Raw genomic sequence first — 115,343 nt, forward strand, 5'->3', positions numbered from 1 at the left:
GATCGGGCATCGCTGGGCAGCTCCGTTGCAGGCGGGAAGACGAATGGGGTCGGCGGATCCTGCCGCGCGGTCACTCCCGTTGCCCGACAGCATAACCCGGAGGCCACGCAGCCCCCTCCGCACGCTAGGGTGGCTGCATGAGCCTTCGTGTCTACCAACCCGCCGCCGCACGCGCCTGCCTGTCGATTTTCGACAGCAACGTACCCACCTACTTCGCGCCCGAAGAGCGCAGCGACTTCGAACGCTTCCTGCGCGAGCAGGCCACGGGCTGTGCATTCCAGGTGATCGAGCGCGATGGAAACGTCGTCGCCTGTGGTGGCCTCTCGCGCCGTAGCGACGGCAGCGCCGGCTTCTGCTGGGGCATGGTGCAGCGCGCGCTGCACCGCCAGGGACTGGGCCGCGAACTGGCACTCGCGCGCCTGCACCAGGCTGAAAGCGATCCGTCGATCGACCGCATCGCGCTCAGCACCAGCCAGCACACCCAGGGCTTCTATGCCGGCCTGGGTTTCCAGGTGGCGCGCATCGTGCCCGATGGGCATGGCGCCGGGATCGACGCCGTTGAAATGGAGCGGGAGCTGTAGCGCTCCCGCCCCGGTGCCATCCACGAAGGGCGTTGATCTACCGCAGGCATCCCCTGCTCAGAACCCGACGCGCAGGTTGATCTGCCCACCCACATCGCGGCGGCCATCGCCATGCTGGCCCTGCACGAACATCGACAGCTGGCTGTTGCGACCGAGGCCGACCGCCACACCCACCTGGCTGACCAGGGCATTGCGTGCCATCACCGCGCTGTAGACATCGAAGGCGTCGCCGCCCACCGCAAAGCGGTTGCGGCTGGCTACATCGGTATCCCCCGACGCATGCTGCCAACCCAGGCCGACCGTCAGCTGCGCCGGGAAGCGCTCGCCGCTGCCCACGTCCCAGCGCCCACGCACGCCCACCGTGCTGACATTGAGCGTGTCCTTGCCGCCTTCCAGCACCAGTGCCGCGCTGCCACCCTGCTCCACCGCACGATCGCTGTCGACCCAGTGCTTGGTGAACTGCACATAGGGCTGCAGCTGGGTCCTGCCGTGGGTCCATGTCCAGCTGCCTTCCACCTGGGCGATGGTCACATCGGCATCCTGGCGGCTGTACAGGGTCTGGCCCAACAACGGCACTTCACGCGTGGTGCGCGTCCGGTAGTCACCGCGCGACACGCTGCCGCCCACCGCGAAGCCGTTGTTCCACTGTCCCTGTGCATACAGGCCGAACGTGTGGCCACGCAGGCGGGCCCGCGAGCTGCGATCATACAACCGCGTATCCAGCCGCTCGTTGCCGGCCGCTGCACCCAGCACCACATGCTCGCCCAGCTGCCAGTCGACACCGGCCATCAGCGCATTGCGATTGGCGCGGATCTCATCGCCATTGCCGTCGCCATCCTGCCTGAACACCTTGCCGCTGCCGGCCAACCAGGCCGACGCGTGCTCGCCACGCACGGTCGGCAACTCGCTGCCGAGTCGCTGGCGGATGCCTTCTTCCAGGTAGTTGTCGTACAGCAGCACCGCGCGGCTGGCCGCGTGCACTTCACCGGAGAGCTGTTCGAATGCGCTGCGCGCAGTGCCGGCGTCATACATCAGTACCGTGTTGTACAGGCCCAAGGCCGCGCCACCCTGCGGCAGGCTATCCAGCGCCGCGGCGGTGTTGTACTGGTTGCGCGTGTTGGCCACGGTGGTGAACGCTGCGGTCTGCGCCACGTCGATCTGCAGGTTGGCCGTGTTGGCGGTGTAGACCGGGGTGATGGTCAGGAAGGCCGACGGCGAGGTTGCCGAGGCGAACTGCCCACTCACGCCACCGCCCGCACTGACCACCGTGTACTGCTGGCCCTGCTGGTAGCTGGTGCTCGGCGAAATGGTATTCACCCGCACGGTGCTGCCGCCCACATTCGCGCTGCCGCCGACCTGCACCGTGTCGCTGCCGGTGGCGCCCAGGTCGATGCCCAGCGTGCTGCCCGGTGACAGGTTCAGATTGCCGCCCACCGTGATCGTGCCGGTGCCGTTGCCTGCACCACCGCCATTGCCCGGGCCATTGCCCGGCGACAGCACGCCGCCGCTGGACACCGTCACGCCACCGCCGGTACCCCCGATGGTGCCGGTGCCGGACAGGGTCGTGCCGCTGCCGATGGTCCACTGTCCGCCGATGTTGCCGGTGACATTCAGGCCGCCGCCGGTGACCTGGCCGGTGCCGCTGAAGCCACCACTGTTGCCGCCCAGATTCAGCGTGCCCGGGCCGGCCTGCACGATGCTGCCACCGCCGGTGATGCTGCCGCCAAGCGTGGTGGTGCCACCGGTGTTGATGACCAGACCACCGTTGTTGGTGATGTTGCCGATGATTGAGCCGCTGGCCCCACCGTTGCCGACCTGCACGGTGCCGCCGGCATTGATGGTGGTACCCCCGGTGTAGGTGTTGTTGCCAGTCAGCGTGAGGGTGCCGGTGCCGGCCTGGGTCAGGCCGCCACTGCCGCTGATGGTGCCGCCCACCGTGCTGTTGCCGCCGACGTTGAACACGAGGCTGCCGTTGTTGCTGACATTACCGGTGATTGCACCGCTGGCGCCCCCATTGCCGACCTGCAGCGTGCCGCCGGTGTTGATGGTGGTGCCGCCGGTATAGGTGTTGTTGCCGGTCAGGATCACGGTGCCGGTGCCCGCCTGGGTCAGGCCACCGCTGCCACTGATGGCGCCGCCGACGGTGGTGTTGCCGCCCACGTTGAACACCAGGCTGCCGTTGTTGGTGACGCTGCCGCCGATGGCACCGGTGGCGCCGCCATTACCCACCTGCAGCGTGCCTCCCGTGTTGATGGTGGTCGGGCCGGTATAGGTGTTGTTGCCGGTCAGGGTCAGCGTACCGCTGCCGGCCTGGGTGAGGCCGCCACTGCCGCTGATGGTGCCGCCCAGCGTGGTATCGCCCGCCAGGTTGGACACCAGCGTGCCGTTGTTGGTGACATCACCGACGATTGAGCCCGTTGCCCCGCCATTGCCCAGCTGCAGCGTACTGCCGGCGTTGATGGTCGTGCCGCCGGTATAGGTGTTGGTCCCGGTCAGCAGCAGCGTACCGCTGCCCGCCTGGGTCAGGCCGCCGCTGCCACTGATGGTGCCGCCCAGCGCGGTGTTGCCGGCCACGTTGGAAATCAACGCGCCATTGTTGGTGATGTCGCCAGCGATGGCGCCGGTCGCGCCGCCGTTGCCCACCTGCAGCGTGCTGCCGGTACTGATGGTGGTCCCACCGGTGTAGGTGTTGTTGCCCACCAGGGTCAGCACACCGCTGCCGGCCTGGGTCAGGCCACCACTGCCGCTGATCGCACCGCCGACCGTGGTGTTGCCCGCAACGTCGAACACCAGGCTGCCGTTGTTGGCAACGTTGCCGGTGATCGCGCCGGCCGCACCGCCATTGCCGACCTGCAACGTGCCACCGGCATTGATGGTGGTGCCGCCGGTATAGGTGTTGTTGCCGGTCAGGGTCAGCGTGCCGCTGCCGGCCTGGGTCAGGCCGCCACTGCCGCTGATGGTGCCACCGAGCGTGGTGTTGCCGGCCACGTTGGATACCAGCGCACCGTTGTTGGTGATGTCGCCGACGATCGCGCCGGTCGCACCGCCGTTGCCGATCTGCAATGTGCCACCGGCATTGATGGTGGTACCGCCGGTGTAGGTGTTGTTGCCGGTCAGCACCAGCCTGCCACTGCCGGCCTGGGTCAGGCTGCCACTGCCGCCGACTACACCGCCCACGGTTGCCGTGGTGCCGAGGTTGTAGACCAGGCTGCCGTTGTTGGTGATGTCGCCCAGCACCGAACCGGTGCTGCCGCCGTTGCCGATCTGCAGCGTACTGCCACCGTTGATGGTGGTGCCTCCGGTATAGGTGTTGTCGCCACTGAGGGTCAGCGTGCCGGTACCGCTCTGCACCAGGCCGCCGGTGCCACTGAGGACGCCGGCGAACGTGGTGCTGGCGTTGTTGCCGCCGGTGGTCAGCGTTGCACCGCCCAGCACCACGCTGGAACCGGTCACGCCAGCGAGGCCTCCGATGCTCTGGCTGCCACCGGCGCTGATATCCAGCGTACCGGCACCGGCCAGGTTGACCGTGCTGGCACCGGACAGGCTGCCACCGGCCGCCACCGCCAGCGTGCCACTGTTGATGGTGGTGGCGCCGGTATAGGTACTCGCACCGCCGAGGGTGACCGTCGCTGCGCCATCCTTCAGCAGGCCGCCAGCGCCGCTGATCGGGCCGTTCAAGGTCAGTGCGCTGCTGCCGCCCAGAGTCAGCGTGCCGCTGGCCAGCTGTACGGTGTTGGCCAGCGTCAGCGCGCTGGTGCCATCCAGGCTGGCGTTGCCGCCTACGGTCAGCGCACCGGTTCCCAGCGAACCGTCGTTGCCCAGTAGCAGGCCACCGGCATTGAGGGTCACGCCGCCCGTGAAGACGTTGACGCCAGTCAAGCCCTGGATGCCTGCGCCGTTCTTTACCAGCCCCCCTGCACCTCCGATGGTGCCGGCGAACGTGGTATTGCCCACGCCATTGAGGGTCAGCGTGCTGCCACCCAACGCCAATGAAGAGCCTGCCACGCCTGCCAGCGAACCGATCGCCTGCGCGCCCCCCGCACTGATGTCGAAGGTGGTACCGGCGTTGGCCAGGTTCACCGCACCGGTCGCAGCGAGGCTGCCACCGGCGCCGATCGCCAGCGTGCCGGCGTTGATGGTGGTGCCACCGGTGAAGGTGTTGGTGCCGGTCAACGTCTGGGTACCGGAGCCTTCCTTGATCAGCCCACCGGAGCCGGCCACCGAACCACTGAACGTGCCATTGGTGGCGTCTCCGATCGTCAGCGTGTTGGCGCCCAGATTCACCGTGCCGTTGCCGATCAGGGTACCGAACTGCTGCGTGCCGCTGCCTGCCGACAGATCGAAGGTCGCCCCCGAGGCCAGGTTGACGATGCCACTGGCGTACAGGCTCGCGCCCGCACCCAGTGCCAGCGTACCAGCGTTGATGTTGGTGCCGCCGGTATAGGTGTTGGTGCCGTTCAAGGTCAGCGTCGCGGCACCCTCCTTGGTCAGGCTGCCGGTACCACTCAGGTTGCCGTTGAGGGTGAGGTTGTTGCTGCCCAGGACGGTCAACGCGTTGCTGAGGATGAAGTTGTTGCCGAGGATGACCGCAGTGTTCGAATCGAGCGTCGCAGCGCCTCCGACCGTCACCGTACCGGTGCCCAGCGCAGCATTGTTGCCGACCACCAGACCACCGGCGTTGAGCGCCACGCCACCGCTGAAAGTGTTGGCGCCATTGAGCGTCTGCACGCCCGCACCGTTCTTGATCAGGCCGCCACTGCCGCCGATCACACCGCTGAAGGTGCTGTCCACGGTGCCGCCCAGGGTCAGTGTGCTGCCGCCCAGCGCCACCGTGCTGCCTGCAACGCCGGCCAGCGAACCGATGGCCTGGTTACCCGCGGAGATGTCGAGCGTGCCCGCACCGGCCAGGTTCACCGCACCGGTTGCGGCGAGGCTGCCACCGGCACCGATCGCCAGCGTGCCGCTGTTGATGGTGGTACCCCCGGTGTAGGTGTTGGCACCGCTCAGGGTTACCGTGGCCGCACCGTCCTTGATCAACCCACCTGTACCCGAGATCACACCGCCCAGTGCCAGCGACTGGCTGCCGAGCAGATCAAGATTGGCACCCGCTGCCAGGCTGATGTTGTTGGACAGGCTGGCACCGGTCGTTGCATCCAGCGTTGCGTTGCTTCCGACCGTCAACGCACCGCTGCCGAGCGCAGCGTTGTTGCCGACCACCAGGCCACCGCCGTTCAGTGCAACGCCACCACTGAACAGATTGGCGTCACCCAGCGTGAGGATGCCGGTGCCATTCTTGACCAGGCCACCGGTGCCGGAAATCGTGCCATCGAAGAGGCTGTTGCCCACACCACCAAGTGTCAGCGTCTGTGCCCCCAGGCTCACCGTCGAGCCGGCCACGCCGTTCAACGATCCGATGGTCTGGTTGGCCCCTGCGGTGGAGATGTCGAAGCCGGTGCCCGCAGCGCTCAGCGTCACCGCGCCGGTCGCGGCCAGGCTGCCGCCCGGACCAATCGCCAGCGTGCCAGCATTGATGAAGGTGCCGCCGGTGTAGGTGTTGGCACCGGTCAGCGTTTCGATGCCCGCGCCCACCTTGGTCAGGCCACCGGTGCCTGCGATCGAGCCACTGAAGGTGCCATTGGTGGCGCCGCCGACCTCGATCGAGTTGGCACCGAGGTTCACCGTACCATTGCCGACCAGGGTGCCGAACTGCTGCGTGCCGCTGCCGGCAGACAGATCCAGCGTGGCACCCGTGGCGAGGTTCACGGTACCGCTCGCCGCCAGGCTGGCACCGGCCCCCAGCGCCAGCGTGCCGGCGTTGATGTTGGTGCCACCGGTATAGGTGTTGGCGCCGTTCAAAGTCAGCGTCGCGCTGCCATTCTTGGTGAGGCTGCCGGCCCCGGACAGGACGCCGTTGAGCGTCAGTGCATTGGTCCCGAGCACGGTCAGCCCGGCGTTGAGCGCGATGTTGTTGGCCAGCGTTGCCAGGCCGGTGGTATCCAGCGTGGCGGCACCACCAACGGTCAATGCGCCGGTGCCCAACGCCGCATCATTGCCAAGCACCAGTCCGCCCGCGTTGAGCGTTACGCCGCCGCCAAACGTGTTGGCACCGGACAGCGTCTGTACGCCCGCGCCTGCTTTGATCAGACCGCCGCCGCCACTGATCACGCCATCGAACGCGGCGTTGCCGGCCGTACCGAAGGTGAGCGAATTGCCGCCCAGCGCCAGGGTGCTGCCACCCGCACCGTTGAGCGCGCCGATGGTCTGGCTGCTGCCGGCACCGGAAATATCAAAGCCAGCGCCTGCACCCAACGTGACATCACCCGCTGCAGCAAGGCTGCCGCCCGCGCCCAGCGCCAACGTGCCGGCATTGATGGTGGTACCTCCGCTGTAGGTGTTGGCACCGGACAGCGTCAGCGTGGTGGCACCATTCTTGACCAGGCTGCCATTGCCGCCGACCACGCCCGACAGCGTCAGCGCATTGCTGCCCGGCAACGTCAGTACGACGCCCGAGCCCAGCGTGACCGCATTGCCGAGTGTCACTGCCGCGCCCGCGTCCAGCGTGGTGCTGGCATTCACCGCCAGCGCACCGGTACCGAGCGCACCATTCGCACCGACCACCAGGCCACCGCCGTTCAAGGTCAGGCCGCCATCGAAGGTATTGGTGTTGTTGAGGGTCAGCAGGCCCGCACCGTTCTTGATCAGGCTGCCATTGCCGGCCACCACGCCACCGAGGGTGAGATCGTTGCTGCCGCCCAGGGTCAGCTGCGTACCGGCACCGAAGTTCACTGCGTTGGCCAGGTTCAGCGCCACTGTGCTGTCCAGCGTGGTCGTGCCACCAATGCCCAGTGCACCGGTACCGAGTGCGCTGGCGTTGCCGAGAATCAGGCCACCGTCGTTGAGTGCAAGGCCACCACTGAAAGTATTGGCACCGGACAGCGTCTGCACGCCGGCACCGGTCTTGATCAGGCCGCCGGTACCATCGATCACGCCGGCAAAGCTGCCACTGCTGGCGCCGCCAAAGGTCAACGACTGCGCGCCCAGCACCAGCTGGCTGCCTGCCACGCCGTTCAGCGCGCCGATGGTCTGCGCCGCACCGGCTGCGGAGATGTCCAGCGTCGCACCGGCACCGGCAAGATCCACCGCGCCGGCCGCGGCAAGACTGCCGCCCGCCCCCAGCGCCAGCGTGCCGGCGTTGATGGTGGTGCCACCGGTGTAGAGGTTGGCGCCGGACAGGGTGAGGCGGGCCGCGCCGTCCTTGATCAACCCACCGGCACCGAATACCGGACCGGTGAGCGTCAGGTCATTGCCGCCCAGCACGGAGAGATTCGCACCGGCGGCCAGGCCGATGAGGTTGCCTATGGTGAGTGCAGACGTTGCATCCAGCGAAGCGTTGCCGCCCACGTCCAGCTGGCCGGTACCCAGTGCCTGCGCATTGCCCAGCTGCAGCAGGCCCGCGTTGAGGCCGACACCCCCGCTGAAGGTGTTGGGTCCATTCAACGCCAGCGTGGCCGTACCATTCTTGACCAGGCTGCCAGTGCCACTGATGAGACCGCCCAGTGACACGTCCTGGCTGCCCAGCAGATCCAGCGCCGCGCCTGCCCCGAGGTTGACGTTGTTGGCGAGGTTCAGCGCTACTGAACTGTCCAGCGTGGCAGTGGCGCCCACCGACAGTGCACCGGTGCCCAGTGCGGCGGCGTTCCCCAGGAACACGCCGCCGCCGTTGACGGTGAGCCCACCACCGAAGCTGTTGGCGCCGTTGAGGGTCAACGTGCTGGCACCGTTCTTCACCAGCCTGCCGGTACCGGACACCACGCCACCCAGCGTGATCGCCTGCGAGCCCGGCAACGACAGCGCCGCACCCGCGCCCAGGTCAACATTGTTGGTCAGGCTCAACGGGGCGCTGCCATCGAGCGTGACGTTGCCGCCGATGCCCAGTACTCCAGTACCGAGCGCGCCGCTGTTACCCAGCAGCAGGCTGCCGGCGTTTGCATTCAGTCCACCGCTGAAGGTGTTGGTGCCGTTCAAGGTCAGTGTCGATGCGCCATTCTTGACCAGGCTGCCGGTGCCCGTGATGTTGCCGTCCAGGGTCAGGTTCTGGCTGCCCGGCAGGGTCAGGGCCGCACCGAGGTTGATCGCATTGCCCAGGTTCAGCGCCGCAGTGGCGTCCAGCGAGCCGTTGCCACTGACCGTCAGCGCACCGCTTCCCAGCGCACCGGCGTTGCCCAGCACCAGGCCACCGGCCGCAAGATTCACCCCACCGCTGAAGGTATTGGCACCGGTCAGCGTCTGCACGCCGGTACCCTGCTTGATCAGCCCACCGGTGCCGCCGATCACGCCGGCGAAGGTCTGGTTGGTGGCATCACCGAAGGTGAGCGTGCTGCTGCCCAGCGCCAGGGTGCTGCCCGCCACACCGGACAATGCACCGATGGTCTGGTTGCCACCCAGCGAGATATCCAGCGCGCTGCCAGCGCCGGCCAGGCTGACCGCGCCGGTCGCCGCCAGGCTGCCACCACTGGCCAATGCCACCGTTCCGGCATTTACCGCCAGCCCACCAGTGAACATGTTCGCGCCGCCCAGCGTCAGCGTGGCAGCGCCGTTCTTGACCAGGCTGCCGCCCCCACCAATGACACCCCCCAGCGTCAGCGCATTCGAGCCCAGCACATTGAGCGAACCACCGGCGCCAAGCGTGATGCCATTGCCCACGGCGAGCCCGGCGCTGGCGTCGAGCGATACCGCACCGCCGACGTTCAGTGCCCCGGTTCCCAGTGCACCGCCGTTGCCCAGCACCAGACTGCCCGCGTTGAGTGCCAGACCACCGCCGAACGTATTGGCGCCGTTGAGGGTCAGCGACGATGCACCATCCTTGATCAGGCCGCCAGCGCCGCTGATCACCCCGTTGAAGGTGAGCGCCTGCCCGCCAAGCAGATTCAGGCTGGCACCCGATCCGAGGCTGACAGCATTGGTCAGCGCCAGCGCCGTGGTGCCGTCGAAGGTGGTGTTGCCGCCGACAGAGAGCGTACCGCTGCCCAGCGCGGCGGCATTGCCCAGCAACAAGCCACCGGCGTTGAGCGCAACACCGCCCGTGAGGCTGTTGACGCCCGACAGGGTCTGCACACCGGTGCCGAGCTTGATCAGGCCGCCGGTGCCTGCGGCGAACGTGCCGCTGTAGCTGGTATTGCCCAGCCCGCCCAGGGTCAGGGTGTGGCTGCCGAGGTTGACCGAACCACCAAGCCCGGCCAGCGAGCCGATGGTCTGGTCGGCCGCCGCCGAAAGATCCAGGCTGGTGCCGACGCCCAGCGTGATCGCACCGGTGGGCGACAGGCTGCCGCCCGCGCCCAGCGCCAACGCGCCCCCGGCCAGGTTGAAGCTGCCGCTCAGCGAATTGGCACCGTTCAAGGTCAGCGTGCCGGCACCGTTCTTGGTCACGTTGCCGGCACCGGATATCGAGCCACTCAATGTCAGCGCATTGCTGCCCAGCAGGTTCAGCGAGCCCCCGCCATTGACCACCAGGTTGTTGCCCAGGGTGAAGCCCGCCGTCGTATCCAGCGAGGCGCTGCCACCGACGGTCAGGTTGCCGCTGCCGAGTGCACCGGCATTGCCCAGCAGCAGGCCGCCGGCATTGAGGTTGACGCCCCCGGAGAACAGGTTTGCGCCGCCGAGAGTAACAATGCCGGTGTTGTTGACCGTCAGCCCACCAGTGCCTGAAAGCACGCCATTCAAGCCGAACGCATTGGTCCCGGCCAGGGATAGATTGCCGCCGAGGTTGAACGCATTGGCCAGATTCAGACCGGCCGTGGAGGATGCGATGGCACCGCCGTTGGCCGTGAACAGCCCTGTGCCGAATGAACCGGCATTGTTGAAATTGACCAGGCCATCATTGAGCGTCGTCGGGCCGGATGCGCCCCATGCGCCCTGCAGGTTCCAGGTACCGCTGTTGACGGTGAGCTTCTGGAAGTTGAGGTACTGGTTCCAGCCCAGTGTGGTCACCGCTCCGCCGGTGCCTGACCCGGGACCGGCGGAACTGTTCTGCAGCACCAGCGCGTTGTTGCCCGCACCGCTGCCGGTACCCGCGTCGACCGTTCCCGCTGCCGCAACCTTCACCCCGGTAACACCCGTAATCACGCCGGCAAGGGCGGTGCCACCGCCGGCCACAACGCTGGAACCCGACACTGCGGTGAAGGTATTGCCGCCGGTTGAATCACCCAGATGAACGCTACCGTTGACCGCCCCAGCATTGAGGAACGTATTACCGCCAGAAGCGCCCAGGCCGACGCGTCCGTCGATGGTACCGGTGTTGGTCACATTCGCTGCCGCGCCACCATAGGTCACCACCGTGGTCGCGTCGGAAACGCTGCCCACACCGATCAAGGACGTGCTGATCAGGCCGGCATTGTTGATGGTGGTGGTGCCGTTGACGTTCTGTGCCACCAGCGCCTGTCCACCGAAGCCCAGCAGCGTTGCGATGTTGACGACACCCTTGATCTGTCCACTGGCGTTGTTGTTGACGACGATCGCGCTGTTGTTGGCGGAACCATTGCCGATGACCAGGCCGGGCGAGGCGAGGACGATCGAGCTCGGATCGATCGTGCCATTGTTGTTGACCGTCACGTTGTCGCCGGTCAGCGTTGCTGCGTTGCCTCCACCTACGATCGGCGGCGTACGCAGCAATGCACCCGCGGCGATGTTCAGCGTGAGGCCGTTGGTCGCGTTGGAGTAGTTGTTGATGGTGGTGGTGCTGTCGCAGTTTACGGTCGTGGTACCCGTGCACGCTGCGAATGCCGATCCACTGGCCAGTGTGGCGGCCAATGCCGCCGCCAGCTGCTGCGTCCGCAATCGCGGTACCCGCCCTGCGCTGACCGCGCTTCCCCCGGGATTCTGGGCGACCTCCGAAGCAACCTGCATTACCCCAAGGGCACGATTGAAAACCAGACGGTAAATGCGGTTCATCGGTAAATCTCCATGAAAAGACCGGATGGCACAGCTGGCAGGTTTTTTTGGAGAAAATGCGGGCCACCCCTGCTCCCGATACGGGAACAAGGCCTGAAGGCATTAACTCCTTAAAATCTTCACATCTTCACCTGATCGCACCCAGGGACAGGTACGTCAGCGTGTCCCTCAAGGCGAAAACTCCCCGATTTCGCCCGACGAATGGCGGCACTGTGCGACCGGCGGTGCCAGCGGCATGTGAATCACGCGCGCCATTTTCATGACGCACGTCAAATAAAAGGGGCCGGCATAATGGTTTTGCCGAAAATGCATATCGTTGTATGTGGCGGGGAATCCGTGCCCGCCATGAGTAAATAAATTCAGCTACTGGAGAGTTTCATCAGCACCAGGCCGGAAACAATCAGCACCGCTGCACCGATCCGCATCGGGCTGACCTGCTCACCCAGGAATACGATGCCGACCACGAACGCGCCGACCGCGCCGATGCCGGTCCAGATCGTATAGGCGGTGCCCAGCGGCAGGCTGCGCATGGCCACCGCCAGCAGCCAGAAGCTGGCGATCATGCCGATGATCGTGACCACGGTGGGGGTGAGCCGGGTGAAGCCTTCGGACTGCTTCATGGATACGGCCCAGACGATTTCCAGCAGGCCGGCAAACAATAGATAGATCCAGGCCATGACGGCCCTCCTCTTGGTAGGGCCAGGCCGTCCTGGTCTTTGATTCCCGATGTGGGGGAGGTCGTTCCTCCTGGCCGGCATTCTAGCAACGGGGGCCACGCCCGGCCGCCGTGGCCAGGAACGGGTTACAGCCGGTTCAGTGCGTGACGCTGGCGTCGATGGCCCGGCCTGCGCTAGAATGAGGGTCTGCCATCGGTCAGCCGATGTGCGGTCCGGCTGTGGTCTCCGGCGCATCGCGCGCTGCTTCCCCTGATCCGTGAACTGGCCGCCCACCGGGCGGCCAACGTCTCTATGGTGGCCCCGTCGGCCCCTCGCGACGCTAGGTCGAAAACCCCGCCAGGGCCGGAAGGCAGCAACGGTATCGATCGACGCGGGCGCCGAGGCCAGCCGGCGGGGCCACCGCCTTTTTCGGCGACGCCCTCGCCTCTGGTAGATGCCACCCTTGGTTGGCGCCCCTCGCCGGGCATGGCCCCGCGCTACTACAGCGCGCGCTCCAGCGCCTCCAGTTCGGCGGCCAGCGCCGCATCGGCGGGCTGGCCGGTCCTGCTCACGGCGGATCCTGCACCAGCACGTGCGGCGCAGTCGGGTCGGCCAGCGGCACGCACTGCCCCGGCTGCGCCACGCGGTGCCCGCGCGCGGCCAGCGCCTGGCCATCGGCCACGCTGGCGTAGTGGTAGAGCATCATCCGCGCCTGCAGTTCGATGCTGTACTCACGCTCCAGGTCGTCCACGCCCGTGTGTGACGGGTTGCCGTGCAGGCCGCAGTCGTGGGCGATCAGTTCGTTGTCGTCGGCGTAGCGCGCCAGCATCTCCGGAATCGGCCGGGTATCGCCGCTCCAGGTCAGCGCGCCCTGCAGGCGCAGGCCATAGGCCGTCTCCGGCCAGTGATGGCGCACCGGAAACACCTCCAGGCGCACCCCCTCATGCCAGAACGCCTCGCCCACCACGATCAGGTGGAAGGCATCCCAGAAATTCGCACCGCCCTCAGCCAGCACGTTCGGATAGTCAGCAATGCGCTTGTGCAGCAGCGGCACCACCGTGGCAGGCACGTACAGGCGCACCTTGCCGCGCCGGTGCGCATTGAAGAAAGTGTCCACGAACAGGCGCTCGAAGCCGGCCACATGGTCCAGGTGCACATGGGTGACGAACAGCGCCTGCGGCATGTGCCCGTAGTGCGCCTTGAACGCGGTGAGGCCTTCACCGCCGCAATCGATGGTCAGCCACGGGCGACCACCGCGCTCGATCACCGACATCGGCGATCCCAGCTCGACCGCCGACGCATTGCCGACGCCGAGGAAACGCAACGACCAGTCCATCAGGTGCCCCGGTTCCAGGCCATGTCATAGGCACGGCGCAGCCGTGCGTAGTCCTTCTGCACATCTTCCACGCTGCGCTCGCCGCGCAGCTTGATCAGCGAGCGCAGCAACCGCTTGAGGTTGCGTTCGCGCCAGCCGGTGGCAGGGATGCGGATCACCCCACGGTCGAAATCGATCAGCCAGCCATGACCACTGCCATCGAACAGGATGTTGTGCGCGTTGAGGTCGGCATGGTCCAGGCCGGCACGGTGGAAACGGGCGATCAGCCGCCCGGTCTCCTCCCAGGGCGCGCCCCGGCCCGCAACCAGTGCGCGGTCGGCCAGCGAGCGCACGCCCTCGATCCGTTCCATCAGGATCGCGGCCCGGTAGCGCAGGCCCTCGCGCATGTAGAACGCGGCGATCGGCCGTGGCACCGGCAACTTCTTCTCGCGCAGCGCGCGCATCAAGCGGAATTCGGCGAAGCTGCGGGTCCGGTCCGAGCCGCGCCAGAGGTATTGGTCGAGGCTGATCCGGGCCGCCATGCCGCCGCGCAGATAGTGGCGCAGCACGCTGGCACCGAACGGCGCATCGACGAACCAGGCGCTGCCGCGGCCGCCCTCGCCCACCGGGCGGGCCTTGCTGCCCCAGTGCTGGGGCGAGAACAGGCCAATATCGGCTTGCCGCAGCCGCTCGCGGTCGAACAGAATGGCCCCGATGCCGCGACCCTCGCGGCATGGCGTCAGCGCTTCATTGGCGTCGAATGCGACCATTTCATTGAGTCTAACAACACATGGCATCAGCGTCCTCCTCCTTGTGCCTCCTGCGCCTGTCCGCACTCGGCGACGTCACCCACGTGGTGCCCCTGGTGCGCACCCTGCAGGCTGCGCGCCCGGACACGCCGATCCACTGGATCATCGACAAGGTTGGCCACAAGCTGCTTGACGGCCTGCCCGGCGTCACCTTCCATGCCTACGACAAGAAGAGCGGCATGGCCGGGGTCAAGGAACTGCGCAGGCAACTGCCACCGGGGCGCTTTGAAGCGCTGTTGCAGATGCAGGTCGCGTTCCGCGCCAACCTGCTGTCGGCCTTCATTCCGGCCGAGCGCCGCATCGGATACGACCGCAGCCGCTCCAAGGACCTGCACGGGCTCTTCATCAACGAGCGTATTCCCGATCGCCCCGGCATCCACGTGCTGGATGCCATCGGCAGCTTCTGCGAGCCGCTGGGCCTGCGCCAGACCGAAGTCAGCTGGGATCTGGCCGTGCCGCCCTCCGCCTTCGAGTGGGCCGCCGCGCAGTGGCAGGACGATGGCCGCCCGGTGCTGATGATCTCGCCCTGCTCCAGCCACGTGCGCCGCAACTGGTACGCCGACCGCTACGCCGCGGTGGCCAACCATGCCGTCCAGCGCGGTTGGCGGGTGGTGCTGTGCGGTGGCCGCAGCGAACTGGAGCGCCACATGGCCGATGCGATCCAGGCGCAGCTGCAGACGCCGGCACTGGACCTGGTCGGCAAGGACACGCTCAAGCAGCTGCCCGCCCTGCTGGCCCGCGCCAACCTGGTGATGACCCCGGACTCGGGCCCGATGCACATCGCCAACGCAATGGGCACCAAGGTGCTGGGACTGCATGCGGCCAGCAACCCGAACCGCAGTGGCCCGTACTCGGACCGCCGCTACTGCGTGGACCGCTACGACGATGCGGCACGCAAGTACCTGGCCAAGCAGGCCGCCGATCTGAAGTGGGGCACCAAGATCGAGTTCGACGATGTGATGGAACTGATCACCGTGGAAGACGGCATCGCCGCCTTCGAACGCTACGTCGCCGACCACCTGGGGTGAGCGGCGAGCGGCGAGCGGCGTGGGATTACGCGCGCTGCGCGTAATCCTGGTAGGACTTCTCTTCCACGTACGCCGAACCCAGCGCCAGGTTGATCGCCTTCTTGATGCGCGCGCGTTCGTCGTTGCGCAGGTAGACGCTGCGCGCCAGGTCGATGAAGCCCTGGTCGAACGCCTGCGCCTTCTCCTTCAGGCGGATGTCGTCCTCGATGTCCCACAGCTGTTCGTTGACGGCCTTCAACTCGGCACGCAGCTTGGCGATGTCCTTCACCGCCGCCGGGTGTGCCATCCAGGTCTTCTCCAGCGCCGACAGCTCCCTGCGCACATTGGCCAGCTTGCCCTCGTCGCTGATGCGCTCGGACTTGATCTGCAGGATCGAGATCTTGTCCAGCAGCTCGCCGAAGGAAACGGGGACGAGGATTTCAGCGGTCATCGGGAAAAGCTCCAGCAGGTGATGCGTACATGGTAACCCGCAGCGTCCGCACGGATATCCCGGGTAGATCCACGCCATGCGTGGATGAGCCTGCCAGCAGGAACAGCATCCACGCACCGCGCGGATCTCCCATGATGCATCTGGAGGACCAAGCCCTTCTGTTGAGGGGCTGCCCCGACAGGGGCGGGGAGAGGCCGGCAAAGGGAGGGGCCCACGCGTTGCACAGCAACGTGTGGGGCGACGCGCAGAGCGCGTCGCGTCCCGCGCCAGATAAAGAAAAAGGGCTGCCTCTCGGCAGCCCTTTTTCTTTATCTGGCGGAGAGGGGGGGATTCGAACCCCCGAGGCGCTATAAACGCCTGCCTGATTTCGAGTCAGGTACATTCAACCACTCTGCCACCTCTCCGGGTGGTCCCCGGCGGACCGGGGACGCGCATCATACGAGGAAGCGAGGCCGGCGACAAGTCATTCCGGTCAACGAAGTGAAAATTTCCTGAGTGCATGCCTTGCCGGATGCCTGCAGCCCCCCGATGATGCCTATCTCCCCAGCAATACCCCGCCCCCGCACACCATGATCGAATTCGGACACCTCACCCACCCCGGCCTGCGCCGCGAGCTCAACGAAGACACCTACTACGGTGACAGCGAGCTGGCCCTGTGGCTGGTGGCCGATGGCATGGGCGGCCACGCCTGCGGCGAGGTGGCCAGCGCGCTGGCCCGCGAAACCATCGTGCGCGAGATCCGCCGTGGCGCGCCGCTGGCCCAGGCCATCCGCACCGCCGACGAAGAGATCATCCGCGCCTCGCGGCGGCGCAACGACACCCTGCCGATGGGTACCACCGTGGTCGCCGCACGCGTGCAGGGCAATCGCTATGAAGTGGCATGGGTCGGCGACAGCCGTGCCTACCTCTGGCGTGACGGCCAGCTGGCACAGCTCAGCCAGGATCACAGCGTGGTGCAGGAACTGGTCGCGCAGGGCAACCTGACGGCCGAACAGGCACGCGCGCATCCACATCGCAACGTGGTCACCCAGGCGCTGGGCGTCACCGATCCGGCACATCTGAACGTGGCCACCACCAGCGGCGAGCTGCGCCCCGGCATGCAGCTGCTGCTGTGCAGTGACGGCCTGACCGAGGAAGTGGACGACCGCGGCATCGCCCGCACCCTCGCCTTCGAGGATGCAAGCGCACAGGAATGCGTGGACACGCTGGTCGCCGCCGCGCTCGACGGCGGTGGCCGCGACAACATCAGCGTCATCCTGGTGCGCTGCCACTGAACCTGGTGCATGAGCCGAGCATGGGCTCGGCTCTACAGTAGATCTACGCCATGCGTGGATGTTTATGCGCTGGCGGGCTCTTCCACCTTCGGCCCATCCCACAATGCGTGGCCGGCCTTCTTGCGCAGCCGCTCCAGTCGCGCGGCATGCGCTTCCAGCTCCGACGGCGTGGCCAGCACGCGCGGGCGCGGCAGCAGCTTGCTGGTGTCGAAGGCCTGCAGCGCGGCACCGGCGCCACCGCCGTCATCGTCGCCCAGGCCGAAGCCGATCTCTTCCTGGCCCGAGGTCAGCGCGATATAGACGTCACCCAGGATCTGCGCGTCGAGCAGGCCGCCATGCAGCGCACGGTGCGAATTGTCCACGCCCAGGCGCTTGCACAGCGCATCCAGCGAATTGCGCTGGCCCGGGAAGCGCTCGCGCGCCATCACCAGGGTATCGATCACCGTGCAGCGATCGGTGATCTTTCCATACTGCGGGCCCAGCAACGACAGCTCGTTGTCGAGGAAGCCCAGGTCGAACGCCGCGTTGTGGATGATCAGCTCGGCGCCATCGATGAAGGCCAGGAATTCATCGGCGATCTGCGCGAAGTCCGGCTTGTCAGCCAGGAACTCCAGGGTCAGGCCGGTGACTTCCTGCGCGCCCTGTTCGAACTCGCAGTCCGGCTTGATGTACTGGTGGTAGTTGTTGCCGGTCGGGCGGCGCTTGAACAGCTCCACGCAGCCGATTTCGACGATGCGGTTGCCCTTCTTCCACTCCAGGCCGGTGGTTTCGGTATCGAGGATGATCTGACGCATGGGCTCAGTTTACCGGGCTGGCGTCGCGGATCTGGATGGCCGCGTTGCGCGCCAGGGTATCCACCCGCTCATTGTCCGGATCGCCGGAGTGGCCCTTCACCCAGCGCCAGTCGATCTGGTGCCGCAGCGTGGCCGCATGCAGGCGCTCCCACAGCTCGCGGTTCTTCACCGGGTCACCGCCGGCGGTCTTCCAGTTCTTGCGGATCCAGCCGGGCATCCATTGGGTCAGGCCCTGCCGCACATACTGCGAATCGGTATAGAGCACGATGTTGCACGGCTCGGTCAGCGTTTCCAGGCCGGAAATGGCCGCCATCAGCTCCATCCGGTTGTTGGTGGTGTGCGCTTCGCCGCCGCTCAGTTCACGCTCGTGGCCCTTGTAGCGCAGCAGCGCAGCCCAGCCGCCGGGGCCGGGATTGCCAAGGCAGGAACCGTCGGTGTGGATTTCAATGGTTTTCAATACAACTCCAGATCAGGTAGCAACGGTGCCGTGCCAACGCACCGGCAACGGTTTCGGCCCGGGCAGGGCCAGCGTTCGTTTTTCAGCATGGAACAGGCAGGCTGCGCGCAGTGGCGACCAACCGCCCGCGCGACGGCTGCCGGCGCCGCGCCAGAGCGGGCCGAGGAAACGCATATCGTCGCACTCCAGCCCGTGGCGGCCGAGCAGCAGGCGGATCCGCTGCGGCGTGCGCACCACCAGCCCATGCTGGCGCCAGTGCGTGCGGTAAGGGCTGAACGGGTTGAGGCTGCTCAGCCACAGGTGGCCGCCCGGCATCAGCACGCGCTCGCACTCATCGAGCAACCGATCAGCGTCGGCTGCGGTGACATGCTGCAGCACGACCGCATTGACGCTTTCATTGGCCAGCGGCAGCGGCAACGCACAGCGGGTGTCGCCGGCATAGCCGTGCCCCTGCCGGTACAGGCGCAGGCCGCGCCCGCCAAGCTGCGCATCGTCCAGCCATGCGGCACTCGGCGCGATCCACAGCCAGGGCTGCACCGGCAGCAACGACAGCTGCGGCAGCAGCAGTTGCCGCTCCAGAACGCGCAGGGCTTCCGCCGGTTCGCTGTCGAACCACGGGGTCTGGCTCGCTTGACGGGTGCTCTGCAGCGCGGGCATGGTCCAATTCTATGCGACTGACTGCCCTGCCCGCATTTGCGGACAACTACATCTGGACCTTGATCGACGACGACGGCGCCGCCGTGGTCGTCGATCCCGGCGATGCCGCGCCGGTGCTTGCGCTCGCCGATCAGGGCCTGCGCGTGGACACGATCCTGCTCACCCATCATCACGATGACCACATCGGTGGCGTGCCCGTGCTGCAGGCACGCTTTCCCGGAGTCCGGGTGATCGCACCCGTCGAGGAGCGCATCCCCACGGCAACCGAACGGGTCGGCGAAGGTGAACGCGTTCAGGCACTGGGCCGGGCGTTCCACGTACTATCCGTGCCCGGGCATACCCGCAGCCACATCGCGTTTCACACTGCTGAACATCTTTTCAGCGGAGATTCGTTGTTCAGCCTGGGCTGTGGACGCCTGTTCGAAGGTACGCCGTCCCAGCTGCTGGCATCGATGCGCAAGCTGGGTACCTTGCCCGCGCAACTGCTGCTTTGTTGCGCTCATGAGTACACCGTGTCAAATGCCGTCTTCGCGCGGCATGTCGACCCCGCCAACGCTGCCTTGCGGCAGCGCCAAGAGGAGGCTTTGGCCATGCGCCGCGATGACCGTTCCACCCTGCCGGTAACCCTGGCCAGCGAATTCGACTGCAATCCGTTCCTGCGTGTGCACACTGCGCCGATCCGCGCGTCGGTGTCGGCACACCTGGGCCGTGACGTCGTTGACGACGTCGACGTGATGGCCGGTCTCCGGCACTGGAAAGACGGCTTCCGCGCATGATGCGCCGAAGTCTGCCGCTGGCCCTGGGCCTGGTCCTGGGGCTGGCCGGAACCGCCGGCGCCCAGTCGCTGGGCGCTGGCATCGGCCAGAACCTGACCGCCGCCGCCGCCCTGCCGCTGGATCCGGCCGCGTTGCCGGCCGCGTCGGTCCGCAACGGCCAGGAAATCTTCTCCAGCTTCCGCGATGGCCTGGCCGAGCCCACCTGCAATGCCGAGGCCACCAGCCCGCGCTGGCAGAAGCAGTTCGCCCACGCCCCGTCGCGCCTGGCCAACCAGGATGACGATGCACTGGTGCTGTTCGGCTATGTGGTCGAAGAGCTGCGCAAGGCCAACCTGCCCACCGAGTTCGCACTGATTCCCTTCGTGGAAAGCGGCTACCGGCCCAATGCCCGCAACGGCAGCGGCCCAACCGGCCTATGGCAGTTCATCGCCACCACAGCGCGCAATCACCGCGTGCCCATGGCCAACGGCTACGACGGCCGCCTGTCGGCGGTCGATTCCACCCAGGCCGCAGTGCGCTACCTGAAGACCCTGCACGGCATGTTCGGCGGTGACTGGCGCCTGGCCACCATGGCCTACAACGCCGGCGAGTACCGCGTGCTGCAATCCATGCGAAAGGCCGGCATGAACGCGCAGAACGCCAAGCCCTCGGCGCTGCCCGGCCTGTCGCCGGTCACCCATGCCTACGTCGAGAAGCTGCATGCCCTGGCCTGCGTACTGGAAGACGTGGAAGACCAGCCAGGGGTCATGGCCTCGCTGGACCGCACCGTGCCCGTACTGAAGGACCACACCCTGCCCGCCGGCACCAGCGTCCAGCAGTGGGCCGCACAGCGCGCCCTGGACCCGGCCAGGATCGTCCGTCTCAACCCCGCCCTGGCGGGCGGTGGACGCGTCTCGTCCGGCACCACCCGCGTGCTGGCGCCGGTCTCGGCCGCCAACGCGACCGTGGCGGACACCGCCACCGCACTGGTGGCCAGTAGCGTACCTGTTGCCGCCGCCTCGCCAGCGCCGCAGGTCGCCAAGACCGTGGCCGCGATCGCCGATCGTCCGCGCAGCCGTCGCCACACCGTGCGTGATGGTGAATCGGCCTGGACCATCGCCCGCCGCTATGGCATGCCGGTCAAGGCGCTTCTTTCGCTGAACGGCCTGAGCGGCAGCAGCGTGCTGAAGCCGGGTGCGGTGCTGCGCGTCGAAGACTGACGCGCAGGCCAGGCCCTCCTGTAGAGCCGAGCCCCTGCTCGGCTTTTTTCTTGCCTGCGACTTGTCGGGGTTCATGACCAGCCGAGCATGGGCTCGGCTCTACAATTCAATTTCCAGCAGCGCCCGCACAAAAAAAGGCCCGGCAATGCCGGGCCTTCTTCGATCTGCTCGCCGCGAGGCTTACAGGTTCGCTTCGGTGGTCTGGATCATGAACTTCTTGCGCATCGCCTCGATGTAGGCCTTGGCCGCGGCCATGCCGTCGATCTGGCTCAGCTGTTCCTTCAGCTGCTTCTGCTGCTCTGCAGTCACTTCCTTGATGTCGCCCGGATTGACCTTGTTCACCGCGAACAGCAGCGCGTGGCCGTTGACGTCGACCTTGCCATAGCTCGGCTTGCCTTCGGCCGGCACCGGCGCGCTGAAGATCGCGCGGTTGATTTCCGGGGTCGGCACCGGCTGGCTGCGCGGCAGGCCCGGCATCGGGCTCAGCTGCAGCTTCTCGCTGGCAGCCAGCGACTGCAGGGTGGCGCCCGCCTTCAGCTTGGCCAGGATGGCCTCGGCCGCCTTGTCGCTGGCCTGGCGCTGGCGATCAGCACGGATCGCAGCGATCACCTGTTCGCGGGCCTTGTCCAGCGGCAGGGCCTGTTCCGGGGTGTGTGCAGCCACACGGATGACCACGCTGTGGTTGGTCGCGCCGCCCAGGGCGATCGGGTCACTGGCGGTACCGTCCTGCACCAGCACGTCGGAGAAGGCGGCACGCAGCACGGTCGGGTCAGCGGCGATGCCGCTGGCGGTCGCGCGGGTGATCGGGCCCAGGGTCTGCAGCGGCAGGTTCACTTCCTTGGCCGCAGCGGCCAGGTCGCTCGGGCTCTTGTTGATGGCATCGACCAGGCGACCGGCCAGTTCGTTGAAGCCGCGCTCGCCGTCGGCCTTCAGCTGCTCGGCAGCCAGCGTGTCACGCACTTCCTCGAACGACTTGCCCTGGCCACCGCGCACAGCGGCCACCTTGATGATGTGGTAACCGAACTCAGTCTTCACCGGGCCGATCACGTCACCGGCCTTGGCCGCAAACAGCGCGTCCTCGAACGGCTTGACCATCGCACCGCGCTCGACCCAACCCAGGTCACCGCCCTGGTCCTTGGAGCCCGGATCTTCCGAATTGGCCTTGGCCAGCGCAGCGAAGTCGGCACCGGCCGCCTTGGCTTCGGCAGCGATCTTGTTCGCCTTGGCTTCGGCGCCGTCACCGGTGATCAGGATGTGCGAGGCCTGGCGCTGCTCCGGCGAGGTGAACTTTGCCTTTTCCTCTTCATAGCGCTTGCGCAGGGTCGCTTCATCGGCCGGGGTCGGTGCCGGCAGGTTCGCACCGTTGATCTCGACGTACTCCAGCGACACGCTCTCGGCCTGGCGGAAATCCTTGCCGTGGCTGTCGTACCACTTCTTGATCTGATCATCGGTGACCGGCGCGGTATCGGCCGGTACGGGCGGCAACGCGGCCAGCTCGACGTCGCGGGTTTCGCCCAGCAGCTTCAACAGGCGCTCGGTCTCGGCCTGGGTGACGAAGCCGGAGCTCTGCAGGCCCGATGGGATCACCGACTGCTGCAGGCTCTCACGCACCAGTTCCTGGAACTGGGTCGGGGTACGCGGCGGATTGCCACCGGCCAATGCCAGGCGGTAGTTGTTCTCGTTGAACTTGCCGTTCGAATCGAGGAACGCCGGCATGGTCGCGATGTACTCGCGCACCGCGCCGTCGCCGATCACCACGCCCGCCTGTTCACCGACCAGACGCACGACCTGTTCGTCGATCAGCTGATCGAGCACGGCCATCTTGTTCTCGGTGCTCTCGAACGCGCGCGGGTCGAAGTTGTCGCCCTGCTGCTGGCGCTCACGCATGCGCTCCTGCTCGAAACGCGTGCGGAAATCCTGCGAGCTGATCTCATGGTGCTGCCACAGCATGCGCACCGGCCACCACGACGGCGCCGAACGCCACCAGGTTGGCGGCGCGGAAACCTTGGCCACGTTCTGTGCGCCAACGCCACCGAGGTAGCTGTTGTCGATCACGAACAGGAACGGAATCATCAGCAGCCCCAGGATCACGGTGACGATCCAGCCTGAGGTCTTGTCGCGGAGTTTCTGCAGCATGGTGAGGAATCACAAGGCCTGATTGGCGAGCCCGGCAGTGTAACCCGCTTCGCCGCAGGGACCAAAAGCAGCACCGACGCGGCCTGCGCCCACTTGCGCAGGCAGGCACCATCAGTGCATCGGCCAACTCCACATCCTGGCGCAAAGAAAAAGCCCCCGGCTTGCGCCGAGGGCTTTTAGAGTTGGCGGAGCGGACGGGACTCGAACCCGCGACCTCCGGCGTGACAGGCCAGCATTCTAACCAGCTGAACTACCGCTCCACACTCAAACTTTTACCGCGGTGCTGTGGTGGGTGCTGAGGGTTTCGAACCCCCGACCCTCTCCGTGTAAAGGAGACGCTCTACCGCTGAGCTAAGCACCCCAGCGAGCCGCTTAGTTTACAGCATCCTTCAGGGCCTTGCCAGCCTTGAACGACGGATTCTTCGAAGCAGCGATCTTGATGGTGTCGCCGGTCTTCGGGTTGCGGCCGGTGCGGGCAGCACGGTCGCGGACCTGGAAGGTACCGAAGCCAACCAGGGTGACCGCATCGCCGTCCTTCAGCGCCTTGGTGATGGCAGCAACGACGGCATCGACAGCGCGGCTGGACTCTGCCTTGGTCAGGTCGGCAGCTTCAGCAACGGCATCGATCAATTCGGTCTTGTTCATTCTCTACAACTCCTTTGGCGGTGGGTTCCGCTTATTCGACAGGGAAGCAACCGCACGCCATCTGCACGCGGCCGCCATGTGGAAACGGTTCGCCGAATCCAGCGATCACCAGACTGCGACCACTCATTCGCGAGTGCTGCTTTTATACCAGTGGCCCTACCCCCACGCAAGCTGGAAAGCCAGCAACGACGCGGGTTTCGGGCCATTGGACAGCGCGCGTCAATGCTTGACGCGCGCGTTTCCACTCGGTTTGGCCTTGCTGCGCACCGTGACACGCTGCGCACTCTTGCGCGCCTTCTTCGGTGCCAACGGACGCTCCAGCGCCAGGTCCAGGACTTCTTCGATGTACTTCACCGGCACGATCTTCAGATCGCGGGTGACGTTGGCCGGGATGTCGGCCAGGTCCTTGCGGTTCTCTTCCGGGATGATGACCGTGCGGATGCCGCCACGCAGTGCGGCCAGCAGCTTCTCCTTCAGGCCACCGATGGCAGTGACGCGACCACGCAGGGTGATCTCGCCGGTCATCGCCACGTCGGCGCGCACCGGCACCCTGGTCAGCATCGACACCAGCGAGGTGACCATCGCCGCGCCGGCACTCGGACCATCCTTCGGCGTGGCGCCATCGGGCACGTGCAGGTGCACGTCGTGCTTCTGCAGGAAGTCGCTGTCGATGCCAAAGCCCACGGCGCGCGAACGCACCACCGACAGCGCGGCCGACGCCGATTCCTTCATCACGTTGCCGAGCTGGCCGGTCAGGATCAGCTGGCCCTTGCCCGGCACCAGGGTCGATTCGATCTGCAGCAGGTCGCCACCGACTTCGGTCCAGGCCAGGCCGGTGACCAGGCCGATTTCATTCTCTTCCTCGGCACGGCCGAAGTCGAAGCGACGCACGCCCAGGTACTTGTCCAGGTTCTTGCTGGACACATTGACCAGCGCCTTGGGCTTCTTCGCACCCTTCTTCGCCTTCACCGGCTGCGGGCCGGCCAGCGCGATCTCCTTCACCACCTTGCGGCAGATCTTGGCGATCTCGCGTTCCAGGTTGCGCACGCCCGATTCGCGCGTGTAGTAGCGCACGATGTCCTGGATGGCGTCACTGCCGATTTCCAGTTCTTCCGGCTGCAGGCCGTTGGCCTTGACCTGCTTCGGCACCAGGTAGCGGGTGGCAATGTTGAGCTTCTCGTCCTCGGTGTAGCCGGGGATGCGGATCACTTCCATGCGGTCCAGCAGCGGGCCGGGAATGTTGAGCGAGTTCGAGGTGGCCACGAACATCACTTCGGACAGGTCCAGGTCCACTTCCAGGTAGTGGTCGTTGAATGCGTTGTTCTGCTCCGGATCGAGCACTTCCAGCAGCGCCGAAGACGGATCGCCACGGAAGTCCATCGACATCTTGTCGATCTCGTCGAGCACGAACAGCGGGTTCTTGCTGCCGACCTTGTTGAGGTTCTGCACGATGCGGCCCGGCATGGAACCGACGTAGGTACGGCGGTGGCCACGGATTTCGGCCTCGTCGCGCACGCCGCCCAGCGACATGCGCACGAACTTGCGGTTGGTGGCCTTGGCAATCGACTGGCCCAGCGAGGTCTTGCCCACGCCCGGCGGCCCGACCAGGCACAGGATCGGGCCCTTCATCTGCTTCACGCGCGACTGCACCGCCAGGTATTCAAGAATGCGCTCCTTGACCTTCTCCAGGCCGTAGTGGTCGGCATCGAGCGTATCCTGCGCGACCTTCAGGTCCTTGCGCACCTTGCTGCGCTTCTTCCACGGCACGCCCAGCAGCCACTCCAGGTAGTTGCGCACGACCGCGGCTTCGGCCGACATCGGCGACATCTGCTTGAGCTTGTTCAGTTCGTTGCGTGCCTTGGCTTCAACGGCCTTCGGCATGCCGGCTTCGGCGATCTTGCGGGCCAGCTCTTCCAGCTCGCCCGGCGCGTCGTCCAGGTCACCCAGTTCCTTCTGGATGGCCTTCATCTGTTCGTTGAGGTAGTACTCGCGCTGGCTCTTCTCCATCTGCGACTTCACGCGGCCGCGGATGCGCTTTTCCATCTGCTGCACGTCGATCTCGCCATCGACCAGGCCGACCAGCATCTCCAGGCGATCGCCGACGGCCAGCGTTTCCAGCAGGCGCTGCTTGTCGGCCAGGCGCACGCTGATGTGCGCGGCGATGGTGTCGGCCAGGCGCGCCGGCTCATCGATGCCCGACAGCGTCTGCAGCAGTTCCGGCGGCAGCTTGCGGTTGGTCTTCACGTACTGCTCGAACAGCGACATCAGCGAGCGGGCAATCGCCTCGACCTCGCGCGCTTCGCGCTCGTCGGTGGCGTCGATTTCCACCGCCTGCCCATGCAGCGAGCCGTTGCGCTCGTCGACGTGGGTGACCTGCACGCGCGACAGGCCTTCGACCAGCACCTTGATGGTGCCGTCGGGCAGCTTCAGCAGTTGCAGCACCTGCGCCAGCGTACCGACCTGGTAGAGGTCGGCCGCATGCGGGTCGTCGGTTTCGGCCGACTTCTGCGCCAGCAGCAGGATGCGCTTGTCCGCCTCCATTGCCTGTTCGAGCGCGTGCATGGACTTGTCACGGCCGACGAACAGCGGGATGACCATGTGCGGGAACACCACTACGTCGCGCAGCGGCAGGACCGGCAGGTCGAGGGTTTCACTTGGGGAACGGGCCATGGGGGCTCCAGGGAAGGGGGAAAACCGCCTCCGGGAGGGCATCTTCCGGAGACAAAAAAAGCCGATGGCCCCGTTATGGGGCCATCGGCTTTCAGATGCAAGGCATTCCTTTAAAATCCTTTCCAATCAACAACCTGGAAGGATCACTCGGCGCCTGCGGCCTTCTGTTCAGGGGCGGCCGGGGTCTGGTAGATCAGGTACGGCTCGGACTTGTGCTCGATCACCGATTCGTCCACGACCACCTTGCTGACGTTCTCCTGCGACGGCAGGTCATACATGGTGTCCAGCAGGACCGATTCGACGATGGTGCGCAGGCCACGGGCGCCAGTCTTGCGCTTGAGCGCCTTCCTGGCGATGGCCGACAACGCGTCCGGACGGAACTCCAGCTCCACGTTTTCCATCTCGAACAGCTTCTTGAACTGCTTGGTGATGGCGTTCTTCGGCTCGGTCAGGATCTTGATCAGGGCCGGCTCGTCCAGCTCCTCCAGGGTCGCGACCACCGGCAGGCGGCCGACGAACTCGGGAATCAGGCCGAACTTGATCAGGTCTTCCGGCTCGACTTCCGCCAGCACCTTGCCCACTTCCTGCTTGCGCTCGCTGCTCTTCACCTTGGCACCGAAGCCGATGCTGCCGACGTCGGTGGAACGCGCCTGGATCACCTTGTCCAGCCCGGCGAACGCGCCGCCGCAGATGAACAGGATGTTCTTGGTGTCCACCTGCAGGAATTCCTGCTGCGGGTGCTTGCGGCCGCCCTGCGGCGGAACGCTGGCCACGGTACCTTCGATCAGCTTCAGCAGGGCCTGCTGCACGCCTTCGCCGGACACATCGCGGGTAATCGACGGGTTCTCGCTCTTGCGCGAGATCTTGTCGATTTCATCGATGTAGACGATGCCCTGCTGCGCCTTCTCGACGTCGTAGTCGCACTTCTGCAGCAGCTTCTGGATGATGTTCTCCACGTCCTCGCCCACGTAACCCGCTTCGGTCAGCGTGGTGGCGTCGGCCATGGTGAACGGCACGTTGAGCAGGCGGGCCAGGGTCTCGGCCAGCAGCGTCTTGCCCGAACCGGTCGGGCCGACCAGCAGGATGTTCGACTTCGCCAGTTCGACGTCGTCGTTCTTCTGCCGGCTCTCGATGCGCTTGTAGTGGTTGTACACGGCCACTGCCAGCGTGCGCTTGGCACGGTTCTGGCCGATCACGTACTGGTCGAGAACCTCGAGGATCTCGCGCGGCTTGGGCAGCGAACTGCGCGCCGACTGCGCCTTTTCCTCAAGTTCCTCACGGATGATGTCGTTGCACAGCTCCACGCACTCATCGCAGATGAACACGCTCGGACCCGCAATCAGCTTGCGCACTTCATGCTGGCTCTTGCCGCAGAAAGAGCAGTAGAGGATCTTGCCGGTGTCCGTGGAACGACCTTGGCGGTCTTCGCTCATGCTTCGCTTACCCAGTTACCCCACCCGCTGAACGGGGGTTCGATTCGAGAATAGCACAGGGCCGAGGGGACACCAGTCCCACCCGACCCTGCAGGAACGAGGCCTCCCTGGCCCCGTGAAGGCCGGTCAGCCGGCCTGGATCGACTCATCCGGACGACGCTCCAGGACCTGGTCGACCAGACCGTAGGCCTGCGCCTCGAAGGCGCTCTTGAAGTTGTCGCGCTCGGTGTCACGGGCGATCGTCTCCAGCGACTGGCCGGTGTGCTTGGCCAGCACCTCGTTCAGGCGCGAACGCAGGGTCAGGATCTCGCGCGCGTGGATGTCGATGTCGGTGGCCTGGCCCTGGTAGCCACCCAGCGGCTGATGGATCATCACGCGCGAGTTCGGCAGCGCATAGCGCTTGCCGGCTTCGCCCGCGGCCAGCAGCAGGGCGCCCATCGAGGCGGCCTGGCCGATACAGGTGGTGCTCACATTCGGCTTGATGTACTGCATGGTGTCGTAGATCGCCATGCCGGCGGTGACCACGCCACCCGGCGAGTTGATGTAGATGTTGATGTCCTTTTCCGGGTTTTCCGATTCCAGGAACAGCAACTGCGCCACCACCACGTTGGCCATGTGATCGTCGATCGGGCCCACGAGGAAGATCAGGCGCTCCTTCAACAGGCGCGAATAGATGTCGTAGGCACGCTCGCCGCGGCTGGTCTGCTCGACCACCATCGGAACCAGGTTCAGGGCTTTGGTTCGGTTGTCCATTACGTGAGGTACCTATCTTGGGGGGCAACAACCCCGCGCCGGCAAAGGCGCGGGGCATCCGGTGATCCGCCCGGGCTTACTGGCGGATCGCGTCCTGGAACGACAGCTTCTCTTCGGTGTGCTGGGCACGCTCGGCGATCCAGTCGATCACCTGCTCTTCCATCACACGGTTCTGCAGGCCAGACATCAACTGGGGGTCGTTGCGGTACATCTCAATGACCTGCTCCGGCTCTTCGTAGGTCGAAGCGATCAGACGCATCGTTTCATTCAGGCGCTTGGCTTCCAGGCGCAGGTCGTTGATGCGGGCCACTTCACCGACCAGCAGGCCGACCAGCACGCGCTTGGCGGCAGCGTCCTTGAAGCCTTCGTGGGCATCGGCCGGGATCTCGCCGACGTTCTGGCCGTTGCGGCGCAGCTGCTCGACCTGCTGGGCCAGCATGGCGCGGGCTTCGTTCTCGACCAGGCGCGGCGGCATTTCCACCGACGAGTAGGCCGCGATCAGCTGCTCGCCCACTTCGCGGCGCAGGCGGTTCATCAACGCACCCTTCAGCTCGCGCTCCAGGTTGGCGCGGATGTCGCTGCGGAACTGCTCCACATCGCCGCCCTTCACGCCGAAGCTCTTGATGAAGGCTTCGTCGACCGCCGGCACGACCGGCTCGGAGACCTCGGTGACCTTGACGGTGACCTGCACGGTCTTGCCGGCCAGCACCGGCACGCGCCAGTCAGCCGGGAACTCGACGTCCAGGGTCTTCTCTTCGCCCTTGGCCAGGCCGACCAGGCCCTTCTCGATGGTCTCGAACATCATGCCCTGGCCGAGCACGATCGAACCCTTCTCGGTGCCCTCGGCCGGCAGGCGCTCTTCGCCGGCCTGCGACCAGGTTTCCACCGCGACCAGGTCACCGTCCTGCGCGCCACGGCTGACCGGGGCCCAGGTACGACGCTGGTTCTGCAGGTTCTCGATCATCTGGTCGATGTCGGCGTCGGTGATCTCGGCGGTATGGCGCACGACGGTCAGCTTGCTGACGTCGATGTCGCCGAAGTCCGGCACCACTTCCACGGTGGCCACGAAGGAGAACTCACCCTCGTCGCCCTTGTCGATGCGCGGGCTGCCGACGATGCGCAGGTCGTGCTCGCGCACGGCCGCATCGAAGGTTTCGCGCAGCAGGCCGTCCAGCGCCTCGCCACGGACCTGCGCGCCGAAGCGCTGCTCGATCACCTTGGCCGGCACCTTGCCCGGGCGGAAGCCCTTGATGCGGGTGGTACGGGCGATTTCGCCGAGGCGGCCGGCGATGTGGCTCTGCAGACGCTCTTCCGGCAGCGAGAAGCTCAGGCGGCGTTCCAGGTTGCCGGTGGATTCGATCGAAGCTTGCATGTTGACTCCTGCCACCGGTGGCCCAGGCCCCCGGCTCGATGATTGGGATGAAACGGTTGTAAGGACGCGACGTCTGGGACGCGCCTGCTTGCCGCAGCCCTTTAGTTTCGCCCAATTCGGCTTGCACTGCCAGCGCGTGCCGGTCAAGGGGGCGCAGATGGCCCGATCAGGGCGGGGACAGGCCGGCACTGGTGCGAAAGGGGGGACTCGAACCCCCACGCCTTGCGGCACTGGAACCTAAATCCAGGGCGTCTACCAATTCCGCCACTTTCGCGTGGCCGGCGCAGGTGTTCATTGTCGCAGGCGGTGGCGGGAAGCGGAAGGCCTGCACAAAACTGAACATGACAGCCATGTGCTCATTGCCCGCACCAAAGGCCGTCCCGAAGGCGTGCGACCGTTCGGGACGGCAGCGACTCAGTGCTTCGCCTCGGCAGGGGACGCCGGTGCGTCAGCGCCCTGCCCGGCCGCCACATCCACCTTGCGGATGTCCACGCCACCCTTGTCGGTGCGACGCAACCCCATCGCCTCCGGCGCAGCCTCACCCTCCACCGGCTGCGCCGGCTGCATCTGCATGGCGTCACCGACCGGGCGCGCTGGAACCGCCTCCGTACCTGCATCGCGCTCCACGGTCTGCGCCGGATCACGTTCCGGCGCGCAGGCCGCCAGCGCCAGCAACGCAAATGAAACCCACAGCCTCCGGTGCAGTCGTTTCATATCGGCCATCTGGATCTTCCTTCGTACATGCATGCGCCCTCGGCGCGGAAGATCCATTGGGTGCGATGAAGGGCGCAGCGCGGTGAGAAGCAGCGCACAGCATTGAAAACACTGATGACGCGTATGCCCCTGATTTCAGCATCGCTTCAGTAGATCCACGCCATGCGTGCATGAAACGCCACCCGGCGAACAGGCAAGAAAAAAGCCACTTGGCGAACCAAGTGGGAAGCTGCCGCGCATTCGCGCCGCAGCCCCACGCTTTGCGCGGCAAAGCGCGGGCCCCACTTCATCAGCCGCCACATCCCCGCGGCTTCGCCGCGCCCCCTTGACTCAAGGGGGCTCCACTCCAGCCAGCACCGCTGGCATCTGCAGATGCCCCTCAGCGAACAGGCAAGAAAAAAGCCACTTGGCGAACCAAGTGGCTTTCGTCTGGTGGGCTGTCAAGGATTCGAACCTTGGACCTATTGATTAAGAGTCAACTGCTCTACCAACTGAGCTAACAGCCCGAAATCGGGGCGCGAATTATGACCCGATCCGCTCGGCGGGTGCAAGCACTTTTTTCAACGTGGTTGAAACCAGCACTGCGGTCCCGCTGCTGCTGCAGATCCGCGCCGAACGGGTTTGCAACGCGTGCCCCATCGGGGCGATGGGAGTCACACCTATAAGAAAAAAGCCACCTGGCGTACCAGGTGGCTTCTGTCTTGGTGGGCCGTCAAGGATTCGAACCTTGGACCTATTGATTAAGAGTCAACTGCTCTACCAACTGAGCTAACGGCCCGTGAAACTCAGACGCACATTGTAGCGTGCTTTCTGTTTATTGCAATACCGTTTCGGCTGCGCCGATGCGGTTGAATCAGTGGGGTGGCTGAGGGGATTCGAACCCCCGACCACCGGAATCACAATCCGGTACTCTAACCAACTGAGCTACAGCCACCACTGAAACTTTCGCCCCATCGCCGATACCACTGACGCCGGAGCCTTGAACATTGCCTGGGGACTGTCACCAAAGTTTCGGTCCGCCGAAGCGAGTCCGATATTCTGGTGGAGTCCTTGCGCTTTTGCAAGCACTTCTTCACATCCGCCGATGCGATCCCGGTGCTCGCCAATGGCGCGCCCGACAGGAATCGAACCTGTAACCGCCGGCTTAGAAGGCCGGTGCTCTATCCAGTTGAGCTACGGGCGCCCGAACCGGAACGGTGTCCAATCCGACGTGGCGTGGGATTGGTCGGGGTAGAGGGATTCGAACCCCCGACATCCTGCTCCCAAAGCAGGCGCGCTACCAGACTGCGCTATACCCCGGTCTTGCAATCCCCTCGGGTTGGCCCGGGGAGTTGGTCATTGTCGCCAAGCGCGTTGGGAACTGTCAACGAAGGATGCACAGATCCCGGGCCTGCCACAACGCCGAAAGCAGTCATCGGCTATGCTCACGCCCATCGGCCGGATGGCCGTCCCGACCTTCATCCGCACGGAGAACACGCATGCGCAGCGGCAACCCGGCTCTTTCCGAGTCGACTTTCCTCGACCTCGCCAGTGGCTCGGTAGTGACCAGCCCCGACCAGGTCATGACCCTCAATGGCACCGCCAACAAGACCGGCATCCTGCTGCTGTTGACCGTGCTGACCGCGGCGTTCGCCTGGAGCCAGGCGGTCGACGAGTACGGCCAGATTTCCGGCAGCGCGAGCCTGTACGCCATCGGTGGCGCGATTGGCGGCCTGGTGCTGGCATTGATCACCATCTTCAAGAAGGAATGGTCACCGGTCACCGCGCCGATGTACGCGCTGGTCGAAGGCCTGTTCCTGGGCGCCGTGTCGGCCCTGTTCAACATGAAGTATCCGGGCATCGTATTCCAGGCGGTGCTGCTGACCTTCGGCACCCTGGCCGCCCTGCTGTTCGCATACCGCAGCGGCCTGATCAAGGCCACCGAGAACTTCAAGATGGGCGTGGTCGCCGCCACCGGCGGCATCGCCCTGCTCTACCTGGCCTCGTTCGTACTGGGCTTCTTCAACATCAATGTGCCGGTGATCCACGACTCCAGCTGGCTGGGCATTGCCTTCAGCCTGTTCGTGGTGGTCGTGGCCGCGCTGAACCTGGTGCTGGACTTCGATTTCATCGAGACCGGCGTGGCCCAGCGCGCGCCGAAGTACATGGAGTGGTATGGCGCATTCGGCCTGATGGTGACCCTGGTCTGGCTGTATGTGGAGTTCCTGCGCCTGCTGTCGAAGATCCAGCAGCGCTGAACCGGACAGAGCCATAAACGACAAAGGGCGCCTTCGGGGCGCCCTTTTCTCTTTGTAACGCGTGGCTGCTGCATTTCCCGGCTAGCCAGCCACGCCAGCCTGTGCAGCGTAGTGCGCCGCAAGGTGCTCGACCAGCGCGCGCACCTTGGGCGCGAGCGCACGTGCATGCGGGTACAACGCGAAGTAGCGCCGCTGGCCGGCATGCCAGGCCGGCAGCACGCGGATCAGACGACCGGCGCGCAGGTCCTCCTGCACGGTCAGCGCGGTGAACAGGCTGATGCCCATTCCGGCCAGCGCGGCGGCGTACAGCGCAGGCGTGGCATCCACACGCAGGCGCTGCCCGGCTTCAACGCTCACGCAGGCGCCGCGCGGCCCCTGTAACTGCCAGGGCGGCATTGATGGGGTGGGACTGAAACCCAGCAGCGTGTGCTGCTCCAGATCCGCAGCCTGCCGCGGCAGGCCATGCCGGGCCAGGTAGGCCGGTGCGGCGACCAGGATGCGCGGGCAGCTGGCCAGCGCGCGCGCGACCAGCTGGCTGTCCGGCAATGAAGCTGCAATGCGCAGCGCCAGGTCGAAACCACCGCCCACCACATCGACCAGCTGATCATCCGCCGACAGGTCCAGCGTGACCTGCGGGTAACGCTGCAGGAACGAGGGCAGCCAGTGGGGCAGTTCCTGGCTGGCCACTACCTGCGGCACGCTGATCCGCACCCTGCCACTGGGTTGCGCCTGCCCGGCGCGGGCACGATCGTCCGCCTCCTGCAGGCGGTCCAGCAGCGTTGCCGCCTCGCGGTAGTAATCGCGCCCGGCCTCGGTCAATGACAGCCGACGGCTGTTGCGATCGAGCAGGCGTACCTGCAGGTGTTCTTCCAGCTGCCGCAGCTGCCGCGACATCGCCGAGTGGGTGGTCCCCAGGCGTTCAGCGGCCGCGGTGAAACTGCCCGCGTCAACGATGGCGCGCAGCGCGCGCAGGGCGGCGAAGTGATCCATCGGCGGGCAGCTCCACGTGGCGGGGCCCACGGCATGCGGGCCCCGCCAGCTTATCAAGCGCCGTCACCGGCCTTGCGTACCGGCAGCGCCAGGATCGCGCCAGTCGTCATGACATCGCCGAAGGTGTCCTCGATCTGGGCCAGAGAGGCTTCATGCAGCGCGCGATGGCCGATGCGCTGGCCGCCGGCCAGGTCCAGGTCGCGGCTGGCGGTGGCATCGCCGGCCACGATCACCCGGTAGCCGCGTGGCGCCGCGGCGGCATCGCGCGCAGCCCCCACTACACAGGCATGGGTCTGCAGGCCGGTGATGATCAGGGTGTCGATGCCGGCGCTCTTCAGTACCTGGTCGAGCACGGCTGCGGACGCGCCGGCGAACACGCTGACATTGTCCTTCTGCACCACGGTCTCGCCCTGGCGCGGCTGCAGGTCGCGATGGAAGGCGGCATTGACGCTGCCCTGCGCGAACAGGGGTGCGCCGGCCGGCAGCACGTGCTGGACATGGATCACGCGGATGCCGTGGGCATCGGCGAATTCGACTACCCGCTTGGCCTGGCGCAGTGCGGCCACGCCATCGGGAATGACCATGCGGCCACCCGCAAAGCCCGGTACGGCCTTGGCATCGAAGTACTCGTTCTGGAAGTCGATCACCAGCACGGCAGTCTTCGCCGCATCCAGCGAGGTCGCGACCGGCGCACCCGCCATATGGCGGATGGTGGGATGGGCCGGCTCGGCAGCAGCAACCGGGAGGGTGGCGGTCATTCCGATCAGGCTGGCCAGGCCGAAGGCGGTGAGGTTCATGTTCAAGCTCCGGTGCATTGGGAAGTGGGCACAGGATGCGGAGCGGATGGCGCACGAACCAGCCGTGTAACAGCACATGATCTGTGCGATATCAGCACAGAGCGCTTCTGTAGAGTCGAGCCATGCTCGACTCTACAGAGGCGGAAAAACGCAACGGGGCGCCCGAAGGCGCCCCGCTGTGGATCCGACCGAGGTCGGCCGGCCGCTTACAGGCGGCTGGCAATTGCCTTGGCAAAGCTCATGGTGGTGCCGGTGCCACCCAGGTCGCCGGTCAGCGAATCCTTGGCTTCCATGGTCGCCACGATGGCCTTGCGCAGGCGCTCGGCGTTTTCCGGCTGGCCGATGTGGTCCAGCATCTGCGCGGCCGCCAGCAGCAGCGCGCACGGATTGGCCTTGCCCTGGCCGGCGATGTCCGGCGCGGTGCCGTGCACGGCTTCGAAGATCGCCGCATCCTTGCCGATGTTGGCGCCCGGAGCCAGGCCCAGGCCGCCGACCAGGCCGGCGCACAGGTCGGAGATGATGTCGCCGAACAGGTTGGTGGTGACGATCACATCGAACTGTTCCGGGCGCATCACCAGCTGCATGCAGCAGTTGTCGACGATCATTTCCTGGAACTCGATGTCCGGGTACTGCGCGGCGACTTCACGGGCGACATTCAGGAACAGGCCCGAGGTCGACTTGATGATGTTGGCCTTGTGCACGGCGGTGACCTTCTTGCGGCCGGTGCTCTTGGCCAGCTCGAAGGCGTAGCGCACGATGCGCTCGGAGCCCTTGCGGGTGATGCGGGTGCCGGAGAAGGCGGTCTCGCCGTCGGCCGACACTTCCTGGCCTTCGGCCAGGTAGGCACCTTCGGTGTTCTCACGGACGGTGATCAGGTCGACGTTGTCGAAACGCGACTTGGTGTTCGGGAAGGTGTGGGCCGGACGCACGTTGGCGTACAGGTCGAAATGACGTCGCAGGCTGACGTTGATCGAGGTGAAGCCACCACCGACCGGGGTGGTCAGCGGGCTCTTCAGCGCGACCTTGTTGCGCGCGATCGATTCCAGGGTCACCGCCGGCATCAGGTCGCCGTGCTTTTCCAGGGCCACCAGGCCGGCGTCGGCGTCTTCGTACTCCAGGCCAGTCTTGAGCTGGTCGAGCACGAACAGGGTGGCGTCCATGATTTCCGGGCCAATGCCGTCGCCGCGGATGACCGTAATTTTCTGCGTCATTGATCGATGTTCCGAACAGGGGGAAAAACGCCGTCCGGACGTGCCCGGAAACGCCGGCGCAAAGGAAGTTTCACCGGCAATTATGCCTTAGCCGGGCCCGGCTACCCAAGTAGACCATGGTCCTGACCCCGGCAAAGGCATAATTGCCCGCGCATTCCTCCTCTTCCCCCGCCTGTCGGCGCGCCCCTTCAACAAGAAGGGGCTCTTGGGCGGTTGGATCGCGGGAAATGCCCCGGCGCGCGGCCGTGATCCGGTAGCGCCGGGCCATGCCCGGCGGCTTTTCGTTCACGTCTCCGCCGGGCATGGCCCGGTGCTACCTCAGTGCTCGTGCGCTGCCGGGGCGGCGGCGCCGCCTTCGAGCTGGTCGAGGAAGTCGACCGCGCGGCGCAGGTGCGGGATCACGATGGAGCCGCCCACCACCAGGCCGACCGAGAAGGTCTCGAAGAACTCCTCACGGGTCACCCCGGCGTCCTTGCACTGGGCCACGTGGTAGCTGATGCAGTCGTCGCAGCGCAGCACCATCGAGGCCACCAGGCCCAGCAGCTCCTTGGTCTTCACGTCCAGCGCGCCGGCCTGGTAGGTCTGCGTATCCAGCGCGAAGAAGCGGCGCACCACCTGGTTCGGTTCGCCCAGGATGCGCTCGTTCATGCGCTTGCGGAACTCGGTGAACTCGGCGATGCGGTCCTTGCTGCCGTCGTCGGCCGCGCTCATGCCTGGCCCTGCCCGGCCAGCAGCGGCTCGAGCTTGCCTTCACGGTGCAGGGCCATCATGTCGTCGTAGCCGCCGACATGGACGTCGCCGACGAAGATCTGCGGCACGCTGGTGCGGCGGGTCAGCGCCATCATCTTCTCGCGCTCGGCCGGGTCCAGGTCGATGCGGACCTCGGTCCACTGCTGGCCCTTGCTCTTCAGGAAGTTCTTGGCGGCCACGCAGTACGGGCAGACGGCAGTGGAATAGATGGTGATGGCGGGGGCACCGCCGGCGGTCTGGGCTGTCACGGGAAACTCCACGATGGATCGACGGTCTACATATGGTACCGGTGCGCTGGAATTTCCACGCCACGGCCGCAACACTGTGGATTAACGAATGGTTGCCCCCCGCCCTGCCACGCTTGGTGCGCCCCGCCCGAGGACCTTCTGCTTGCGAGCCCTGCTGCTGACTACCGCCGTCACCCTGGCCCTGGCCATGCCGCTGGCCCAGGCCCAGGAGAAGCTGCCCGACATCGGCTCTTCGGCCGGCGAGCTGCTGACCCCGGCCCGCCAGGCCGAGTACGGCGCGATGATGCTGCGCGAGCTGCGCAACTACGGCTACCTGCTGGAAGATCCGCTGGTCAACGACTGGCTGCAGACCATGGGTACCCGGCTCGGCTCCAACAGTGACCAGCCGCGGCAGCCGTACACCTTCTTCGTGATGAACGACCGCCAGATCAACGCGTTCGCCACGCTGGGCGGCTACATCGGGGTCAATGCCGGACTGGTGCTGACCGCCGAGCGCGAGGACGAGGTTGCTGCGGTGCTGTCCCACGAAATCGCCCACGTCACCCAGCAGCACGTGCTGCGCGGTGTCGAGCGCGCCCAGCGCGACCAGATCCCGATCCTGCTGGGCATGCTGGCGGCGGTAGTGGCCGCCCAGGCCAGCAACAGCACGTCGTCCGGCAACGCGACGATGGCGGCGATCAGCTCGGGCATGGGCCTGATGCAGCAGCGGCAGATCAACTACACCCGCTCCAACGAGTCCGAGGCCGACCGCCTCGGCATCCGCACACTGTCGCGCAGCGGCTACGACGTGGATGCCATGGCCGGCTTCTTCGAGCGGATGTCGGCAGCCATGCGCGGCAACGAAGGCGGCTACAGCGTGCCCGAGTTCCTGCGCACCCACCCGGTCAACATCACCCGCATCAGCGAGGCCAAGTCCCGCGCCCAGCAGATGAAGAAGGATACGGTGCTTCTCACCACCAGCACCCCCACCGGCGAGCGCAAGGAGCGGGTGGACCCGGCCGATCCCAGCCTGGGCGAGCCGCTGCTGCGCGGCAACAACCCGCTGCTGCCCGGCAGTGTGCTGCGCCTGCCGATCGGCCAGCTCAACCGTGGCGCCAGCGGTGACTTCGAGTGGGCGCGTGAGCGCCTGCGCGTGCTCAGCGCGGACTCCACCCCCGAGCTGGAGCGTGAGTACGCCGACCTGGCCAAGCGGCAGAAGGACGGCCTCAACGATGCGCAGCGCTACGGCCAGGCGCTGGCGGTGATGCGCGGTGGCCGTGCCGGTGCCGGCCAGGCCCGGCAGACCCTGGCCGGCCTGCTGCAGAGCCACCCCGGCAACCTGTGGCTGGCGCTGGGCCTGGGCGAGGCGGAGTCGCGCGCAGGCCAGGCGGCCCAGGCCAACAGCCGCTTCGAGCAATTGTTGCGCGAACACCCCAACAGCCGCCCGGTGGCACTGACCTATGCCGAGATCCTGAACGAACAAGGCAGCCGCGAAGCCGGCCAGCGTGCGCAGGCGATGCTGCGCCCGCTGCTGTCGCAAAGTGGTAACGATCCGGTCTTCCAGCAGCGTTTCGCCCGCGCCAGTGAGTTGGCTGGCGACAGCGTGCGCGCCAGCGAGGCCTATGCCGAGGCCGCCTTCCTCAGCGGGCGGCCAGAACAGGCGCTGATGCAGCTGCAGGCGCTCAAGCGCAACCCGGCGCTGGATTACATCGGCCGCGCGCGGGTTGACGCGCGCATCGAATCGATCACCCCGACGGTGCTGGAACTGCGCCGGCAGGGCGTGCAGGACCCGGATCTGGACCGTCGCTGAGCACCGCATGACCGGCCGATGGCAATCCGGGCCGGTTCCGGCCGGGTAGTCACAAACATGTCATCAAACCGTAGTCTACTGGCACCAGTCCAGTAACCGAGCCCTACGGTGTCCTCGTGCAGAAACGCATCCTGATCGTCGATGACGAGCCCGCGATCCGTGAAATGGTCGCCTTCGCCCTTCGCAAGGGCGATTACGAACCGGTCCACGCCGGCGATGCCCGGGAGGCCCAGACCGCGATCGCCGATCGCGTTCCCGACCTGATCCTGCTGGACTGGATGCTGCCCGGCACCAGCGGCCTGGACCTGGCCCGTCGCTGGCGCAAGGAAACGCTGACCCGCGAAGTGCCGATCATCATGCTGACCGCCCGCGGCGAAGAGAACGATCGCGTCGGTGGCCTCGAGGCCGGTGTCGATGACTATGTGGTCAAGCCGTTCTCGGCACGCGAACTGCTGGCCCGCATCCGCGCGGTCATGCGCCGCGCCCGCGAAGATGACGAGGACGGCAGCGTAGCCGTCGGCCCGATCCGTATCGACGGCGCCGCCCATCGCGTGTTCGCCAACGACCAGCCGGTGCCGATCGGCCCGACCGAATACCGCCTGCTGCATTTCTTCATGACCCACCCGGAGCGCGTCTACACCCGCGCGCAGCTGCTGGACCATGTGTGGGGCGGCAGCGTTTACGTGGAGGAACGCACCATCGACGTGCATATCCGCCGCCTGCGCAAGACGCTGGAGCCGTTCAACGCCGAGAACATGGTGCAGACCGTGCGCGGCGCCGGCTATCGCTTCTCCACTGCCACCTGAGTCTCGTCGTGCCGGCACCGCGCACCTGCAGGTGCCGGTGCCGGCAACTCTGCTATAACCCTCGGTTCACCCCAGTGAACCGCCGCACCTCAACGACGAGATCGCAATGCCCCGCCACATCCGCTCTGCCTGGTTGAAGACCCTGGCCACCGTTGCCGCGGTGCTGCTGTTCGCCGGACTGGTGGGGTGGTTCACGGGCCATCTGTGGTTGTGCATCGCACTGGGCGCGCTGGCGACCCTGGCCTGGCATTACTGGCGCCTGCGCAGCGTTCTGCGCCGGCTGACCGCTCGCCAGCGCTGGGACACCGCCGAAGAAGGCACCGGCGTCTGGAACGAACTGGACCGCCTGCTGTACCGCAACCAGGTGGAAATGCGCGTGCGCAAGCGCCGCCTGCTGGACATGCTGCGCAGCTACCGCGCCGCCGCCGCCGCGCTGCCCGATGCTGTCGTCGTGCTGGATCGCAACAGCCAGCGCGTGCAGTGGTTCAACGAAGCGGCCACCGCCCTGCTCGGCCTGCACCATCCCGGCGACCTTGGCGAGGCCCTGGTCGAGCGCCTGCAGCCGATGCCGCTGGCGCACTGGCTGGCCGGTGGCCGCAATGCCGAGCCCATCCTGGACGTACCCTCGCCGGTCGATCCGGCGATCCGCCTGAACCTGCGCCTGATTCCCTATTCGTCGGACTACTGGCTGCTGATCGCGCGTGACGTCAGCAAGCTGCTGCGCCTGGAGCAGGTGCGGCGGGATTTCGTCGCCAACGTTTCACACGAGCTGCGCACGCCGCTCACCGTGGTCCACGGCTACCTGGACATGATGGACCCGGAGGATTTCCCGGGAACCGGACCGATGCTGGAAGAAATGCGCAAGCAGAGCCAGCGCATGGCCCAGCTGGTGGAAGACCTGCTGACCCTGTCGCGCCTCGAATCGCAGGAACACAGCGAGGACGAGACCGTGGCCATGCAGCCGATGCTGGCCACCCTGCGCCGCGAAGCCGAAGCGCACAGCCAGGGCCGCCACCAGATCAGCATCGACGACCTGGCAGGCGTTGACCTTCAGGGCTCGACCAAGGAGCTGCACAGCGCGTTCTCCAACCTGGTCACCAATGCGGTGCGCTATACGCCGGCCGGTGGCCGCATCGCGGTGGAGTTCCGCCGCGAGGGCGACGGTGCGGTGCTGGCCGTGCGCGATTCCGGCTACGGCATTCCCGCCACGCACCTGCCGCGCCTGACCGAACGCTTCTACCGTGTCTCCAGCAGCCGCTCCCGCGAAAGCGGTGGCACCGGCCTGGGCCTGTCCATCGTCAAGCACATCCTCGGCCTGCACCACGCACGGCTGGAAATTGAAAGCGAAGTCGGCAAGGGCTCGGTGTTCTCCTGCCATTTCGATGCCGACCACGTGCGCCCGCGCGAGTCCGCCCCCCTGACCTCCATCGAAGAATGACGCCATGAGCAGCCTCGGATCCCTCCCCCTCCCCGTGAGCCCGGACAACGATCCGTTGCGCGACCCGGCGCTGTACATCAATCGCGAACTGTCACAGCTGGATTTCAACTTCCGCGTGCTGGCCCAGGCGATGGACCCGCAGGTGCCGCTGCTGGAGCGCCTGCGCTTCATGTGCATCTCCTGCACCAACCTCGACGAGTTCTTCGAGATCCGTGCCGCCGCCGTGCGCCACGCGCAGGAGTACGGCCTGCCACCCGCACCGGACGGGATGAGCCCGCAGGCCATCCTGAGCGCCATCCATGACCGCGCCGCCGAACTGGTGGACCAGCAGTACCGTTGCTGGAACGAGACGCTGCGGCCGGCGCTGATGGAGGCCGGCATCGGCGTGCTCGGCCGCCACTCCTGGACCGACCGCCAGAAGCGCTGGCTGCGCGCCTACTTCCGCAACGAGATCATGCCGGTGCTGTCGCCACTGGGCCTGGACCCGGTGCACCCGTTCCCGAAGATCCTCAACAAGTCGCTGAACATCGTGGTGGTGCTCAAGGGCACCGATGCGTTCGGCCGCGCCGGCCACCTGGCCATCGTGCGCGCGCCGCGCTCGCTGCCGCGCATCATCCAGCTGCCGGAGAAGCTGGGCGGATCGCAGAACTTCGTGTTCCTCTCGTCGGTGCTGTCGACCTTCGTCGATGAGCTGTTCCCGGGCATGGAAGTCCAGGGCGCCTACCAGTTCCGCGTCACCCGCAATTCCGAGCTGGTGGTGGACGAGGAGGAAGTGGAGAACCTGGCGCTGGCGCTGCGCGATGAACTGGTCGACCGCGGCTACCGGCCGGCGGTGCGCCTGGAGATCGCTCAGGACATGCCACGCGACATCGTGCGCACCCTGCTGCAGAACTTCGGCCTGACCGAGAACGCGGTGTACCGCATCGACGGCCCGGTCAACCTCAATCGCATCATCCAGCTGTACGACCTGATCGCGCAGCCGGACCTGAAGTACCCGCCGATGACACCGCGCACGCTGCGCGACAGCGACGGCATCTTCGAGACCACGGCGCGCCAGGACCTGCTGCTGCACCACCCGTTCGATGCCTTCACCGCGGTGCTGGACCTGATCCGGCAGGCGGCGATAGATCCGAACGTACTGGCGATCAAGCAGACCCTGTACCGCACCGGCAAGGATTCGCTGATCGTCGACGCGCTGATCCAGGCCGCACGCAACGGCAAGGACGTGACCGTGGTGGTCGAACTGCGCGCCCGCTTCGACGAAGAAGCCAACCTCGGCCTGGCCGATCGCCTGCAGGAAGCCGGCGTGCAGGTGGTGTACGGCGTGGTCGGCTACAAGACCCACGCCAAGATGCTGCTGATCGTGCGCCGCGAGGGCCGCAAGCTGCGCCGCTACGTGCACCTGGGTACCGGCAACTACCACAGCGGCACCGCCCGCGCGTATACCGACATCAGCCTGATCACCGCCGATGCGGACATCGGCAATGACGTGCACCTGCTGTTCCAGCAGCTGTCCGGGCTGGCGTCGAAGATGAAGCTCAAGCGCCTGCTGCAGTCGCCCTTCACCCTGCACACCGGCATCCTCGGCCGCATCGAGCGCGAGACGCGCATCGCCGCCGCCGGCCGCCCGGCGCGGATCATCGCCAAGATGAACGCACTGAACGAACCGCAGGTGGTGCGCGCGCTGTACGCCGCGTCGCAGGCCGGCGTGCAGATCGACCTGATCATCCGCGGCGCCTGCACGCTGCGACCGGGCGTGCCGGGCATCTCGGACAACATCCGCGTGCGCTCGATCGTCGGCCGCTTCCTGGAACACAGCCGGGTCTACTGGTTCGGCAACGACGGCGCACCGGAAATGTACTGCGCCAGCGCGGACTGGCTGGAACGCAACCTGCTGCGCCGGGTCGAGACCTGCTTCCCGATCCTCGATCCGGAACTGGCCAAGCGGGTCTACCGCGAAGTCCTGCAGAACTACCTTGACGACAACCTCAACGCCTGGGAACTGGATGCCGACGGCATCTACCACAAGCGTGCCCCGGCCCACGACGAAGCGCCGCATTCGGCACAGATGGCGTTGATGCAGGGGCTCTGACCCGGTGTGTCGACCAGGGTCGACACCTACCAGGAGCGGGAGGTGCCGCCCCCTTGCAGTCCCGCCGCGCTCCCCTCTTCCAAAATGTGAAGGCCGCGCGGTGACGAGCACACCGCCCCTTCGGCTAACATTCGTCCATGCCGCACACCACCACGACTCCGCCCGCATTGCAGGATGGCGACCTGCTGGCCGCCATCGACCTTGGCTCCAACAGTTTCCACATGGTCATCGCGCGCTATACGCTCGGCCAGCTGCGGGTGATCGACCGCCTGCGCGAGACGGTGCGCATGGCCGATGGCCTGGATGGCAAGGGTGGTCTCTCTTCCGCTGCACGCCAACGTGCACTGGAATGCCTGGCCCGCTTCGGTCAGCGCATCCGCAATGTGCCGCCGCACCGGGTGCGCGCGCTGGCCACCAATACTGTGCGCCAGCTGCGCTCGCCGCAGTCGTTCCTGGTACCGGCCGAAACCGCACTGGGGCATGCCATCGAAGTGGTCAGCGGGCGCGAAGAAGCGCGCCTGATCTACCTGGGCGTGGCCCACGCGCAACCGCCCAAGCCCGGCCAGCGCCGGCTGGTGATCGACATCGGCGGTGGCTCCACTGAGTTCATCATCGGCATGGGCATGCAGACCCTGGAGCGCGAAAGCCTGCAGGCCGGCTGCATCGCCAGCACCCGGCGCTTTTTCCCCGGCGGCAAGCTGAGCAAGAAGCGCTGGAAGGACGCGCTGGCCGAGATTGGCCGCGAGTTCCAGCCTTTCGCCAGCAAGTACCGCGCGCTGGGCTGGCAGGAAGCGTTGGGCTCTTCGGGCACGCACAAGGCGATCAGCGAGATCTGCGCGACGATGAAGCTGAGCAAGGGCGCCATCACCGCCGAGGCCCTGCCGCAGCTGCGCGATGAACTGCTGAAGGCCAAGAAGATCGAGGACATCCAGCTGCCGGGCCTGTCCAGCGACCGCCGCCCGATCATCGCCGGCGGCATCCTGGTGCTGGAAGCGGCCTTCCAGGCGCTGGGCCTGCAGAAGCTGCTGGTCAGCAAGGCGGCGATGCGCGAAGGCATCCTGTATGACATCGTCGGCCGCGCCGGCGAAAACGACCTGCGTGACGAATCGGTGGCTGCGCTCAGCCAGCGCTACGGTATCGATACCGTCCAGGCCGAGCGCGTGCAGGACACCGCGCTGTCCCTGCTGGAACAGGTGCAGGAGCGCTGGAGGCTCGATGCCGACGATGCGCGCATGCTCGGCTGGGCCGCGCGCCTGCACGAGCTGGGCCTGATGATCGCGCACAGCGGCTACCACGTGCATGGCAGCTATGTGCTGGAACACTCGGATATCGCCGGCTTCTCGCGCCAGGAGCAGCAGATGCTGGCGGCTCTGGTGCGCAGCCACCGCCGCAGCGTGACCAAGACCGCCTTCGACGCCCTGCCCGAGCGACTGCTGCTGACCGCACGCCGGCTGGCGGCCCTGCTGCGGCTGGCGGTGCTGCTCAACCGCGCCCACGAAGACGATCCGCTGCCGGCACTGGAATTGACCGCCGACGACAACCGGCTGTCGCTGATCGTGCCGCAGGCCTTCATCGATGCCCGCCCGCTGCTGCGCGCGGACCTGATCGGCGAGACCGATGGCATCGCCGGGCTGGGCATCCAGTTCCGTCCGTTCGTGGCCTGAATACGCTGTCCGCTGTTGTCCACAGGACAACTGGGGTGACGCATTTCCCACTCCCACTTTGCGCAGTCTGGCGGTTTTTTGTGCTGCTCCGCAACACAACGGTGTGCTGTGGGCAATCGCTGCCATCACGTAAGCACCTGCTTTTGTTCACGTTTTGTGAAGACTGGCGCGGCCGCGTGACATAAATGGATACGAACTCTTTACAGAGCATTAACTAACGAGACTACTATCGGGTCACCGGCTCGGTCATCGACCCTGCTGGCTCCTTCGACGCCCGCTTTGGCGTCCTGTGCACGACCTGAGAGAGAGAGAGCTCGCCATGACTTCACGCACCACCGCACTGGGGCAGGCCATCCGCTACGCCCTGGCTACCACTGCAGCGCTGGCGGCGCTGCCCGCGTTTGCCCAGGAAGGCAGCAACGCCAACCCGACCAACCTCGACCGCATCGAGATCACCGGCTCGCGCATCCGCCAGGTGGACGTGGAAACCGCACAGCCGGTGTTCGCGATCAGCCGCAACGACATCGAAAAGCAGGGGTTCAGCTCGGTTGCCGACATCCTGCAGAACGTCACCGCGATGGGCAGCCCGACCATCAGCCGCGCCAATGCGCTGACCGCAGGCGAGAACGCGGGCGGCACCTACATCGACATGCGCAACCTGGGCACCCAGCGCACCCTGGTGCTGGTCAACGGCAAGCGCCTGGGCATCAGCACGTCCGGCTACCAGGACATCTCCACGCTGCCGGTGTCCGCCGTGGAACGCATCGAGGTGCTGAAGGACGGCGCCTCTGCGATCTATGGCTCCGACGCCATGGCCGGCGTGGTGAACATCATCACCCGTTCCAATGTCACCGGTGTGACTGCCAACGTCTACCACGGCCAGTACAGCCAGGGCGACGGCGCGCGTGACCGCTTCGACGTGGTCGCCGGCTGGAGCAACGATCGCGTGTCGTTGACCCTGTCCGCCGAGCATGCCGAAGAGAAGGGCGTGTGGGCGCGCGATCGCGGCTTCAGCAAGTACGGCATGACCGATCGCCATCCGTACGACAGCAGCAACTGGACCACGATCAGCCAGTACGGCCAGTTCACCGGTCTGCGAGGCCCGGGCTGTACCGCCACTGCGGGTTGCGGCTATTCCCTCAACCGCGGCGCGGATCCCACCAACCCGGCCAATTACCACCTCACCGATACCACGCCTTTCACCGGTGACGTGAGCAACGCCAACGACCAGATGCATGTGATGTATCCGGTCAAGCGCGACTCGGTCTATTTCGACGGCCGCTTCAAGATCACCGACAACGTCAACTTCCGCACCGAGCTGGGCTACAACAAGCGTGAGTCCACCCGCCAGATCGCGGGCTATCCGCTGCAGTCGAGCACCGCCGGTGTCGGCTCGATGTCGATCAACAGCTACTTCAACCCGTTCGGCCGCCAGCACGGTTACGCCAACCCGACCGCCGTGGCCTGGAACCGCCGCACCTGGGAAGTGCCGCGCGTGACCACCAGCGAGCTGAAGACCTACCGCGCGGTGGCGTCGTTCGACGGTTCGTTCGAGATCGGCAGCCGCTACTTCGACTGGGAAGTGGGCTACCAGTACAACCGCAATGAACTGGAATCGGTGGCGACCGGCAACCTGCACAAGGGTCGCGTCGCCGGCGGCGTCGGCCCGTCGTTCTACAACGCCGCTACCGGCAAGGTGCAGTGCGGTACCGCAGCTGCACCGATCTCCTATGACGTGTGCAAGCCGTGGAACCCGTTGGTTCCGTACGGCACGACGGCTGCCGATGGCCTGTACGGCAACGAAGAACTGCAGGCGTGGCTGTTCCCGGAAGAGATCACCAAGGGCCGCACCACCTCCAAGAACTTCTTTGCCAACATCGCTGGCAGCATCGTGACCCTGCCGGCTGGCGACCTCGGCTTCGCCTTCGGCGTGGAAAGCCGCAAGGAAGAAGGCAAGTACACCCCGGATGCCCTGGCCCAGACCGGCGCTACCACCAACCTGGCCGCAGGCCCGACCGGCGGTGACTACACCGTCAACGAGGCCTACCTGGAAGTGAACGTTCCGGTGCTGGCCGACCTGCCGGGCGCGAAGGAACTGACCTTCAATGGCGCAACCCGCTTCTCGGACTACAACACCTTCGGCAACACGCTCAACAGCAAGTTCGGCTTCAAGTGGAAGCCGATCGACTCGCTGATGGTGCGTGGCACCTGGGCCGAGGGCTTCCGTGCACCGACCATCAGCGACCTGTTCGGTGGTGGCTCGGAGACCTTCGCGCAGTTCAGCGATCCGTGCGACACCCGTTTCGGTTCATCGGCCTCCAGCGCCGAAGTCCGTGCACGTTGCGCACGCGACATCGCCAATGCGAATACCTTCCGCCAGCTGCGCCAGGGCGGCACCCCGGTGAACACGTCGACGGACGCGACGCCGGTGCCGTTCACCTCCGGGTCCAACCCGCTGCTGACGCCGGAAACCTCGACCAGCAAGACCCTGGGCCTGGTCTGGAGCCCGAGCTTCATCCAGGGCTTCAACGCCTCGCTGGACTGGTGGAAGATCCGCATCGACAACACGATCATCGCCGACACGCCGACCCAGATCCTGCAGGACTGCTACGAGTCGGGCATCGAAGCGCGCTGCTCGCGCTTCCAGCGTGACCCGGTGACCGGCATCGTGACCAACCTGAAGTTCGGCAACCGCAACGCGGGCTTCATGGAAACCGAAGGCTACGACCTGGACGTGAGCTACCGTCTGGACACCCGGTTCGGCAAGTTCAACGTGAACTCGGCCACCACCTACGTGTCCAGTGCGACCTACCGCACCTCCAACGACAACTCGATCGTTCCGATCGTCACCAACGGCATCGGCAGCGCCTTCCGCGTCCGTTCCAACCTGGTGCTGGGCTACGAGCGGGGCAACTTCGGCGCGAGCTGGACCGCGCGTTACTACTCGGGCGTGAAGGAAACCTGCTCGAACATCGCGCTGTACCCGGACGAATGCTCGGATCCGGGTGTGTATGCACCGTGGTACAAGGGCGCCCGCAACTACAACGAGCGTGGTGCGGTCACCTTCCACGACGTGCAGGTGCGTTACTCGCTGCCGTGGGATGCCACCGTGTCGGTCGGTGCCAACAACGTGTTCGAAAAGACCGGCCCGATCATGTACAGCAAGCCGAACTCGGCCTTCTCGTACTACGGTGGCTACGACATCGGCCGCTTCGTCTACATGAAGTACCAGCAGCGCTTCTGATCCATCGCGCTGTGACATGAAGCACCAGGACCACGGCCCTTCGGGGCCGTGGTTTTTTGTTGGCCGCAGCGCCCCTGCGGTGGCCGGCGCCCCCGTCATCTGACGGTCGCAAAGCGGTCATGTCGGCTACATCGCCAGGCCCGAGCATGCCGGAAACCGGGAGGCCCGCCATGCGCTATGCCATCGTCACCGAGACCTATCCGCCGGAAGTCAACGGCGTCGCCCTCACCGTACAGGGCCTGGAGCAGGGTCTGCGTGCAGCCGGACACGAGATCGACCTCGTCCGCCCCCGCCAGTCCACCGAAGCGCTGGATTCGGCACCCGGCACCTTGCTGGTTCCCGGCGCTGCCCTGCCCCGCTACCCCGGCCTGCGCTTCGGCCTGCCAGCCCCGATCCGGCTGGGCCGCCATTGGCAGAATCAGCGTCCGGATGCGGTCTACATCGCCACAGAAGGTCCACTCGGCTGGTCGGCACTGCGTACCGCACGTCGCCTCGGCATTCCGGTCGCCAGCGGCTTCCACACCCGCTTCGACGAGTACTTGCCCGACTATGGCGTGGCATGGCTGCAGGCCGCGGCCATGCGCTGGATGCGCCGCTTCCACAACCAGGCGGACGCTACCCTGGTACCGACCCGCGAACTGCAGCAGTTCCTCGGCGAACAGGGCTTCGAACGCGTGCGCCTGCTGGCCCGTGCGGTGGACAGCCAGCAGTTCGATCCAGGCCGGCGCGACCCTGCACTACGCGAGGAATGGGGCGTGGATGGCAACGGCCTGGTGGCGATCTATGTCGGCCGCATTGCTGCCGAGAAGAACCTCGGCCTGGCGGTGAAGGCATTCCGCCGCCTGCAGCAGATCCGGCCCAAGGCACGCTTTGTATGGGTGGGTGACGGCCCGGCCCGCGAGAAGCTGGCACATGAAAATCCCGATTTCATCTTCTGTGGCATCCAGCGCGGCGATGCGCTGGCCCGCCACTTCGCCAGCGGCGATCTGTTCCTGTTCCCCAGCCGCAGCGAGACATTCGGCAACGTGACTCTGGAAAGCATGGCCAGCGGTGTGGCCACCGTGGCCTTCGACTACGGCGCCGCGCGTGAGTACCTGCGCAACGGCGAGAACGGCGCAGCGGTGGACAGCGACGAGCAGTTCATCGAGGCCGCCGTGCAACTGGCCGCCGATGACGCGAAACGCCACGAACTGGGCGGCAATGCTGCACGCGCGATGAAGCGATTGCATCCACAGCAGGTGGTGGCCGAGTTCGATGCGTTGCTGGCCGAGCTTGCGCAGTCGCGGAGGAGCGGCCATGCGCACCACGCCGCTTGAACTGCTGGCAGGGCGCGAGGCGCGCTTGTGCCGGCGGGCGAACCATTACTGCCGGCGCCGCCGCGTGCTCCGCCTGTTCTCGGTCATCAGCCGTCTCGGCGATGGCGTGTTCTGGTATGTGCTGATGGCCGCGCTGGTGGTGCTGGATGGCTTCGATGGCCTGCGCGCCTCGGTGCACATGGCCGCCACCGGCCTGGCCGCATTGCTGCTGTACAAGGGCCTCAAGCGCTGGACGAGGCGCCCGCGGCCTTACGCGGCCGACCTGCGCATCCGCGCCTGGGTGGCGCCGCTGGACGAGTTCAGTTTCCCCTCCGGGCACACCCTGCACGCGGTGTCGTTCACCATCGTGGCACTGGCCTACTACCCGTGGCTGGCACCGCTGCTGGTGCCGTTCACCTGTGGCGTTGCGCTGTCGCGGGTGGTCCTGGGCCTGCACTATCCTTCCGATGTGCTCGCCGCCACGGGCATCGCCGTCCTGCTGGCTTCGGCCAGCCTGACCTGGCTGCCGCTGCCGGTGTAGCCCAGGGATCAGATCGCTTTCCCATCCGAAAGGGATCCGACCGCGCGACTCCCGCGGCGCTACCATCATCATTGATGGCCTAGAATGCAGGCATGACCACGTTGTTCATTTCCGACCTGCACCTGGACCCCAGCCGTCCGGAGATCACCGACCTGTTCCTGCGCTTCCTGCGCGAGCAGGCGCCCGGCGCCGATGCGCTGTACATTCTCGGCGACCTGTTCGAGGCCTGGATCGGCGACGACACGCCCTCTCCGGCCGCTGATGCGGTGGCCGATGCGTTGAAGGTGCTGTCCGACGGCGGCGTGCCCGTGTACTTCATCCGCGGCAACCGCGATTTCCTGCTTGGCGAGGATTACGCGCGCCGTGCCGGCCTGCGCATCCTGCCCGACCCGTGCGTGATCGAGCTGTACGGCCGCCCGGTGCTGCTGCAGCATGGTGACCTGCTGTGCACCGATGACATCCCCTACCAGCAGTTCCGTGCGCAGACCCGCGACCCGGTGTTCCAGGCGCAGTTCCTGTCGCAGCCGCTGGCCGCACGCATCGCCTTCGCGCAGAAGGCGCGCGAGGCCAGCCAGGCCCGCCAGTCGGAAATGAAGCAGGGCGATCGTGCACAGTTCGAAACCGTCACCGACGTGGCTCCGGCCGAAGTCGATGCCACCTTTGTCCGCCACGACGTGGACACCATGATCCACGGTCACACGCACCGCCCGGCGATCCACACGCTGCAGGCCGGCGGGCGCGCCTGCACCCGCATCGTGCTGGGCGACTGGTACGAACAGGGCTCGGTGCTGCGTGTGGATGCCAGTGGCTGGTCGCTGGATACCCTGCCCCGCGGGTAATTCCCGCCGGCAGGAAATCCGCGGCCGCACAAGGCGGCCGCGGACAGTACAGACTCAGCGGAAGGCCGCGATGGTGGCCTTGGTGTTGACCAGCACGCGCTGGTTGTCAGCGGTACTGGCATTGCCCATCGGGATGCCGTTGTAGCTGATGTTCGGGTTGGACCAGTAGTTCAGGCGCGGGCAGCTGCGGGTGCAGTTGTAGGCCATGATCGTGCGCCAGCCGGTGCCGCTGGACGGCTCATAGCGGTAGCCGTGGCCATAGGCGTAGGGCGATGTGCTCGGGTCGGTAGCGATGTCATGCCGCGCGCTCTGCAGGTGGCCGATCTCATGCGCGAATGAGTAGTAGCCGGTCGCGCAATCCCAGTACACCGCCGCGAACGCCGTCGACGCGGTCGAGCCGATCCCCGAGGCCAGGCCGCAGTAGGCACTGTTGTTGATCAGCAGCACGCCGACATCGGCCGCGGTGGTGTTGCGGCTGGTGTGGATGCTGTCCATGTAGCCGTCGCTGGTGCCACGGAAACGCGACAGGTCGGTGGTGAAGTTGCCGGACTCGCTGTAGCTGGTGGTCTCGTAACCGGCCAGTTGCAGCGTCAGGCCGACATTGCTGTTGCCGTAGCCCTGGTTGGACTCGGCCACCGCCAGCTGCACCAGCGACTGCATGTTGCCGCCATAGGCGGCGACGGCGGCATTGGTCGCCACCACCAGCACACGGATGGTCGCCGGCGTACCGGACGATGCCTGCGCGATGCCGATGCGATCGTTGTTGCCCATCGGGATCTTCGGCAGCTGGTTGTAGTCGGCCGGATGGTCGGCCGGCATCCGCGATTCATCCACTTCCACCAGCACGTGGCGGTTGCCCAACGGGCGCAGGCGATACAGCTTTCCCTCCTTGCGGATCGAGCCGGTGATGGTGTCGCCCGAGCGCACCAGGATCAGCGAATTGCCGGGGTCGTCCTGGCCGTTGGAGGTGGCCGCGGTCAGCTTGTCCGAGGGCGAACGGAACTGGCCGTACCAGATGCTGCCGCCATCGGGCAGTGCTTCGACCCTGCTGCGCACCGCCTGCACCCGCTGGCCGAGCAGTTCGAATTCCAGCTGCGGTTGTGCAGTGGCGGCTGCATCGACACGCACTTCCTGTACCGTCGCCGTGGACGGGGTGGCCAGCAGCTTGCCCAGTGCGGGCTCGCTGTTTGCCGATGCGCGGCTGATGACCGTCACCGGCTCGAACAACGGTGCCGCATGCGCGACCGCTGCCACCGACAAACCCAACACCAGGCCACCTGCCGCTTTGCCAATCGATCTGGACAACATTGCGTCGCTCCTTGAATGATGTGAACAGCGTTGATGCAGCACGACCCGGTTTGCCGGGTTTGGCCATATGGCCTGCGCGGGGCGTGTGAATTCAATAGGCGAGAGAAGTGAAAATCAGGATTTGTGATCGACCGCATCTGGGTTAAGTAAGGTCAAAAGCGTCACTACACGTCGCCAATACACCGCTTTCGCGCTACCGTGACGCAGCCACGACGGGGAATGCACATGGCACCATCGCTGGACACGGACGAAGATGTCGGCTTGCTGCGGATCGGGCTGTTCTTCGATGGCACCCGCAACAACGCACACAACCTGGCCCGTGGCAGGCCCCAGCCGCCGCAGCCGCGCCCGGCGCAGCTGCGTGCGGATGACGATTCGACCTACCAGAGCCGGTTGACCAGCAGCTACGACAATGGCCTGACCAACATCGCCCGCCTGCAGCAGCTGTACCCGGACAGCCGCAGCGGGACATCGGCGGCCCCCTCGCTGTCGATCTACGTGGAAGGTGTCGGTACCCGCGATGACGCCGACGACGACCTGATCGGACTGGCGTTCGGCATTGGCGCCAGTGGTGTGCGCGCCAAAGTGCGACGCGCGCTGCAGGTGCTGCTGCCGGCAGCACTGGGTGCACTCGCTACGCGCTGGCAGCGACCACTGCGTGGCGTGCAGCTGGATCTGTTCGGCTTTTCACGGGGTGCGGCCGCCGCGCGCGATGTGGCCAACCAGTTGCAGGCCTGGGATCGCACCCGCTGGCGGCAGCTGTTGCAGGCCGCTGGCCTGTCCTGCACAACGGACTTCGCCCCGGCCGATCCGCCGCTGCGCTTCATCGGCCTGTTCGACACGGTGGTTGCGGTCAGCGGTGGCCGTGCCGACGAACAACCTCATCTCGCGCTGCATGCAGGCGTTGCCAGGCAGGTGCTGCAACTGAGCGCGCGTGACGAGCATCGCCAGCACTATCCATTGACCAGCGTGGCGCCAGCGTTCACCGAGATCGCCCTGCCCGGCGTACACGCCAACATCGGCGGCGGCTACAACCAGCTCGAAGAAGGGCCCAAGCTGCTCAGTCGCCCGCGCCGGCAGCTGCTGCGCCGCCCGAGCGTGGCCGAGTACCAGACGCCACCGCTGGCGATCCTGCAGGCGACCACGGCCTACGCCGAGGCACAGGCCGACGCCGAGCGCTGGCGGCAGCAGTTGGGCCTGGACCAAAGGGAAGTCTGGGTGGATGTCTGGCACCAGTGGCAGCAACAGCGTCGCGCCGGCAGCCGCAGCGTAGTGCTGTCACCGGTGCTGTACGTGACGGCGGCCGTGGTGTTGCGCCGGCGCATCGACTGGCGCTACCAGCTGATCGCGCTTCAGGTGATGCAGCAGCATGCCATCGATGCCGGCGTGCAATGGACGGCCAATGCCAACGCAGTCCCCGGCTGGGAGCTGCCGTCGGCCCTGCAACCGATCGCACGACGGCTGGTGGCCGGACAGCCACTGACGCAAACCCAGGAGGCGCTGTTGCGACGGCGTTACCTGATGCAGTCGGCGCACTGGAACTTCGACGCGCTGGGCGACACCGCACTGACCTACGCTGCCGACGCCGGCGTCAGCGAGCTGCCGTACCGGCCGGGCCCCGGCCTGTTCTACATCAACCGGCCCACCGTGGATGGCAAGCGCGTGGTGCTGCCCAACGCATGAAAAAGGGGACGGAGGGGATTAAGTCGTTTTGGCACAAACGACTTGATCCCTCCGTCCCCTTTTCTTCAACCGGCCTGCTCGACCAGGTTGGAGAGTTCGTCCGCATCGAATCCGGCCAGCAGGCGCGCTTCCATGTTGAACGGCCCATGCAGGTAGCCGCCGGCGTACTCCACCAGCAGCTCCTTGAAACGCGCGCGCGGCTCGACACCGGCGCGGTCGCAGTACCAGCGATACCAGCGCGAACCGGCGGCAACATGCGCTACTTCCTCACGCAGGATCACCTCCAGCACATCGGCGGTTTCGCCATCGCCGACATTGCGCAGCTTCTCGATCATGCCCGGGGTGACGTCAAGGCCACGCGCTTCCAGCACGCGCGGCACCAGCGCCATGCGCGCCAGGCCGTCATGCGCGGTCTTTTCGCACATTTCCCACAGACCGTTGTGTGCGGGGAAATCCGCATAGTCGTGGCCATGCACCTGCAGGCGCTCGCGCAGCAGCATGAAATGCCGCGATTCGTCATCGGCACAGCTGACCCAATCAGCATGGAACGCCGACGGCAGGCCCCGGAACCGGTACACCGCGTCCCAGGCCAGGTCGATCGCGTTGAGCTCGATATGGGCAATCGCGTGGATGAAGGCAGCCCGCCCTTCCACGCCGCCCAGTCCACGCCGTGGCACCTCGCGCGGATGCACCAGCACCAGTCGTCCCGGACGACCCGGCATGCAGATCGGATCCGGCGGCGGCGCATCCGCGGCCACCTTCAGGCGACCGGCACGGAACGCGGCCGCATACGCCCGGGTCAATGCGACCTTGCGCAGCGGATCGGCTTCAGCCAGGCACTGCTGCGCAGCGCGCAGCAGGTCGCCACCAACGTCGGGCACATCCACCACGCCTGATCCTCAGGCGCGACGCTTGTGCTTGGCATCGTCCGAACGCAACTGCTGGATGCGCTCGAAGTAGCCCGGCTCGATACCGGTCGGGTAGTGGCCGTTGAAGCAGGACGAATCGAAGCTGCGCAGCGCCGGGTTGCCTTCGCTCACCGCCGCTTCCATGTCTTCCAGGTCCTGGTAGATCAGCCAGTCGCAGCCCAGGTGGGCCTCGATCTCTTCCACCGTGCGGTTGTGCGCGACCAGCTCTTCGGCCGCCGGCATGTCGATGCCGTAGATGTTCGGGTAACGCACCGGCGGCGCGGCGCTGGCCAGGTAGACCTTGCGCGCGCCGGCATCACGGGCCATCTGCACGATCTGCTGGCTGGTGGTGCCACGCACGATCGAATCGTCCACCAGCAGCACCACGCGGTTGCGGAACTCCAGGTGGATCGGGTTGAGCTTGCGGCGCACCGACTTCACGCGTTCACCCTGCCCCGGCATGATGAAGGTGCGGCCGATGTAGCGGTTCTTGATGAAGCCTTCGCGGTACTTCACCCCGAGCACATTGGAGATCTCCAGCGCGGCATCGCGCGAGGTATCCGGGATCGGGATGATGGTGTCGATGTCATGGTCCGGGCGCAGGCGCAGGATCTTCTCGCCCAGCTTGATGCCCATGCGCATGCGTGCCTTGTGCACCGAGACGTTGTCGATCATCGAATCCGGGCGTGCGAAGTACACGTATTCGAAGATGCATGGTGTGTGCTCGGCCGGCTCGGCGCAGATTTCCGAGAACAGCTCGCCGCGCGCGGTGATCACCAGCGCTTCGCCCGGCTGCACGTCACGCACGCGCTGGAAACCCAGCACGTCCAGTGCGGCCGATTCGGACGCCACGATGTACTCGTCGCCTTCTGCGTGGCTGCGCTTGCCCAGCACCAGCGGGCGGATGCCATGCGGGTCGCGGAAGGCCACCAGGCCCAGGCCCAGCACCACGCTGACCACTGCATAGCCGCCCTTGCAGCGGCGATGCACGCCGGCCACCGCGCGGATCGCGGCTTCCGGGCTGAGCTGGCGCTGCTGCTCCAGTTCGTAGGCGAACACGTTCAACAGCACTTCGCTGTCCGAATCGGTGTTGACGTTGCGCCGGTCCTGTTCGAACACCTGCTGGCGCAGCGCCTCGGTGTTGATCAGGTTGCCGTTGTGGGCCAGCGCGATGCCGTAAGGCGAATTCACGTAGAACGGCTGTGCCTCGTCCATGCCTTCCGAACCTGCCGTCGGATAGCGCACGTGCGCGATGCCGACGCTGCCTTCCAGCGTGGACATGGTACGGGCGTCGAACACATCGCGGACCAGGCCGGTGGCCTTCTGCACCCGCAGGCGGCTGCCATTGGCGGTGGCGATACCTGCCGCGTCCTGGCCGCGGTGCTGGAGAACGGTCAAGCCGTCATACAACTGCCCGGCGACGTTCTGGTTGCCGACGATTCCGACGATGCCACACATGGTGCGAGGTCTCCGCTGGGCTGTGCCCAGTTACAAGGAAGGTGGCCGTACCTGGCCGCGGTGGTCGCCGCGCCTGCGGTCGACATTGGCCGGATCGTCCGGCTCGATACTGTCCGGCAGTGCTGGGGCGTCCGGGCGCACTTCGGCCGGATCGTATGCATCGCCCTGTTCCGCTTTCGCAGGCCGCAGCCATCCGCTGCCTGCCACTACCTGGTTAAGGATGCCATTATCGCCTGCCGCGCCCGGCTTTCCCAACCCGGCGCCTGCGTTCTTCCCCATTTCCATCAATGCAGATGGGGACAGCATGTCGGTCGGCAAGGCCTTGGGCAGCATATCGGCGCCCGGTACCTGCCAGCGCGGCAGCTTCCCGTTCATCCAGGTCACGGCCGGATTCAGCACCGGGCGAACCGCCGAGCGCTTCCAGGAGGGCTCGGCGGTCAGCGGGGTGAAGCCGGCCAGCAGCACCAGGATCGCCGCGATCAGGCCACCTCGCACGGCCCCCAGTACACCGCCCAGCAACCGGTCCAGGCTGGTCAGCATGCTGCGGTGGATCATCGCCTTGATGACCATGCCGATCACCGCGACCACGATCATCACGCCAATGCCCACGCCCAGGTAGCCGCCGACGAAATGTTCGCCGCCAGGTGCGGCGGGCGCCGCCCACCAGCGCGCGGCATCGTTGCCGAAGGCGAAGGCCGCCCACGCGGCCAGCAGCCACGACAACGTGCCGATGACGATTCCCACGAAGCCACGCAGCATCCCGAGCAGGGTCGAGGCGGCGATCACGATCAGCAGCACCACGTCGATCATGGCGCCCCGCTCCTTCGGCGGCGCTGGCAACGGGCCTGCGCGTCGGTCATGGGTGCGGTCGGACCATGCCGGCGACGCCAACCTTGGCGGCGACCTGCGCCTTCAGCTGTTCGGCGTCAGCCCGGTTGGCCACCGGTCCGACACGGACGCGATGCAGGGTGCCCTTTTCGGTACGCACCTGCTCGACGAAGGCGCTGAAGCCGGCAGCACGGACCTTGTCACGCAGCGCATTGGCATCGCTGGCCTGACCGAACGCGCCCAGCTGCACGGCGAAGCCGACGCCGCTGGCCGCCGGTGCAGCCGGCGTGGTCGGTGCCGTCGCCGGCTTGCTGGCGGTGGCCTCCGGCTTCGGCTCGGACTTCGGGGCTTCGGGCTTCGGCGGCTCGGGCTTGGCCGCCGGAGTGGCCGTCGCAGTCGGCGGCAGGCTTTCGCTGCGCACCGGGTTGCTGCTGGCGGACGGCGAGGTGGCTGCCGACGGGGTACTGGCACTTGGCGTAGCCGGTGCCGGTGCCGGTGCCGGGGTAGCTGCCACAGGGGCGCTGCTGCCCGTTGCGGCATCCAGGGTGATCACTTCGGCCTTCACATCGGCGCGGATCTTCACCGCCTGCAGCCGGGCCGCCTCGGCCTGTGCACGGTCGGCATACGGCCCCACGCGCACACGCCATGCCTGACGGCCGTTGATGGTAGTCGCTTCTGCGAAGCCCGGCAGCTGCGAGCGCTGCAGGTAGGCGATCACGGCATCGGCGTCGGCCTTGCTGCCGTATGCGCCGAAAGTGACGGCGTAGTTGCCGGCGGCAACCGCCGGGGACGTGTCCACGGTCGGTGGCGTGGCCGGCGTGGCGGCTTCCTGCAGCGGCTTGGCCTGCCCGGTCTGCAGGCCGGTAGCCCCACCGGCCGGGGCCACCAGCGGCAGTTCACGGGTTTCGAACTGGCCATCGGCCGGTGCATCCGGCGCGGCGATCGGCACCGAGGCCACGCCGCTGTCCGGTGCAGGCCCCTTGACCAGCATCGGCAGGAAAATCACGGCCAGTGCAACCAGCACGATGGCACCAATCAGACGCTGTTTCAGAGGCGTATCCACGTGAGGCGGCAACTGTCCGGAGGTTGCGGTCGATTATACGGGTGCCGGACCGGACGGCGTCGGGATTGGCTGAACGTGGCTCAGGCGCTGCCCTGCAACCACTGCAATGCGGCGGCAGCGGTATGGAAGGAGCCAAACACCAGTACGCGGTCACCGCGCTCGGCCCGGGCCAGTACCTGCGCCAGCGCCTGTTCGACCGAAGCGGCCAGCTGCGCGCTGCCAGCAGCGGTCTCGGCCAGGCGCGCCTGCAACTGGTCGGCACTCTGGCCACGTGGGCCGTCCAGGCCGGCAAGGGTCCACTCGGCAACCACGCCCTGCAATGCCTGCACCACACCCACCGCGTCCTTGTCCTGCAATGCGGCATACACCGCCAAGGTGCGCCCGGCCGACGCCTCGGCCTTCAGCGCGCGCGCCAGCTGGCCCGCCGCCTGCGGGTTGTGCCCGACGTCGACGCGGATCTGCACACCGCCACGCTCGAACGCCTGCAGGCGGCCCGGAATGCGCGCCGCCGCGATACCGGCGGCCCACGCCGCGCGCGGCACCGGCTTGTCCAGCGCGCGCAGCGCGGCGATGGCCGCACCGGCATTGGCCAGCTGGATCGGGCCGGCCAGCGCCGGGGTCGGCAGTTCCATGCGCAGGCCGACATCGCGCCAGCGCCAGCGCTGGGCGTCGATCGGCTCGTAGAAGTAATCGCTGCCGCCGCGGATCGCGTTGGCACCGACCAGGTAGGCACGCGCGAGCACGCTCGAGGGCGGGTCGGTCTCGCCCAGGATCACCGGCTTCCAGCCGCGGATGATGCCGGCCTTCTCGGTGCCGATCGCCTCGCGGTCCTCGCCCAGCCATTCCGCGTGGTCGATGTCCACGGTGGTGATCACCGCCACGTCGGCGTCGACGATGTTGACCGCATCCAGGCGGCCGCCCAGGCCCACTTCCAGCACCGCCAGGTCCAGCCCGGCGTCGGCGAACAGCTGCAGCGCAGCCAGCGTGCCGTACTCGAAATAGGTCAGCGTGGTCTCGCCACGCGCGGCCTCGACCGCACTGAACGCAGCGACCAGCGCGGCATCGTCCACGTCCTGGCCGTCGATGCGCACGCGCTCGTTGTAGCGCAGCAGGTGCGGCGAGGTGTACGCGCCGACCTTCCAGCCGGCGGCACGTGCAATGGCTTCGATGAAGGCCACGGTGGAGCCCTTGCCGTTGGTGCCACCGACCACGATGGTGCGCTTGCCCGGCGCCCCCAGGCCCATCGCCGTGGCCACGGCGCGCACGCGCTCCAGGCCCATGTCGATGCTCGCCGGATGCTGGCGTTCAATGTAGTCCAGCCAGTCGGCCAGGGTGGTCGGGGTGTTCGTCACGGCAGCGGTTCCAGCAGAAGCAGTTGGTGCGAGGGGATCGATCAGAGTGCGCGGTGCTTGGCTTCGCCGAAGAACGGCGTGTGGTGGGCGCAGTCGTTCAGGCGCACCACTTCCAGGCTGTCAAGGTCGGCGCCTTCGAGCAGGTTGAGCGTGGTCGGTGCCTGGCGGAAGGTCCACAGGCGGGAGATCGGCAGGCCCAGCACCTTGCACAGGATCACGCGGTTCACCGCGTCGTGGGCGACCACCAGCAGGGTGTCGTGCTCGCCGAGGCCGTCGGTGGCGCGGGCCAGGCCGCGCCAGCTGCGCTCCAGCACCAGGCGCAGCGATTCGCCGCCGGGCATCAGCACGGTATCCGGCTCCTCGCGCCACGCCTTCAGGCGCGACGGATCCTTCTCGTGGATCTCGCTGGCCAGCAGGCCTTCCCACTCACCATGGGCGATTTCCTGCAGCTCCGGCTCGGTCAGCAGCATGTCGACACGGGCGGCACCCAGTGCCAGCTGCGCGGTGCGCTGCGCGCGCGACAGCGGCGAGGCAACGGCACGGGTGATGTCCACCGAGGCCAGGCGGGCACCCAGGGCCTGGGCCTGGGCTTCGCCGATCGGCGAAAGCGGGATGTCGATCTGGCCCTGGTAGCGGCCTTCGGCGTTCCACGGCGTTTCGCCGTGGCGGGCAAGCAGGATGCGCATGCGTGCAAGGGGTCCTGGGGGGGAGGAGGTTTCCGCGTTTCGTTCACATCCTGTGAAGTGCGCGGAACACGGATGATACCTGTTCGGCGCACCGGGTCGGGGCGGGCATGAAAAAACCCCGCGACGTGGGTCGCGGGGTTTCGAGAACTCCGGCTGTCTGGTCGAGGTTGCCGGCCAGCGGCCGGCACTACCGCAACCGGTTTATTTCGCCAGGTTCAGTTCCTTCAGCAGCTGCGGCGCCGGCGCCACTTCCTGCATGATCCACTGCATGTAGCGGCTGTCGACGGCGATCATGCGGGTCATCACCGGGTCGAACACCCAGTTGGAGCTGACCGATTCCCAGTTGCCGTCGAATGCCAGGCCGACCAGCCTGCCGTTGGCGTCCAGCACCGGCGAACCCGAGTTGCCACCGGTGATGTCCAGGTTGGACAGGAAGTTCACCGGCACCGAACCGATGCGCTTGTCTTCCAGGCCGCCATAACGCTTGGCCTTGACCGCGTCGAGCAGCGCCTTCGGCGAATCGAACGGATCTTCACCGGTTTCCTTCGCCGCCACGCCTTCCAGGGTGGTGAACGGGGTGTACTTCACGCCGTCCTTGCCGTAGCCCATGACGTTGCCGAAGGTGATGCGCAGCGACAGGTTGGCGTCCGGGTAGACGAACTCGCCCTGGCTCTTCTTGTAGTCGGCCACGGCCTGCAGGTACAGCGGACGCGCGGTCAGCGATTCGCCTTCGCGGATCTTCTTCTGCTCTTCCTGCTTCAGCAGTGCCGGCATGACAGCCACGGCGTACTGGATGGCCGGATCGCTGCTGGCTTCAAATGCGGCACGGTCGGCCTTGAACCATTTCAGGCGTGCGTCCAGGCTGCCGAGCTCGGTGCCCGACAGCTTGCCCACCAGCGCCTTTACTGCGTTGGCATCGCTGCCGGCCAGCCACTTGTTCAGCACTTCATTGTCGCGCTGCGCGGCCGGCAGGGCCACGTACTGCTCCAGCCAGTAGGCCTGCAGCTGCTGGTCCATCTTCGCCACGTAGCGGCGGTCCATCTGCTTCAGGCCACCTTCAATGGTGGTCAGGTCGCGCTCCTGGTAACCGGCTTCGCGCTCGGCATCCGGCTTGCTGCGCTCGATCGACAGGCGGTACAGGGTGATCGCCGCGCCAACGGCCGAGGTGTTGTTGAACTGGCCGACGAACAGGTCGCGTTCGCGGGTCGACTTGCTGGTATCCAGATGCTTGAGCAGCTGCGCATGTGCGGCCAGCGCGGGCTTGCCGGCAGCGCCCTGCTTCTTCAGCCACGCCAGCACGGCGGCCTCTTCCGCCTGTTTCTGGCCGGCGGCGTCGATGCGCTTGAAGCCTTCCAGCTGGCCCAGGTAGTTCTTGGCCACGTTGTTCATGCTGGCGGCGGTGGCGGCGTACTTCACCTTGACGTCGGCGTCGGCCTTGCCGGCGTCGGCGATCATCTTCAGCACGGCGTTGTAGTGCTTGGCGATGGTCGGGTAGGTGAAGCTGGCGGTTTCGTTGAACTCACCGGCCAGCGCGTAGCGGTTGGTGCGGCCCGGGTAGCCGGCCACCATCACGAAGTCGTCGGCGCCCAGCGGCTGGTCGGCGAACTTCAGGAAGTGCTTGGGCTGGTACGGCACGTTGTCGGCGGCGAAGGCGGCCGGCTTGCCGTCCTTGCCGACGTAGGCGCGGTAGAACGAGAAATCGCCGGTGTGGCGCGGCCACATCCAGTTGTCGACGTCGCCGCCGAACTTGCCGACGCTGCCCGGGGGCGCGTAGACCAGGCGCACGTCCTTGATTTCCATGTTGCGGAACAGGCGATAGGTGTTGCCGCCGGAGAAGCTGTACAGGCGGCAGCGGAACCCGGCATCGGCTTCACAGGCGGCAACCTGGGCCTTGTCGAAGGCGTCCAGCGCGCGACTGCGGGCCAGCGGGTCGTTGCCGGCGGCGGCGATGGCGGCCTTGGCCTGGGCGGTGACGTCGGTGATCTGGTCGAGCACGAACACGCGGGCGTTCGGGCCGGCGCTCAGTTCGTCCTTCAGGGTCGGCGCGTTGAAGCCGTCCTTGATCAGGTTCTTCTGCGCGGTCGAATTGAGCTGGATGGCGCCATACGCGCAGTGGTGGTTGGTGACCACCAGGCCCTGCGGCGAGACGAAGCTGGCGGTGCAGCCGCCCAGCGCAACCACCGCACCCATCGGGTCACCGGTCAGGTTGGCCAGCTGCTCCGGGGACAGCTTCAGGCCGGCCTTCTGCAGCGGCCCGGCGATTTCCGGCAGCTGCTGCGGCACCCACATGCCTTCTGCGGCGTGGGCGACCTGGACCAGCCCAAGGCTGGCGACGATGGAAAATGCAAGCAGGTTCGAGCGCATGGAGCGGCCCCTGGTAGTGGAACCCTCGATTGTAGCCCGCCGCCCTGCCCCGGCCCGAACCCCGGAAGTCATGCAATCGGATGCTTCCACCGTTCAGCGTCTCCACTGCGATCGGACGGAGGCGGGAGGCCAGGCCGATGCAGGACACGCCGTAAACCCCGCTCCGCGGCCCGGCCCAGCCGCTGGCGGCTGTGCGTTCTGGCGCTTGCGAAGCAGTGCTTCGCAAGCAAAGCGCCCTCACCCATGGGGGCTCGGTCGCGCCATCCATGGCGCTCACGGTCCTGCATCGGCCTGGCCTCTCGCCTCCCCACAGTCCCCTGGCCTCGGACGGTAGCGCCGAGCCACGCCCGGCGAGCGAAGCGGCGCTGCTGTTTGCAGCACGTTCGAAACGCCCGCCGGCGCACGTCTTTCGTTCCGCCACTGCACCCGCAGCGCAACATGGGAAATCCGCGCGGCACCCTATAATCCGCGCTTTCCCCCTGATGAGTTCCACCCCGATGGCGCAGCAAACGATGAAGGCCCTGGTCAAGCGCGAAGCAGCCAAGGGCATCTGGATGGAAGAGGTTCCGGTGCCGACTCCGGGCCCCAACCAGGTGTTGATCAAGCTCGAGAAGACCGCGATCTGCGGTACCGACCTGCACATCTATCTGTGGGACGAGTGGAGCCAGCGCACGATCAAACCGGGCCTGACCATCGGCCATGAATTCGTCGGCCGCATTGCCGAAATCGGCCCGGGCGTGACCGGCTACGAGATCGGCCAGCGCGTCTCGGCCGAAGGCCACATCGTCTGCGGCCACTGCCGCAACTGCCGTGGCGGCCGCCCGCACCTGTGCCCGAACACCGTCGGCATCGGCGTCAACGTCAATGGTGCCTTTGCCGAATACATGGTGATGCCGGCCAGCAACCTGTGGCCGATCCCGGACCAGATCCCGTCGGAGCTGGCCGCGTTCTTCGACCCGTACGGCAACGCTGCGCACTGCGCACTGGAATTCGACGTGATCGGTGAGGACGTGCTGATCACCGGCGCGGGCCCGATCGGCATCATCGCTGCCGGCATCTGCAAGCACATCGGTGCGCGCAACGTGGTGGTGACCGACGTCAACGACTTCCGCCTGAAGCTGGCCGCCGACATGGGTGCCACCCGCGTGGTCAACGTCGCCAACCAGTCGCTGAAGGACGTGATGAAGGAACTGCACATGGAGGGCTTCGATGTGGGCCTGGAAATGAGCGGCAACCCGCGTGCGTTCAACGACATGCTCGACTGCATGTACCACGGTGGCAAGATCGCCATGCTGGGCATCATGCCCAAGGGTGCCGGCTGCGACTGGGACAAGATCATCTTCAAGGGCCTGACCGTGCAGGGCATCTACGGCCGCAAGATGTATGAGACCTGGTACAAGATGACCCAGCTGGTGCTGTCCGGCTTCCCGCTCGGCAAGGTGATGACCCACCAGCTGCCGATCGACGACTTCCAGAAGGGCTTCGACCTGATGGAAGAAGGCAAGGCCGGCAAGGTCGTGCTCAGCTGGAATTGACCCGAAGGGTCAATTCCCCCGCATGTTTCCTTCTCCCCGCGCCTTTGGCGCGCCCCCTTGAACAACAAGGGGGCTCTTCCCCAGATGGGATCAAGAACACCGCGGAACTGAAAAAGGCGCCCGATGGGCGCCTTTTTCGCAATGCGTGCCAGGCAAGCCTGGCACCTACCGAAGCAAGGGTTACTTGCCGACGGCCACGGTCAGCAGCACGCGGCTGTGTGCCAGCTTGCCGGAGTTGTCGCGACCGTTGCCGTCGGTGCCGTAGTAGCCGAGGCCGACGTTGAACAGGCCGAACTGGCGTTCGACGCCGACGTTCCAGTCGGTATAGTCCTTGGCGATGCCGTCCTCGAAGGTGCTGCGGCCGACGTTGGCATTCAGGGTGAAGTCCTTCGGCAGGCCCCAGCTGCCGCCCAGGCCGAAGTACCAGCCATCGGTGCTGCTGTTCCAGACATCGTTGGTGTAGGCCACCGTCAGCTTGTAGGTCTCGTCCAGCGTGGTGGTGGTGATCAGCTCGTTGTAGTTCAGCTCGCTGGCACCGAGGTAGGTGTAGCGGTTCAGCAGCGCGTCGAAATTGACGCGGGGCGTGACGTCAACGCCGTAGCCGATCTGGTAGTCCACCTCAGTGCTCGGGTCGCCCGGACCGAAGTCGACGCCCGAACCCCAGACACCGGCATACAGGCCGACCGGCGAGGTGTAGGTGAAACCGGCCTGCAGGGTCGGCTTTTCGTCGGTCTGCGAGACACCACGGAACAGGTAATCGGAAACGGCGGTGACGTTCCAGCTGTACGGCGATTCGTTTTCCTGCGCACTGGCGGTGAACGGGGCGGCCAGGGTCAAGGCAGCGGCAATGGCGAGGCAGGCACGGGCGTGCTTCATGAGCGTCTCCGGTGGGGGCGGTGGCGTGGCGCGGAAGGCGAGAGCGGCCGGAGCGGGACAGCGCCGGTTCACGAATTTTTAACCCGTTTGCTATTGCGATGCAACATGTGTCCGCCGTGACGATGCCCCGCCCGGGCCGGTTGGCAAGCGGCGATGCCCGGTAGAATCGGCGGTTTCCCGTTCAGAGCCGTGCCCACGCCATGACCGACGCCTCCTCCGCCCTGACCCGCCACTACGCCGAGGAACTGGACGCCATCCGCGCCCAGGGCCTGTTCAAGTCCGAGCGGATCATCACCAGCCCGCAGTCGGCCGAGATCACCCTCGACGACGGCCGCAAGGTGCTGAATTTCTGTGCCAACAACTACCTGGGACTGGCCGACCATCCGGACCTGATCCAGGCCGCCAAGGACGCACTCGATACCCACGGCTTCGGCATGGCCTCGGTGCGCTTCATCTGCGGCACCCAGGACCTGCACAAGCAGCTGGAGAAGCAGATCGCCGACTTCTTCGGCAAGCAGGACACCATCCTGTACGCGGCCTGCTTCGATGCCAACGGCGGCCTGTTCGAGCCGCTGCTTGGCGAGAACGACGCAATCATTTCCGATGCACTGAACCATGCTTCGATCATCGACGGCGTGCGTCTGTGCAAGGCCAAGCGCTTCCGCTACGCCAACTGTGACATGGCCGATCTGGAAGCCCAGCTGCAGGCCGCCGATGCCGCCGGCTGCAAGACCAAGCTGATCACCACCGACGGCGTGTTCTCAATGGACGGCTTCATCGCGCCGCTGGACGAGATCACCGCGCTGGCAAAGAAGTACAACGCCCTGGTACACATCGACGAATGCCATGCCACCGGCTTCCTCGGTGCCACCGGCCGCGGCTCGGCCGAGGTCAAGGGCGTGCTGGAGAAGATCGACATCATCACCGGCACTCTGGGCAAGGCCATGGGTGGCGCACTGGGCGGCTTCACCTGCGCCAGCGCCGAGGTGATCGAACTGCTGCGCCAGCGCTCGCGCCCGTACCTGTTCTCCAACTCGCTGCCGCCGCACGTGGTAGCCGCCGGCATCAAGGCGTTCGAAATGCTGGCGGCCGCTGACGACCTGCGCAGCACCCTGGCCGAGAACACCGCCTACTTCCGCGAAAAGATGACCGCCGCCGGTTTCGACGTGAAGCCGGGCGTGCATCCGATCAGCCCGGTGATGCTGTATGACGCACCGTTGGCGCAGAAGTTCGCCGAGCGCCTGCTGGAAGAAGGCATCTACGCCATCGGTTTCTTCTTCCCGGTGGTGCCCAAGGGCCAGGCCCGCATCCGTACCCAGATCAGCGCTGCGCACAGCCGCGAGCACCTGGACCGGGCAATCGACGCCTTCACCCGCATCGGTGTCGAACTGGGCGTGGTCAAGGGCTGACCGCACCGGGGTCGGATCCCCAGGGGTAGCGCCGGGCCATGCCCGGCGATTTCCCGAAAGCCGCGCCATGCGCTCGCCGGGCACGGCCCGGCGCTACCGAAATGACGCGCGACGCGCGTCATTTCTTTTTCTTCTTGCCCTTCGGCTCTTCCTTGCTGGCAACCACTACCGGCTTGGCGGCAGCGTCCTGGCCATTGCCCTTGGCAACGCGGATGCCGTTGGCCTTCATCCAGGCATCGAACTCATCGGCGGTCATCTTCTTGTCGCCGTTGCTCATCAGGAAGCGGTAACTGCCGCGACCATCCAGCTGCGGGGTTTTCACTTCCACCACCGGGGTCTCGGCAGGCGTTTCCGCCTTGGCCACCTTCTTGTGGCCGCCGCAGGCGGCCAGCAGCACCATCGGCAGCAGCAGGCCTGCACAGCGCAGGGTTTGATTGAGGGTCGGGTGGTACATGGCAGGCTCCGTTCGGGAAAGTCGACAGCCAGGCGCCCCCTACGCCTGGAACGGCGGCCGGCAACTGCCGGCCACGGGCGATGATCAGCCCGGTGCAGCGGCCCCCAGCCGCTGCTGGTCGCTGACCTGCAGAACCCGCCACTGGCCCTTGCCGAGATCGCCGAGCAGCAGCCCACCGATCGCGACCCGGACCAGGCGCAGCACCTGCAGGTCGAAGGCCGCCAACAGGCGGCGGATATGGCGGTTGCGGCCCTCGTCGAGGACCACCTCCAGCCATGCGGTCTTGTCGCCACTGCGCAGTACGCGCACGGCACGGGCGGCGAGGAAATCCCCCTCATCCTCCACGCCGGTCTGCAGTGCCGCCAGGGTGGCGTCATCGGGCAGACGATCCACCTGCACGTGATAGGTCTTCTGCGGGCCGGTCTCCGGATCGGTCAGGTGCGCCGCCCACTGCGGATCATTGCTGAACAACAGCAAGCCTTCGCTGGCCTTGTCCAGGCGCCCGACCGGCGCGATCCACGGCAGGCCGGCACCATCGAAGCAGCGGTACACGGTGTCGCGACCACGCTCGTCCTGCGCCGTGGTGACCACCCCGCGCGGCTTGTTGAGCATCAGGTACAGGCGCTGCGGCGCCCCCATCGGCTGGCCGTCGACCTCGATGGGCGGCACCGGCTGGCCAATCGGAAATTCCGGGTCGCGCACGATGCGGCCGGACACGCGCACCCGGCCTTCGGCAATCCAGCGCGCGGCCTCGCTGCGCGAGCACACACCCGCCTTGGACAGCACGCGCGCCAGGCCATGGCGCACGCCACTGGATACATTCGGAGTCGCACGCCCACGCGGTGCGCGGGAGCGGGCGGCGGGGGCGGCAGGCGGGCGGCGCGTGCGCAAGCCTCTGCTCCCCGCGGCGCTTACTTCTTGTCGACCGGCTTGGTCTCAGCCGGTGCTTCGGCCGGGGCCGGAGTGGCGGCCGGAGCCGGACGCGCCTTGACCACGCGAACGCCGCGCGCCTTCATCCAGGCGTCGAACTCTTCGGCGGTCATGCGCTTGCCGTTCTGGCTCATGTCGAAGCGCCAGGGCGTGTTGTCGAATTCGGTCTGCGGCTTGTAGGCCGCCGGATCGTTCGGCTTCACCGCCGGTGCGCTCGGAATGGCCTTGGCGATGTTCTGGCAGCCGTCGATGCGCAGGCGCTGCAGCACCTGGTCCAGCGACTGCGACGGGTCGTAGTTGCTGCTCAGCACACCGGCCGGCATGCCCAGCTGGTTGCCACGGATGTACAGCTCGTCGGCCACTGGCGCGATAGTCGTGGCCGGCAACGGCAGCGGCGAGGCGCTGGTGTTGACCGAGCAATCGACCGCAGCGTGGGCGGCGGGAACCAGGGCCAGCGCCAGGACGGCGGCCGATGCAGAGCGCAGCATGAGGGGCATCCACGGAAGGAAGTGACGCGGCGAGTTTAGCAATGCCGCGTCAGCTTTCAAGCGCCACTTTCAATGAATACGACAACTTGTTGGTTTTACGGACAAAAGACCGACGAACGGTTGTGTTGCCGCGTCACAGGCGAGCTTCCTGGCCGCAGAAACAACAAGACCCGGCCGAAGCCGGGTCCTGCTGTGTCCTACGGGCAGAGCGTCAGAACTTAGTTCTGGACGTTCAGCTCGGTACGACGGTTCTTGGCGCGACCTTCCGGGTTGTCCGAACCATCCGGGTTGGTGTTCGGAGCAATCGGACGGCTCTCGCCGTAGCCGATCGGGCCGACCAGGCGACCGGCGTCAACGCCGTTCTTGGTCAGGTAGTTGTACACGGCGGTAGCACGACGCTCCGACAGCTTCTGGTTGTAAGCGTCGGTACCCTTCGAGTCGGTGTGACCGGCAACTTCAACGCGCAGATCCGGGTAACGCTTCAGGATCTCGGTGGCTTCGCTCAGGATCGCCACGGCGTCCGGACGCAGGTTCGACTTGTCGAAGTCGAAGTTGACGCCCTTCAGGTCGATGGAGACCGGAACCGGGCAACCGTCCGGACCGATGGTCTGACCCGGCTGCGAGTTCGGGCACTTGTCGTCGCAGTTGTTGACGCCGTCACCGTCGTCGTCCAGGTCGGCGCAGCTCGGGGCAACCGGAGCCGGAGCCGGAGCAGCCGCGACCGGAGCCGGGCCCAGCGGGATCACGACGCCGACCGAAGCCAGCACGTCGCCGAACCAGCTCTCGTCACGTGCGGCGATGCTCTGGTCGTCGAAGTCAGCGCGGTAGGCCACTTCGGCGCGGACAGCAACACGCTTCTCGAAGGTGGTCTGCAGGCCGACGCCCAGCTTGGCGGCAACATTGCCGTCCTTACGCTGGCGCGGGCCGTTGTTGTCGAGCGCAGCGTACTCTTCTTCCGACTTCTGGTAGCCCAGGCCACCGACGATGTACGGGTTCCAGCCGCGGCCTTCCTTGATGAAGTGGCGACGCAGGTCCAGCGAGACGCCGTACTGCGACCAGTTCAGGTCCTGGTTGCTGTCGAAGTTCGGGTTCTGGTAGTTCAGCTCACCGTCCAGCGACCAGTTCGGGCTGATGAACTTACCCAGGCCCAGGGTCACGAACGGAGCGTCATTGGTCAGACGGTCGCTGTCCTGGAAGTTGAAGCCGGCCGAACCGGTCAGGTACCAGCGGTCATCGAACTCCTGCGCCGAAGCTGCCTGGGCGAAAGCCAGGCCGCCCAGCAGCGCGGCAGTAAGGATCTTCTTGTTCATTGAGTACAGCTCCTATTTCGGGGGTATGAAACCGGTAGAGGCATGGGCCAGCACTAGTGCGTCGATGTTCGACAGCCGATTCAGCACGCCACCGCCGCGAACATTATGCTCAGGCGGGTGAAGGCCATGTTAACAGTCCCGTAACATGTGAAGTGTTGCGCCCGACCGTCCACCGGTCCGACGTTGAAACCCTATACAGGATGATGAAAATCCGCAAGACCCACACGCTGCAAGGGTTTGACGGGGTTTAGGCGCGAGAAGCGACATATTGCGCAACGTGCTGCATCACACGGTTCAGCGCGTCTGAGGAAACGTGAGGAACCTTATGATGGGATCACGAACCCAGCCGGAGCCGTGATGAAAGCCGTCGCCCTGAGTCGTGAATACGCACCCGCCCTGCGTGATGTCCTGCTGCCGCCGCCGCTGCCTCCTCGCGGCCGCGATCTGCTGGTGCGAATCGAAGCGGTTTCGGTCAACCCCGTCGATGGCAAGCAGCGGGCCGCCACCGATCCGGCCACCCTTGAGGTTCCCCGGGTGCTCGGCTGGGACGCAGCCGGCGTGGTCGAAGCCATCGGTGACGAGGCCAGCCTGTTCGCCTCCGGTGACGAGGTCTACTTCGCCGGTGACGTTACCCGGCCGGGCTGCAACGCCCAGTACCAGTGGGTTGATGAGCGCCTGGTCGCGCGCAAGCCGACCACGCTCGATTTCGCTGAAGCGGCCGCGCTGCCGTTGACCACTCTCACAGCCTGGGAACTGCTGTTCCAGCGCATGCCGCTGCAGCTCGATGGCCGCCGCCACGTGGGCCAGCACCTGCTGGTGATCGGCGGCGCCGGCGGCGTCGGCTCGATGGCGATCCAGCTGGCACGCCATGCCGGTTTCGAGGTGATCGCCACCGCCTCGCGCGAGGCCTCGATCGACTGGTGCCGGCAGATGGGGGCCACGCATGTGATCGACCATCGGCAGCCACTGCAGCCCCAGTTGCGGGCGCTGGGCATCGATGCGGTGCAGGTCGCGCTCAATCTGGCCGACACCGACCACTACTGGGATGAACTGGGCCAGCTGCTGGCACCGCAGGGCCACGTCGGCCTGATCGTCGAGCCGCGGGGTGCGCTGCGCATCGGCGATCCCTACAAGGCCAAATGCATCGGCATCCACTGGGAATTCATGTTCGCGCGTTCGCGCTTTGCCACCGCCGACTGTATCGAACAGCACCGCATCCTCAGCCGTGCGGCCAGCATGATCGATGCCGGCCAGCTGCGTGGCACGCTCAAGGAGACGCTGGGCACGATCAATGCGGCCAACCTGGACATCGCGCATCAGCGCCTGGCCAGCGGGCGCACGGTAGGCAAGCTGGCGCTGGTCGGCTGGGACGACTGACGCGGTGATGTAGAGCCGAGCCCACGCTCGGCTGCTGTGCCTGCCGCCACCCGCAGAGCACGGGCTCGGCCCTGCACAACCGCCCGCATGCAGGATCGACGCTACCTGTAGCAACGGATTGGCCGGCATCTGTATCTATGGATGATGCAGAAACAGCGATACGGTGGAAACAGATCCTCGCCCCCCCGGACCGCCATGCCCACCGCCCTGCCCTTGCGCCTGCTGCAATTGATCACCGGCCTGTTCCTGTACGGCTTCGGCGCCTCGCTGATGATCCGTGCCGCCATCGGCGTGGCACCCTGGGATGTGCTGTCGCAGGGCATCGCTGCGCAGACGCCGCTGTCATTCGGCTTGGCAACCAATGCCATCGGTGCATTGGTGCTGCTGCTGTGGTGGCCGCTGCGGCAGAAGCCGGGCGTCGGCACCGTGCTCAACGTGATGCTGATCGGCCCCTCCGCACAGTTCGGGCTGTGGCTGCTGCCGCCGGCCGTCGGCCTTGGCTGGCAGCTGGCGATGTTCTGTGGCGGCATGCTGCTGGTGGCGCTGGCCACCGGCCTGTACATCGGTGCCCGCCTTGGCCCGGGGCCACGCGATGGTCTGATGACCGGTCTGCATGCTCGTACCGGCTGGCCGATCTGGAAGGTGCGCAGCCTGATCGAAGGCAGCGTACTGCTGCTGGGCTGGTGCCTGGGCGGCAATGTCGGCCTCGGCACCCTCGCCTTCGCCCTGCTGATCGGGCCGCTGTGCGGAATGACGCTGGGCTGGTTCGGGATCGGTCGACCCGCGCCGGTAGTGCCGGCCGCTGGCCGGCAACCGCAATCGCCCTGAGTTGACCGGAATGCCGGCCAGCGGCCAGCACTACCAAACCGTCAGACAGCGGCCAGCCCTTCCAAAGAAGCGGCCCTTGCCCCGGCCGCCGTTTCGCGGCACGCTTCGCGCTTCCGTACGCAAGCGTATCGACCATGTCGCCAGCCAACGAAAGCGCCTATCCCCACCTGTTCGCCCCGCTGGACCTGGGCTTCACCCAGCTGCGCAACCGCGTATTGATGGGTTCGATGCACACCGGCCTGGAAGATCGCGCCCGCGACTTCCCGCGGCTGGCGGCCTACTTCGCCGAGCGCGCCGAGGGCGGCGTCGGCCTGATCGTCACCGGCGGCTTCGCGCCCAATGTGGTCGGTTGGCTGAAGCCATTCGGTGGCAAGCTGTCCTGGCCCTGGGAAGTGCGGCCGCACCGCCAGCTCACCGCCGCCGCGCACCAGCACGGCGCGAAGATCTGCCTGCAGCTGCTGCATGCCGGCCGCTATGCCTACCACCCGTTGTCGGTGGCACCGTCGAAGCTGAAGGCACCGATCAACCCGTTCACCCCGCGCGCATTGTCGGCCAGCGGAGTAGAGCGCCATATCGCCGACTACGCTCGCAGTGCCAAGCTGGCCCGCGAGGCCGGCTACGACGGCGTGGAAGTGATGGGCTCGGAGGGCTACCTCATCAACGAGTTCATCGCCCCGCGCACCAACAAGCGCGCCGATGCCTGGGGCGGCGACGCGCGCCAGCGCATGCGCTTCGCGGTCGAGATCGTGCGCCGCATCCGCGAGGCCTGCGGCCCGGACTTCATCATCATCTACCGCCTGTCACTGGTGGATCTGGTCGACGACGGCAGCGACTGGGACGAGATCGTTCAACAGGCGCAGGCGATCGAGGCGGCTGGCGCAACGATCATCAATTCCGGCATCGGCTGGCACGAAGCGCGCATTCCGACCATCGCCACCTCGGTGCCGCGCGCGGCCTTTGCCGGCGTCACCGCCAAGCTCAAGCCGCATGTGAAGGTACCGCTGGTGGCGACCAACCGCATCAACATGCCCGACGTTGCCGAACGCATCCTGGCCGGTGGCGGCGCCGACATGGTGTCGCTGGCACGCCCGCTGCTGGCCGACCCGCAGTGGCCGAACAAGGCCCGTGCCGGCCGCGCGGAGGCGATCAACACCTGCATCGCCTGCAACCAGGCCTGCCTGGACCACGTGTTCGAGAACAAGCTGGCCAGCTGCCTGGTCAATCCGCGCGCCGCCCACGAGACCGAGCTGGTCTATCGTCCCACGGCTACGCCGAAGAAGGTTGCGGTGGTCGGTGCCGGCCCCGCCGGCCTGGCCTGCGCCACTGTCGCTGCCCAGCGTGGCCACCAGGTCACCCTGTTCGATGCCAATGATGAGATCGGCGGCCAGTTCAACGTGGCCAAGCGCATCCCCGGCAAGGAAGAGTTCCACGAGACCCTGCGCTACTTCCGCCACGCGCTGCAGGAGACCGGCGTACAGCTGCGCCTGGGTACCCGCGTCGACGCTTCCCAACTGGCTGGCTTCGACGAGGTGGTGCTGGCCACCGGCATCACCCCGCGCAAGGTCGATTTCCCCGGTGCCGATCACGACAAGGTGGTGAGCTACCTGGACGTGCTGCTGGGACGGGTCGAAGTGGGCGCCAATGCGGCGATCATCGGCGCCGGCGGCATCGGCTTCGATGTCGGCGAATTCCTCAGCCACGCCGGTGAATCCCCCTCGCTGGATCCGCAGCGCTGGATGGCCGAATGGGGCGTGGATGCCAGCTTCGAGGCACGCGGCTCGCTGGGCCGGCCCCAGGTCGAGCCGTCACCGCGGCGCTTGTGGCTGCTGCAGCGCAGCCCGGGCAAGCCAGGCGCGCGGCTGGGCAAGACCACCGGCTGGATCCATCGCGCCACACTGAAGGCCAAGGGCGTGCGCATGCTCGGTGGCGTCGAGTACCTGGGGGTGGACGACGAGGGCCTGCGCATCCGCGTGGACGGCAGCGAACAGCTGCTGCCGGTCGACCATGTGGTGATCTGCGCCGGGCAGGAACCGAACCGCACGCTGCAGGCCGAACTGCAGGCGGCCGGCATCAACGCGCAGCTGATCGGTGGTGCCGACGTGGCCGCCGAACTCGATGCGAAACGCGCCATCGACCAGGGCAGCCGGGTCGCCGCCGCGCTCTGATGAGCGCCTGAATGGGGGACGGAATGTGATTTCCGTCACCCCGGTTGAACCTGAATGTCAAGCCGAGCGGTTCATGATGCGTTCGGCTATGCCCCCCTACCTTGCGCCATCTTTCCGCTCACCAGCCAGTTTCCGGTGAGCCGGCGCAGTCCCCACGATCGGTACTGATCGTTTCTTTTGGGGCTGCCCACGGGGCGGCCCCGATGGCCGCCTCCCCATGACGCCAAGTCGTCCCCCGCCTCCTGCCGCCCCGCGGCCGGAACCGGAGGGTGCGGCCCATACGGAGCAAGGAGTTAGTTGTATGAAACTGGCCTGGATTCTCTGGCTGTCGCAGTTGCTGCCTCAGCCGGCCGCTGATTCACTGTGTTTGAGCACCACCGTCTACCTGGAAGCCCGCGACCAGACCCTGCGCGGCCAGCAGGCCGTTGCCGAGGTTGCCCTGCGCCGTCTCGACAGTGGCCTGTGGGGCGACTCGATGTGCCAAGTGGTCACCGCGCGCAAGCAGTTCGCACCGACCATCGTCTCCCCCGGCACCCAGCTGGGCAATGACGCGGCGTGGAGCGAAGCGATGAACGTGGCCTTCGACGCCGAGCGCAACTGGGCGCTGCCGGCCGGCGAACGCCGCGAGATCGTGCCCGGTGCCAGCCACTTCGCCGCGCTGTCCATCGCCAGCCCGAACTGGCGCAACGCCTACCAGGTGGCGACCATCGGCGATCACACCTTCTACAAGGTGCAGAACCTCAAGCCGCGGCAGTCGTAACGATCCGTGCTGGCGGCAGCGTTGCCGGCCGCCGCCGGGCTCTGGGATAGTGGGCGTTTCCCGCCCGCATCACCTGGAGTTCCCATGAAGCTGTACAGCAAGCCCGGTGCCTGTTCCACCGCCGACCACATCGCCCTGCAGTGGACCGGCCAGCCGTTCGAGGTTGAACTGCTGAACAAGGACACCCTGAAGGGTCCGGAATTCCTCAAGATCAACCCGGCCGGTGCCGTTCCCGCACTGGTCGACGGCGACTTCGTGCTGCTGCAGAACGCCGCGATCATGGGCTACATCGCCGACCGCTTCCCGCAGGCCGGCCTCGGCGGTGATGGCAGTCCGCGCCAGCGCGCCGAAGCCACCCGCTGGCTGGCCTTCGTCAATTCCGACGTGCACCCGGCCTTCTCGCCGCTGTTCGCGCCGGGCAAGTTCATCGCCGACGAGAGCCAGTACGACGCGATCCGCGCCGCCGCGCACAAGCGCCTGCGTGGCCTGTTCGAGACCGCCGACAGGCAGCTGGCCGACAAGCCCTGGCTGGCCGGCTTCCGCAGCTTCGCCGACCCGTACTTCTACATCACCCTGCGCTGGGCCGCCGGTACCAAGGTTGATCTGTCCGGCCTGGACAACCTGGCCGCCTACAAGGCACGCATGGACGCCGATGCCGGCGTGCAGGCCGCGCTGAAGGCCGAAGGCCTGGCCTGAGGATGACCCGGGGGTCAGGGCCGTTTGCGTGTCGAACGGATCTGACCCCGCTGGTTGCCAAACGCGGGGTCGGATCCGCCTGTACCGCAGGCGGCTCTGACCCCATCCGTTGCATCCTCACACTCAGCCGATCTGGCGGATCACTTCGCCCTTGGCATCGCGCAGATAGGTCGGCACCACGTCGATGCGCAGCGCCTCCGTCAACGGGTAGATGCCACGTTCGGCACGCACGCCGGCCAGGGCCCGCAGCCCCGCCTCGCTCAGCGCCCAGCGCGCGCTGTCCGCCGACAGTTCGCCCACGTCGCCATGCCCGGCTGGAATGAACGCCCATTGCCGCTCGCGACTGACCAGTTCCAGCGACTTTCCGTGGCGCAGGCGCAGCGGCAGCAGTTCGCACACGCTGGCGACCTGGCCCGCGCCGAGCACCAGCGTGGTGACGCCCGCCTCCTGCCGCCAGTCCAACGTCTCGACGAACAGCATGCCGGTGCTGGAGCCCTCGCGCTCGCTGCCGGCCCTCACCCGTTCGGCCAATGCCGGATCTTCCAGCAGGTTGCCGCGATGCAGGTCGCTGATCCACAGCGGCATCGCCGGCTGCAGTGCCTGCAGCACGCCACGCGTCGACCAGCGCTTGAGCGCCTCCATCTCCTCATCGGTCAGCCCGACCAGCTGCAGGAACTGCAGGTGGCCATTGGCGGTGTCGCGTGCCGGCAACTGCGGGTCGGCAATGAAGGCCAAGTGGCACAACCGCGTGTCGGTCTCCAGTGCGATCGGGCCGTTCGCATTCAGATGGTGGCCATCCTCGAACACGTTGCCGCTGCCGAACACATAACGCGCCAGGTTCTGCAGCAGGTTCATCGGCCACACCGGCGGCGTGCTGTCGGCGTTCTCAGCGGCTTCGGCAGCGAGACGGAACGTCAGCTCGAAACCATAGCCGCTGGCGGCAGCATCACTGCTCTCCTTGGCATACAGCTCGGAAAAACCGTAGGTGATGTAGTGCCAATGCGGAACCGGCGCATCCGCCCAGTACACACTGATGCCATCCAGCGGATCCTGGCCGCCGAGCGTGTAGGGAAGCGCGGTGCCGTAGTGTCGCGGCTCCTGCCCGGCATACAGCGGCGCCAGCGCCGCATTGATCGCGTCCCAGCCGGGGGTGTCGGTGTCATCGTGGTCGTCCTGCACGCGGGACTCCTTGTGGGAAAGTGAACCGATCACTTTACGCGGTGGCTCAGGCCTGCACGACCTCTTTGCCAGCGTTTACTACGGCGGACTGGGTTTCCTGCCACCAGCGCTGGGCCAGCGCCGGGCTGCGCGCCTTGCCCACCGCCGCCAGCAGTTCCGGGCAAAGGCGTTCCAACGCCAGCGCATCGGTGCAGCGTTCGATCTTCAACTGCATGAAGTAGCCCTTCAGCCCCAGATGGCGCCGCACCGCCTCGCTCATCGCGTCGTACAACTGCTGGTACAGCGCCGGGTCCTGTTCGCGGCCGGTGCTGATGCCACGCGCCGGAGCGGCCTCTACGCTCCCGCCGATCACCTCGATCAGTCCCTGTGCGGCCAGCTGCTCCAGTGCATCCGGAGGTGCGCGCAGGCCATCGAACAGGCCACGCAGTTCGGTGTCATCGCGATGGCCATCGACCATCAGCAGGATTGAACGCAGTGCCGCCGGCAGGCGCCGGCCACGGTCTTCGATTTCCTGACGGCCAGCCGCCGTCTTGGCGTGCAGCAATGCCATTGCCTCCCCCTCCCTCGATGCGCAATGCCGGCGCGCCCTGGCGGGCACGCTCCCCTGCAACCGAGCTTAGCGCACCGGTTGCAGGGAGGAAGCTGCGGTGCAGCAACGGCCTCCCCTGTAGAGCCGAGCCCATGCTCGGCTGCTTTGGCAAGGCATGCGGAGCCGAGTATCGGCTCGGTTCTACAGAAGCAGGTCAGCGGCCCAGCGCGCGGCGGATTTCCTCCAGCGCGCTGGGATCATCCAGCGTCGACAGGTCGCCCGGGTCACGCTGCTCGGCCAACGCCTGCAACGAGCGCCGCAGCAGCTTGCCCGAACGGGTCTTGGGCAGCGCGTTGACCACGTGCACATGCGCCGGGCGCGCGACCGCACCAAGCGAAGTCGTCACCGTCGCCATCATCTCGGCCACCACCGGCGCCGGATCCTCGCCCTCAAGCCCCTGCTTGAGGGTGACGAACACCAGCGGCACCTGCCCCTTCAGCTCGTCCTTGACCCCGATCACGGCAGCCTCGGCCACGCGCGGGTGGCTGGAGATGGCCTCCTCGATCTCGCGCGTACCCAGACGATGCCCGGCCACGTTGATCACATCGTCGGTACGGCCGAGGATGAAGGTATAGCCATCGTCATCGCGGATCGCCCAGTCCAGCGAGCTGTACAGCAGTTCCTTGAAGTGGCTGAAGTAGCTCTGCAGGAAACGACTGTCGTCGTTCCACACCGTGCTCATGCAACCCGGCGGCAAGGGCGGCGACACCACCAGCACGCCCTTCTGCCCCGGCGCCACTTCCTCGCCGGTGTTCTCGTCGATCACCTTCATCCGATAGCCGAGATTGGGGAAGCCCGGTGAACCGAAGCGGACCGGCTTCATCTCCAGGCCCGGCAGCAGGGTCAGTGCCGGCCAGCCGGTTTCGGTCTGCCAGTAGTTGTCGATGATCGGCTTGCCCAGCGCTTCGCTGATCCAGTGCGCGGTGGGTTCGTCCAGCGGCTCGCCGGCCAGGAACAGGTACTTCAGGGCGCGCAGGTCGTGGCGATGGATGAAGTCCGCGTCGTGCTTCTTCAGCACGCGGATGGCGGTGGGTGAGGAGAACATGGTGCGCACGTTGTACTGTTCGCACAGCGCCCACCAGATACCCGGGTCCGGATTCGTCGGCAGCCCCTCGTACAGCAACGAGGTGCAGCCACCGATCAGCGGGCCGTACACGTTGTACGAGTGGCCCACCGCCCAGCCGACGTCGGAAGTGGAGAACATCACCTGGCCCGGCTTGCAGTCGAACACGGTCTCCATCGACTGCGCCATCGCCACCGCGTAACCACCGACATCGCGCTGCACGCCCTTCGGCTTGCCGGTGGTGCCGGAGGTGTACAGCAGGTAGCTCGGCTCGCTCGCTTCAAGCCACTGCACCGGCACATCGACTTCACCAACCTGTGCACGCAGCGCGGCGTAGTCCACGTCGCGACCCGGCACGCGGGGTTCGGCGGCATCCAGCCCACGCGAGACGATCAGCACGTGTGGTGGCGGCGAAGCTGCTTCGGCGCAGGCCGCGTCAACCATCGGCTTGTATGGAATCAGCTTGCCGCCGCGCATGCCGGCATCCGCTGCGATCAGCAACTTCGGCTTCGCATCGTCGATGCGCAGCGCCAGGTTGTGCGCGGCGAAGCCACCGAACACCACCGAGTGCACCGCACCGATGCGCGCGCAGGCCAGCATCGCGAACACGGCTTCGGCCATGTTCGGCATGTAGATCACCACGCGGTCACCGTGGCCGACGCCGAGATGCTTGAGCACGGCGGCGAAGTCGTTCACTTCGCGATACAGCTGGCGATAGGTGATCTCGCGGGTGCTGTTGGTTTCGGTGGAAATCGCAACCAGCGCGAGCTGGTCGGCGCGCGTTGCCAGGTGGCGGTCGACGGCGTTGTAGCAGAGATTGGTTTCACCACCGACGAACCAGCGCCGGAACGGCGGGTTGCTGTAATCGAGCACCTGCTGCGGCGGTTTGTGCCAATGGATGCGCTTGGCTTCCTCGCCCCAGAACGCCTCCGGCTCGTCGATCGAGCGACGGTAGGTTTCCTCGTAGTTCATGACGCAGCCCTCCCAGACAAAGTCATGGGTTCGAGGATAGTCCGGCGCTGGCGCGCGGGCCGCCCTACCTTGGTAGGGGGTGGGGTTTGTTGTGCAGGGCTTGCAGCCCTGCACCTCGGTACGCGCCATCGCATGCGCGCTGCCGCTCCCACGCTTCGCTGCGCGAACCGCGGGCCCCACTTACCAACACCCAAACCCCCGCCGCTTCGCGGCCGCTCCCTGACTCAGGGGGCTCTGCCCCAGACACGATCCGACGCCCGCCATGCCGGATCTGACCCCGGATGTATTTCGATATCTGACAGATTCCATCCACGCATAGCATGGATCCATCAGATCGCGGGAATCTGTCAGAGGCGGGACGGTGTCGGAGTACGGGGTGTCAGCCGCATGGGCCCGAGGCATGCCTCGGGCGGGTTGGGCAGGACGCCCAACCCTGGTCTTGCCGTGTGCGCAGGAAAGCGCACACAAGCAAGCGGCTGCCAAGCCTACAGGGATGTACTTGCGGCGTCCCCGCACTCCGACATCGCCCCGCCATCCACGGATAGCCGGCTTTTGCTGTTGCTTCGACCTTTGATTGAAGCTCCGGCAGGTGCAGGGCGCAGCCCTGCCGAACCCCTTTACTTGACCTGCACGTCGATCACGCCGTCGCCGACGCGGGCCCGCAGGGCGTCACCGGGCTGTACCTGATCAACCTTCCGCACCAGGGTGCCATCATCGCTGCGGGTCAGGATGCTGTAGCCACGCGCCACGGTCGCCAGCGGGCTGACTGCTTCAAGTGAACGTGCCAGCCCGCGCAGTCGCAGTGCATCGCGCTCCAGCAGACGCTGCATCGCTGCCTGCGGTCGTCCGCGCAGGGTGGCCAGGCGGCGTTGCATCGTGTCGAGCTGGCGCTGTGGATGGTGCCCGCGCAGGACCGCCGCTGCATGGCGAAGCCGCGCGGCACGGCGCTCCTGCTGCTGGTTGAACGCGGCATGCAGGCGCCGGCCCAGATCGAGCTGGCGTCGACGCAGCAGGTCCAGTCGTGCCTGCGGGCTCTGGGCGTTCAGGCGCAACAGGGCGCGGTCGGCGCGCTGCATCGCCTGCTGCATCGCATGCCGTTGCAGCTGCACCATGCGGGCGGCCGTGCGGCGCAGGCGCAGGGCCAGTTCGCGCTGGTCGGGTACCAGCAGCTCGGCCGCCACCGAGGGCGTTGGTGCACGCAGGTCGGCGGCGAAGTCGCTCAGGCTGAAGTCGGTTTCGTGGCCCACCGCCGAGACCACCGGCGTGCGGCTGGCGGCGATCGCACGGGCCAGTGTTTCATCGTTGAAGGCCCACAGGTCTTCCAGCGAACCACCACCGCGGGTCAGCAGGATCACGTCGTAGCGGCCACTGGCATCGGCGGCCTGCAGCAGCCGGGTGATCTGCGCGGCGGCACTGCTGCCCTGTACCAGGGTTGGCAGCAGGTCCACTTCCAGCAGCGGGAAGCGCCGGCCGAGCACGCTCAGCACGTCGCGCACGGCGGCGCCGGTGGGCGAGGTGATCACGGCCAGGCGCTGCACGTGCGCCGGCAGCGGCCGCTTGCGTGCCGGGTCGAACAGGCCCTCGGCCTCCAGCCGTGCCTTCAGCTCCTCGAAGGCGCGGCGCAGCGCGCCTTCGCCGGCTTCCTCCATGTGGTCCAGCACCATCTGGTACTCGCCACGGGCGTCGTACAGGGTCACCTTGCCGCGCACCAGCACGCGCATGCCTTCGCGCGGCACGAACTTCAGGTACTGCGCCTTCATCCGGAACATCGCCGCACGCAGCTGCGCGCGCGCGTCCTTCAGGGTGAAGTAGAGGTGTCCGGAGGCAGGACGCGCCACGCTGCCCAGTTCGGCCTCGACCCAGATCGCCGGGAAGCTGCCTTCCAGCAGGTCGCGGGCCAGGGTGTTGAGCTGGCTGGGGGTGAGGATGTCGTTGTTGCGTGGCTGCATGGAAACGGCGTGCTGCGGGCGGAACGGGGGCTCAGGATCGCACGTCAGCGCGCTGTGTGCTGGCCCAGTGCCCACTGCACGTGTTCACGCACCAGCGGCGAGGGATCGTCGATGCGGGTCTGCAGCGCAGCCAGCGCTTCGGCCGAGGACGGCGCATTGCCCAGCGCCACGGCGATGTTGCGTAGCCAGCGCTCATGGCCGCTGCGCCTGATCGGGCTGCCTTCAGTGCGGCGCAGGAACTCGGCTTCGTCCCAGGCGAACAGCTGGTCCAGGCGCGCGGTATCGAGGTTGTTGCGCGCACGGAAATCGGCTTCGTCGGTGCGCTTGGCGAACTTGTTCCAGGGGCAGACCAGCTGGCAGTCGTCGCAGCCATAGATGCGGTTGCCGATCAGCGGGCGCATCTGTTCGGGAATGGCGCCGTCGTGTTCGATGGTCAGGTAGGAAATGCAGCGCCGCGCGTCCAGCCGCTGCGGGCCGGTGATGGCCTGGGTCGGGCAGACATCGATGCAGCGCGTGCAGGTGCCGCAGTGCGCCGTGGCCGGCGTATCGATCGGCAGTGGGATGTCGATGTAGATCTCGCCGATGAAGAACCAGGAACCGCCATGGCGGTCGATCAGGCAGGTGTGCTTGCCGATCCAGCCGAGCCCGGCGTTGCGGGCCAGTGCGCGCTCCAGGACGGGGGCGGAATCGACGAACACGCGGTAGCCCAGTGGCGCGACTTCGTCGTTGATCTGCGTGGCCAGCTTCTGCAGGCGGTTGCGCATCAGCTTGTGGTAGTCGCGGCCCAGCGCATAGCGCGCCACGTAGGCGCGGCCCGGGTCGGCCAGCGTCGCCCACGCTTCGGTGTCATCCTTGTGGCTGTAGTCCATGCCCACCGAGATCACGCGCACAGTGCCGGGCAACAGCTCGGCCGGTCGTGCGCGCAGGGTGCCGTGGCGCGCCATCCAGTCCATCGTGCCGTACAGGCCCTGGCCCAGCCAGTCGGCCAGGTGCGCCTCGTCCTCGCCGAGCTCGATACCGGCGATGCCGCAGCGCTGGAAGCCATGCGCGCGGGCCAGTTCGCGGATGCGCTGCACGGCCTGGGCTGGATCGACGGGGGAGGGGGCGAGGGACATGCGCACCAGTATAAAATCCCTGCATGGCCAACCTCGCCGATCTGTTCGATTCCGCTGCCGCGCGTGCGCTGGATGCCCAGGCGTCCACCCTGGCGGGGGATGCTGGCTGGGGACTGATGGCGCAGGCCGGCCAGGCCGCCTGGCAGTGCCTGCTGCAGCATTGGCCGCAGGCGCAGCGCATCGGCGTGGTGGTCGGTGCGGGCAACAATGGCGGCGACGGCCTCGTGCTGGCTCGCCACGCGTTGCAGGCCGGGCGCGAGGTGAGGGTGATCGCCCTGCCGGGCCGGGCGCCATCGACCGCGCTGGCGCAGCGTGCAACATCGGAGTTCAGGTCCGACGGCGGCGCCATCACCGAGTTCGACGGCGCGCTGCCCGAGGCCGACCTCTGGGTCGATGCCCTGTTCGGGCTGGGTTTCGAACGCGCGCCGGAGGGCGCGGCGCAGGCGCTGATCGTTGCGATCAATGCGCAGGCGGCACCTGTGCTGGCCCTGGATGTGCCCAGTGGCGTCGATGCCGACCGCGGTGCGGTACCCGGCGCGGCAGTACGCGCTGCGCGGACCCTGCAGTTCATCGTGGCCCATCGCGGGCTGTACACCGGCGACGCGCTGGATCATTGCGGGCACAAGGCCCTGGCACCCCTGCAGTTGCCCGCGGCCGCATGGCAAAGCGTGTCGCCTGCCGTGGAGTACTGGACGCAGGCACGGTTGCCGGCCCTGTTGCCGCCGCGCCGCGCCAATACCCACAAGGGTGAATCCGGCCACGTGCTGTGCGTCGGCGGCAACCACGGCAGCGGCGGTGCCATCGCCATGGCAGCCGAGGCCGCCTTGCGCGCAGGGGCGGGGCTGTTGAGCCTGGGCACCCGCCGCGACCACGTCGGTCCACTGCTGGCTCGGCTGCCCGAGGCGATGACCCACGCGTTGGAAGACGGCGAAGCGCTGCCGGCCTTGCTTGACAGGGCCAAGGTGGTGGCGATCGGGCCCGGTCTGGGCCAGGACGAATGGGCACGCGCACTGTTTGCGCGGGTGCTGGCCAGCGCCAAACCACTGGTGGTCGATGCCGACGCGCTGAACCTGCTGACGCAGGATCCGCGTGCCTTGCCCGGCGCCGTCCTCACACCGCACCCGGGCGAGGCCGCACGCCTGCTCGGCTGCAGCACCAGCGACATCCAGGCCGATCGCTACGCCTGTGCGCAGACGCTCGCCGAGCGTTTCCATGCGGTGGTGGTGTTGAAGGGCGCCGGCAGCATCGTGGCGGCGCCCGGGCAAACGCCCCGGTTGATCGCCGCCGGCAATCCCGGCATGGCCGTGGGGGGCATGGGCGACCTGCTCACCGGCATCATCGCCGGCCTGCGTGCGCAGGGCCTGGCCGCCTTCGATGCCGCCGCGGCGGGCGCGTTGCTGCATGCGCTGGCCGGCGACGCGGCTGCCGCTGACGGCGCACGCGGCCTGCTTCCTACTGATCTGCTGGCGCCGCTGCGGCGACTGGCCAACCCGGAACGCTTCCCATGACCGATTTCTTCCTTGCCGACAGCGACGCCACCGAACTGCTCGGGCAGTGGCTGGCGGCCACCCGGCCCCCGCAGGCGCTGATCGAACTGCGCGGCGACCTGGGCGCCGGCAAGTCGACCACGGCCCGCGCGCTGCTGCGGGCGCTGGGCGTGCAGGGCGCGATCCGCAGCCCCACCTACACCCTGGTCGAGCGCTATCCGCTGGCCAGTGGCGGTGAGGCGTGGCACCTGGACCTGTACCGCATCGGCCAGGCCGGTGAGCTGGATTTCCTCGGCCTGGACGAAGGCAGCGCGGTGCTGTGGCTGGTCGAATGGCCGGAACGGGGCGCCGGCGCGCTGCCGCCGACCGACCTGGTGGTGGCACTGGAGATCGAAGGACATGGGCGCCGCGCCAGTCTCACTGCGGGCAGCGACGTTGGACATGAATGGCTGAAACGGCTGCCCCAAGGGGGCGACTTGCAGGCCATTTCTGTCGGCTGACGAGAACAAAGATCGGCAGGTTACGGATTATTAAGGAAAAAGGTGTTGCATTCCGTTCAGCGCGGTGATTGAATCCTGAGCCATGCGCCCGGGGAACCGTCTCATCGCCATCTGTGCCGCCGTCGGACTGGGTCTGGCGAGCGTCAGTGCGTGGGCGGGTGAAGTCCGCCAGGTGCTGCTGAACACCGGCGCGACCGGCACCCGTGCCGAGATCTCACTGGTCGGCAGTGGCGGCTACAAGACCCTGTCGCTGGCCGGCCCGAACCGCCTGGTGGTCGATTTCCCCGACTCCAGCGCCGTACGCAACCTGAAGATGCCGGCCGCGCAGGGCGTGGTCACGGCGGTGCGTACCGGACAGCCGGTCCCGGGCACTTTCCGTGTCGTGTTCGACCTTGCCGAATCGGTGGCGCCGTTCCGCCCGCAGATGCAGCGCGAGGGCAATGAATCCAAGCTGGTGATCGAATGGCCGGGTGATGGCCCTGCCATGGCCACCAGCCGCCCGGCGACGCCACCGGCGGTGCAGCCGCAGGCGGCCGCTGTGGGGGGCTCAGTCGCGCCCACGCCGGCCGAGAACGCGCAGTCACGCACCGATGCTGCGCGGGCCACCGCCCTGCTGACCGCACAGGTGCAGCAGCAGGCCAGCGCCAGCGCCGCCGCACCCGCCACGCCGACCCCCGCACCGACCAGCGCGCCGGCCCAGGTTGCTGCGGCAGGCGTCGCGGCCAGCAGCACGCCTTCATCCTCGCCGGCTGCAATCCTCGCCGGCCAGCGCACTGCTGCGGTGGTGACCACGCCGCCGGCAACGGCCCCTACACCGGCACCGACGCCGGCCGAGCCGCCGCGTCCGGCCATGCCCAGCGATGCATCGCGCATCCGCATGCAGCCCGGCATGCGCCATCTTGTGGTGGCGATCGATCCCGGTCATGGTGGCCAGGACCCGGGTGCGATCGGCCCGACCGGCAAGCGTGAGAAGGATGTCACCCTGGCCGTGGCGCGTGAGCTGGCCCGCCAGGTCAACGCCACGCCGGGCCTGAAGGCCTACCTGACGCGCGACAGCGACGTGTTCATCCCGCTGCCGATGCGTGCGCAGAAGGCGCGTGCGAACAAGGCGGACATCTTCATTTCGATCCATGCCGACGCGGCCGAGAACCGCTCGGCCACGGGTTCGTCGGTGTACGTGCTGTCGACCAAGGGTGCCTCTTCGCAGCGCGCCCGCTGGCTGGCAGACAAGGAAAACGCGGCCGATCTGGTCGGTGGCGTTCGCCTGCAGCAGACCGAGGGCACGCTTGCCAATGTGCTGTTGGACCTGGCGCAGAGCGGCTACATGAAGGCGTCCGAAGACGCCGCCGGCCACGTGCTGGGCGGACTGAAGCGGATCGGCAACAACCACAAGCCGAACATCGAGCGCGCCAACTTCGCGGTGCTGCGCACGTCGGACATGCCAGCGATGCTGGTGGAAACGGCGTTCATCTCCAATCCGGATGAAGAGCGCCGCCTGACGGACCCGGCTTACCAGCGCAAGGTCGCTGGCGCTGTGCTGGATGGCGTGCACACCTTCTTCAGCCGCCAACCGCCGCCGGGCACGTTGTATGCTGCCCGCGCGCAGGCCGAGATCGACGCCGCAGCCACCATGGCCGGCGGCAGCAAATAACCCGCCGAAGGCGGGTTTCTGCTTTCTGCAGAGTCGAGCCGCGCTCGACTGGGCCTTGCCGGTAGCCCGTCAGTCGAGCATGGCTCGACTCTACCCTCGGCCGCTCCGTTATCATCCCCGCATGACGTCTGCTACCCATCCGCGCCCGATCCGGCCGTTGCCGGAGATCCTGATCAACCAGATCGCCGCCGGCGAAGTGGTCGAACGACCCGCGTCGGTGGTCAAGGAGCTGGTCGAGAACGCGATCGACGCCGGCGCCAGCCGAGTTGATATCGATCTTGAAGAGGGCGGCGTGCGCCTGATCCGCATCCGCGACAACGGCAGTGGCATCGCGCCCGAGCAGTTGCCACTGGCAGTGTCGCGCCATGCCACCAGCAAGATCGCCGATCTTGACGATCTCGAATCGGTGGCCACGCTCGGTTTCCGGGGAGAAGCGCTGCCGTCGATCGCATCGGTCAGCCGCTTCACCCTGTGCTCGCGCCGCGCGCACGACGAGCACGGTTCGGCACTGCAGATCGAAGGCGGCAAGATCGGCGAGGTGACCCCGCGCGCGCATGCGCCGGGCACCACGGTGGAAGTGCGTGAGTTGTTCTACAACGTGCCGGCGCGGCGCAAGTTCCTGCGCGCCGAGCGTACCGAACTGGGCCATATCGAAGAGTGGCTGCGTTCGCTGGCGCTGGCGCGGCCGGATGTCGAGCTGCGCGTGTCGCACAACGGCAAGGCCTCGCGGCGCTACAAGCCGGGCGATCTGTATTCCGATGCACGCCTTGCCGAAACGCTGGGCGAGGATTTCGCCAACCAGGCCGTGCGCGTGGACCACAGTGGCGCCGGCCTGCGCCTGCATGGCTGGATTGCGCAGCCGCATTATTCGCGCGCGAGCGCCGACCAGCAGTACCTGTACGTCAACGGTCGCTCAGTGCGTGACCGCAGCGTCGCCCACGCAGTGAAGATGGCCTACGGCGACGTGCTGTATCACGGCCGCCAGCCGGCCTATGTGCTGTTCCTCGAACTGGATCCGACCCGCGTCGACGTCAACGTGCATCCGGCCAAGCACGAGGTGCGCTTCCGCGATTCGCGGCTGGTCCACGATTTCGTCTATCGCACGTTGAAGGATGCGCTGGCCGATACCCGTGCAGGCATGTCGGCGCAGGAGATCGGTGCCGGCCCCGCACATCCGGCGGACGCCGCCGCCGTCCCGACGGCATCGAGCGCCGGCGCGTCGGGGTTCGGGCTGGTGCGTGGGGCTGCGCCCGGCTCGGGAGGTGGTGGTGGCGGATTTTCAGGCTGGCGTCCGCAGCAGCCGCTGGGCCTGCAGGTGGCCGATGCACCGGCCGCCTACGCCGCGCTGTATGCCACGCCGGCCGGTGCCGAACGCGCAGCGGCGTTGCCGCCGATGCCGAGCGAGAACGGGTTGCCGGTGACCAGTGCCGACGCGGGTGTACCGCCGCTGGGCTACGCGATCGCGCAGCTGCATGGCATCTACATCCTGGCCGAGAACGCTGAAGGCCTGATCGTGGTCGACATGCATGCGGCCCACGAACGCATCGGCTACGAGCGCCTGAAGAATGCGCACGATGGCATCGGCCTGCAGTCGCAGCCGTTGCTGGTGCCGATCACGCTGGCGGTGGGCGAGCGCGAGGCCGACACCGCCGAAAGCGAAGCCGACACACTGGCGGCGCTCGGCTTCGAGGTGACCCGGGCCGGCCCCGGGTCGCTGCACGTGCGCAGCATTCCGGCACTGCTGGCGCATGCCGAACCGGAAGGACTGCTGCGCGACGTGCTGACCGACCTGCGCGAGCATGGCCAGAGCCGCCGCGTGGCCAGTGCACGCGACGAGCTGCTGTCGACCATGGCCTGCCATGGCGCGGTGCGTGCCAACCGGCGCCTGACCGTGCCGGAAATGAACGCGCTGCTGCGCGACATGGAAATCACCGAACGGTCCGGCCAGTGCAACCACGGCCGACCGACCTGGGCCCGTTTTTCGCTGGCGGAGATCGACCGCTGGTTCCTGCGCGGACGTTGAGGGGAGCATCGATGCGTTATCGGGGAGTGGCGGGCCTGCTGGCCGCCGTGGTGTTGGCCGCCTGCAGCCCGGCAGCTCCGCCGGCGCCGACGGTCGCTGAAGATCCGGCCTACGCGGCCGCGCAGCAGCAATGGCGTGTAGCGCGCTACCAGGACCTGACCCGGCCCGATGGCTGGACGGCCCTGGTCGGCCTGCACTGGCTGCAGAACAAATCCCATTTCGTTGGCAGCGGCGCCACCAACGGCATCCGCCTGACGGTTGGCCCGGACAGGCTGGGCCTGCTGCGCCGCGACGGGACGCAGTGGTGGTTCACGCCTGAAGCCGGTGTCGATGTCAGCCACGACGGCCAGCCGGTGCGTGGCCGCATCCGCGTCGACACCGACAAGGACGCGCAGCCGACGCTGCTGGCCTTCGATGGCGGCAAGGGCCAGCTCAGCATCATCCGCCGGGGGCCACGGGACGCGCTGCGGGTCAAGCATGCCGAGGCACCGGCGCGGCGTGATTTCGCCGGCCTGCAGTACTGGCCTGGCGGCGCGGACTGGCAGGTGCAGGCGCGCTTCATCGCGCATCCGCCGGGGAAGACCTTGCCGATCGTCGACATCACTGGCCTGACCACCGAGATGCCCAATGCCGGTGCGGTGGAGTTCGAACGTGATGGCCGCAGCTGGCGCCTGGAGGCCATCGGTGCGGCCGGGCAGCCACTGTTCCTGATCTTCGCCGACCGCACCAGCGGCCGCGGCAGCTATCCGGCCGGGCGCTATCTGGATACCGAGGCCCCCGCTGCAGACGGCACGGTGCGCATCGATTTCAACCATGCCTACAACCCACCGTGCGCGTTCACCGCCTACGCGACCTGCCCGCTGGCGCCGCCGGAAAACCGGTTGGACCTGCGCGTGGAAGCGGGCGAGAAGGCCTACCACCTGCCTGAAGGAGAAGGCTGACCATGCCGATCAAACACCTGTTCCGTGCCGCGCTGCTGCTGGCGGCCTGCGCAGTGGCGCCACTGGCCACGGCCCGCGATGGCCAGGCCAGCCCTGCCGCGGCCGCGGCCGCAACCGCAACGGCGGCCAAGCCGCCGGTACCCCTGTTGTGGAAAGTCACCGGCCCGGGCGATGCACGCGTGTACCTGCTGGGATCGTTCCATCTGCTGAAGCCACAGGACTACCCGCTGTCGCCCGATGTCGAGCAGGCGTTCGAAGCCTCGCAGCGGGTGGTGTTCGAACTGTCGCCGGAAGACATGCAATCGCCCCAGCTGGCCAGCCGCATGGTGCAGGCCGCGACCCGCACCGATGGCAGCGAGCTGAAGCGTGATCTGGATGCGGCCACCTGGCAGAAGCTGCAGGCCTTTGCTGCCCAGAACCAGTTGCCGCTGGCGCAGATGCAGGGCATGAAGCCCTGGTTCGTCGGCCTGAGCATTTCGATCGGGCAGATGCAGAAGCTGGGCCTGGACCCGGCGCTGGGCCTGGACCGCCACTTCATGGAGCGCGCGCAGAAGACCGGCCGCAAGACCGCGGGACTGGAAGATATCGATACCCAGATCGGCATGCTGGACGGGATGACGGTGCAGGAACAGCGGCAGATGCTGGCCGAAGCACTGGACCAGGCCGGCAAGGCCGATGAGCAGGCGCGGCTGCTGCATGATGCATGGCGTCGCGGCGACGAGCGCCTGCTGTGGACCAAGATGGCGGCAGAGATGCGCCAGCAGTATCCGCAGCTGTACCAGCGCATCAACACCGGTCGCAACGATGCCTGGGTGCCGAAGCTGCAGCCGTACCTGCAGGCCGGGCAGGGCGGTACGCTGGTGGTGGTCGGCACGCTGCACCTGCTGGGCAGTGATGGCGTGGTCGAGAAGCTGAGGGCGAAGGGCTACAAGGTCGAGCGCGTGTGCACGGGGTGCAAGGCCAAACGCTGACGCACGGTTGGCGCGATGCCAAACAAGACGGCGCGCCAGGGGCGCGCCGTTTTCGTCTCAGCCGTTGCTGCAGCTCAGCGGCGGGTCTTGCCGCCGGTGCCGGTACCGGTGCCGGGTTCGCCGGGCTTGTTGCCGGTTCCCGTTCCGGTGCCGCCCGGGCGCGGGCCACCGAAGCCGCTGCCCATGCTGCGCTGGAATTCCTGCCACAGCTCCAGATTGCGCTCGGTCAGCTGGTTCATCATCGCCCACGGGGTCTGGCCCAGCAGGTTGCCCATCTGCTGGCGGAACTGCTGCTGCTGGTCGAGGAAGACCTGCATGCTGCGCTCCAGGTAGTTGCCCATGAAGCCCTGCAGGGAATCGCCGTAGAAGCGGATCAGCTGGCTCAGCAGCTGGGTGGACAGCATCGGTTCGCCGTCCTGTTCCTGGTCGGCGATGATCTGCAGCAGGACCGAACGGGTGAGGTCGTCGCCGCTCTTGGCGTCGCGGACTTCGAAGTCTTCACCGTCCAGGATCAGCTGGCGCACGTCCTCGATGGTGATGTAGCTGGAGATCTCGGTGTCGTAGAGACGGCGGTTCGGATACTTCTTGATGATGCGGGTCGCAGCCATGAAGCGGTACTCGTCACAGTAGACGCGCAGCATGGCGCAGTGCAGCAGCGGTTGCAACCGCCCCAGCCCCCGCCAGGCTTGGCTTTCAGCAGCGATCATGTTGCGCAGCAAGGGTTTGCGTGCTGCGCAGCATGACCATCGGCAGGGGCCGTCAGCGCACGCCGCAGCGGCCCCTGCGCGGCTTACCAGCCCATGTGGTGGCCGCCGTTGATGTCCAGGTTGCTGCCGGTGATCCATGAGGCTTCCTCGGCCACCAGGAAGGACACGCCATAGGCGATTTCCTCCGGCTTGCCGAGGCGCCCGGTGGGGATATCGGCGATGATCTTGGCGCGCACGTCCTCCGGAACCGCCATCACCATGTCGGTGGCGACGTAGCCGGGCGAAATGGTGTTCACGGTGATGCCGAAGCCGGCGTTCTCGCGGGCCAGCGAAATGGTGAAGCCGTGCATGCCGGCCTTGGCCGCGGCGTAGTTGGCCTGGCCGTACTGGCCCTTCAGGCCGTTGATCGAGCTGATCTGGATGACCCGGCCCCATCCGCGGCGCCGCATGCCTTCGATGACCGGACGGGTGACGTTGAACACCGAATTGAGGTTGGTGTTGATCACATCGTGCCACTGGTCCGCGCGCATGCGGTGGAACGTTGTGTCGCGGGTGATGCCGGCGTTGTTGACCAGGATCTCGACCGGGCCCAGCTCGGCCTCGACCGCACGCACCAGCGCCTCGGCGCTGCCTGGATCGGAGACATCGCCCGGGAAGATCGACACGTTGTAGCCGCGCTCGGTCATCGCCTGCTGCCATGCGCGGGCCTTGTCCTCGTCGCGGTAATTGGTGGCGACCCGGTGGCCCTGGTCGGCCAGGCGTTGGCAGATGGCGGTACCGATGCCGCCGGTTCCGCCGGTGACCAGTGCGACGCGAGATGTCATGGAGTGCTGTCCGGGAATCAGATGGGGGAAGGGGGATTCTGCAACATCGGCGCGGAAAGTGCGCCGGCCGGCAACAGGATGTCGGTCCGCGGCAGTCGAACCGGGTCGAATGCCCGTTGCGCAGCGTGCAGCAGCGCATCCCGGTCATCGGCGCCGTCCAGTGCGGCAGGGGCCTGGCCCAGCAGCTGCCAGAGCGCGCGCATTACCGGCACCGGCCTTGTACTGTCCACCGGCAGCGACGCCAGCGACTTGGACAGTTTGTGGCCGGGGGCGTCGAGCAGCAGCGGCAGGTGCCAGTAGCGCGGCACGGCCAGGCCCAGCGCCTGCTGCAGCAGGATCTGCCGCGCGGTGGAATCGAGCAGATCGGCGCCGCGCACCACTTCGGTCACCCCCTGCGCGGCGTCATCGACCACCACCGCCAGCTGGTAGGCCCAGCAGCCGTCGGCACGGCGCAGCACGAAGTCGCCGACTTCGGCATGCACGTCCTGCTGCTGCGGGCCACGCAGGCCATCGTCGAAGTGCACGACGCTGCCCGGTGGCACGCGGAAGCGGACGGCGGGGTCCGGTCGCGGTTGCCGCGCAACGCAGCGGTGGTGGATGCCGCCGCTGGCAGCCAGTTCGCTGCGGCTGCAGTGGCAGATGAAGGCCTGGTCGCTGGCCAGCAGCACGTCCAGCGCGGCCTGGTAGGCCTCGCCTCGAGCGCTCTGCCACAGGACCGGGCCGTCGTGGACCAGGCCGAACGCAGCCAGTGCCTGCAGCTGTGACTGCGCGGCGCCGGGCACGGTACGCGGCGGGTCAACGTCTTCGATGCGCAGCCGCCACAGGCCGCCGTGGTGGCGGGCCAGCAGCCAGCTGCCGAAGGCGGCAAGCAGGGATCCGGGGTGGAGCAGGCCGGTCGGCGAGGGCGCGAAGCGGCCGCAGGGAACAATGGCGGTCATGCAGGCTGAATCGTCGGTCAGGTTGGCGCTTGAATTCAAGCTGAGCGCACCGCAAATTGACGGATATCGACCCCTTCCGAGCCGGATTTTCCCATGTTCACCCGTATTGCCCTGTTCCTGGCGACCAACCTCGCGGTCCTGATCCTGGCCGGCATCGTCATGTCGATCCTGGGCGTGGACGCGCGTTCGATGAGCGGCCTGCTGGTGATGGCCGGCATCTTCGGTTTCGGTGGCTCCTTCATCTCGCTGCTGCTGTCCAAGTGGATGGCCAAGCGCTCCACCGGTGCGGTGGTGATCACCGAGCCGCGCAACCAGACCGAGCGCTGGCTGCTGGCCACGGTCGAGCGCCAGGCCAAGGCCGCCGGCATCGGCATGCCGGAAGTGGCGGTCTATGACGGCCCGGAGATCAATGCCTTCGCCACCGGTGCCAACCGCAACAACGCGCTGGTGGCCGTGTCCACCGGCCTGCTGCACAACATGAGCGAGGACGAGGCCGAAGCGGTGCTGGGCCACGAGATCGCCCACGTCGCCAACGGTGACATGATCACCATGGCGCTGCTGCAGGGCGTGCTGAACACCTTCGTGATCGTGCTGGCCCGCGTGGTCGGCGGTATCATCGACAGCGCGCTGTCGGGCAACCGCGAAGGCGGCGGCCGTGGCTTTGCCTACTACATCATCGTGTTCGTGCTGGAGATGGTGTTTGGCCTGTTCGCCACGATGATCTCGATGTGGTTCTCGCGCCACCGCGAGTTCCGCGCCGATGCCGGCGGTGCCGCGCTGGCCGGTCGCCAGAAGATGATCGCCGCGCTGGAGCGCCTGCAGCTCAACCACGGCCAGAGCACGCTGCCGACCCAGATTGCCGCGTTCGGTATTGCCGGTTCGACGGCGAAGAAGCTGTTCATGAGCCATCCGCCGCTGGAAGAGCGCATTGCCGCGCTGCGGGCGTCGACGGTGGCGTAAGCTTCTGCTTTCAAGATAGTGCAGGAACGCCTGGCCTCGCGCCGGGCGTTTTTGTTTGCGCGCCGATGCATTGGTGGCGCCGGGTACGACCTGGCGAGAGTCGTTTCCGCGACCGCGGAGGGGTGTCACTTTCTTTGCTCGTGCAAAGAAAGTAACCAAAGAAACACGCCGCCGGGGCGCGAGCCGTCGCTACGCGCCGGTACCCTGCGCTTCTCGGCGAATCAGGGGACGGCGCCGAACTCGCTGCGCTCAGACACCGGCGCCTCTTCGCCCCTGATTCGCCTGCGATGCTCGGCTCGCTCAAGGCGGACTGGAAGATCAAGATCAAGAACAACAGCATCCACCCGTCGCGAAGATGTACTGGGTGCAGCTGTGGCATTTGACCTTGGGTCCGCCTTGAGCGAGCCGAGCACCGCAGGTCCGGCGAGGGCGAAGAGGTGCGGGTGTCTGAGCGCAGCGAGTTCCCGCACCGTCCCTCGGCGGGCCGAGGAGCGCAGGGCACCGGCGTGCGCAGCGCGTCGGCTCGCGGCCGGCGGAGCGTTTCTTTGGTTACTTTCTTTGCGCGCAAAGAAAGTGACAAGCACGATCACCGCGGATACGGGAACGGCACCTTCGCAGGTGCCGTCTCCATGAATCGCTTTTACACGGAATCTCAGAACTTCGCGTCAAACTCCGCCGCGTAACCGGTGTTCACCAGCACCTTCTGCAGCGACTCGGCCACCTTCAGGTTGCCGGCCACGATCTGGTGGGTCTCCGGGCCACGGTTGTCCATGCGGCCCAGGGTCGCGCCCTTGAAGTCACAGACCTTGCCGCCCGCCTCGCGGACCAGCAGCAGGCCGGCAGCGATGTCCCACGCCTTCACGCCGGCTTCGAAGTAGGCATCGGCACGGCCGCAGGCCACGTAGGCCAGGTCCAGTGCCGCCGAACCGGTGCGGCGGATGTCCTCGCCGTGCACCAGCAGGGCGTCGACCGCCTTCAGCTGGGCGCTGGCGCGGCTGCGCTCGCGCGGGGCGAAACCGGTGTGGATCATCGTGCCTTCCAGGTCCTTGCGGTCGGCCACGCGGATGCGGCGGTCGTTCAGCACGGCGCCGGCACCCCGGCTGGCGGTGAACAGTTCATTGCGCAGCGGGTCGAAGATGACCGCGTCGGTCGGCTCGCCGTTCTCGACCAGCGCGATCGACACGCAGTAGTGCGGCACGCCACGCAGGTAGTTGCTGGTGCCGTCCAGCGGGTCGATGACCCACATCTGGCGGCGCTCGCCCTGCACGCCACCTTCTTCGCCGAAGATGCCGTAGTCCGGGTAAGCGCGCTTGAGTTCCTTGACGATGACCTTTTCCGCGTCCGCATCCACTTCGCTGGCGTAGTCCATCCGGCCCTTCTGCACCACGTTCAGTGCCTCGAGCTTGTTGATGTTGCGCAACAGGACGTTGCCGGCGAGGCGGGCGGCCTTGACCATGACGGTGACGGCGGGTTTCTGCATGGCGTGGGCTCCCGGAAAGGCAGAAGAGATGGACTGGCGGGGGAAAAGAGCGGGTCCGGCGCAGTGGCCGACCGCACAGTTTACCATTGGTCATCGTCCAGCTCGACCTTTTCCCTGTTCATGTCCCAGTTTCCCGCCGCCACCCGCCTCCGATTCGTCCTGGTCGGTACCCAGCACCCCGGCAACATGGGGGCCGCCGCCCGTGCCCTGAAGACCATGGGCCTGGCCCGCCTGGTGCTGGTCGCCCCCGAGAAACCGCTGGACGAGGAGGCCTTCCGCCGCTCGGCCGGTGCCGAAGATGTGCTGGGGGACGCCCCGGTGGTGGCCACCCTGGCCGAGGCCGTGGCCGATTGCCGCCTGGTGCTGGGCTGCACCGCGCGTGCCCGCCGCGTGCAGCTGGAGGAGTACCTGCCGGCCGATGCCGCCGCTCGTGCGGTGGCCAAGGCGGGAGAGGGCGCCGAGGTGGCGCTGGTGTTCGGCCGTGAGCGCACTGGCCTGACCAACGAGGAGCTGCAGCTCTGCCACGCCGCAGTGCACATCCCGTCAGACCCGGCGTTCAGTTCGCTCAACCTGGCGGCCGCCGTACAGGTGCTGGCCTATGAAACGCGCATGCAGCTGCTGGGCGCGCAGCCGGCCCCCAATGCCGAGCCCGGCTTCCGCGAACAGGCAGCAAGCCATGAACAGATGGAGAGCTTCTTCGCCCAGCTCGGTGACACGCTGGACGAGATCGATTTCCACAAGGGCCGCGCCCCGGAATCGGCGATGCGCAAGCTGCGCCGGCTGTTCCTGCGCAGCGAGCCGAGCGAGCAGGAAGTGCGCCTGCTGCGCGGCATCCTTGCCGACACCCAGCGGATGGCGCGGCTGGCACAGGCGGGCAACAAGGACAGCTGACGACGTTCTCATTTTTTCGGGTAGTCTGTCCGGATACCCAGGGGGGATGAAGCCTGTGTCGGGTCTGCGAAGGGCAGTGCAGAGGGGACTGCTGAGCCTGGTCATGATCCTGCTGGCCGGGACGGTGCATGCAGCACCGGACCCGGTGCTGGTGCTGGGCCGGATCAGCGATGATCCCAAGGCCCATTACGAGCAGCTGCAACCGTTGCTGGACTATGTAGTGGCACGCATGCACGACGTCGGCATCACCGAAGGGCGGATCCTGATGGCACGCGACCCGCAGCAGATGGCCAGCTATCTGCGGCGGGGGCGGGTCGACTGGGTCACGGAAACGTCGGGTACGGCGGTGGCACTGGGCCAGCGCAGTGGCGCGCGGCCGCTGCTGCTGACCGAGCGCAACGGCGTGCGTGAGTACCAGACCGTGTTCTTCGTGCGTCGCGACAGTCCGATCCAGCGGATCCAGGACCTGCGCGGGCATCGCCTGGCGCTGCAGAACACGGCGTCCACCAGTGCCTACCTGGTGCCGGTGATGACGCTGCTGCAGGAAGGGCTGGCGCCGCAGATCCTGGCCGGTGTGTGGGACGTGCCGGGCCGGGACAGCGTGGGGTACGTGTTCGCACGTAGCGAGTTGAACATCGCCACGTTCGTGCACAAGGGCATGGTCGAAGTGGGGGCGGTGAGCAGCGTGGACTGGAATGACGAGCGACGGATGCCTGCGGCATTCCGGCGCGACTTCCGCGAACTGCTGCGCACCGAACCCTACCCGCGGGCGGTGGAAATGGTTCGCGCCGACCTTGACCCGCGGGTGCGTGACCGGCTGCAGGACGTCCTGCTGCAGGCGGCCAGCGACCCGCAGGCACAGGGGGCGCTGCATCGGTTTTTCGGCACTTCCGGTTTCCACCGCGTCGATGCGCATGCGCAGCAGCGGCTGGATGAATTGAAACAAGGATTGACGCGCGTGCGGATGGAAGTGGAATGAAGTGGCTCGGCTCGGGAATGCAGGCCCGGTTCCTGCTGGCGATGGGCGGGGCGATGGTCGTGGTGGTGGCGATCCTGGCGGTGTTGCTGGGGCGGCAGGCGGCGATGCAGGGCGAGGTGCGCAACCTCAGTGGTGGCGTCATCCATGAACTGTTCGACCGCAGCGTGCGCAGCCGCGGCGAAGCAATGGCGCGCGAGCTGTCCGACGCGCTGGCCAACCCGTTGTACTACCGCGACCTGGATCAGGTCGGTGCGCTGGTGCGCAACACCGCACGGCAACCGGTCGTGCGCTATGTGCTGGTGTTCGACGAACGCGGCCGGCTGGTGCATGACGGCTCGATCGAGGTGTCCGGCTTCGGCCAGCCGATGACCGACCCGCTGGCCCCCAAGGCCGCGGTGGCGCAGGCACTGGTGGTGCAGGAATCGCCCAAGGTGCTCGACAACACCATGCCGATCATGGTCGGCAACCAGCGCATCGGCGGGGTCCGCGTCGGCATGGCGCTGGACGAGGTGCAGCAGCGCGAACAGGCCGCCAATGCCACGCTTGGCGAGCGCCTGCAGCAGGTCGGCAGCCGCCACCTGGGCTGGCTGCTGCTGATGCTGGGCCTGCTGGTGGTGATCGGCGTGGTGGTGATCCTGTACGTGCAGCGCACCCTGGTGGCGCCGATCCGGGACCTGGCCGCTGCGGCGCGCCGCATCGAAGCTGGCGACTACCAGGCGCCGCTGGCCGAGAACACCCGCGACGACGAGGTCGGCGAGCTGGTGCGCGGCTTCGCCCGAATGCGCGATGCCATCGCCCGGCATGACCGCGAGGTGCGGCGCATGGCCTATACCGATGCGCTGACCGGGCTGACCAACCGGCTGGCATTCCGGGAAGCGCTGGACCATCGCCTGATGGCCGCGCGCGCATCCAATCATCGGCTGGGCCTGCTGTTTGCCGACATCGATGATTTCAAGCGCGTCAACGACACCCTGGGCCATGAGGCCGGTGACGAAGCGCTGTTGCAGTTCGCGCAGCGCATCGGCAGTGCGGTTGCCGAGGCCGGTGGCGATGAAGCCCTGCTGGCCCGCTTTGGCGGCGACGAGTTCGTGATCCTGGTCGGTGATGGCGACGTGGCGGCCAACGCACGGCTGCTGGCCGAAGTGCTGGTGCGCGAGCTGGGCAAGCCGCTGGTGGTGCAGGGCCGGGAACTGTTCCTGGGCACTTCGATCGGCGTGACCCTGTTCCCGGACGATGCCGCTGATGCGACCACGCTGCTGAAGAACGGCGACATCGCCATGTACCAGGCCAAGATGGCCGGCAAGAACTGCTACCGCTATTACAGCCGTGCGATGGACCACGCGGTCGAGCGCCGCGTGCACATGGAGCAGGAGCTGCGCGGGGCCTGGGAGCGCGGCGAGCTGCGCCTGGCCTACCAGCCGATCTTCCGCATGCGCGACCGGCGCATGGTCGGCGTGGAAGTGCTGCTGCGCTGGCAGCATCCGACCCTGGGCACGATTCCGCCGTCGGTGTTCATCGAAGTGGCCGAGCAGAGCGGGCTGATCGAGCTCATCGGCCCGAAGGTGCTGCGTGCGGCCTGCATGGAAGCCTCGCAGTGGCCACGCGGGGCGGGCGGCGATGATCTGTTCGTGTCGGTGAATGTGTCGCCGCGGCAGCTGCGCGGCGGTGAACTGCCGGCATTGGTCGCGCAGTGCCTGCACGAGTCCGGGCTGCCGGCGTCGCGCCTGCACCTGGAGTTGACCGAAACCGCGGTGATCGGCGACGAAATGGTTGCCGCGCAGCTGCTGGACAAGCTGCACCGCACCGGCGTGAAGGTCTGGCTGGACGATTTCGGCACCGGCTTCTCCGGGCTCAGCCACCTTCGCCAGGTACCGGTGGACGGCGTGAAGATCGACAAGAGCTTCGTGGCCGACATGCAGCGCGATCCCGACGATCTGGCGCTGACCACGGCGATCATCGCCATGGCCCACGCACTGGGCATCACGGTGGTGGCCGAGGGCATCGAGCAGCAGGCGCAGTTCGAACTGCTGGTGCAGCGCGGCTGCGATCTTGGCCAGGGCTACTGGCTGAGCCACCCGGTGACCGCCACCGAAGTGGTGCGGATGATCGAATCGGGCCTCTGACCTGCTGCCGTTGTCCTGGGGTCAGATCCCTTTTCCGCAGGAAAAGGGATCTGACCCCGCCCCCGGATTACAGCGGGCGCTTGCTCGGGTCGCCCGGCAGCTCGCGCACCAGCTTGGGAATCAGATAACCGGACAGGCGTGCGGTCAGGCCGGCAATCAGCGCCTTGGCCTGGGCATCGTCCACTTCGAAGTGGGCCACGCCTTCGACCCGGTCCAGCTGGTGCAGGTAGTAGGGCAGCACGCCGGCGGCGAAGCTGCGCTCGCTCAGGTCCTGAAGGGCCTGCACGCTGTCGTTGACCCCGCGCAGCAGTACCGCCTGGTTCAGCAGCTGGGCGCCGACGCCGCGCAGGCGGGCCATCGCCGCGTCCACGCTGGCGTCGAATTCATTGGCGTGATTGGCGTGGACCACGATCGCCAGCGGCCATGGCAGGCTGCCCAGCCAGCACACCAGTTCATCGTCCACGCGTTCCGGCAGCACGATCGGCAGCCGGGTATGGATGCGCAGGCGGCGGATATGCGGAATCGCGCGCAGGGCGTCGGTCAGCTCGACCAGCTTGTGCGTGGCCAGTGACAACGGGTCACCGCCGGACAGGATCACCTCGTCGATGTCCGGGTCGGCCGCGATGGCGGCTACGGCCTCCTGCCAGCCGCCCTTGGCAGCGTTTTCCGCGGCATAGTCGAAGTGGCGGCGGAAGCAGTAGCGGCAGTTGATCGCGCAGCTGCCGGTGGCGACCAGCAGAGCACGGCCACGGTACTTCTGGATCACCCCGGTAGCCTTCCTGGCGGCACCATCGCCCACCGCGTCGAAGCTGAACCCGGGCGCCGGGCGCATTTCCTCGCCGATCGGCAGCACCTGGCGCAGCAGCGGGTCGGCCGCATCGCCCACGCGCATGCGGGCCACGAAGCCCTCGGGCACGCGCAATGCGAACTGGTTCATGGCCGCCTCCGAGACACCCAGCGCCGCCGGGTCCAGCTGCAGCCGGGCCAGCAGGGCGTGCGGGTCGCGCAGCGCCTGGCGCCAGAGCTGCTGCCAGCGCGCGGGCGCGCCTGGCGACTGGGGCCGGGGGAAGGCGGAAAGCTGCATGGAGAGGGGGCCTGCGGTTATCATGGGGGCAGAAAAACAGTCGCCCACCGGCATCCGGTGGGCTTTCCATTCTAACGGCTCGCCGCACCCGCGGCGTTTCTGCCACTCAGGAGTTTACGCATGGCCAGCTACGGCATGAACGACGTCAAGAACGGGATGAAGATCCTGGTCAACAACCAACCGGCCGTCATCATCGACACCGAATACGTCAAGCCGGGCAAGGGCCAGGCCTTCACCCGCGTGAAGTACCGCCTGATCAAGGACGGGCGTACCCAGGAAGTGACCATGAAGTCGACCGACTCTCTGGATGCAGCCGACGTCGTCGATACCGACATGAACTTCATGTACAGCGACGGCGAATACTGGCACTTCATGGATCCGGAGTCCTTCGAGCAGGTCCAGGCCACCAAGGCCGGCATGGGCGGCGCCGAGAAGTGGCTGAAGGGCGAAGAGTCCTGCGTGGTCACCCTGTGGAATGGCGAGCCGATCTTCGTTCAGCCGCCGAACTTCGTCGAACTGAAGATCACCGAAACCGATCCGGGCGTCCGTGGCGACACCTCGGGCGGCGGCGGCAAGCCGGCCACCCTGGAAACCGGTGCCGTGGTCCGCGTGCCGCTGTTCGTCAACCAGGACGAAGTGATCCGTGTCGACACCCGTTCGGGCGAATACTCCGCACGCGTCAAATAAGGTTCCGGCGGTTGGCCGACCTCACTGTAGAGCCGAGCCCGCGCTCGGCTTTCCGGGCACCGCCCGGACCCGTTGCTGGCGCCCATGGCGCCGCAGCGGACAGCCGCCGGGCATGGCCCGGCGCTACCGCCTCCCGCCAGGCCCTTCTCCAATAGCCAGTGAGCCCGCATGAGCGATAGCCCGCACCTCCCCGAAGCCTGCGACCTGCTCATCGAAGCCGGTCATGTCGTTCCGATCGAGCCGCATGCGGTGGTGCTGGAAGACCATGCCGTTGCCGTGCGTGGCAGCGAGATCGTGGCCATCCTGCCGCGTGCCGAGGCGCGCGCACGCTTCCGTGCCGCGCAGGTGGTCAGCCGCCCCGAGTCGGCGCTGATGCCGGGCCTGGTCAACGCGCACACGCACAACCCGATGACCCTGCTGCGCGGCGTCGCCGACGACCTGCCGCTGATGACCTGGCTGCAGCAGCACATCTGGCCGGTGGAAGCGGCGGTGATTGGTCCTGAGTTCGTCGCCGACGGCACCACCCTGGCCATCGCCGAGATGCTGCGCGGCGGCACCACCTGCGCCAACGAGAACTACTTCTTCGGCGACGTGCAGGCTGCGGTCTACAAGAAGCACGGTTTCCGCGCACTGGTTGGCGCGGTCATCATCGATTTCCCCACCGCCTGGGCCAGGACCGACGACGAATACTTCGCCAAGGCTGGTGAACTGCACGACCAGTGGCGCACCGATCCGCTGATCGGGACCGCGTTCGCGCCGCATGCGCCGTACACGGTCAACGATGCCAACTTCGAGCGGGTGCGGATGCTGTCCGACCAGCTCGACATGCAGGTGCACCTGCATACCCACGAGACCGCGCAGGAGATCAACGATTCGATCAAGCTGCACGGCCAGCGCCCGCTGGCGCGGCTGGATCGGCTCGGCCTGGTCAACGACCGCCTGATCGCGGTGCACATGACCCAGCTGACCGATGCGGAAATCCACCTGTGCGCCGAACGCGGCGTCAGCGTGGTGCACTGCCCGGAATCGAACCTGAAGCTGGCCTCCGGTTTCTGCCCGGCCTGCGCCCTGCAGCGCGCCGGCGTGAACCTGGCGATCGGCACCGATGGCTGCGCCAGCAACAACGACCTGGACATGTTCAGCGAGAACCGTACCGCAGCGATCCTGGCCAAGGCCGTGGCCGATGATGCCACCGCGCTCGACGCTGCGACCACGCTGCGCGCGTCCACGCTGGGCGGCGCACGCGCGCTGGGCTTCGGTGACCGTATCGGTTCGATCGAAATCGGCAAGCAGGCCGACCTGGTCTGTGTCGACCTGTCGGCGCTGGAAACCCAGCCGCTGCACAACGTGCTGTCGCAGCTGGTGTATGCCACCGGCCGCCAGCAGGTCAGCGACGTCTGGATCGCCGGCAAGCCGAAGCTGGTGCAGCGCGAGCTGGTCGGCATGGACCTGCCGGGCATCATCGCCAACGCGCGCCAGTGGCGCGAGCGCATCCGTCATATCCGCGCCTGATCCCTGGCGCCGCAAGGACCCCTCATGACTGCCCCTCACGCTTCCTCCAATTTCGATCAGGCCGAGCTGGACAAGTTCGCCGCGCTGGCCAACCGCTGGTGGGACGCTGACGGCCCGCAGAAGCCGCTGCATGCGCTGAACCCGGTGCGCCTGAAGTACGTGACCGACCGCGTGCCGTTGCGTGGCGCGCGCGTGCTCGACATCGGCTGCGGTGGCGGGCTGCTGAGCGAAGCACTGGCGCAGGCCGGCGCCGACGTCACCGCCATCGACCTGGCCCCGGAACTGGTGAAGGTCGCGCGCCTGCATGCGCTGGAAAGCGGCGCCAAGGTCGACTACCGCGTGCAGGCCGCCGAGGATCTGGCCGCCGAGCAGCCGGGCAGTTTCGATGTGGTCACCTGCATGGAAATGCTGGAGCACGTGCCAGACCCGGGCGCGATCATCGACGCCTGCAAGCGCCTGCTGAAGCCGGGCGGCCACCTGTTCCTGTCGACGATCAACCGCACCGCGGCCGCCTTCGCGGTGGCGATTGTCGGCGCCGAGTACGTGGCGCGGCTGCTGCCCAGGGGTACCCACCACTACCAGGAATTCATCAAGCCGGCCGAGCTGGCGCGCTGGCTGCGCGAGGCCGACCTGCAGCTGGTGGATGTCAGCGGCATGGCCTACGAGCCGTGGCGCAACCATGCCCGCCTGAGCAGCCGCACCGACATCAACTACCTGGCCTACGCGGTCAAGCCGGCATGACCTCCGCCCGCTTCCCGCGTGCGGTGCTGTTCGACCTGGATGGCACGTTGCTGGACAGCGCGCCGGACTTCGTCGCCACCTGCAATGCGATGCTGGCCGAGCGGGGCCGGGCAGCGATCGATCCGGCGCAGCTGCGGCCGGTGGTCTCCAAGGGCTCGCGCGCGATGGTCGGGACCGCTTTCCCGGACCTGGATGCCGCTGCGCGCGATGCATTGATCCCGGAATTCCTGCAGCGCTACGAAGCGCTGATCGGCCAGCACGCGGTGCTGTTCGACGGCGTGGCCGGCATGCTCGCCGCGCTGGATGAGGCCGGTACGGTATGGGGCATCGTCACCAACAAGCCGGAGTACCTGGCGCGCCTGATCCTGCCGCAGCATGGTTGGCAGCAGCGCTGCGCGGTGCTGGTCGGCGGTGACAGCCTGGCCGAGCGCAAGCCGCACCCGCTTCCATTGCTGCACGCTGCGCAGGCCATTGGCATGGCCGCCGAAGACTGCGTGTACGTGGGTGATGACGAGCGCGACATCATCGCTGCACGTGCTGCCGCGATGCCGTCGGTGGCGGCGCTGTGGGGCTACCGCCTGCACAGCGACGATCCGCTGGCCTGGCAGGCCGATGTGCTGGTCGAGAACGCTGAACTTCTGCAACTGGCCAGTCTCTGGCCGACCCGGCCGGCAGCCCCGGCCCAGCCGTAAGGAATCCCGTAGTGAGCAGTACCGCGCTGGACAGTTTCCTCGACAAGTGGCGCAGCCGTTGGCCGGAATGGTCGGTGGCCGCTCCGTTCGTGGCCGAACCGCAACGCGAGCTCGCAGTGGCGTGGTTTGCACTGCTGCAGGAGTTTGACGACATGCTCAACACCAGCGGCGATCCGCTGCCGGCCGATGCCAAGCTGGCGTGGTGGGGAGAGGAACTGCGCAGCTGGGCAGGGCATCGTTCGCGCCATCCACTGGGCCGTCTGCTGGAGCCGGTGCGTGCGCCGTGGGTGCAACTGGCCGAAGCGCTGCCGGACCTCGTTGAAGCGCGTACCGTTGCGTTGGATGCAGCCGGTGCCGAGCGTGCGCTGGCCAATTACGCCGAGGCCGTGGCCGCAGTGGAAGCGGCCTTGTTTGCCGACAAGCCGCGCACCGGCGCCGGTCGTGCGGTGCAGCTGCAGACGCTGGCCCAGCGCCTGCAGGATGCCGGCGTAGCCGGTGTGCCGCGCAGCCTGTTGGATGAGGATTCCAGCACGGCCGCGCAGCGCTGGGCCCAGTACCTGCTGAAAGGATGGGGCAGCCGCGTGCCGGGCCCGCGCCCGCGGCGCGTGTGGTCGAGCCTGGCGCGCGCCCGCGTTGCCGCGCAGGCCGCAGGCAAGCCAATCGAAGCCACCCCGGTGCGCACGTTGCTGCGCGTGTGGTGGGCAGCGCGCGGTTGATCCCGCGCTCCGCCGGGCATGGCCCGGCGCTACCTCGCGCGGTTGATTGAATGCTGTCTGTACAGCCGAGCCCATGCTCGGCTCATCTCTGCGCGACAGCCGAGCGTGGGCTCGGCTCTACAACAGCGGCTCACCACCGCACCGGGCGATGGGCGTTACTTCCGCTCCAGCACCAGCAACGGATCGATGCGGGTGTCGAACCAGTTCATGCCCCAGTGCAGGTGCGGGCCGGTGGCACGGCCGGTGGCGCCGACGGCAGCGATCACCTGGCCCTGCTCCACACGGTCGCCAACTTTTACGTCGATGCGCGAAAGGTGCAGGAAATTGGAACTGACCCCGAAGCCGTGGTCGAGCAGCAGCGTGCCACCGGTCAGGTACAGGTCCGGCCCAGCGAAGGTCACGATGCCGGCCGCCGGCGCCTTCACCGGGGTGCCGGTCGGCACCGCGATGTCCATGCCGGAATGGCCGGCCCCCGGCTGCCCGTTGTAGACGCGCGCATTGCCGAAGCGGCCGCTGATGCGGCCCTGTACCGGCCAGATGAAGGTCTGGGTGAAGTCGGTGCGGTCGTCATCGCGGGCACGTGCGGCGGTCACCTGCGCCTGTTCGCGCTTGATCCGCTCGGCAATCGCCGGCGGCGGGTTGACCGTCTTCGGCGGCACGCCGTTCACCCGCTCGGTGGGCCAGTCGCGCGGCGTTACCGCAATGGTGGCTGTCTCGCTGCTACCATCGGGGCGCTGCACCTGTACGCGCAGCGGACCCTTCTCGTCGCGGCCGATGCCGAACACCACGCTGCCGTAGCCGCTCACCCGCAGCTGGCGGCCGGCGTACTGCACACGACTGCCTGCGGGCACCTTGCCGATCACCAGCGCGCCCTGCGAGGCACTGGCCGGGAACACCACGCGGCTGTCGATCAGGCTGCCGATGCCATCCTGCGCCTGCGCAGGGGAAGAGGAAAACAGGGGCGCGGCCAGCAGCAGCGCCCCGATCATCAGTGCCGAACGCATCAGCGGTCGTAGGTCATGCGCTGGCCGGCGGGCTCACCCACCAGCTTGCTGCCGTCCCACACCAGCTGGCCGTTGACCCAGGTGGAGGCGATGCGCGAGCGGAAAGTGGTGCCTTCGAACGGCGACCAGCCGCACTTGGACAGCACGTCCTCGCGCTTGACGGTGAACGGCACGTCCTCCACCAGCACCAGGTCGGCAAAGTAGCCTTCGCGCAGGAAGCCGCGTTCTTCCACGTCGAACAGCTGCGCCGGCGCATGTGCGAATTTCTGCACCACCTGCTCGCGGGTCAGCTTGCCTTCGTGCACCCGCTCCAGCGCGGCCACCAGCGCGTACTGCACCAGCGGCAGGCCCGACGGCGCCTGCGCGTAGGGCTTCTGCTTCTCTTCCCAGGTGTGCGGCGCGTGGTCGGTGGCCAGCACGTCCAGCACGTCATCGGCCAAGGCAGCGGTGATTGCCTCGCGGTCGGACACTTCCTTGATCGCCGGGTTGCACTTGATCAGGTTGCCCTTGGTCGCGTAGTCCGGGCGCGCGAAGTGCAGGAAGTGCACGCAGGTTTCGGCGGTGATCTGCTTGCGGCTGCCATCGGCGCGGATCAGCGGGCCCTTCTCGAACAGCGCCAGCTCATCGGCGGTGGAGATGTGCAGTACGTGCAGGCGGGTGCCGTGCTTGCGTGCCAGCGACATTGCCAGGCGGGTCGACTTGATGCAGGCTTCGCGCGAACGGATGTCCGGGTGCATGTCCGGGGTCAGCGCATCGCCGTACTTTTCCTGGAAGGCCTTGAGGTTGGCATCGATCATCGGCGTGTCTTCGCAGTGCGTGATGATCGGGGTCGGGCATTCGCGGAAGATCGCGTCCAGCGTTTCCGGGTTGTCGACCAGCATGTTGCCGGTCGAAGCACCCATGAACACCTTCACGCCCGGGGCCTTCTTCGGGTCCAGGGCACGGATCGCGTCCAGGTTGTCATTGCTGGCACCGTGGTAGAAACCGTAGTTGGCCCAGGCGCGGCCGCGCGCGAGCTCGTACTTGGCTTCCAGGATGGTTGAATCCAGCGTCGGCGGGTTGGTGTTGGGCATGTCCATGAAGCTGGTCAGGCCACCGGCCACGGCGGCCGCCGATTCGCTGGCGATGTCGCCCTTGTGGGTCAGGCCCGGTTCGCGGAAGTGCACCTGGTCATCGATCATGCCGGGCAGCAGCCAGCGCCCGGCCGCGTCCACCACCTGCTCGCCGTCGCGCGGCGCCAGCCCACTGCCGATCTGCGCGATGCGGCCGTTCTCGATGCGCAGGTCACCATCGAAGGTGCGGCCTTCGTTGACCATGCGGGCGTTGGTGATGAGGGTGGAGGACATGTCAGTGTTTTCCTGTGCAACGGCAAGAGGGGGCGTTGGGGGACTCGGGCACGGGATCGAAGCCGCCGGGATGGAACGGGTGGCAGCGGCCCAGCCGGCGCGCAGCCAACCAGCTGCCGCGCAGCGGGCCGTGCCGCGAGATGGCGTCCATCGCGTATTCAGAACAGCTCGGCACGAAACGGCAGCGCGGCCCCAGCAGGGGGCTGATGAAGCGCTTGTAGAAGCGCAGCAGGGCAATGAGCAGGCGCGAGATCACCCAGTCATCTTATGCCAGTTGGCATGAAGGACGCATTTGTGCAGGATGGGGCGTTGGTCGCATGTCGCCGATGGCCTGCGACCGGTACCAGCACCGTCGGGTGCTGGCCAGGTTCCGTACCGCGCAAGGCGGTCCGTGTTCGTCGGACTGCCCTCCAGGGCGCCTTGGCTCCAGGACTGAATGGAGCAGGGTGCCAAGGTTGCTGCTGCGGGTCGGGTAGGCTATAAAGGCCCGCTTTCCCGGGCCCCGGGAAATCCAAGGAAGAGCGTTTCGTGGCTGCTAAAAAAACTGCAAAGAAGGCCGCAACGGCCGCCAAGAAAACCGCCAAGCCTGTTGTGAAGAAGTTGGCGGCAAAGCCCGTTGCCAAGAAGCCGGCCAGCAAGCCGGCGACCAAGGCAGCGTCCTCGCAACCGGCGGCCAGGAAGGCCACCGCAAAGAAAACGCCGGTCAAGGCAACCAAGCCGGTGGCGAAGAAGGCCGCTGCGCCCGCCAAGGCCAAGCCAGCCGCCGCCAGCAAGAAGGCGCCGGTGAAGAAGACCGTCAGCAAGGTCGCGCCGGTGAAGAAGGCCGCCGCCAAGCCGGTGGTCAAGAAGGCAGCCGCCAAACCGGCGCCGAAGGCGGTGGTGAAGAAGGCTGCAGCCAAGCCGGTCGCCAAGCCCGTAGCAAAGAAGGTCGCTGCGGCTAAACCGGCCGCCACGCCTGCCGCTGTAAAGAAGGTTGCCAAGAACGTTGCCGCGCCGGCCGTAAAGCCGACCCCGGCCCCAGTAGTGAAGTCCGCACCGAAGCCTGCTGCCAAGCCGGCTCCGGCCAAGCCTGTCCCGGCCAAGACCGTGGCAGTGGCGGCAGCCCAACCGGCCTCAACGCCGGCCCCGGCCGCCGCTCCTGTCGCTTCGAAGGCCCCGCAATCCAAGAATCCCGTGCCCGTTTCGAAATCGCCTGCCAAAACCGCCGTGAAATCCGATTCCGCCCCGAAGACCGCGTCGCGCCCTGTCGGCAAGGTTGCCGTGGCCGTCGCCGCCCGCTCGGCAGCACCGGCCCCGCGCAGCAAGTACAAGGTGGTCGAGTACAAGACCGACGAGGCCACTGGCCGCCCGATCCTACCGGCTGGCTACAAGCCGTCCTCGGAAGAGGAATACATGAGCCCGCTGCAGCAGGAGTATTTCCGCCAGCGCCTGCAGAACTGGCGCGCGGACCTGGTGGAAGAGTCCAAGCAGACCATCGAGAACCTGCGCGAGGAAGTGCGTGACATCGGCGACGAAGCCGAGCGTGCGACCCGCGAGACCGAGAACTCGCTGGAACTGCGTACCCGCGACCGCTACCGCAAGCTGATCGGCAAGATCGACAGCACCCTGAAGCGCCTGGAAGCAGGCGACTACGGCTACTGCGTCGACACCGGCGAAGAAATCGGCCTGGAGCGCCTGGAAGCGCGCCTCACCGCAGAGCGCACCATCGACGCCCAGGAGCGTTGGGAGCACCTGCAGAAGCAGCAGGGCGACTGATTCCAGTTCGTTGTCTGGTCATGCGAAAAACCCGGCTTCGGCCGGGTTTTTTGTTGGGTTCGTGTTGGTTGCGTAGAGCGGCGCCTTGCGGGTATCGGCGTGAGCCTGCGGGTGGGTCCGGGCAGGACACGCTGCAAGTACATCCCTGTAAGCTCGGCCGCGGCATCCATGCCGCGGACGGTCCTGCCCGGACCCACCCGCAGGCTCTCGACGGTTTCCTGCGTGCGCGGCCGATGTAGAGCCGAGCCCACGCTCGGCTCAGGCCGACAGGAGCGGTCATGCGTGCGCTCGCGGCTGTTGGGTCCGCCTTGTAGCGAGCCGAGCACCGCAGGGGAGTCAGGGGCGAAGAGGCGCCGCTGTTTGAGCGCAGCGAGTTCGGCGCCGTCCCCTGATTCACCGAGGAGCACAGGGCACCGGCGCGCAGCGCCGGCTCGCGGATGGCGGAGCGTTTCTTTGGTTACTTTCTTTGCACGAGCAAAGAAAGGTACACCCCGCCGCGGTCGCGGAAGAAGCCCGCCGGGCGCGGCCCGGCGCAACCGCTGCGTGGGCGCACGGAAATACGCAGCCGAGCATGGGCTCGGCTCTACAGGTTCACTGCAGGTCGCGAAGATTCAATTTCCGCAATGTCGGGTTCTTCCACGCGGTGATCCCGGCCACGCTCAGCACCGCGAATCCGCCCAGCACCACCGCCGGCACCAGGCCGAGCAGCTTCGCCATCGTGCCGGCATAGAACGCGCCCAGCTCGTTGGACGAACTGATGAAGATGCCGTTGATCGACGATACGCGACCGCGCATTTCTTCCGGCGTAGCCAACTGCAGGATGGTCGAGCGGATCACCACCGAGACGCCATCGAACGCGCCGTAGAACAGCAGGATCAGCGCCGACAGCCAGAAATGCTGCGACAACCCGAAGCTGATCACGCACAGGCCGAAGCCGGCCACCGCGAACAGCAGGACGCGGCCGGCATTGCGCTGCAGCGGGTGGCGCGCCAGCCACAGGCCCACGCACACCGAGCCCAGCGCCGGCATCGCGCGCAGGATGCCCAGGCCTTCCGGGCCGTGGTGCAGGATCTCGTGCAGGAACGCCGGCAGCATCGCTACCACGCCGCCCAGCAGCACCGAGAACATGTCCAGCGCCATCGCGCCGACCATGATCCGGTTGCCGACCACGAAGCGCGCGCCTTCGGCGATGCTCTTGAAGATCGGTGCGGCCGGACCGGTATGCACCGGTTCTTCCACCTTCAATGTGGCCAGGCAGGCCATCGCCACCAGCGCAAAGGCCGTAGCCACCGCGTAGGACAGACCCTTGCCACCGAAGCCGACCAGCACGCCACCCAGTGCCGGGCCGGCGATCATGCCGGCCTGGAACACCACCGCGCCCAGGCCGGCGCCACGGGCAAACTGGTCACGGGCCAGCACGCGGGCGAACAAGGCGTTGTAGATCGGCGACAGGAAGGCGCGGACCATGCCGGTCAGCGCGATGGCCGCATAGATCGGCCACACGCCGTCAATCGGCAGCCAGCCCATGGCTACGCTGGTCAACACCAGTGCAGTGGCGATCAGCCCGCAACAGGCGACCATGCCCAGCCGACGGCGAGGCAGGTGATCCACCAGGTAACCGGCGAACGGAGCCACGCAGAAGAACGGCACGACCTCGGCCAGGCCGATCAGGCCCAGCGAGAACGGATTGCGGGTGACTTCGTAGATGTGCCAGCCGACAGTGACCGCGACCACCTGGTAGGACAGCATCGCGAAGATGCGGTAGGCCAGCAGCCTGGCGAAACCGGGGCGGGACAGCAGGCCCAGTGCACTGTCTTCGGCTGTGGCGGGTTCGCTCACGGCGGGTCGCGCTGCAGCTGCGCCTGCGCCGTCTCACGGATGAAGGCCAGCATCGCCGCCACCCCATTGCTGCGGGTGGGCGAGAGGTGGCGGGCCAGGCCGATGTCCTGGATGTAGCTCGGCTCGGTGTCCAGGATCTCCTGCGCCGAGCGCCCGGAGTACACGCGCAGCGCCAGGAAGATCAGGCCGGAGACAATCGCCGAATCGCTGATGGCATGGAAGCACAGCGACTGCGCGTTGCCCTCGGGCACGATCCAGACCATCGACTGGCAGCCGAGCAGGCGATGCTCTTCGGTCTTCCATTCTTCCGGGAAGGGCGGCAGCTTGCGGCCGAGGTCGATCAGGTACTGGTAGCGCTCGGACCAGTCGCCGAAGAAGCCGAATTCCTCGGCGATGGCGGCCTGGGCCTCGGCGGCGGTGGGTTCAAGCGGGAACGGGGAGTCGGTCACAACAGTCTCTACGGTGGGGCGTGGCCGGCGGACCGGCCACGGGGCAGGGCAGGTCAGCTGCGCTTGCGCGACCAGCGAACGCCCTGCGGGGTGTCATCCAGCACGATGCCTTCGGCGGCCAGCTGGTCGCGGATGGCGTCGGCACGGGCGAAGTCGCGTGCCTTCTTGGCCGCGGCGCGCTCGTCGATCAGGCCCTGGACGCGGGCATCGTCGTCCTCGTCGCCCGCTGCGGTGCCGAACCACTGCGCCGGGTCGGCCTGCAGCAGGCCCAGCACCAGGCCCGCACCGAGCAGTTCGCCCTTCAGGCGCGCCTGTTCGGCCGGGTCGGTGGCACGACGCGCGTCGGCGGCGATGCGGGCCACTTCGGCCAGCGCCTGGGGTGTGTTGAGATCGTCGTCCAGGGTCGCTTCGACGCTGGCGGGGATCACTGCCGTGGCCTCGATCGACGCCAGCTCGCGCAGGGTGCCGTATAGGCGGTCCAGGGTGCGCACCGATTGTTCGATCAGCGCATCAGACCAGTCCAGCGGCTGCCGGTAGTGGGCCGACAGCAGGGCCAGGCGCAGCGCCTCCGGCGGATGCTGGCGGACCAGGTCGTGTACGCGCTCGATGTTGCCCAGCGACTTGCTCATCTTGGCGCCGCCGAAGTTGAGCATGCCGTTGTGCAGCCAGAAGCGGGCGAAGATCTTGCCGCCGTGGGCGCATTCGCTCTGCGCGATCTCGTTCTCGTGGTGCGGGAACTGCAGGTCGACGCCGCCGGCGTGGATGTCGATGGTCTCGCCCAGGTGGGCTGCGGCCATCGCCGAGCATTCGATATGCCAGCCCGGACGACCCCGGCCCCACGGCGATTCCCAGCCGGGCAGGTCGTCGCTGGACGGCTTCCACAGCACGAAATCACCCGGGTCGCGCTTGTACGGGGCCACGTCGACACGGGCACCGGCCAGCATTTCTTCCGGGTCACGGCGCGAGAGCTTGCCGTAGCCGTCGAAGCTGGCCACCGCGAACAGTACGTGACCCTCGGCGGCGTAGGCATGACCATTGGCGATCAGCTGCTCGATCATGGTGATGATCTGCGGCATGTGCGCGGTCACCTCCGGCTCGATGTCCGGCGGCACCACGCCCAGCGCGGCCATGTCTTCACGGTAGGCGGCGGCGAACTTGCCGGTGATGGTGCTGATCGGCACGCCCTGCTCGCGCGCGGCGGTGTTGATCTTGTCGTCCACGTCGGTGATGTTGCGGGCGTAGCGCAGCGCGCCGAAACGGCGCCGCAGCAGATCGGCCAGCACCCCGAACACCACCGGGCCACGGGCGTTGCCGATGTGCACGTAGTTGTAGACCGTGGGGCCGCACACATACAGGGTCGGACAGGCCGGGTCGAGCGGAGTGAACGGTTCGAGCTGGCGAGTCAGGTTGTTGTGCAGGCGCAGGGTCATGGGGCTGTGGCTGGGGGACAAGCCTGTGATTTTAGAACGTGTCGGCCCCCTTTGGGGGCACTGGCTGCCACCGGTGGACGCCGGGTCCGTCCAGGGTGGGGTGGGCAGGAGCGGCGTGGACGGGTAATGTTCAGCCCCTTGCGCTCGCCACTGCCTACACTATTGCCGTGTCCTTGCTCCCGTCGCCAATGAAATCCACCGCGTTGCTGACCCTGGCCTGCCTGTCGGCGCTGCCCGCCGTGGTGCTGGCCCAGGAGGCCGAGCCCCGCAACCGGGTGGTGATCGTGGAGAACGTGAAGTTCGACTACGCCCAGGTGCTGAACGTCGAGCCGGTGTTCCAGACCCTGCGCGCGACCCGCACCGAGGAGCACTGCGAGCCGGTGTCGACACGGACGCTGGCCCCGGTGAACGTGACCGGCGAGGAGCCGGTCGAGGACAAGGGCCGGATCAGCCGCTTCTGGGATTCGGTGCGCTCGATGTTCAAGCGCAGCGACGAGGAGCCCTCCGAAGAGGCCGGCCCCGAAACGCCGGCCCCGGCGCCTGCCAACACCGGTCCGATGCTGACCCGCGACTGCCGCATCGTTCCGGTGGGGCGTGAATTCCGCCGGCCCATCGCCTACGACGTGGATTACGTCTACAAGGGCACCAAGTATCGGTCGCGGCTGCCGGAAGACCCGGGCAACCGGCTCAAGATCCGGGTGTCGATCACCCCCTGGGTGGGTCCGGAGCAGGGCGCCGCCGGCAATCCCTGATTCTGCGACCCCGGCCCCTTGCGCCGGTCACGGCCGCATGCAAAGATATTCGGCCATGAAGCTCACCGACTTCCAGCACGACAGCAGCGCAGCCCGACAGGCGTCGGGCATGACCTCGCGTGCGCGTCGACCGGAACCCCACATTCTCGCTGGGTAACCGGAGCTTTTTGCTGTTCGTCCGAAAAAAACCCAGCCCGCCGGCTGGGTTTTTTCGTTTCCGCGTTCTGAAAGCTGCAACTGCAACCTTTTCGTTTCACCTTTGCTTCCTGTTTTCCCTTCCACCGCGTCGAACCCGGCGCCGCCACGCAAGGAAAGATGATGTCCCCCAAGCACTTCCTGAACACCCAGGACTGGAGCCGCAGCGATCTCGACGCGCTGCTGACCCAGGCCGCGCTGTTCAAGCGCAACAAGCTCGGCGACCAGCTCAAGGGCAAGTCGATCGCGCTGGTGTTCTTCAACCCGTCCATGCGTACCCGCACCAGCTTCGAACTGGGCGCATTCCAGCTCGGTGCCCACGCGGTGGTGCTGCAGCCGGGCAAGGATGCGTGGCCGATCGAGTTCAACCTCGGCACGGTGATGGACGGCGATACCGAAGAGCACATCGCTGAGGTGGCCAAGGTGCTGGGCCGTTACTGCGACATCATCGCCGTGCGCGCGTTCCCCAAGTTCATCGACTGGGCCTACGACCGCCAGGACATCGTCCTCAACAGCTTCGCCAAGTACTCGCCGGTGCCGGTCATCAACATGGAGACCATCACCCATCCGTGCCAGGAGCTGGCCCACATCATGGCGCTGCAGGAGCACTTCGGCACCCAGGACCTGCGCGGCAAGAAGTACGTGCTGACCTGGACCTACCACCCCAAGCCGCTGAACACCGCCGTGGCCAACTCGGCGCTGACCATCGCCACCCGCATGGGCATGGACGTGACCCTGCTGTGCCCGACCGCCGACTACGTCCTCGACGAGCGCTACATGGGCTGGGCCGAGCAGAACGTGGCCGAGAGCGGCGGTTCGCTGAAGATCAGCCATGACATCGACAGCGCCTACGCCGGCGCCGACGTGGTCTACGCCAAGAGCTGGGGTGCGCTGCCGTTCTTCGGCAACTGGGAACCGGAAAAGCCGATCCGCGACCAGTTCAAGCACTTCATCGTGGACGAGCGGAAGATGGCGCTGACCAATAACGGGGTGTTCAGCCACTGCCTGCCGCTGCGCCGCAACGTGAAAGCCACCGATGCGGTGATGGATTCGCCGCAGTGCATCGCCATCAACGAAGCCGAGAACCGCCTGCACGTGCAGAAGGCGATCATGGCCGCCGTTGCCGGGCGCTGATTTTTTCCGATTCAATCATTTCTGCCGGGCACGGCCCGGCGCTACCAGGACATACCCTCCCCATGAGCAACAAAGACGTCGTTCTCGCCTTCTCCGGCGGCCTGGATACCAGCTTCTGCGTGCCCTACCTGCAGGAGCGTGGCTACAACGTGCACACCGTGTTCGCCGACACCGGCGGCGTGGATGATGAAGAGCGCGATTTCATCGAGAAGCGTGCCGCCGAGCTGGGCGTGACCAGCCATGTCACCGTCAATGGTGGCCCGGCCATCTGGGAAGGCTTCGTCAAGCCGTTCGTGTGGGCCGGCGAAGGCTACCAGGGCCAGTACCCGCTGCTGGTCTCGGACCGCTACCTGATCGTCGATGCCGCGCTGAAGCGTGCTGCCGAGCTGGGTACCAACATCATCGCCCACGGCTGCACCGGCATGGGCAACGACCAGGTCCGCTTCGACCTGGCCGTGAAGGCACTGGGCGACTACCAGATCATCGCGCCGATCCGCGAGATCCAGAAGGAACACACCCAGACCCGCGCCTACGAGCAGAAGTACCTGGAAGAGCGCGGCTTCGGCGTGCGCGCCAAGCAGCAGGCCTACACCATCAACGAGAACCTGCTGGGCGTGACCATGTCCGGCGGCGAGATCGACCGTTGGGAAGCCCCGGGCGAAGGTGCGCGTGGCTGGTGCTCGCCGCGCAGCGAGTGGCCGGAACAGGCGCTGACCGTGACCCTGAAGTTCGTTGAAGGCGAAGCCGTCGAACTGAACGGCAAGGCGCTGCCGGGCGACCAGATCCTGGCCCAGCTCAACAAGCTGTTTGCCCCGTACGGCGTTGGCCGCGGCGTCTACACCGGCGACACCGTGATCGGCCTGAAGGGCCGCATCGTGTTCGAGGCCCCGGGCCTGGTTTCGCTGCTGGCCGCGCACCGCGCGCTGGAAGATGCCGTGCTGACCAAGCAGCAGAACCGCTTCAAGCCGGACGTGGCACGCAAGTGGGTGGAGCTGGTGTACGAAGGCTTCTACCACGACCCGCTGAAGACCGACATCGAAGCCTTCCTGAAGTCCTCGCAGGCCAAGGTCAACGGCGAAGTGGTGCTGGAAACCCGCGGTGGCCGCGTCGACGCGGTGGCGGTGAAGTCGCCGCACCTGCTCAACACCAAGGGCGCCACCTACGCACAGTCGGCCGACTGGGGCGTGGAAGAGGCTGAAGGCTTCATCAAGCTGTTCGGCATGAGTTCGACGCTTTACGCGCAAGTCAATCGCTGAGCGATTGAATTGCGCGCGCGTCTCCCGCGCATTCCACCTTAACCCTGCGCCGTTGGCGCGCCCCCTTCAACAAGAAGGGGGCTCTCCACCAGACGCATCACGGTAGCGCCGGGCCATGCCCGGCGGAATTCCACAGGATCTTTGTTTCATGCTTGAACAGACGCTCGATCACCTGCAGGCCCTGGTGTCCTTCGACACCCGCAACCCGCCGCGTGCGATCACCACCGGTGGCATCTTCGATTACCTGCGCGCGAACCTGCCCGGCTTCAACGTCGAGGTGATCGACCATGGCGCCGGTGCGGTCAGCCTGTACGCCGTGCGTGGGACGCCGAAGTACCTGTTCA

93 protein-coding genes, 9 tRNA genes and 1 other RNA gene (2 of these 103 running past the window's edge) are annotated in these 115,343 nt (G+C 66.9%); 44 read left to right on the forward strand and 59 right to left on the reverse strand.

All coding sequences use genetic code 11. The features are described 5' to 3' along the window. Positions 1-10, reverse strand: partial view of a DUF3592 domain-containing protein gene (locus tag RCF13_RS20905; RefSeq protein WP_269217115.1) — the beginning only. It extends 401 nt beyond the left edge of the window; only the first 10 of its 411 coding nucleotides appear in the window; its start codon is at positions 8-10; its stop codon lies beyond the left edge, outside the window. Positions 11-137: 127 nt separating this feature from the next. Between RCF13_RS20905 and RCF13_RS20910 the strand changes: the two genes are divergently transcribed. Beyond that, on the forward strand, positions 138-581 hold the full coding sequence (locus RCF13_RS20910) for a GNAT family N-acetyltransferase (RefSeq protein WP_061480527.1): 444 nt from the start codon (positions 138-140) through the stop codon (positions 579-581). A 57-nt stretch (positions 582-638) separates the two neighbouring features. Here the strand turns inward: RCF13_RS20910 and RCF13_RS20915 are convergent, their stop codons facing one another. Both RCF13_RS20915 and sugE read right to left on the reverse strand, forming a co-directional pair. Then, entirely contained in the window at positions 639-11,528 is a 10,890-nt protein-coding gene (locus RCF13_RS20915; RefSeq protein WP_235643121.1) for an autotransporter-associated beta strand repeat-containing protein, read from the reverse strand. Positions 11,529-11,887: 359 nt separating this feature from the next. After that, a complete protein-coding gene (sugE, locus tag RCF13_RS20920; RefSeq protein ID WP_005415486.1) occupies positions 11,888-12,205 on the reverse strand; it encodes a quaternary ammonium compound efflux SMR transporter SugE in 318 nt (105 codons plus the stop codon). Positions 12,206-12,505: 300 nt separating this feature from the next. On the opposite strand from sugE, the gene ffs reads away from it, so the two are divergent. Then, positions 12,506-12,596, forward strand: an RNA gene (gene ffs, locus RCF13_RS20925) — signal recognition particle sRNA small type. Between the two features lie 156 nt (positions 12,597-12,752). Here ffs and RCF13_RS20930 read toward each other — a convergent pair. Further along, positions 12,753-13,520 (reverse strand): MBL fold metallo-hydrolase, encoded by a 768-nt coding sequence (locus tag RCF13_RS20930; RefSeq protein WP_180869537.1) that lies wholly within the window; start codon positions 13,518-13,520, stop codon positions 12,753-12,755. Further along, positions 13,520-14,269, reverse strand: a complete 750-nt coding sequence (locus RCF13_RS20935; protein WP_061479959.1) for a 3-deoxy-D-manno-octulosonic acid kinase — start codon at positions 14,267-14,269, stop codon at positions 13,520-13,522. The genes RCF13_RS20930 and RCF13_RS20935 overlap by 1 nt, the downstream gene beginning before the upstream one ends. A gap of 20 nt (positions 14,270-14,289) precedes the next feature. On the opposite strand from RCF13_RS20935, the gene RCF13_RS20940 reads away from it, so the two are divergent. Then, a complete protein-coding gene (locus tag RCF13_RS20940; RefSeq protein WP_134969287.1) occupies positions 14,290-15,336 on the forward strand; it encodes a glycosyltransferase family 9 protein in 1,047 nt (348 codons plus the stop codon). A gap of 25 nt (positions 15,337-15,361) precedes the next feature. On the opposite strand, the gene RCF13_RS20945 is transcribed toward RCF13_RS20940, so the two are convergent. Both RCF13_RS20945 and RCF13_RS20950 read right to left on the reverse strand, forming a co-directional pair. After that, the gene (locus tag RCF13_RS20945) at positions 15,362-15,766 is read right to left on the reverse strand and encodes a DUF6165 family protein (protein WP_049466382.1); all 405 of its coding nucleotides are present in this window, start codon (positions 15,764-15,766) and stop codon (positions 15,362-15,364) included. A 313-nt stretch (positions 15,767-16,079) separates the two neighbouring features. After that, positions 16,080-16,170, reverse strand: a tRNA-Ser gene (locus RCF13_RS20950). Between the two features lie 165 nt (positions 16,171-16,335). Between RCF13_RS20950 and RCF13_RS20955 the strand changes: the two genes are divergently transcribed. After that, complete coding sequence (locus RCF13_RS20955) at positions 16,336-17,040, forward strand: PP2C family serine/threonine-protein phosphatase (protein WP_014036153.1); 705 nt, start codon at positions 16,336-16,338, stop codon at positions 17,038-17,040. 62 nt (positions 17,041-17,102) lie between these two features. Here the strand turns inward: RCF13_RS20955 and dnaQ are convergent, their stop codons facing one another. The 3 genes from dnaQ to RCF13_RS20970 are packed head-to-tail and all read right to left on the reverse strand — an operon-like array spanning position 17,103 to position 18,948. Then, on the reverse strand, positions 17,103-17,834 hold the full coding sequence (dnaQ, locus tag RCF13_RS20960) for a DNA polymerase III subunit epsilon (protein ID WP_134969286.1): 732 nt from the start codon (positions 17,832-17,834) through the stop codon (positions 17,103-17,105). 4 nt (positions 17,835-17,838) lie between these two features. Further along, the gene (gene rnhA, locus RCF13_RS20965) at positions 17,839-18,291 is read right to left on the reverse strand and encodes a ribonuclease HI (RefSeq protein ID WP_005408275.1); all 453 of its coding nucleotides are present in this window, start codon (positions 18,289-18,291) and stop codon (positions 17,839-17,841) included. A 12-nt stretch (positions 18,292-18,303) separates the two neighbouring features. Continuing rightward, positions 18,304-18,948 carry a methyltransferase domain-containing protein gene (locus tag RCF13_RS20970; protein ID WP_061479955.1) on the reverse strand — a complete coding sequence of 215 codons (645 nt, stop codon included), beginning with the start codon at positions 18,946-18,948 and terminating at the stop codon, positions 18,304-18,306. Between the two features lie 11 nt (positions 18,949-18,959). Between RCF13_RS20970 and gloB the strand changes: the two genes are divergently transcribed. Then, positions 18,960-19,724: a hydroxyacylglutathione hydrolase gene (gene gloB, locus RCF13_RS20975; protein ID WP_134969285.1), complete on the forward strand. Its 765-nt coding sequence runs from the start codon at positions 18,960-18,962 to the stop codon at positions 19,722-19,724. Next, complete coding sequence (locus RCF13_RS20980; protein ID WP_231352569.1) at positions 19,721-20,923, forward strand: lytic transglycosylase domain-containing protein; 1,203 nt, start codon at positions 19,721-19,723, stop codon at positions 20,921-20,923. Before gloB ends, RCF13_RS20980 begins: the two co-directional genes overlap by 4 nt. 180 nt (positions 20,924-21,103) lie before the next feature. Here the strand turns inward: RCF13_RS20980 and RCF13_RS20985 are convergent, their stop codons facing one another. From RCF13_RS20985 to RCF13_RS21055, 15 genes are all read right to left on the reverse strand, one after another. Beyond that, the gene (locus RCF13_RS20985) at positions 21,104-23,059 is read right to left on the reverse strand and encodes a peptidyl-prolyl cis-trans isomerase (protein ID WP_308141533.1); all 1,956 of its coding nucleotides are present in this window, start codon (positions 23,057-23,059) and stop codon (positions 21,104-21,106) included. 183 nt (positions 23,060-23,242) lie between these two features. After that, positions 23,243-23,319: transfer RNA gene (locus tag RCF13_RS20990), tRNA-Asp, on the reverse strand. A 26-nt stretch (positions 23,320-23,345) separates the two neighbouring features. After that, positions 23,346-23,420 (reverse strand) — tRNA-Val (locus RCF13_RS20995). Positions 23,421-23,431: 11 nt separating this feature from the next. Beyond that, a complete protein-coding gene (locus RCF13_RS21000) occupies positions 23,432-23,704 on the reverse strand; it encodes an HU family DNA-binding protein (protein ID WP_005408270.1) in 273 nt (90 codons plus the stop codon). Positions 23,705-23,923: 219 nt separating this feature from the next. Then, complete coding sequence (lon, locus tag RCF13_RS21005) at positions 23,924-26,374, reverse strand: endopeptidase La (RefSeq protein ID WP_061479951.1); 2,451 nt, start codon at positions 26,372-26,374, stop codon at positions 23,924-23,926. A gap of 143 nt (positions 26,375-26,517) precedes the next feature. Further along, positions 26,518-27,807 (reverse strand): ATP-dependent Clp protease ATP-binding subunit ClpX, encoded by a 1,290-nt coding sequence (gene clpX, locus RCF13_RS21010; protein WP_004154600.1) that lies wholly within the window; start codon positions 27,805-27,807, stop codon positions 26,518-26,520. Positions 27,808-27,933: 126 nt separating this feature from the next. After that, a complete protein-coding gene (clpP, locus tag RCF13_RS21015; RefSeq protein ID WP_004146318.1) occupies positions 27,934-28,560 on the reverse strand; it encodes an ATP-dependent Clp endopeptidase proteolytic subunit ClpP in 627 nt (208 codons plus the stop codon). A gap of 76 nt (positions 28,561-28,636) precedes the next feature. Next, positions 28,637-29,932 carry a trigger factor gene (gene tig / locus RCF13_RS21020; RefSeq protein WP_134968738.1) on the reverse strand — a complete coding sequence of 432 codons (1,296 nt, stop codon included), beginning with the start codon at positions 29,930-29,932 and terminating at the stop codon, positions 28,637-28,639. Between the two features lie 189 nt (positions 29,933-30,121). Continuing rightward, positions 30,122-30,206, reverse strand: a tRNA-Leu gene (locus RCF13_RS21025). A gap of 140 nt (positions 30,207-30,346) precedes the next feature. Next, positions 30,347-30,655: a hypothetical protein gene (locus tag RCF13_RS21030; protein ID WP_061479949.1), complete on the reverse strand. Its 309-nt coding sequence runs from the start codon at positions 30,653-30,655 to the stop codon at positions 30,347-30,349. 421 nt (positions 30,656-31,076) lie between these two features. Continuing rightward, a tRNA-Lys gene (locus tag RCF13_RS21035) sits at positions 31,077-31,152 on the reverse strand. A gap of 196 nt (positions 31,153-31,348) precedes the next feature. Beyond that, positions 31,349-31,424: transfer RNA gene (locus RCF13_RS21040), tRNA-Lys, on the reverse strand. 79 nt (positions 31,425-31,503) lie between these two features. Further along, positions 31,504-31,580, reverse strand: a tRNA-His gene (locus tag RCF13_RS21045). A gap of 172 nt (positions 31,581-31,752) precedes the next feature. Continuing rightward, a tRNA-Arg gene (locus tag RCF13_RS21050) sits at positions 31,753-31,829 on the reverse strand. Between the two features lie 39 nt (positions 31,830-31,868). Beyond that, positions 31,869-31,945 (reverse strand) — tRNA-Pro (locus tag RCF13_RS21055). Positions 31,946-32,124: 179 nt separating this feature from the next. Between RCF13_RS21055 and RCF13_RS21060 the strand changes: the two genes are divergently transcribed. Further along, the gene (locus tag RCF13_RS21060; RefSeq protein ID WP_069138943.1) at positions 32,125-32,883 is read left to right on the forward strand and encodes a Bax inhibitor-1/YccA family protein; all 759 of its coding nucleotides are present in this window, start codon (positions 32,125-32,127) and stop codon (positions 32,881-32,883) included. Between the two features lie 81 nt (positions 32,884-32,964). Here RCF13_RS21060 and RCF13_RS21065 read toward each other — a convergent pair whose 3' ends face one another. The 5 genes from RCF13_RS21065 to grxC form a co-directional block, all read right to left on the reverse strand. Then, a complete protein-coding gene (locus RCF13_RS21065) occupies positions 32,965-33,873 on the reverse strand; it encodes a LysR family transcriptional regulator (protein WP_134968739.1) in 909 nt (302 codons plus the stop codon). A gap of 53 nt (positions 33,874-33,926) precedes the next feature. Beyond that, complete coding sequence (locus RCF13_RS21070) at positions 33,927-34,670, reverse strand: cysteine hydrolase (protein ID WP_134968740.1); 744 nt, start codon at positions 34,668-34,670, stop codon at positions 33,927-33,929. 206 nt (positions 34,671-34,876) lie between these two features. Then, the gene (locus RCF13_RS21075) at positions 34,877-35,881 is read right to left on the reverse strand and encodes an isocitrate dehydrogenase (RefSeq protein ID WP_012479261.1); all 1,005 of its coding nucleotides are present in this window, start codon (positions 35,879-35,881) and stop codon (positions 34,877-34,879) included. 318 nt (positions 35,882-36,199) lie between these two features. Beyond that, positions 36,200-36,592, reverse strand: coding sequence for a carboxymuconolactone decarboxylase family protein (locus RCF13_RS21080; protein WP_004154542.1), 393 nt, complete (start codon positions 36,590-36,592; stop codon positions 36,200-36,202). Further along, entirely contained in the window at positions 36,589-36,879 is a 291-nt protein-coding gene (gene grxC / locus RCF13_RS21085; protein ID WP_004154541.1) for a glutaredoxin 3, read from the reverse strand. The genes RCF13_RS21080 and grxC overlap by 4 nt, the downstream gene beginning before the upstream one ends. An 88-nt stretch (positions 36,880-36,967) precedes the next feature. On the opposite strand from grxC, the gene RCF13_RS21090 reads away from it, so the two are divergent. The 9 genes from RCF13_RS21090 to lpxH all read left to right on the forward strand — a co-directional run bounded on the left by RCF13_RS21090 (position 36,968) and on the right by lpxH (position 50,587). Further along, complete coding sequence (locus RCF13_RS21090) at positions 36,968-38,668, forward strand: M48 family metalloprotease (RefSeq protein ID WP_231352568.1); 1,701 nt, start codon at positions 36,968-36,970, stop codon at positions 38,666-38,668. Positions 38,669-38,784: 116 nt separating this feature from the next. After that, on the forward strand, positions 38,785-39,474 hold the full coding sequence (phoB, locus tag RCF13_RS21095) for a phosphate regulon transcriptional regulator PhoB (protein WP_005408258.1): 690 nt from the start codon (positions 38,785-38,787) through the stop codon (positions 39,472-39,474). Between the two features lie 106 nt (positions 39,475-39,580). Continuing rightward, positions 39,581-40,912: a phosphate regulon sensor histidine kinase PhoR gene (gene phoR / locus RCF13_RS21100; protein ID WP_061479944.1), complete on the forward strand. Its 1,332-nt coding sequence runs from the start codon at positions 39,581-39,583 to the stop codon at positions 40,910-40,912. Between the two features lie 4 nt (positions 40,913-40,916). Then, the gene (gene ppk1, locus RCF13_RS21105; protein WP_134968698.1) at positions 40,917-43,004 is read left to right on the forward strand and encodes a polyphosphate kinase 1; all 2,088 of its coding nucleotides are present in this window, start codon (positions 40,917-40,919) and stop codon (positions 43,002-43,004) included. 137 nt (positions 43,005-43,141) lie between these two features. Next, entirely contained in the window at positions 43,142-44,668 is a 1,527-nt protein-coding gene (gene ppx, locus RCF13_RS21110) for an exopolyphosphatase (RefSeq protein ID WP_134968697.1), read from the forward strand. Between the two features lie 319 nt (positions 44,669-44,987). Then, positions 44,988-47,912, forward strand: a complete 2,925-nt coding sequence (locus tag RCF13_RS21115; protein WP_061479942.1) for a TonB-dependent receptor — start codon at positions 44,988-44,990, stop codon at positions 47,910-47,912. A 170-nt stretch (positions 47,913-48,082) separates the two neighbouring features. Then, a complete protein-coding gene (locus RCF13_RS21120; protein ID WP_053500127.1) occupies positions 48,083-49,228 on the forward strand; it encodes a glycosyltransferase family 1 protein in 1,146 nt (381 codons plus the stop codon). After that, positions 49,209-49,748, forward strand: coding sequence for a phosphatase PAP2 family protein (locus tag RCF13_RS21125; RefSeq protein WP_134968696.1), 540 nt, complete (start codon positions 49,209-49,211; stop codon positions 49,746-49,748). The genes RCF13_RS21120 and RCF13_RS21125 overlap by 20 nt, the downstream gene beginning before the upstream one ends. 92 nt (positions 49,749-49,840) lie before the next feature. Further along, entirely contained in the window at positions 49,841-50,587 is a 747-nt protein-coding gene (lpxH, locus tag RCF13_RS21130) for a UDP-2,3-diacylglucosamine diphosphatase (RefSeq protein ID WP_231352567.1), read from the forward strand. A gap of 54 nt (positions 50,588-50,641) precedes the next feature. Here lpxH and RCF13_RS21135 read toward each other — a convergent pair whose 3' ends face one another. Next, positions 50,642-51,895, reverse strand: coding sequence for a M12 family metallo-peptidase (locus RCF13_RS21135; protein ID WP_134968695.1), 1,254 nt, complete (start codon positions 51,893-51,895; stop codon positions 50,642-50,644). A gap of 225 nt (positions 51,896-52,120) precedes the next feature. Here RCF13_RS21135 and RCF13_RS21140 point away from each other — a divergent pair, with 225 nt between their 5' ends. Then, positions 52,121-53,578, forward strand: coding sequence for a DUF2235 domain-containing protein (locus RCF13_RS21140; RefSeq protein ID WP_134968694.1), 1,458 nt, complete (start codon positions 52,121-52,123; stop codon positions 53,576-53,578). Between the two features lie 65 nt (positions 53,579-53,643). Here RCF13_RS21140 and RCF13_RS21145 read toward each other — a convergent pair whose 3' ends face one another. From RCF13_RS21145 to RCF13_RS21175, 7 genes are all read right to left on the reverse strand, one after another. Continuing rightward, positions 53,644-54,468: a ferritin-like domain-containing protein gene (locus RCF13_RS21145; protein WP_134968693.1), complete on the reverse strand. Its 825-nt coding sequence runs from the start codon at positions 54,466-54,468 to the stop codon at positions 53,644-53,646. Between the two features lie 9 nt (positions 54,469-54,477). Beyond that, positions 54,478-55,944, reverse strand: a complete 1,467-nt coding sequence (gene purF / locus RCF13_RS21150) for an amidophosphoribosyltransferase (protein WP_049414284.1) — start codon at positions 55,942-55,944, stop codon at positions 54,478-54,480. A gap of 30 nt (positions 55,945-55,974) precedes the next feature. Then, positions 55,975-56,754, reverse strand: a complete 780-nt coding sequence (locus tag RCF13_RS21155; RefSeq protein WP_134968692.1) for a CvpA family protein — start codon at positions 56,752-56,754, stop codon at positions 55,975-55,977. Positions 56,755-56,800: 46 nt separating this feature from the next. Next, on the reverse strand, positions 56,801-57,835 hold the full coding sequence (locus tag RCF13_RS21160) for an SPOR domain-containing protein (protein WP_231352566.1): 1,035 nt from the start codon (positions 57,833-57,835) through the stop codon (positions 56,801-56,803). A gap of 80 nt (positions 57,836-57,915) precedes the next feature. Next, a complete protein-coding gene (gene folC / locus RCF13_RS21165; protein ID WP_065185782.1) occupies positions 57,916-59,187 on the reverse strand; it encodes a bifunctional tetrahydrofolate synthase/dihydrofolate synthase in 1,272 nt (423 codons plus the stop codon). Between the two features lie 41 nt (positions 59,188-59,228). Next, positions 59,229-59,873 carry a histidine phosphatase family protein gene (locus RCF13_RS21170; protein ID WP_134968340.1) on the reverse strand — a complete coding sequence of 215 codons (645 nt, stop codon included), beginning with the start codon at positions 59,871-59,873 and terminating at the stop codon, positions 59,229-59,231. 201 nt (positions 59,874-60,074) lie between these two features. Next, entirely contained in the window at positions 60,075-62,237 is a 2,163-nt protein-coding gene (locus tag RCF13_RS21175; protein WP_061480604.1) for a S46 family peptidase, read from the reverse strand. Positions 62,238-62,749: 512 nt separating this feature from the next. On the opposite strand from RCF13_RS21175, the gene tdh reads away from it, so the two are divergent. Then, complete coding sequence (tdh, locus tag RCF13_RS21180; protein WP_005415442.1) at positions 62,750-63,772, forward strand: L-threonine 3-dehydrogenase; 1,023 nt, start codon at positions 62,750-62,752, stop codon at positions 63,770-63,772. A 180-nt stretch (positions 63,773-63,952) separates the two neighbouring features. On the opposite strand, the gene RCF13_RS21185 is transcribed toward tdh, so the two are convergent. After that, positions 63,953-64,648 carry a TorF family putative porin gene (locus tag RCF13_RS21185; protein ID WP_061480603.1) on the reverse strand — a complete coding sequence of 232 codons (696 nt, stop codon included), beginning with the start codon at positions 64,646-64,648 and terminating at the stop codon, positions 63,953-63,955. A 200-nt stretch (positions 64,649-64,848) separates the two neighbouring features. Between RCF13_RS21185 and kbl the strand changes: the two genes are divergently transcribed. Next, the gene (gene kbl, locus RCF13_RS21190) at positions 64,849-66,057 is read left to right on the forward strand and encodes a glycine C-acetyltransferase (RefSeq protein ID WP_005415440.1); all 1,209 of its coding nucleotides are present in this window, start codon (positions 64,849-64,851) and stop codon (positions 66,055-66,057) included. A 118-nt stretch (positions 66,058-66,175) separates the two neighbouring features. Here kbl and RCF13_RS21195 read toward each other — a convergent pair whose 3' ends face one another. The 4 genes from RCF13_RS21195 to RCF13_RS21210 form a co-directional block, all read right to left on the reverse strand. Further along, complete coding sequence (locus RCF13_RS21195) at positions 66,176-66,511, reverse strand: hypothetical protein (RefSeq protein ID WP_134968339.1); 336 nt, start codon at positions 66,509-66,511, stop codon at positions 66,176-66,178. Positions 66,512-66,595: 84 nt separating this feature from the next. Then, the gene (locus RCF13_RS21200) at positions 66,596-67,402 is read right to left on the reverse strand and encodes a pseudouridine synthase (RefSeq protein ID WP_061480602.1); all 807 of its coding nucleotides are present in this window, start codon (positions 67,400-67,402) and stop codon (positions 66,596-66,598) included. A 20-nt stretch (positions 67,403-67,422) separates the two neighbouring features. Then, complete coding sequence (locus RCF13_RS21205; RefSeq protein WP_005408235.1) at positions 67,423-67,929, reverse strand: hypothetical protein; 507 nt, start codon at positions 67,927-67,929, stop codon at positions 67,423-67,425. 218 nt (positions 67,930-68,147) lie between these two features. Further along, positions 68,148-69,239 carry an OmpA family protein gene (locus tag RCF13_RS21210; protein ID WP_049416163.1) on the reverse strand — a complete coding sequence of 364 codons (1,092 nt, stop codon included), beginning with the start codon at positions 69,237-69,239 and terminating at the stop codon, positions 68,148-68,150. 357 nt (positions 69,240-69,596) lie between these two features. On the opposite strand from RCF13_RS21210, the gene RCF13_RS21215 reads away from it, so the two are divergent. The 5 genes from RCF13_RS21215 (at position 69,597) to RCF13_RS21235 (ending at position 75,065) form a co-directional block, all read left to right on the forward strand. Beyond that, positions 69,597-70,616 carry a zinc-binding alcohol dehydrogenase family protein gene (locus RCF13_RS21215; RefSeq protein WP_061480600.1) on the forward strand — a complete coding sequence of 340 codons (1,020 nt, stop codon included), beginning with the start codon at positions 69,597-69,599 and terminating at the stop codon, positions 70,614-70,616. Positions 70,617-70,811: 195 nt separating this feature from the next. Next, positions 70,812-71,444, forward strand: a complete 633-nt coding sequence (locus RCF13_RS21220; protein WP_061480599.1) for a membrane protein — start codon at positions 70,812-70,814, stop codon at positions 71,442-71,444. Positions 71,445-71,578: 134 nt separating this feature from the next. Further along, entirely contained in the window at positions 71,579-73,609 is a 2,031-nt protein-coding gene (locus RCF13_RS21225) for an NADPH-dependent 2,4-dienoyl-CoA reductase (protein ID WP_061480598.1), read from the forward strand. A 301-nt stretch (positions 73,610-73,910) separates the two neighbouring features. Further along, complete coding sequence (locus tag RCF13_RS21230; RefSeq protein WP_004154513.1) at positions 73,911-74,369, forward strand: cell wall hydrolase; 459 nt, start codon at positions 73,911-73,913, stop codon at positions 74,367-74,369. An 84-nt stretch (positions 74,370-74,453) separates the two neighbouring features. Next, positions 74,454-75,065: a glutathione S-transferase N-terminal domain-containing protein gene (locus RCF13_RS21235; protein ID WP_231352565.1), complete on the forward strand. Its 612-nt coding sequence runs from the start codon at positions 74,454-74,456 to the stop codon at positions 75,063-75,065. A 123-nt stretch (positions 75,066-75,188) separates the two neighbouring features. Here the strand turns inward: RCF13_RS21235 and RCF13_RS21240 are convergent, their stop codons facing one another. From RCF13_RS21240 to queG, 5 genes are all read right to left on the reverse strand, one after another. Then, positions 75,189-76,244 (reverse strand): suppressor of fused domain protein, encoded by a 1,056-nt coding sequence (locus RCF13_RS21240; RefSeq protein WP_231352564.1) that lies wholly within the window; start codon positions 76,242-76,244, stop codon positions 75,189-75,191. Positions 76,245-76,290: 46 nt separating this feature from the next. Continuing rightward, the gene (locus tag RCF13_RS21245; protein WP_005415431.1) at positions 76,291-76,794 is read right to left on the reverse strand and encodes a hypothetical protein; all 504 of its coding nucleotides are present in this window, start codon (positions 76,792-76,794) and stop codon (positions 76,291-76,293) included. Positions 76,795-76,987: 193 nt separating this feature from the next. Beyond that, on the reverse strand, positions 76,988-78,868 hold the full coding sequence (gene prpE, locus RCF13_RS21250; protein WP_005415430.1) for a propionate--CoA ligase: 1,881 nt from the start codon (positions 78,866-78,868) through the stop codon (positions 76,988-76,990). A gap of 617 nt (positions 78,869-79,485) precedes the next feature. After that, positions 79,486-80,817, reverse strand: coding sequence for an exodeoxyribonuclease VII large subunit (gene xseA / locus RCF13_RS21255; RefSeq protein ID WP_061478066.1), 1,332 nt, complete (start codon positions 80,815-80,817; stop codon positions 79,486-79,488). A 44-nt stretch (positions 80,818-80,861) separates the two neighbouring features. Further along, positions 80,862-81,932, reverse strand: coding sequence for a tRNA epoxyqueuosine(34) reductase QueG (gene queG / locus RCF13_RS21260; RefSeq protein WP_061478065.1), 1,071 nt, complete (start codon positions 81,930-81,932; stop codon positions 80,862-80,864). A 23-nt stretch (positions 81,933-81,955) separates the two neighbouring features. Here queG and RCF13_RS21265 point away from each other — a divergent pair, with 23 nt between their 5' ends. The 6 genes from RCF13_RS21265 (at position 81,956) to RCF13_RS21290 (ending at position 89,505) form a co-directional block, all read left to right on the forward strand. Beyond that, complete coding sequence (locus RCF13_RS21265; protein WP_231352216.1) at positions 81,956-83,440, forward strand: NAD(P)H-hydrate dehydratase; 1,485 nt, start codon at positions 81,956-81,958, stop codon at positions 83,438-83,440. Next, positions 83,437-83,919, forward strand: a complete 483-nt coding sequence (gene tsaE, locus RCF13_RS21270; protein ID WP_180868293.1) for a tRNA (adenosine(37)-N6)-threonylcarbamoyltransferase complex ATPase subunit type 1 TsaE — start codon at positions 83,437-83,439, stop codon at positions 83,917-83,919. Before RCF13_RS21265 ends, tsaE begins: the two co-directional genes overlap by 4 nt. Before the next feature lie 82 nt (positions 83,920-84,001). After that, positions 84,002-85,570: an N-acetylmuramoyl-L-alanine amidase gene (locus RCF13_RS21275; RefSeq protein ID WP_154351146.1), complete on the forward strand. Its 1,569-nt coding sequence runs from the start codon at positions 84,002-84,004 to the stop codon at positions 85,568-85,570. A gap of 121 nt (positions 85,571-85,691) precedes the next feature. Further along, positions 85,692-87,593 (forward strand): DNA mismatch repair endonuclease MutL, encoded by a 1,902-nt coding sequence (gene mutL / locus RCF13_RS21280; protein ID WP_061478061.1) that lies wholly within the window; start codon positions 85,692-85,694, stop codon positions 87,591-87,593. A gap of 11 nt (positions 87,594-87,604) precedes the next feature. After that, positions 87,605-88,534: a DUF1684 domain-containing protein gene (locus RCF13_RS21285; protein WP_134969527.1), complete on the forward strand. Its 930-nt coding sequence runs from the start codon at positions 87,605-87,607 to the stop codon at positions 88,532-88,534. 2 nt (positions 88,535-88,536) lie between these two features. Beyond that, positions 88,537-89,505 (forward strand): TraB/GumN family protein, encoded by a 969-nt coding sequence (locus RCF13_RS21290; protein WP_231352215.1) that lies wholly within the window; start codon positions 88,537-88,539, stop codon positions 89,503-89,505. Between the two features lie 74 nt (positions 89,506-89,579). Here the strand turns inward: RCF13_RS21290 and phaR are convergent, their stop codons facing one another. The 3 genes from phaR to gluQRS all read right to left on the reverse strand — a co-directional run bounded on the left by phaR (position 89,580) and on the right by gluQRS (position 91,974). Continuing rightward, the gene (gene phaR, locus RCF13_RS21295; protein WP_231352214.1) at positions 89,580-90,212 is read right to left on the reverse strand and encodes a polyhydroxyalkanoate synthesis repressor PhaR; all 633 of its coding nucleotides are present in this window, start codon (positions 90,210-90,212) and stop codon (positions 89,580-89,582) included. A gap of 83 nt (positions 90,213-90,295) precedes the next feature. Continuing rightward, the gene (gene phbB / locus RCF13_RS21300) at positions 90,296-91,036 is read right to left on the reverse strand and encodes an acetoacetyl-CoA reductase (protein ID WP_111200717.1); all 741 of its coding nucleotides are present in this window, start codon (positions 91,034-91,036) and stop codon (positions 90,296-90,298) included. A 17-nt stretch (positions 91,037-91,053) separates the two neighbouring features. Then, positions 91,054-91,974 carry a tRNA glutamyl-Q(34) synthetase GluQRS gene (gene gluQRS, locus RCF13_RS21305; protein WP_134969068.1) on the reverse strand — a complete coding sequence of 307 codons (921 nt, stop codon included), beginning with the start codon at positions 91,972-91,974 and terminating at the stop codon, positions 91,054-91,056. A 93-nt stretch (positions 91,975-92,067) separates the two neighbouring features. On the opposite strand from gluQRS, the gene htpX reads away from it, so the two are divergent. Further along, on the forward strand, positions 92,068-92,934 hold the full coding sequence (htpX, locus tag RCF13_RS21310; RefSeq protein WP_061478057.1) for a protease HtpX: 867 nt from the start codon (positions 92,068-92,070) through the stop codon (positions 92,932-92,934). Between the two features lie 652 nt (positions 92,935-93,586). Here htpX and RCF13_RS21315 read toward each other — a convergent pair. After that, positions 93,587-94,414 carry an inositol monophosphatase family protein gene (locus tag RCF13_RS21315; RefSeq protein ID WP_005417749.1) on the reverse strand — a complete coding sequence of 276 codons (828 nt, stop codon included), beginning with the start codon at positions 94,412-94,414 and terminating at the stop codon, positions 93,587-93,589. 120 nt (positions 94,415-94,534) lie between these two features. Here RCF13_RS21315 and RCF13_RS21320 point away from each other — a divergent pair, with 120 nt between their 5' ends. From RCF13_RS21320 to RCF13_RS21330, 3 genes are all read left to right on the forward strand, one after another. Then, positions 94,535-95,305 (forward strand): RNA methyltransferase, encoded by a 771-nt coding sequence (locus tag RCF13_RS21320; protein WP_061478056.1) that lies wholly within the window; start codon positions 94,535-94,537, stop codon positions 95,303-95,305. 103 nt (positions 95,306-95,408) lie between these two features. Then, complete coding sequence (locus RCF13_RS21325) at positions 95,409-96,284, forward strand: phosphate/phosphite/phosphonate ABC transporter substrate-binding protein (protein ID WP_229298570.1); 876 nt, start codon at positions 95,409-95,411, stop codon at positions 96,282-96,284. After that, positions 96,281-98,407, forward strand: coding sequence for an EAL domain-containing protein (locus tag RCF13_RS21330; RefSeq protein ID WP_134969067.1), 2,127 nt, complete (start codon positions 96,281-96,283; stop codon positions 98,405-98,407). The genes RCF13_RS21325 and RCF13_RS21330 overlap by 4 nt, the downstream gene beginning before the upstream one ends. 67 nt (positions 98,408-98,474) lie before the next feature. On the opposite strand, the gene epmB is transcribed toward RCF13_RS21330, so the two are convergent. Next, positions 98,475-99,491 carry an EF-P beta-lysylation protein EpmB gene (gene epmB, locus RCF13_RS21335; RefSeq protein WP_231352213.1) on the reverse strand — a complete coding sequence of 339 codons (1,017 nt, stop codon included), beginning with the start codon at positions 99,489-99,491 and terminating at the stop codon, positions 98,475-98,477. Positions 99,492-99,611: 120 nt separating this feature from the next. Here epmB and efp point away from each other — a divergent pair, with 120 nt between their 5' ends. The 5 genes from efp (at position 99,612) to RCF13_RS21360 (ending at position 103,839) form a co-directional block, all read left to right on the forward strand. After that, complete coding sequence (gene efp, locus RCF13_RS21340) at positions 99,612-100,178, forward strand: elongation factor P (protein ID WP_005410381.1); 567 nt, start codon at positions 99,612-99,614, stop codon at positions 100,176-100,178. Between the two features lie 168 nt (positions 100,179-100,346). Next, complete coding sequence (locus tag RCF13_RS21345; protein WP_099487291.1) at positions 100,347-101,690, forward strand: TRZ/ATZ family hydrolase; 1,344 nt, start codon at positions 100,347-100,349, stop codon at positions 101,688-101,690. Positions 101,691-101,714: 24 nt separating this feature from the next. Beyond that, the gene (gene ubiG, locus RCF13_RS21350) at positions 101,715-102,431 is read left to right on the forward strand and encodes a bifunctional 2-polyprenyl-6-hydroxyphenol methylase/3-demethylubiquinol 3-O-methyltransferase UbiG (protein ID WP_061478052.1); all 717 of its coding nucleotides are present in this window, start codon (positions 101,715-101,717) and stop codon (positions 102,429-102,431) included. Then, entirely contained in the window at positions 102,428-103,123 is a 696-nt protein-coding gene (locus RCF13_RS21355) for a phosphoglycolate phosphatase (RefSeq protein WP_061478051.1), read from the forward strand. The genes ubiG and RCF13_RS21355 overlap by 4 nt, the downstream gene beginning before the upstream one ends. A gap of 11 nt (positions 103,124-103,134) precedes the next feature. Beyond that, positions 103,135-103,839 (forward strand): squalene/phytoene synthase family protein, encoded by a 705-nt coding sequence (locus tag RCF13_RS21360; RefSeq protein WP_061478050.1) that lies wholly within the window; start codon positions 103,135-103,137, stop codon positions 103,837-103,839. A 155-nt stretch (positions 103,840-103,994) separates the two neighbouring features. Here the strand turns inward: RCF13_RS21360 and RCF13_RS21365 are convergent, their stop codons facing one another. From RCF13_RS21365 to yidD, 3 genes are read right to left on the reverse strand one after another with little or no spacing between them, the layout of a single operon-like run. Next, the gene (locus tag RCF13_RS21365; protein WP_069139799.1) at positions 103,995-104,843 is read right to left on the reverse strand and encodes a M23 family metallopeptidase; all 849 of its coding nucleotides are present in this window, start codon (positions 104,841-104,843) and stop codon (positions 103,995-103,997) included. Continuing rightward, positions 104,843-106,189: a dihydroorotase gene (locus tag RCF13_RS21370; RefSeq protein ID WP_061478048.1), complete on the reverse strand. Its 1,347-nt coding sequence runs from the start codon at positions 106,187-106,189 to the stop codon at positions 104,843-104,845. Before RCF13_RS21370 ends, RCF13_RS21365 begins: the two co-directional genes overlap by 1 nt. Before the next feature lies 1 nt (position 106,190). Then, positions 106,191-106,445: a membrane protein insertion efficiency factor YidD gene (gene yidD / locus RCF13_RS21375; protein ID WP_014037867.1), complete on the reverse strand. Its 255-nt coding sequence runs from the start codon at positions 106,443-106,445 to the stop codon at positions 106,191-106,193. A 272-nt stretch (positions 106,446-106,717) separates the two neighbouring features. Here yidD and dksA point away from each other — a divergent pair, with 272 nt between their 5' ends. Next, on the forward strand, positions 106,718-107,944 hold the full coding sequence (dksA, locus tag RCF13_RS21380) for an RNA polymerase-binding protein DksA (protein WP_134969302.1): 1,227 nt from the start codon (positions 106,718-106,720) through the stop codon (positions 107,942-107,944). A gap of 591 nt (positions 107,945-108,535) precedes the next feature. Here dksA and RCF13_RS21385 read toward each other — a convergent pair. Genes RCF13_RS21385 through cysS form a run of 3 tightly spaced genes read right to left on the reverse strand, consistent with a single transcriptional unit; the run spans position 108,536 to position 111,662 of the window. Beyond that, on the reverse strand, positions 108,536-109,783 hold the full coding sequence (locus tag RCF13_RS21385) for an MFS transporter (RefSeq protein WP_072168398.1): 1,248 nt from the start codon (positions 109,781-109,783) through the stop codon (positions 108,536-108,538). Next, entirely contained in the window at positions 109,780-110,232 is a 453-nt protein-coding gene (locus RCF13_RS21390) for a SufE family protein (protein ID WP_134969301.1), read from the reverse strand. The genes RCF13_RS21385 and RCF13_RS21390 overlap by 4 nt, the downstream gene beginning before the upstream one ends. A 53-nt stretch (positions 110,233-110,285) precedes the next feature. Next, on the reverse strand, positions 110,286-111,662 hold the full coding sequence (gene cysS, locus RCF13_RS21395; protein ID WP_061478044.1) for a cysteine--tRNA ligase: 1,377 nt from the start codon (positions 111,660-111,662) through the stop codon (positions 110,286-110,288). A gap of 188 nt (positions 111,663-111,850) precedes the next feature. Between cysS and RCF13_RS21400 the strand changes: the two genes are divergently transcribed. The 4 genes from RCF13_RS21400 to RCF13_RS21415 all read left to right on the forward strand — a co-directional run. Continuing rightward, on the forward strand, positions 111,851-112,414 hold the full coding sequence (locus RCF13_RS21400) for a hypothetical protein (protein ID WP_134969080.1): 564 nt from the start codon (positions 111,851-111,853) through the stop codon (positions 112,412-112,414). A gap of 318 nt (positions 112,415-112,732) precedes the next feature. Beyond that, positions 112,733-113,743 (forward strand): N-acetylornithine carbamoyltransferase, encoded by a 1,011-nt coding sequence (locus RCF13_RS21405; protein ID WP_134969077.1) that lies wholly within the window; start codon positions 112,733-112,735, stop codon positions 113,741-113,743. A 62-nt stretch (positions 113,744-113,805) separates the two neighbouring features. Next, positions 113,806-114,999, forward strand: coding sequence for an argininosuccinate synthase (locus tag RCF13_RS21410; RefSeq protein ID WP_108750132.1), 1,194 nt, complete (start codon positions 113,806-113,808; stop codon positions 114,997-114,999). 148 nt (positions 115,000-115,147) lie between these two features. After that, positions 115,148-115,343, forward strand: partial view of an acetylornithine deacetylase gene (locus tag RCF13_RS21415; RefSeq protein ID WP_049412643.1) — the 5' end (the start) only. Its footprint extends 893 nt past the window's final position; only the first 196 of its 1,089 coding nucleotides appear in the window; the start codon lies at positions 115,148-115,150; the stop codon falls past the right edge of the window.

Origin of the sequence: Stenotrophomonas maltophilia group sp. RNC7 (assembly GCF_030910085.1) — a bacterium.
In the GTDB taxonomy this organism is placed as follows: Bacteria; Pseudomonadota; Gammaproteobacteria; order Xanthomonadales; family Xanthomonadaceae; genus Stenotrophomonas; species Stenotrophomonas sepilia.

Coding starts and splice junctions, on each gene's coding strand:
- RCF13_RS21220 (WP_061480599.1), top strand. CDS start 70,812: ATGCCCACCGCCCTGCCCTTGCGCCTGCTGCAATTGATCACCGGCCTG.
- RCF13_RS21215 (WP_061480600.1), top strand. CDS start 69,597: ATGAAAGCCGTCGCCCTGAGTCGTGAATACGCACCCGCCCTGCGTGAT.
- queG (WP_061478065.1), bottom strand. CDS start 81,932: ATGTCCCTCGCCCCCTCCCCCGTCGATCCAGCCCAGGCCGTGCAGCGC.
- RCF13_RS21230 (WP_004154513.1), top strand. CDS start 73,911: ATGAAACTGGCCTGGATTCTCTGGCTGTCGCAGTTGCTGCCTCAGCCG.
- RCF13_RS21075 (WP_012479261.1), bottom strand. CDS start 35,881: ATGACGCAGAAAATTACGGTCATCCGCGGCGACGGCATTGGCCCGGAA.
- RCF13_RS21175 (WP_061480604.1), bottom strand. CDS start 62,237: ATGCGCTCGAACCTGCTTGCATTTTCCATCGTCGCCAGCCTTGGGCTG.
- phaR (WP_231352214.1), bottom strand. CDS start 90,212: ATGATCGCTGCTGAAAGCCAAGCCTGGCGGGGGCTGGGGCGGTTGCAA.
- efp (WP_005410381.1), top strand. CDS start 99,612: ATGGCCAGCTACGGCATGAACGACGTCAAGAACGGGATGAAGATCCTG.
- purF (WP_049414284.1), bottom strand. CDS start 55,944: ATGTGTGGCATCGTCGGAATCGTCGGCAACCAGAACGTCGCCGGGCAG.
- ppk1 (WP_134968698.1), top strand. CDS start 40,917: ATGAGCAGCCTCGGATCCCTCCCCCTCCCCGTGAGCCCGGACAACGAT.
- RCF13_RS21170 (WP_134968340.1), bottom strand. CDS start 59,873: ATGCGCATCCTGCTTGCCCGCCACGGCGAAACGCCGTGGAACGCCGAA.
- ppx (WP_134968697.1), top strand. CDS start 43,142: ATGCCGCACACCACCACGACTCCGCCCGCATTGCAGGATGGCGACCTG.
- RCF13_RS21355 (WP_061478051.1), top strand. CDS start 102,428: ATGACCTCCGCCCGCTTCCCGCGTGCGGTGCTGTTCGACCTGGATGGC.
- RCF13_RS21155 (WP_134968692.1), bottom strand. CDS start 56,754: ATGATCGACGTGGTGCTGCTGATCGTGATCGCCGCCTCGACCCTGCTC.
- RCF13_RS21205 (WP_005408235.1), bottom strand. CDS start 67,929: ATGCTGCGCTCTGCATCGGCCGCCGTCCTGGCGCTGGCCCTGGTTCCC.
- RCF13_RS21030 (WP_061479949.1), bottom strand. CDS start 30,655: ATGGCCGATATGAAACGACTGCACCGGAGGCTGTGGGTTTCATTTGCG.
- gloB (WP_134969285.1), top strand. CDS start 18,960: ATGCGACTGACTGCCCTGCCCGCATTTGCGGACAACTACATCTGGACC.
- RCF13_RS20980 (WP_231352569.1), top strand. CDS start 19,721: ATGATGCGCCGAAGTCTGCCGCTGGCCCTGGGCCTGGTCCTGGGGCTG.
- RCF13_RS21245 (WP_005415431.1), bottom strand. CDS start 76,794: ATGGCATTGCTGCACGCCAAGACGGCGGCTGGCCGTCAGGAAATCGAA.
- RCF13_RS20985 (WP_308141533.1), bottom strand. CDS start 23,059: ATGCTGCAGAAACTCCGCGACAAGACCTCAGGCTGGATCGTCACCGTG.
- RCF13_RS21370 (WP_061478048.1), bottom strand. CDS start 106,189: ATGTCCTCCACCCTCATCACCAACGCCCGCATGGTCAACGAAGGCCGC.
- RCF13_RS21330 (WP_134969067.1), top strand. CDS start 96,281: ATGAAGTGGCTCGGCTCGGGAATGCAGGCCCGGTTCCTGCTGGCGATG.
- RCF13_RS21315 (WP_005417749.1), bottom strand. CDS start 94,414: ATGCAGAAACCCGCCGTCACCGTCATGGTCAAGGCCGCCCGCCTCGCC.
- RCF13_RS20915 (WP_235643121.1), bottom strand. CDS start 11,528: ATGAACCGCATTTACCGTCTGGTTTTCAATCGTGCCCTTGGGGTAATG.
- RCF13_RS21070 (WP_134968740.1), bottom strand. CDS start 34,670: ATGAACCTCACCGCCTTCGGCCTGGCCAGCCTGATCGGAATGACCGCC.
- RCF13_RS21275 (WP_154351146.1), top strand. CDS start 84,002: ATGCGCCCGGGGAACCGTCTCATCGCCATCTGTGCCGCCGTCGGACTG.
- RCF13_RS21410 (WP_108750132.1), top strand. CDS start 113,806: ATGAGCAACAAAGACGTCGTTCTCGCCTTCTCCGGCGGCCTGGATACC.
- RCF13_RS21065 (WP_134968739.1), bottom strand. CDS start 33,873: ATGGATCACTTCGCCGCCCTGCGCGCGCTGCGCGCCATCGTTGACGCG.
- RCF13_RS21000 (WP_005408270.1), bottom strand. CDS start 23,704: ATGAACAAGACCGAATTGATCGATGCCGTTGCTGAAGCTGCCGACCTG.
- RCF13_RS20970 (WP_061479955.1), bottom strand. CDS start 18,948: ATGCCCGCGCTGCAGAGCACCCGTCAAGCGAGCCAGACCCCGTGGTTC.
- epmB (WP_231352213.1), bottom strand. CDS start 99,491: ATGCAGCTTTCCGCCTTCCCCCGGCCCCAGTCGCCAGGCGCGCCCGCG.
- RCF13_RS21285 (WP_134969527.1), top strand. CDS start 87,605: ATGCGTTATCGGGGAGTGGCGGGCCTGCTGGCCGCCGTGGTGTTGGCC.
- RCF13_RS20935 (WP_061479959.1), bottom strand. CDS start 14,269: ATGGTCGCATTCGACGCCAATGAAGCGCTGACGCCATGCCGCGAGGGT.
- ubiG (WP_061478052.1), top strand. CDS start 101,715: ATGACTGCCCCTCACGCTTCCTCCAATTTCGATCAGGCCGAGCTGGAC.
- dnaQ (WP_134969286.1), bottom strand. CDS start 17,834: ATGCGTCAGATCATCCTCGATACCGAAACCACCGGCCTGGAGTGGAAG.
- RCF13_RS21080 (WP_004154542.1), bottom strand. CDS start 36,592: ATGAGCGCGGCCGACGACGGCAGCAAGGACCGCATCGCCGAGTTCACC.
- RCF13_RS20955 (WP_014036153.1), top strand. CDS start 16,336: ATGATCGAATTCGGACACCTCACCCACCCCGGCCTGCGCCGCGAGCTC.
- clpP (WP_004146318.1), bottom strand. CDS start 28,560: ATGGACAACCGAACCAAAGCCCTGAACCTGGTTCCGATGGTGGTCGAG.
- RCF13_RS21265 (WP_231352216.1), top strand. CDS start 81,956: ATGGCCAACCTCGCCGATCTGTTCGATTCCGCTGCCGCGCGTGCGCTG.
- phbB (WP_111200717.1), bottom strand. CDS start 91,036: ATGACATCTCGCGTCGCACTGGTCACCGGCGGAACCGGCGGCATCGGT.
- tsaE (WP_180868293.1), top strand. CDS start 83,437: ATGACCGATTTCTTCCTTGCCGACAGCGACGCCACCGAACTGCTCGGG.
- tdh (WP_005415442.1), top strand. CDS start 62,750: ATGAAGGCCCTGGTCAAGCGCGAAGCAGCCAAGGGCATCTGGATGGAA.
- xseA (WP_061478066.1), bottom strand. CDS start 80,817: ATGCAGCCACGCAACAACGACATCCTCACCCCCAGCCAGCTCAACACC.
- RCF13_RS21345 (WP_099487291.1), top strand. CDS start 100,347: ATGAGCGATAGCCCGCACCTCCCCGAAGCCTGCGACCTGCTCATCGAA.
- RCF13_RS20930 (WP_180869537.1), bottom strand. CDS start 13,520: ATGGACTGGTCGTTGCGTTTCCTCGGCGTCGGCAATGCGTCGGCGGTC.
- RCF13_RS21115 (WP_061479942.1), top strand. CDS start 44,988: ATGACTTCACGCACCACCGCACTGGGGCAGGCCATCCGCTACGCCCTG.
- kbl (WP_005415440.1), top strand. CDS start 64,849: ATGACCGACGCCTCCTCCGCCCTGACCCGCCACTACGCCGAGGAACTG.
- RCF13_RS20945 (WP_049466382.1), bottom strand. CDS start 15,766: ATGACCGCTGAAATCCTCGTCCCCGTTTCCTTCGGCGAGCTGCTGGAC.
- htpX (WP_061478057.1), top strand. CDS start 92,068: ATGTTCACCCGTATTGCCCTGTTCCTGGCGACCAACCTCGCGGTCCTG.
- RCF13_RS21325 (WP_229298570.1), top strand. CDS start 95,409: ATGATCCTGCTGGCCGGGACGGTGCATGCAGCACCGGACCCGGTGCTG.
- prpE (WP_005415430.1), bottom strand. CDS start 78,868: ATGAACTACGAGGAAACCTACCGTCGCTCGATCGACGAGCCGGAGGCG.
- RCF13_RS21235 (WP_231352565.1), top strand. CDS start 74,454: ATGAAGCTGTACAGCAAGCCCGGTGCCTGTTCCACCGCCGACCACATC.
- lon (WP_061479951.1), bottom strand. CDS start 26,374: ATGGCCCGTTCCCCAAGTGAAACCCTCGACCTGCCGGTCCTGCCGCTG.
- RCF13_RS21060 (WP_069138943.1), top strand. CDS start 32,125: ATGCGCAGCGGCAACCCGGCTCTTTCCGAGTCGACTTTCCTCGACCTC.
- gluQRS (WP_134969068.1), bottom strand. CDS start 91,974: ATGACCGCCATTGTTCCCTGCGGCCGCTTCGCGCCCTCGCCGACCGGC.
- RCF13_RS20910 (WP_061480527.1), top strand. CDS start 138: ATGAGCCTTCGTGTCTACCAACCCGCCGCCGCACGCGCCTGCCTGTCG.
- phoR (WP_061479944.1), top strand. CDS start 39,581: ATGCCCCGCCACATCCGCTCTGCCTGGTTGAAGACCCTGGCCACCGTT.
- mutL (WP_061478061.1), top strand. CDS start 85,692: ATGACGTCTGCTACCCATCCGCGCCCGATCCGGCCGTTGCCGGAGATC.
- RCF13_RS21365 (WP_069139799.1), bottom strand. CDS start 104,843: ATGCGTTCGGCACTGATGATCGGGGCGCTGCTGCTGGCCGCGCCCCTG.
- RCF13_RS21135 (WP_134968695.1), bottom strand. CDS start 51,895: ATGTTGTCCAGATCGATTGGCAAAGCGGCAGGTGGCCTGGTGTTGGGT.
- RCF13_RS20940 (WP_134969287.1), top strand. CDS start 14,290: ATGGCATCAGCGTCCTCCTCCTTGTGCCTCCTGCGCCTGTCCGCACTC.
- RCF13_RS21210 (WP_049416163.1), bottom strand. CDS start 69,239: ATGAACAAGAAGATCCTTACTGCCGCGCTGCTGGGCGGCCTGGCTTTC.
- RCF13_RS21195 (WP_134968339.1), bottom strand. CDS start 66,511: ATGTACCACCCGACCCTCAATCAAACCCTGCGCTGTGCAGGCCTGCTG.
- clpX (WP_004154600.1), bottom strand. CDS start 27,807: ATGAGCGAAGACCGCCAAGGTCGTTCCACGGACACCGGCAAGATCCTC.
- RCF13_RS21405 (WP_134969077.1), top strand. CDS start 112,733: ATGTCCCCCAAGCACTTCCTGAACACCCAGGACTGGAGCCGCAGCGAT.
- RCF13_RS21125 (WP_134968696.1), top strand. CDS start 49,209: ATGCGCACCACGCCGCTTGAACTGCTGGCAGGGCGCGAGGCGCGCTTG.
- RCF13_RS21400 (WP_134969080.1), top strand. CDS start 111,851: ATGAAATCCACCGCGTTGCTGACCCTGGCCTGCCTGTCGGCGCTGCCC.
- RCF13_RS21120 (WP_053500127.1), top strand. CDS start 48,083: ATGCGCTATGCCATCGTCACCGAGACCTATCCGCCGGAAGTCAACGGC.
- RCF13_RS21090 (WP_231352568.1), top strand. CDS start 36,968: ATGGTTGCCCCCCGCCCTGCCACGCTTGGTGCGCCCCGCCCGAGGACC.
- lpxH (WP_231352567.1), top strand. CDS start 49,841: ATGACCACGTTGTTCATTTCCGACCTGCACCTGGACCCCAGCCGTCCG.
- cysS (WP_061478044.1), bottom strand. CDS start 111,662: ATGACCCTGCGCCTGCACAACAACCTGACTCGCCAGCTCGAACCGTTC.
- RCF13_RS21290 (WP_231352215.1), top strand. CDS start 88,537: ATGCCGATCAAACACCTGTTCCGTGCCGCGCTGCTGCTGGCGGCCTGC.
- RCF13_RS21320 (WP_061478056.1), top strand. CDS start 94,535: ATGTCCCAGTTTCCCGCCGCCACCCGCCTCCGATTCGTCCTGGTCGGT.
- RCF13_RS21140 (WP_134968694.1), top strand. CDS start 52,121: ATGGCACCATCGCTGGACACGGACGAAGATGTCGGCTTGCTGCGGATC.
- sugE (WP_005415486.1), bottom strand. CDS start 12,205: ATGGCCTGGATCTATCTATTGTTTGCCGGCCTGCTGGAAATCGTCTGG.
- RCF13_RS21225 (WP_061480598.1), top strand. CDS start 71,579: ATGTCGCCAGCCAACGAAAGCGCCTATCCCCACCTGTTCGCCCCGCTG.
- RCF13_RS21185 (WP_061480603.1), bottom strand. CDS start 64,648: ATGAAGCACGCCCGTGCCTGCCTCGCCATTGCCGCTGCCTTGACCCTG.
- tig (WP_134968738.1), bottom strand. CDS start 29,932: ATGCAAGCTTCGATCGAATCCACCGGCAACCTGGAACGCCGCCTGAGC.